This window comes from Brevibacterium epidermidis NBRC 14811, from assembly GCF_001570805.1.
In the GTDB taxonomy this organism is placed as follows: Bacteria; Actinomycetota; Actinomycetes; order Actinomycetales; family Brevibacteriaceae; genus Brevibacterium; species Brevibacterium epidermidis.
On record NZ_BCSJ01000006.1, the window covers coordinates 1 to 115,343 of the forward strand.

Here is a 115,343-nt window from a genome sequence, read left to right on the forward strand (position 1 = left end):
GGCCCAGCAACCTCGCGCAAGGTTGCTGGGCCGCCGTCAGGTAGCAAGGGGAGGGGGTTTCAGGTTTCGGAGAGGCCGGGGAGGCGTGAAGCGGCGAAGCGGATGTGCTCTTCGGTGACGCGCGCAGCCTCGTCCGCGTCGCCGGCGACGATGGCGTCGAGGATCTGATGGTGCTGTGCCTGCAACTGGGACATGAGCGCCTGCGGATCGTCGACGCGGCTGAATGAGGAGAAGATCGACTTCCGCAGAGAAGTGCGGATGGCCCCGGTGAGGTCGGAGAACAGCTGATTTCCAGCCGCCTGGGCGATGGCGACGTGGAAAGCGGTGTCCGCGTCGTTGAAGGTCTCCAGGCTGATCCCGGGAGTGTCCATCATCGCCAGCTGCGCATTGACCTCGGCCAGCGCGTCCTTATCGGCACGGGTCGCCGCGAGGACCGCGCTCGAGCGTTCGAGCTGGATGCGCGTCTCAGTCACGTCGTCGATGCTGAAGTTCGTGAGCGCGACGTGGAGGCGGAGGAACCGGGTGAGTGCAGCCGAGGGCATCGCGGCGATGAACGTGCCGGCGCCGCGGCCGGACCCGCCCGAGGAACGGACGACGCCGAGGCTGTCGAGCACGCGCAGCGCCTCGCGCACACTGGCGCGACTGACGCCGAGCTTCGTCGCCAGGTCCCGTTCGGCAGGCAGAGGGTCTCCGACCCCCAGCGAACCGGCCATGATCTGCTCTTCGACGGCATCGATGACGAGCTCATAGGTGCTCGCCCGGTTCACGGGTTTCCATTCGGGACCGTCGGCCGCCTCGGCGCTGACTGTCTGTTCCGGGCGGACCTCGTTCGTGTCATCGTTCATGGTCGTCTCCACCGCGCCATCATGTCATGCCTCTCGTTGCTCGTCGTCCTGCTCGTGGGGATGCGACCGGAACCGCCGCCGGAAGAAAACAGTTGACGCAGATCACACCCTCGTCCTATGCTCAGATTAATGGTCTGACCTCATAAAGGCCATACTGAAAATTCTGATCGTTCGAGTTCGGAGCGCGTTCACAGGGGAACGGACCCGATGTGGGCAGGCCCGGCCGATTTGGAGAAGCCATGTACACACCTGAAATCGCACCGGTGGCCGACAGCCTGCTGTGGTCGTCCCTGTTGGCGATCCTGCCGCTGCTGACGATCTTCGTCACCCTCGGCGCACTCAAATGGAAGGCCCATTGGGCCGGACTGACCGCCGTCGGCGTCGCTCTCATCGTCGCGATCGCCGCCTACGGAATGCCGGTCGGACTCGCCGCGCTCTCGGCGACACAGGGGGTCGCCTTCGGACTGTTCCCGATCATGTGGATCGTCATCACCGCGATCTGGCTCTACGAACTCACCGTGCGCTCGGGCCACTTCGAGGACTTGCGGCTGGTCATCAACGTCATCTCCGATGACCCGCGCATCCAGGCCATCATCGTCGCCTTCTGCTTCGGCGGCCTCCTCGAAGCGCTCGCCGGATTCGGTGCCCCGGTGGCGATCACCGGTGTCATGCTCGTCGCCGTCGGCTTCACCGCTATGCGAGCGGCCGTCGTCGTCCTCGTTGCCAACACCGCGCCCGTGGCCTTCGGCGCCATCGCCATCCCGATCATCACCGCCGGCACTCTGACGGGAATCGACTACCAGGACATCGGCGCCATGGTCGGTCACCAGACCCCGTTCCTCGCCGCAGTCGTGCCGCTCTTCCTCGTCCTGCTCGTCGACGGGCGTCGCGGGCTGAAGCAGATCTGGCCGCTTGCCCTCGTCGTGGGCATCGCCTTCGGCCTCGCCCAGTACGTCTCCGCCACGTTCCTCTCCGTCGAACTCACCGACATCATCGCCTCCCTCGTCGGCCTCGCAGTCGTCGTCATCATGCTGCGCTTCTGGAAGCCGAAGGGCGGTCAGGACGCACTCGACCGCATGGCCGATGAGCGCGAACACGAAGGCGCCGATGCTCCTGATGCCGGCGGTGCCTCTGCTGCCGTTGCCACCGATGTGAAGAAGGAGACCGCGCCGCTGACCGGGTCCCGAGTCTTCCTCGCGCTCTTTCCCTATCTGCTCGTCATCGTCATCTTCTCCGTGGCCAAACTCGTGCCGGTAATCAACAACTGGCTGGCCTCGACCGATGTGAAGATCCCTTGGCCCGGACTGGATGGGAACATCCGCAACGCCGCCGGCGAAGTCTCGACGAGCACGGTCTACAACTTCCAATGGCTGTCTTCCCCTGGCACCCTGCTGCTCATTTCCGGCGTCATCGTCGCGATCGTGTACAAGATGTCGGCGAAGGACGCCGTCGATGTGTTCATCGTCAACGTCGTGAAGATGAAGTTCTCGATCCTCACCGTCGGCTCCGTTCTCGCGCTGGCCTATGTCATGAACCTCTCGGGCCAGACGATCACCATCGGAACCTGGATCGCCGGCACCGGAGCCTTCTTCGCCTTCCTCTCGCCGATCCTCGGCTGGCTGGGCACTGCTGTGACCGGTTCGGACACCTCGGCGAACGCACTGTTCGCGACCCTGCAGCAGACCGCCGCACACGAGGCCGGGCTCAACCCGCTGCTGCTCGTCGGCGCCAACAGCTCCGGCGGCGTCCTCGGCAAGATGGTCAGCCCGCAGAACCTCACCATCGCGGCCACCGCCGTCGGTCTGCTCGGCAAGGAGGCCTCGATCCTCCGCCGCGTCATCGGCTGGTCCCTGGGCATGCTCATCGCCATGTGTCTGCTCGTCGGACTCCAGTCGACGGTGCTGTCCTGGATGGTCCCCGGCTCCTGAATCCGCGCGGCGCCGTCTTGCCGATCGGACCACCCGCACCAGCCACCACCCACTTCTCAACCACCGCCTAATCAAAGGAGCGAAAAACATGGTCAAGAGGCAGATTCCTCAGCCGGCCGAGATCTTCGAGCTGATGAAGTTCAAGAAGTTCGAACTCGACCCGAAGAAGCGTCGCTTGGAGAATGCGCTGACGATCGAGGACCTGCGCAAGATCGCGAAGCGCCGGACCCCGGCCGCGGCGTTCGACTACACGGATGGGGCCGCCGAGGGTGAGATCTCGATGGAGCGCTCGGTCCAGTCCTTTCGCGATATCGAGTTCCACCCCTCGATCCTCAAGGACGTCACGAACGTCGACACCTCGACCCAGATCATGGGCGGCAGCTCGGCCATGCCCTTCGGCATCGCGCCGACCGGCTTCACCCGACTCATGCAGACCGAGGGTGAGACCGCCGGCGCCGGCGCCGCGGGGGCTGCGGGCATCCCGTTCACGCTCTCGACGCTGGGCACGACGTCGATCGAGGACGTCAAGAAGACCAACCCGCACGGGCGCAATTGGTTCCAGCTCTATGTGATGAAGCAGCGCGACATCTCCTACGGCCTCGTCGAGCGGGCGAAGAACGCCGGGTTCGACACTCTCTTCTTCACCGTCGACGCTCCCGTCGCCGGTGCCCGACTGCGCGATACGCGCAACGGCTTCTCCATTCCGCCGCAGCTGACCCCGCAGACGATCCTCAACGCCATCCCTCGTCCCTGGTGGTGGTGGGACTTCCTGACCACCCCGAAGCTCGAGTTCGCGTCCCTGTCGGAGACCGGCGGCACCGTCGGCGAGCTCCTCGATTCGGCGATGGACCCCTCCATCAACTTCGATGACCTCGCTGAGATCCGCGCCATGTGGCCCGGCAAATTCTCCGTCAAGGGCGTGCAGACGCTCGAGGATGCGAAAAAGCTCGCCGACCTCGGCGTCGATTCGATCGTCCTGTCCAACCACGGCGGGCGCCAGCTCGATCGCGCGCCCGTGCCCTTCGAACTCCTCCCCGAGGTGGCTCGCGAGATCGGCAAGGACGTGGAGATCATCATCGACACCGGAATCCGCAACGGCGCCGACATCGTCGCGTCGTTGGCGCTGGGCGCGGACTTCACGCTCATCGGCCGCGCCTACCTCTTCGGGCTCATGGCCGGCGGTCGAGCAGGAGTGGACCGGACGATCGAGATCCTCGGCGAGCAGGTCGAGCGCACCATGCGCCTGCTCCAGGTCGCCGATGTCTCCGAGCTCAACCCGTCCCATGTGACCCAGCTGCGTCAATTCAACCGCGACGAGCGCGCGGAGATCATCAGCTCCCGCCCGGCCAAGGGCTGATTCGCCGAGGCGGCCCCGCGAAGGTCGATCCGACCACCGAGGCGGCCCCGCCGGGGTCGCCCAGATGGCTCCATAGGCAGAGAACGGACGGCCGGCAGCGAGAAGTATCGTCGTTGCCGGCCGTCCGTTTCGGGTTCAGGTGATCACTTGCCGAATTCGTCCTCGATGCGGTCGAGGACGTTCGTGGCGGAGTAGTAGTCGAGGCGGAATGAGTCGAGGCCCATCGGGTAGACGGCATCGTTCTTCACCGCCGGTGTGCTCTCGACCAGCGAGTTCTTCGCGTACGACGCGGCGGTCTTCTCGTTCGCGTTGAACAGGAACACGGATTCGCCGGTGACGGCCTTCGACAGGTTCTCACCGGTGACTTCGACGATATCGGCACGTTTGCCCATTTCGCCTTGACCGGCCGTGCCTTCGGGGACCTCGGCGAGTTCGAAGCCGACCTCTTGGAGGAGCTTGCCTTGAGCGGATTCCGGGGTCCAGATGTTCGCGCTGGCCCCGGATCCTCCGCCCTTGGCCTTCTCGTTGAAGATCATGCCGGTGACCGGCTGCTTCGGGGCGTCGATGGCGGACTTGACCTCCTCGGCGCGGGAACCGAACTCGTCGTTGACCTTCTTCGCCTCATTCTCGTGGCCGGTGATCTCACCGAGCTTGGTGGTGACCTCCTGCCAGTCCTTGTCGGCGTAGTCGATGACGACGGTCGGAGCGATGTCGCTGAGCTGATCGTAGATGGCGTTCGCTGAGTCCTGGCCGGTCTTCGAGACCACGATGAGGTCAGGTTCCTCGGCGAGTACGGCCTCGACATCGGGGTCGCCCTGGTAGAGGGCCTTGACGTCCTTCTCCTTCGCGACGTCGCTCCACTGCGTGAAGAAGCCTTGATCGTCGGCAACGGGGGAATTGGGCATGGTGGCCCCGGAGGCGGTGACCGGTGCGTCGACGGCGAGGAGGCTGCCGGTGAGAGTCACCGAGGTGGAGACGATCGATTCGGGAGCTTCGTCGATGGTCACTTCGTGGCCGGCGTCGTCCGTGATCGTCAGGGGCCATTGACCGTCGGCGGCGGTGTCGCCATCGCCGGAGTCGGAAGAGCCGGACCCGCCGCAGGCGCTGAGGCTGAGAGCGGTGGCGAGGGTGACTGCGGCAAATACGCGTGTGCTGCCGGGTTTGACGCGGGACATAGGGGACCTTTCGAGAATGTTCGCTTGCGAAGATGAGCCTAACCTAAGTAGGTCCGGGAAACTGCATTCGTGGTGCGATTCAGCGGAAGGTGCGGCGTGTCGAGCGAAGTATCCACTTAGGGTAGGCTCATCTTCGTGAAATCGACTCTGAAGAATCGGGCGGTTGCTGTGGCCGCCTCAGCTCTGACCATTGCCCTGCTCGCTGTCGGCTGTGCCGCCGAGGGTGACAAGGGCGCCGACGGGGACGCCGGAAACAAAGATGTTGCGACAGGAGGCGAGGCCTTCGGCACTGCTGATGAGGAGACTGCGAAGCTCGGCAGCGATGCCGAGGCCGGGGTCTTCCCGCGGACGGTCAAGCATGCGAATGGCACGACGGAGATCGAGAAGAAGCCCGAGCGCGTCGTCGTCCTCGACACGGGAGAGCTCGACGATGTCCTGTCGCTGGGCATCACACCCGTCGGCATGGTGACGACCGAAGGCGCCAGCCCGGTGCCGAGCTATCTCGAAGACCAGGTCAAGGGAGTCGAGACGGTCGGCACGATTCAGGAGCTTGATCTCGAGAAGATCGCCTCACTCGAACCTGACCTCATCCTCGGCAGCCAGCTGCGCGCCGACAAACTCTATGACGAACTCGACTCCATTGCTCCGACGGTGTTCTCGATCCGTCCCGGTTTCCCGTGGAAGGAGAACTTCCGCCTCGTGGGTGAGGCGATGGGCATGGAAGACGAGACGACGAAGGAGCTTGAGGAGTACGCTCGCGAGGCTGGAGAGCTCAAGGACTCCGTCGACGGCGACCCGACGATCTCGCTCGTGCGCTTCATGCCTGATCGCCTCCGCCTGTACGCGAATCAGTCGCTCATCGGAGTCATCCTCCACGATGCCGGGTTCAAGCGCCCGAAGAATCAGGACGTCGACGAGCTCGCCGTCGAGATCTCTCCGGAGAACCTCGACCAGGCGGCCGGCGACTATGTCTTCTACACCAGCTATGGCGATCCGGAGGCGACCGGGGAGAAGAAGGCACTCGAGTCGAGCCAATGGAAGGGTCTCGACGCGGTCAAGGACAGCAAGGCCATCCGCGTCAATGACGATGTCTGGTTCCTTGGACTCGGCCCGACCGGGGCCGGTCAGATCCTCGATGATCTGGAGGGCCACCTCGGCGAGTGAATCTCCGAGAGATTTCGCAGTGACGGCGAAGAAATCGCCTCTAGGCTGACTCTCATCATCTGACTCGGAGAGGTCACCATGGGATCAGCAGCCGCTGCGAGAGGCGACGACGGGTTCGTCGGGGAACTTGACCGGAATTTCAAAGGACGCGAAAGCGGCCCATCGGGCAGTGCTGCGGTCACTCCTCTCGTAGTCATCGCCGGGGTTCCCGGGGCAGGCAAGACCGAAGCGCTCAGAGTATTACGGGGCCGATCGCCTCGGGTGCGGTCGGCGGACCCGGAGAACATGCGACGTCGGCTGCGTCAGCGGATGCCGTGGTTTGCCGTACGCGCTCGTTCGACCGATTCTTCACACGATTGCCCACCTCCGCGTGCTTGCGCTCATGCTCAACAAGGCTGGCGGACCGCTGGTCGTCCATGATCCGGGCACCCGCCGATGGAGTCGCCGACTCATTGTGAGCCTTGCAGGAATTCTCGGATATCGACCGATGATCATCTTCATCGATACGGATCGAGATTCCGCGCTTCGCGGTCAGGCACAGCGGAAGAGGGTCGTGAGACGACGCGCCTTCGACCGACATTGGAGGCGCTGGGTCGAACTGCGCGAACGCATCCTGCGTGGTGACAGCCTCGGTGACGGTGAGCCCTGGGGCCGTGTCGTGCTGTCGCATCGGGACGCTGTTGTCGGTGAAGTTCTCGGCCTGCTCGATACCGCAGCGGCTGTCTGAAAAGAAATCCTCTCCCGCCGGAATAAAACCATCCTCAGCAAAGTTGAGTCTAGTGTACGCAACTTTGATGAGGCCGACTTGACGGTCGAAACCTCGAAGAGAATACTTGAGTCCAGTTGGCTCAATGTGTGCGGTCGAGTGGTTCTGACTCAAGAACCGGAGCCGCCCGATCGCACACATTCGAGTCGCAGGAACTCACGATCTGTAAGGAGAGAAAACTATGGCACGTGCAGTCGGAATCGACCTCGGAACCACGAACTCCGTCGTCACCGTCCTCGAGGGCGGCGACCCGAAGGTCATCGCAAACGCGGAAGGCGGTCGCACCACCCCGTCCGTCGTCGCAGTCAACAAGAACGGCGACTCCCTCGTCGGTGAGATCGCCAAGCGCCAGGCCGTCACGAACATCAAGAACACCGTCGCTTCGGTCAAGCGCCACATGGGCACCGACTGGTCCACCGAGATCGGCGGCAAGAAGATGACGGCTCCCGAGGTTTCGGCCCGCATCCTCCAGAAGCTCAAGCACGACGCCGAGGAATACCTGCAGGAGAAGGTCACCGACGCGGTGATCACCGTTCCCGCATACTTCAACGATGCTGAGCGTCAGGCCACGAAGGACGCCGGTGAGATCGCCGGCCTCAACGTCTCGCGCATCATCAACGAGCCCACCGCTGCCGCTCTGGCCTACGGCCTCGAGCGCGGCAAGGAAGACGAGCTCATCCTCGTCTTCGACCTCGGTGGCGGTACCTTCGACGTCTCCCTGCTGGAAGTCGGCAAGGACGAAGACGACTTCTCCACCATTCAGGTCCGTGCGACCTCCGGTGACAACCGCCTCGGCGGTGACGACTGGGATCAGCGCATCGTCGACTGGCTGGTCGAGCAGGTCAAGAACAACTACGGCGTGGACCTGACCAAGGATGCCACCGCTCTGCAGCGCCTCAAGGAAGCCGCAGAGCAGGCCAAGAAGGAACTGTCCTCGGCCACCAGCACGAACATCTCGCTGCAGTACCTGTCGATGAGCGAGAACGGACCCATCCACCTGGATGAGACCCTCACCCGTGCGAAGTTCGAGGACCTGACCAAGGACCTCCTCGAACGCACCAAGGCTCCCTTCCACGCAGTCATGAAGGACGCCGGTGTCTCCGTCAGCGACATCGACCACGTCGTCCTCGTGGGCGGTTCGACCCGTATGCCCGGCGTCTCCGCCGTCGTCACCGAACTCACCGGAGGCAAGGAGCCCAACAAGGGCGTCAACCCCGATGAGGTCGTCGCCATCGGCGCCGCTGTTCAGGCCGGTGTCCTCGTGGGTGAGCGCAAGGACGTCCTGCTCATCGACGTCACCCCGCTCTCGCTCGGACTCGAGACCAAGGGCGGTGTGATGACCAAGCTCATCGAGCGCAACACCCCGATCCCGACCAAGCGTTCGGAGACCTTCACCACCGCTGAGGACAACCAGCCCTCCGTGTCGATCCAGGTCTTCCAGGGTGAGCGTGAGTTCACTCGCGACAACAAGAACCTCGGCACCTTCGAGCTGACCGGCATCGCTCCGGCTCCGCGCGGTGTGCCGCAGATCGAGGTCGCCTTCGACATCGACGCCAACGGCATCGTCCACGTGTCGGCCACCGACAAGGGCACCGGCACCGAGCAGTCGATGACGATCACCGGCGGTTCCGCACTGCCGAAGGAAGACATCGACCGCATGGTCCGCGAGGCCGAGGAACACGCAGAAGAGGACAAGAAGCGCCGCGAGGCAGCCGACGTCCGCAACAACGCTGAGAACCTCGCCTACCAGACCGAGAAGCTGCTCACCGACAACGCTGACAAGCTGCCCGAAGAGCTCAAGACCGAGATGCAGGGCGATGTCGACGCCGTCAAGGAAGCACTCAAGGGTGAAGACGACGACGCCGTGAAGAGCGCCTACGACAAGCTCGTTGAGAACCAGCAGAAGATCGGCGAAGCCATCTACAGCCAGCAGGGCGGTGCCGAAGGCGCCGAAGCTGCCGGTGAGGGCGCAGCCGATGCAAGCGCAGACGACGATGTCGTCGACGCCGAAGTTGTCGACGAAGAGGATGAGGAGAAGAAGTAATGACTGCCGAGGGCAACGACAAGTCGTCCGAGGAGCCAGGCTTCACCTTCAGTGACAAGCGCCGGGTCGATCCGAACACCGGTGAGGTCCGTCCCGAGGCCGACGCACAGTCAGCCTCGGCCGGGGCCGGCGAGGAGCCGACCGCGGAACCGAACGCCGAGCAGCCGGATGCAGCCGCGGCCGATGCCAGCGACCTCGGTGTGGACATCCCGTCCGATGCCTCGGGTCTCGAGGACATCGAGCCGGAGGCCGAGCCCGAACCGGGTTCGGAGGCAGCGGGATACCTGGCCGACCTCAAGCGCATCAACGCCGAATATGCGGCCTACCGGATGCGGGCCGACCGCGAACGTGAGCGTGCGGCTCTCGGCGGCACGATCAAGGTCGTCGAGGCCCTGATCCCCGTGCTCGACGAGGTCAAGCTCGCTCGCGAAAACGGCGATGTCACCGGGCCTTTCGAGACCCACGTGAACAAGCTCGTCGAATCGCTGAACAAGCTCGGCGTCGAACAGTACGGAGAGGTCGGCGACGAGTTCGATCCGAACATCCACGAAGCGCTCATGCAGCAGCCTTCGGATGAGGTCGAGAACCCGACGCTCTTCCTGGTCATGCAGCCGGGCTACCGGATCGGGGAGCGCATCATCCGCGCCGCCCGCGTCGGTGTCCAGCAGCCGGAGGACTGAGCTACGACCATGATCGCCGAGGCGGCCGCCCGCCCCGCACGCCGGTTCACTGACGTACGGGGCCGGGGAACCGCCTCGGCGGCGGTCCGGATCTTCGGGGCTTATGCCCCGGCGATGCGGATTGTGAGAGGACAAGTGAATACCGTGATGACAGGATTGATTGGAAGGAAAGGAGGTGCCAGGTGAATACCGGACCTCAGAATGATTGGTTCGACAAGGACTTCTACAAAACCCTCGGCGTCTCCAAGGATGCTTCCGACGCCGAGATCAAGAAGGCCTACCGCAAGCTCGCGCGCAAGTACCACCCGGACGCCAACCCCGGTGATGAGAAGGCCGAAGAGAAGTTCAAGGAGATCGGCCAGGCCCACCAGGTGCTCTCCGACAAGGAATCCCGGGCCCAGTACGACCAGGTCCGCGCCATGGGCGGCGGCGCCAGGTTCAGCGCCGGTGCAGGCGGACCCGGCGGGGCTGCCGGCGGCGGATTCGACGACGTGTTCTCCGACCTCTTCGGAGGCGGCGGACGCACCCGGACCCGCACGACCTACGGCGGCGGGGGAGACGTCCCCCCTGACCTGGCGGATCTGCTCGGCGGATTCGGAGGAGGCTTCGGCGGTAGCGGCGGATACGGCGGCTACCAGCCTCCGGTCAAGGGCGGCGACATCAAGTCGAGCACGACGCTGTCGTTCACCGAAGCCATCGACGGCGCCTCGGTGAAGCTGAACATGCCCGGCGGGAAGCCGCTGACCGTGCGCACCCCGATCGGGGTCAAGGACGGACAGAAGATCCGACTGGCCGGCAAGGGCAAGACCAGCCCCAACGGCGGCGAGCCCGGAGACGTCATCCTCACCGTGCACGTGAGCCCGCACCCGGTCTTCACCCGCGACGGTGACAACCTGCGGATGGATCTGCCGATCACCTTCGACGAGGCGGCCCTCGGCGCCGAGGTCAAGGTGCCGACCCTGGGCGGAATGCCCGTCAAGGTCAAGGTCGCACCGGGAACGCCCTCCGGACGGACCCTGCGCGTGCGAGGCAAAGGTGTGAAGACGAAGAAGGGCACCGGCGATCTGCTGGCGACAGTCGAGATCGTGGCGCCGAAGAACCTGTCCAAGGAAGCCAAGCAAGCGGTCGAGTCGTTCAAGGCCGCCACCGAAGGTGAGGATCCACGCGCCGGCTTGCTGGACAAAGCCAAGGCCAGTTGAGGTGGTGAATCACATTGCACATTTCATCGAGTGCGGCGGTGTATGTCATCTCGGTGGCCGCGGATCTGGCGGGCATGCACCCGCAGACGCTGCGGCAGTATGACCGACTGGGTCTCGTCTCTCCGGAACGCACTGCGGGCCGGGGCCGGCGTTATTCCGGGAAGGACATCGCCAAGCTGCGACTGATCCAGCAGCTGTCGCAGGACGAGGGAGTCAACCTCGTCGGGATCAAGAAGATCATCGACCTACAGAATCAGGTCGATGCACTCAAGAGCCGCAATGAAGAACTCGAGGACGAAGTTCGGGCACGCAGGTCGGCACAGGAACGCGATGCACGCGTCTTCGCCGCCGGCACCGTGGGCGGAGACGTCGTCTCGATCTCGCGGGGACGACGCCCACAGGGTCGCCCTGAACCGGGAGCCCTGGTGCTGTACAACCGGTACCGCCGCGGCTGAGTTGAACGGCACGATTGAGCCGAACGGCGAGGTCGGGTCGGAGCGCAATAGCGAACGGCAGCCATGAACGCCGAGGCGGAGCGCGTACCCCATTGTGGGTGCGCGCTCCGCCTTTCGAATGTGCACCTGATTGTGACTTTCAACTTCGCAGATTGGTGCAGATGTCGTGCGACACTGACTTCTGTGAACGAGAAAGAGAAGGTTCGACAGGTCGCCGACAGCGCCGACTCGGCGGCTCAGGAAGCCGCGGACAGCCAGTGGTTCGAAAGAGTCGCCCGTGCGGGTTTCATTGCCAACGGACTGGTCCACGCCATCCTCGGGGCGACCGCTGTGACGATCGGACTGGGCCAGGGCGGAGGCGAGGCCGATCAGGCGGGAGCCATCGGGCAGATCGCTTCGCAGCCCTTCGGCATGGTGCTGATCATCATCTGCTTCCTCGGCTGTGCGCTCATGGCGCTGTGGTGCCTGATCAATGCGTTCTTCGGTTCGGCGTCGCTGCGCGGCGCTGGAACGAAGGATCCGCAGCAGAAGCAGGGCCGGAAGCAGTGGACCGGCTTCCTCACCATGGTCGGCTCCGCCATCGCCTACCTGGTGGTCGCCGCGACATTCGCGCAGTTCGTCTTCGGCGGGGGAGCGGACTCGGGCAAGTCGAGCTCACAGGCTTCGACGACCGTGGCGAAGGCGCCGGGCGGACTGTATATCCTCTTGGCCGCCGGCGCCGTGATTGCGATCATCGGCATCGTGTTCTGTATCAATGGTCAGCGACGGAAATGGAAAGAGGAGCTGCGTCGTCCGCAGAGCGCGATCATTCGCTTCCTCGTCGGATTCACCGGCGTCGTCGGGTACCTGGGCAAGGGCGCAACGCTGCTGTCAGTGGGCATCCTCATCGTGGTGTCCGCGGCGACCGGTGATCCGGAGGAATTCACCGGAATCGACGGCGCGCTCAAGGGCATGCGCGACCAGCCGTTCGGGCCGTATCTGCTGTTGGCGGTGGGTCTCGGCCTGGTCCTCTACGGAGGCTTCCTCGCCCTGCGTTCGAGGTACGACCGCATGGAATGAGCTGTCGTCTGCCGGGCTGCAGATGTTGGCCGCGGATATTTGTCTGTAGAAAGATGAAGAACGGCGCGAACCCACATTGGGTTCGCGCCCTTCTTCATCTCACGCCCGGCTCAGTCGAGCTCGGACGATCAGTCAGGTCAGTCGCTATCAGATCTCAGCGGGATCCTGGGCGACCTTCTTGCGACGCATGGTCATAGCGACTGCGGCTCCACCGATGAGGAGGAGGCCCGCGCCGCCGACGAGGCCGGTCAGCTCGGTACCGGTGCGAGGCAGGTCGCCGCCGTTGCCGGCATCTCCGTTGTCGCCATCGTCGTTTCCGCCGTTGCCGTCCTCATTGCCGTCATCGCCGCCGCCGGCGTTCGGATCTTCCTCGACGGAGAACTCACCGGTCAGTTCGTCATCGCCGCAGGTGACGGTCACATCGTAGTCGCCGATGTAGGCCGAGGCGTTGGAGGCGCTGGTGCCGTAGACGTTGACGTTGGCCTTGCCTTCGTCATCAGCCTGGACGGTCTTGTCGAAGGCGGTGACGCTCGACTCGCCCTTGGGGGTGACGAGGAAGCGAACGTCTTCACCGGGCTCGCAGTTCTCGACGGCGAGGGTGACGCCCTTGTCTTCCTTGACGAAGTCAGCGGGGGTGATCGACTCGGGGGAGACGGTCAGCTTGGCTTCTTCAGCAGGAGCGGTGGGCTCTTCGGTCTCATCCTCGGTGATGGTGAAGTCCTGAGCCGGGGAGTTGGTCTCGGACTCCTGGTCGACGCCCCAGACGGAGTAGTCGCCGGCCGGAAGTGCTTCGTCGCCCTCGAACTTCAGGGTGGCGGAGATCTTTCCTTCGTCGTCGGCTTCGACCTCCTTGGTCGCGAACGGCGACGTCGCGTTGCCGCCGACGACGGTGACCTTGCCGTTCGGGGTGAAGCCCTCGCCGGTGACCTCGATGCCGTTCTTCGCGAACTCGCTCTGCGAGATCTCGTCGGTGTTGAGCGAGACCTTGGGATCGACCTCGGGCGCCTCGGGCTCGTCGGATCCGTCTTCCGTGACGGTGAAGCTCAGAGGGATCTCCTGGGTTTCTTCGCCGCGCTTCACCGTGACGGTGAACTCGATCTTGCCCGGCTCGATTGCTGCAGGGTCGCCGGTCTTGTTGACGATGTTGAAGGAGACGGTATCGCCCTCGGCCGCTGGTGCGGTTTCGTTGGTCAGATCATCGGAAACCACGTCACCGGTTTCGAGACCGGTGACAGTGACCTTCACGCCGGGCTCGACGAGATCAGACTGGGAAACGGTCTCTGGGGAGACTGTTGCGGATGCTTCGAGCGCCTGCGGCTCAGCTTCTTTGTTCGACTGCTTCGTCGACGACTGAACATTCGTCTGGTCGAATGCTGCCTGGGCAGGAGCTTCGGGGGCAGCGATGACTGGGGATGCGGCCAGGCCGGTGATGGCGATGGCCACCGCGGGTGCGAGGGCGAGCTTCTTCATGTATTTCCTTAGAAAATGACAGCTGGGTGTGAAGTATTACGAATGTAACAGTAATGCAACATTCACCACACACATAGTTGTGGTCGTTTTGTTCAGCACTGACTTCGGCCCCGTCGCAGAGTTCATTTTCCATTCACCTGGAAGCACCGATTCGCCATCGGCTTCACGATAGACGAAGGGGCGGCTCAGTGTGTGCTGAGCCGCCCCTTCGTCTGTCGTTCCAGGCTGACCGCCTGGCTCGGATCAGAAGCTCGTCGGAGTCTGTCCGAACTTGTTCTTGCGGCCGGTCAGTGCGATCGCAGCACCACCGACGAGGAGGAGCAGGGCTCCCGTCGTCAGTCCGCCGAGGTCGGCACCGGTACGCGGCAGCTGGCTGCCGTCGTCTCCGCCGTTTCCGGCATTTCCGTTGTCGCCGCCGTCAGATCCGCCGCCATTGGCGCCACCGGTGACTGTGAAGGAGTCTTTCATGGTGTCGTCACCGCAGGTCGCGGTTGCGGTGTAAGCACCGACGTAGGCCGAGACATCCGACGAGGTGCCGAAGACGTTGACCGAGGCATTGCCTTCGTCATCAGCCGTGACGGTGTTCTCGTACGCCGTGACGTTGATGCCCTTCGGGTTGACCTCGAAGTGGACATCCGCACCGGGCTCGCAGTTCTCGACGGCGAGGGTGACGCCCTTGTTCTCATTGGCGAAGTCCGCGGCCTCGATCTTCTTCGGGGAGACCGTGAAGGATGCATCGGCGGGAGCTTCGGTCTCACCGTCGTCCCCGTCGTCGCTGCCATCCTTGCCATCGTCATTGCCGTCTTCGTTACCGTCGTCCCCGTCATCGTCTCCGTCTTCGGCGACAACGTTGATGTTGCCCTCGAGGGTCTCCGACTCGGTGCCTTCACGGTCGATGGTGACGGTGAACGGAACCTTGCCGACCTCGAGGTTGTCGGGGTTGCCCTCGTACCAGAGGTTGAGCTCGTAGTCACCGTCGGCTTCTGCCGTCTCGGTCTCTCCGGTGAGGGAGTCCGTGATCTTGTCACCCTTCTTCACGCCGGAGACAGTGACGGTCACGCCCTTGTCCTTGTTGGCGAGATCCTCGGCGGTGATCTCCTTCGGATCGACCTTGAGCGAGGCATCGATCGGATCGACAGCGTCCTCATCGTCTTCGGTGACAGTGACCTCAACAGAGTTGCTGGCGGCACTGGTCACGTCGTCGATGAACGTCAGCGAGTAGGTGCCGGCCTCGAAGGACGCGGGCGCCTTGACGACGCCTTCGACGTTGCCGTCTTCATCGGCGCGGGCTGGCGCGTCCTGAGGAGCGGCAGCGCTCTGCTGCGAAACAGCATCGGCCTTGACGCTGACAGTTCCGTCCGGGGAGAACCCGGTTCCGCTGAACTTCAGTCCGTCCTTCTTGAAGTCCTCGAGGGAGATCGTCTTCGAAGCGACCTTGACGGTCGGGTCGATGACCGGGTCTTCGGTGACGGTGAAGTCCTGAGCCGGGGAATTGGTGTTGGACCCCTGATCGACGCCCCAGACGGCGTAGTCGCCGGCCGGGAGCTTCTTTTCTGCCTCGTACTTCAGAGTAGCGGTGATCTCACCGTCGGCGTTGGCTGTGACTTCCTGGGTTGCGAAGGGGGACTGTTCGGCGCCACCGACGACGTTGACGGTGCCGTTCGGGGTGAAGCCCTCGCCGGTGACCTTGATGCCGTCATCCTCGATGCCGCTCTGCGAGATTTCGTCGGTGCTGAGCGAGACCGTCGGGTCGACCTCGGGGGCCTCGGACTCGTCAGCCAGGGGGACCACGCTGGTTTCGGTGACTGACTGTGTGCCTGGACGCTCCAGCTGGAGAGCGAAGTTGACCCTCTTCTGCTTGACCTCGTTGGCCGAGTGCAGCTTCATGGTCGCGGTCGAGCCCTGAGCGGTGACGGCCGGGCCGGTCAGGCCGGACTTGGCTGAGACCTTGTCGCCCTTTTCGAGGCCAGTGACCTTGACGGTCACGCCTTCCTCGGCGAGCTCTTCGGCCGTGACCTCACCCGAGGTCACCTGCACCGAGGCGTTGATCGGGTTGGCCTTGTCCTCGGACTTGTCGTCGTCCTTGGCGTCCTTGTCCTCGTCCTTGGGGGCAGGAGCGGGCTTCGGATCGACCTTCTTCGGAGGCTTCTTGGCGTCGTCCTTCTTGTCCTCGGCAGCCTTCTTCTCGTCCGCTTTCTTCTTGTCAGCGGCGGCCTTCTTGGCTGCTTCAGCCTTTTCCTTGGCCTTCTTGTCGGCAGCTGCCTTCTCTGCGGCGGCCTTCTTCTCGGCTTCAGCCTTTTCAGCCGCAGCCTTCTTGGCCTCTTCCTTCTTCTTGTCAGCGGCGGCCTTCTCGGCGTCGACCTTCTTCTGTTTGGCAGTCTGCGTGGATGCCGACTGAGCGGACGTCGATTCCGCGGCGACGACCGGGCTCGCAACGAGACCGGTGAACGCGAGCGCGACTGCCGGCGCGAGGATGATCTTCTTCATTGGAGTGCCTTCAATCTCTGTAACGAGGGGTGTGATACGGCACTCATCCTAGGTTCTAAGGGTTTTCTAAACTATTTCTGTACGTTTTGTTCAGATTTAGATGCGGTAACACTTAGGTGAATTCCTTTAATCGTTTCGTGACCTACTCGTCGGTAAAAACATGACTGTCACGGCCGCCTCGGCGAGGGGAAGCGCCAGCTGCGCGAACTCAGCGGTTCCGCGTTAGACCGGCCACGCCTCGGCGCGGATCTGCTTGCGCTGTTCGACGGTGGGCACTCGGACGGTCAGGGCTGAGGGATCGACTTCCATCTCGAGGTACGACGACTGTCCCAGCGGATCCCCGTCGAGCTGAATATCGACGTCGTCGCCGGCTTCGATGACGACCTTGCGGCACTTCCGGATGTTCGTATGCAGCCCGCGTGAGGCCCTGCGGCCGGCGATCGATGCGAGCACGCCGACCCACTGGCCGAGGTTCTTCGGGCTGACGATGAGCACGTCGAGCATGCCGTCGTCGATGACCGCCTGCGGCAGCAGTTGGATGCCGCCCTGCAGCTTCCCGCAGTTGCCGCCGAGGACCGAGCGCACCCGCGCCGAGATCCGGTATTCGTCGTCGAACGTGACCTTGACATGACTGGGTTTGCCGGTGAGCTTCCGTGACCCCGCTTCGACATAGGCGAGCCATCCGAGACGTGCCTTGAGGTCGTCGCTGGTGTCGGCCATGACCGCGGCGTCGAAGCCAAGCCCGGTCATTACGGTGAAGATATGGGTATCGCCGTCCGGGGCGGTCTTCGCCATCCCCACGTCGATCTCGCGATTTCGTCCCCACAGGGCGATCCGCAGCGCCCACTCCGTCTTGTCGAGGACGAGGTCGATATTGCGGGCAAGGAGGTTCCCCGTTCCCAGCGGAACGATTCCCATCGGGGTCGATGTTCCTGCCAGCGCCGAGGCGACCGCGCGGATGGTCCCGTCCCCGCCGGCGGCGATGACGACGTCGACCCCCTCGTCGAGGGCGCGGACCGTGACCCCCTCGCCGGAGTCCTCAGGGGTGGTCTCAAGCACGAGCGGAGGGTTCCACCCCTCGAAACGGCAGATCGCCTCGGCGGTGGCAGCCAGATTGCGCACATCGGTCTTCGTGGGATTGACGATGAGGGCGGCACGGTACCGGGCCGCGTCATCGACCACCTCGTCGGAGAGGTTCGCCGGGTGGGCGTAGCGTCTCATCGTGTTGAGCGTGCGTCGCACGCCGTAGCGGCGGCCGATGAGGAACGCGGCTACGAGCACGACGAGGGCACCGATGACGATGACCCAGGTCATCAGGGGATCCAACTCGATGATCATGTCCCAAATCTACAGTGCCCGAGTCGTGTGCAGGCTGAGGGTCGAATGTCGAAAACACGCCCGGCCCGTTAAGCTGAGAGGGTGATCGATCTAGCGCTTCTCAGAGACAACCCGGACCTGTTCAAGGCATCGCAGGAGGCTCGCGGGGCATCCGTCGAGCTCATCGACGAAGTCATCGCCGCCGATTCCGCTCGTCGTGCGGCCATCACCGCCTTCGAAGACGCTCGTGCGGATCAGAAGTCGTTCTCCTCCCAGATCGCGAAGGCGTCGAAGGAGGACAAGCCGGCGCTCATCGCCGAGGGCAAGGCGAAGTCCGAGGCAGTGAAGTCACTGTCGGCCGAGTCCGAAGAAGCCACTTTCGCCTTCGACCAGCTCGTGTCGAAGGTCCCGAACCTCATCATCGACGGCATCCCTGCCGGCGGCGAAGAGAACTTCGTGACGCTCAAGACCGTCGGCGAGCCCCGCGACTTCACCCCTGACGGCTTCGAACCGCTCGATCACCTCGAGATCGGCGAGAAGCTCAAGGCCATCGACACCGCCCGCGGCACGAAGGTCTCCGGTTCGCGCTTCCACTACCTCACCGGTTTCGGTGCGAAGCTCGAAATGGCCCTGCTCAACCTCGCCCGCGACGTCGCCGAGGGGGCCGGGTTCAACCCGACCATCACCCCGACCCTCGTTCGTCCCGAGGTTATGCGCGGCACCGGGTTCCTCGGTGAGCACGCCGATGAGGTGTACCGTCTCGAAGCCGACGACCTGTTCCTCGTCGGCACCTCCGAGGTGCCTCTGGCCGGATTCCACATGGACGAGATCATCGACCTGACCGATGGTCCGCTGCGCTACGCCGGAATCTCCTCCTGCTACCGTCGCGAGGCCGGTTCCTACGGCAAGGACACCCGCGGAATCATCCGCGTCCACCAGTTCCAGAAGGTGGAGATGTTCGCCTACGTCCCGGTCGAGGACGCCGAAGCCGAACACGAGCGGATGCTGTCGCTGCAGGAGAAGATGCTCGGACTGTGCGAGCTGCCCTACCGGGTCATCGATACCGCTGCCGGCGACCTCGGCGATTCGGCCGCCCGCAAGTTCGACTGCGAAGCCTGGGTGCCGACTCAGGGCACCTACCGCGAGCTGACCTCGACGTCGAACTGCACGACGTTCCAGGCCCGCCGCCTGCAGATCCGCGAACGCCGCGACGGATCGACCCGCCCCGTCGCCACCCTCAACGGAACCATGGCCAACACCCGCTGGCTGGTGCCGATCCTCGAGAACCATCAGCAGGCGGACGGCTCGGTCACGGTGCCCGAGGCACTGCGGCCCTACCTCGGTGGGATGACCGCACAGGGACCGGAAGGACCGCGCTACTGAGGCTGTGCCGGGTGGCGGGGAACTGACCGTGCTGCGGAACTCGGCGGGACTCGGTTGGGTTCGGTCGCCTCGGCGCCGGTAGGAACGACGACAAGAGAAATCACGCATACGTTGGGAGACACATTGACCCCGCACCTCATCGCACTCGATGTCGACGGCACGATCGTCGGATACGACGGATCCCTGTCGGAGTCGGTGAAGCAGGTGCTCGATCGGCTCGCCGAGGAGGGCCACCACCTTGTGATCTCCACCGGCCGTGCCCTGCCTGGCGCGCTCGAGGTCGTCCACGCGCTCGATCTCAAGCACGGATTCGTCGTGTGCTCGAACGGGTCCGTCGTCGTCCGCCTCGACCCGGAGCTGCCGTTGGGGTGGGAGATGCACCATGTGGTGTCCTTCGACCCGAAGGATGCGCTCGAGCAGATGCACGCGGCGCTGCCGACGGCGCTGTTCCTCGTCGAGGATCCGGACCTGCACCGGTGGGCGTCCGGGGCGTTCCCGGTCGGCGAACTCGCCGAATCAGACACCCTCGACATCGTGGATTTCGAAGAGCTGCTGACGAAGCAGGCCACCCGCATCGTCATGCGTGAGGTCAACGGCACTGCCGAGGAGTTCGCGGCCGCCGTGGACTCGCTCGGACTGCATGAGGTCAGCTATTCGGTGGGCTGGAGCAACTGGCTCGACATCGCTCCGGACGGGGTCTCGAAGGCCAGCGGCCTGGAGCTCGTGGCTGAGGAACTCGGAGTCGAACATGCGCACACCGTGGGCGCCGGCGACGGACTCAACGACATCGAGATGATCGAATGGGTCGAGCACGGAATCGTCATGGGCCAGTCGAAGGACGACCTCAAGGTACTCGCGAGCGTGGTCACCGACTCGATCGACGACGACGGCCTCGCCGTGGCTCTGGTCGACTACTTCGACCTCGACTCAGCGCTGCTCGAAGCGGAGGGCACCACCAACACCCACCCCTGAATTGCTACCCGACGGCGGCCCAGCAACCTCGCGCGAGGTAGCTGGGCCGCCGTCACGTAGTAATTGGGGTTAGTTGGGGCGGGTGTCCAAGACGGCGTCGAGGTAGCGGGCGACGCCATCATCGTCGACCTCGTCGGTGACGGCCGCGGCGATCGCCTTGACCGACCCCAGCGCATTGCCCATCGCGACCCCGTGCCCGGCCCACGACAGCATTTCGATGTCATTGGGCATATCCCCGAATGCCATCACCTGAGCCCGCGCCACCCCGAGGTGGTCGCACAGATCCGACAGCGTCTTCGCCTTCGTGATTCCGAATGGTGCGAGTTCGACGAGCCCGTTGTCCGGTTCGGAGAACGACGCATGACAGGTGCCGTCGACGAGCGGATCGATGAGGTCGTGCATCGCCTGCGAATCGCTCGTCTCCAGACGCACGAGCACCTTGACGACGTCCTCGCCGGCGAGTTCGGAGACATCGGCGATGATTCTGGCCTCACGCGGTCGGCCGGTGACGAACTCCCTGTCGATGAAACCGCCGTTGAGCGTCTCGTAGGCGAACCGGGCCTCGGGATGGTCGACGCGGACCGCCGCGGTGATCTCCGCCAACGTCTGTGAGTCGATGGTGTGGGCGTCGACGACGGACTGAGAGGCGATGTCGTAGACGACCGCGCCGTTGAGGCACACGACGCGACCGAGGTCCGGGATCTGCTCGGCGATCGGTGCCAGCCACCGCATGGGCCGCCCGGTGACGAGGACGAAGGGGATCTCCGCATCCTGGCAACGATGGATCGCATCGATCGTGGCCGTCGAGATCGGCTTCCAGTTCAGCAGCAGAGTGCCGTCGATATCGCTGGCGACGAGGCCGAGGTCGAAATCATCGGGCGGCAGGATGTCGGGGCTGATCGGAGGTCTCATGGTGCCTCTACCTTAGCGAGAATCTCCCGCGCCCGCCCCAGCAGCTCCTCGGCGTCCGAGATGAACCGAACCGTGGCCTCGGCGCTCGAGTCGATCGACCGTCCCGTCGGCACCTCCGACCGTGCCATCGATGCCGCAAGCACCGCCTCACCGACCTTCGACGACGCCTTCGTCAGCAGCTCCGGTGCATCGCCGACGGCCCGCCGCGCGGGCCCGGGCACCACCTGACCGGTGACGGGAAAGCGGGCATGGAGGGTCGCGGTCAGCTCGTCGACGACATCGACGAGTGCGTTGAGCCGGTGGGTGCCGTCGACGATGACGTCGACGGGATCCTTCGCCGAGGCGGCCGTGGCCTTGCCGTCGGATGTGTCGTCCGCGTTCGCCGAGGCGGTTCCCGACGTGGCGCTGCCGTTGGAGTCCCGTGCCTCGTGGAGGGCCACCGCAGTGGTGTAGTACCGGTCGACGGCGCGGATGAAGCGGTCGCGGTTGTGCCGCCACAGGCCGGTGCCGAACCGGTCATCGTCCTTGACCGCAGTCTTCGTCGCCTTCTTGCGCAAGCCGGAGAAGAAGCGCTTCACAGATAGTTGCCGGTGCCGCGATCGTCGCGGTCCGACTCTTTCTCATCGGGTTGTCCCTTCGCCGGTGTCATCCCGGGTGGAACCATACCCGGAGGCAGCTGGCCGCGACCGCCCATCTGCTGGGCCATAGCCTGCTGTGCCATGATCGCCGTCTGGATGCCGTGGAAGAGACCTTCGAGCCAGCCGACGAGCTGAGCCTGTGCGATCCGCAGCTCCGAAGTCGTCGGCGGACCGTCGGTCGAATCGAAGGGCAGGTCGAGGCGTTCGAGCTCTTCGATGAGATCCTTCGACAGTCCTTCTTCGAGTTCGTCGATGGAGCGGCGGTGGATCTCGGCGAGACGTTCGCGTCCCTTCTCATCGAGCTCGGTGCCGCGGACCTCCTCGAGCAGCTGCTTGACCATGGTGCCGATGCGCATCACCTTCGCCGGTGAGGAGACATCCGCCTGATCGTGCTGAGCCCGCGCCAAGCCGTCGGCCCGCGCAGATTCACTGGCCGGCGACTCTGCGCCGGTGGGCGCTGAGCTGTCGGCCGGCGACTCTGCGCCGGTGGGCGGAGTCGCGTCGTTCTCGACACCGTCTCCTGTGCCGGGGTTCTCGGTCATGGCTGTGCACCTTCCTCATCGACGATGAGCAGAACCTTGCCGATGTTCGCCCCGTCCTCGAGCGTCTGATGGGCACGGACGGCCTCAGCCAACGGCATGCTTTCGTGGATGATGGGGCGGATGTCGCCCGAGATCACGGCCGGCCACAGTTGTTCGGCCACCTCGGCGACGATGGCGATCTTCTGTTCCTTCGGCCGCGCCCGCAGGGTCGTGGCGGATACGGACTTGCGCGGCTGCATGAGCCAACCGAGGTTGATCTCGGTCTTCGTCCCGCCCTGCATGCCGATGATGACCAGTCGGCCGTCGGTGCCCAGCGCCTTGATATTGCGTTCGAGGTATTTCGCGCCGATGATGTCGAGGATGACGTCGGCGCCTGTCGACCCGTCATCGTGAGTGCAGATCTCGCGGACGCGTTCGACGAAGTCCTCTTCGCGGTAGTTGATGACGGCATCGGCACCGAGGCTGCGGCAGAATTCGGCCTTCCGATCCGAGCCGACCGTCACGACGATCTTCACGCCGAGGTGGCGCGCGATCTGGATGGCGGCCGTGCCGATGCCGGACCCGCCGCCGTGGACGAGCAGCCATTCGCCTGCCTTCACCTGTCCGCGGCCGACGATGTTCGACCAGACGGTCGACAGCACCTCGGGCAGCGCGGCCGCCTCGGTGAGGTCGAAGTCATCGGGGACGGGAAGCAGCTGACCTGCGGGAACGGGTACGGACTCGGCGTACCCGCCGCCGGAGAGCAGAGCCGCCACGCGGTCGCTGACGGACCAGCCGGTGACGTCGGCGCCGAGCTTCTCGATCGTGCCGGAGACCTCGAGACCGGGAATCAGGGTGGCTCCAGGTGGAGGATCGTAGAATCCGCGACGCTGCAGCAGGTCGGCCCGGTTGACTCCGGCGGCATGGACGCGGACGAGTACCTCATCCGCGGCGAGCTCGGGTGTCGGTTCGTCGGTGACCTGCAGAACCTCGGGGTCACCGGGGGAGGAGATCGTGATAGCGCGCATGCAACCACTCTAGTAGCTGGGTGCGCGAGAGGGCAGGGGCTTCCGCTCCTCAGGCGATCATCCGCCACTCAGCAGCGGCGAGCCGCCAAGTTGCGCAACCCAACCTCAGGCGAAGAGGCGGAACATCGGCGAGTTCTGGTGAACGCGCTCGACCTCGATCGATGAGGCTTCCATCCGCTCGAGCAGGTTCGGCAGGTCCTCGGCATAGCCGAGCTGGATGCCGACGAACGCCGGTCCGGTCTCACGGTCGGAGCGTTTGACGTACTCGAACATCGCGATATCGTCCTCGGGTCCGAGCACCTCGTTGAGGAACCGGCGCAGTGCACCGGGCTCCTGCGGGAAGTCGACGATGAAGTAGTGCTTGAGGCCTTCGTGGACAAGGGAGCGTTCGAGGATCTCCGGGTAGCGGGAGATGTCGTTGTTGCCGCCGGAGACCAGGCACACCACGGTCGATCCGGGTTCGATCGTGATCGGCTTGTCGGAGTCCGGTCCCCCGATCCCGGCAGAGGCCAGGGCTCCGGAGGGTTCGGCGATGATTCCGTCGACCTGGTACATGTCGAGCATCTCGGTGGCCACCGCGCCTTCGGCGACGGGGCGGATGTCGAGTCCGTGTTCGGCGATGACGTCGTAGGTGATGTTGCCGGCCCGGCGCACGGCAGTGCCGTCGGCGAAGCGGTCGATGTTCTCCAAGGTCACGGGGTGGCCGGCCTTGAGAGCAGCAATCATCGAGGCGGCTCCGGCGGGTTCGGCGCCGATGACCTTCGTGTTCGGCATCCGTTCGGCAGCATAGGCGGCGACTCCCGCGAGCACTCCGCCGCCGCCGACGGGCACGATGATGTAGTCGGGATCGGTCTCGAGCTGTGCGTGGATCTCAGCGGCCACGGTGCCCTGACCTGCGATCGTGCGCATATCGTCGAACGCCGAAACCAGGAGTGCCTCATTGCGTTCGGCGAATCGGTGCGCCAGCGCGGAGGCGTCATCGTAGGTGGAGCCGGCGATTTCGATCGTCACCTGCTCCCCGCCGAAGTGGCGGACGCGTTCGATCTTCTGCTTCGGCGTCGTCTTCGGGACGAAGATCGTGCCCTGGATGCCCAGTTCCTTGCACGCGCGGGCGAAGCCCTGCGCATGGTTGCCCGCCGAAGCACACACGACTCCACGGGCGCGTTCGTCGGCGTCGAGCTGGAGCATGAAGTTGAAGGCGCCGCGGATCTTGTAGGACCGCACCATCTGCAGGTCCTCGCGCTTGAGGTAGACCGTGGAACCGGTTGCGGTCGTCAACCGCTCGCAGATCTGAAGTGGCGACAGGATGACGGAATCGGAAATTCGCAGCGCAGCCGCCTCGACCTCGCCGGCGAGTGTGAGCTTCTGGGGTGTCATGTCTGTTTCAACCACCAGACTATTGTGCGCCCTTTGTCTTGCCATTTGGCAACTCGTATCGACATGAGGACACCTCGCACCCGCCAGAACCCCGTGATTCGGCTCCCGACTTCGGGGTTTCGGGTGCGCCCTGAACCGCGAACACCCCATATCATGATTGGATGGAGGATGCCCGTAATCCCTTCTAGGAGACGTCATGGCCATCAGCAGTGAGCTCGAACAACTGTTAGCCAGCTGGATACCCCGACAGCCGTGGTTCCCCAAGCACGCAGCAGATTTCGGGACCGACCCCGACATCACCCCCATGTCGGTGGCCCGCGCGTTCACTTACACCGCCGAGGAGCTCGGCGGCTTCGCCGGTCTGGTGACCGTCATCTCCGTCGGCGATGGCCCGACCCTGCGTCGTCTCAACATCCCCCTGACCCTGCGCGGTGCCGAGGACATGCACCTGCGCCACGCCCTCATCGGCCGGATCGATGACCTCGCACTCGGAACCGTATACGTCTACGACGGCGCCGCCGATCCCGTCTTCGTCAACCTCATGGCCGACGCGATCACGAAGCGCAAGGTCTTCGACGGCGGGCAGCTGTCCACCGAGTCCCTGCGGCACAGCCAGGAGAAGACCGAGGCCCGGGACCGTGCGCCGATGCCGTTCCCGGTGACCGCGAACGGAGATGCCGCCTCGGCGCATGGATCGACGAACACCGCCGCCGAGGCGGTCCCACCGAAGCCATCGATCGGTGACCTCACGGTGGGGGCGGAGGACGTCATGCCCGTTGAGATCCGCCCGATCGAGGTCTCGGACTCCGGACAGCACAAGTCGACCGTCGTCATCCACGACGAATACGAGCCGATGGAGCTCTCCTTCTTCCGCGTCCTCGAGAACGGAATGCCGTCATCGCTGACGATTCCCGTCCTCCTCACCGAGGCGGGGTCGCGCAGCGTGCCCGAGGTCATCGGCTGGGGCTCGGGCCGCTGGTACGACATGTTCGAGGTCCAGGAGATGGAGGCGCCGATGGCGCTGCTCTCCCACGTCGATGTGGACGCCGAGCCCGCTTGGCGGGAGGCCGTCAATACGGTGTGCGCCGTCGACTCCGGTTCGATCGGGGCTTACAACGCCCACGCTGCGGAGATGGGCCGGCGCATCGGAGAGCTGCACACGGACATGGCCGCCGAGTTCGGTGTCGTCGAAGGCGCCGGTGAACCGACGAGGCAGCTCGTGCAGAAGTGGGTCGAACGCATCGACTGGGCGCTCGGCCGGGCACCTCTGGCCCTGGATTCGCTGGTCCCGGAGCTGCGCGGGCACCGTGCCCGCTTGCAGGCACTCGAGACCATCGGCACCCTGCAGAAGATCCACGGCGAGCTGACGCTCGACCACGTGGTCAGCTCTTCGACCGACGGCTATTCGGTCGTGAAGTTCACGGACTCGACGAACTCGGATCCGAAGCCCGCCGCCTTCGACCTCGTGGCACTGCTGCGCAGCATCGACTACGCCGCCGGCTTCGCTCGTTTGCAGCGCACTGATGCGCTGGACTCCGAGGACGGCTCGCTGGTCGTCAGCGGCTTCGGCAATGATCCGGGGGCGCTTCGCAAGATCTTCGACTCGCCCGAATACCTGTGGGCTTCGCAGGTGCAGAACTCGCTGCTGTCCGGATATTCGCGTGCTCGCGGTGACAGCATCGGGCTGAACGATCCCGTGCTGCGCGCGGCGCTGGTCGACCGACTTCTCGTCGAGGTCGTCACCGAACTGCGCAACCGCCCGAACTGGCTGTCCGTGCCGCTGGCCACGCTCACCCTCGTCCTCAAGGGCAAGCCGTCCCGCACCGAAGAGGCCGCCGAGACCCGTCCCAGCTGGGCCGAATCCAGCGAGGCTGGTTCTGACGCAGCCGAGGGATCGCACGCGTCCGACGCCGCCGCCGGTGGCGAGGGTTCGGGCGCGGATGCTGGGTCGAGCGACTCATTCGCCGTGGCTCCACCTGCAGACGAGGCGACAGCAGCCGATTCGGAATCTGTCGCTGCCGCACCCCGCGGAACCTCCGGTGCCGTTGCGGCTGCGATCGCGAACTCGGATTCCGATGACGCGGGTGCCGAAGATTCTGCCTTCGACGAATTGGGCTCCGAGGGCGCATCGTCCGAAGACTCCGCTGCAACAAGCGGAGCGGACGAATCTGCCACGGCCGAACCCGAAGCTGCCGAGGCACCCGAGGCCGAGACCGCAGCAGACGCAACTCCCTCTGCATCGCAGGTAGCCGGTGACTCCGAGAAGAGCGAGTCCGAAGTTGATGAACCCGAAGCCGAAGAGGTCGAGGTCGCTGATACCGCGGAGAACACCGTTGACGCTGTCGCAGACCCCGACATCGACGACGTCGAGGACTCAACTGTGATTCCGCCCCAAGACGATGAGCCCGAAGCGACTCCGGCTGCAGACGAAGAGTTCGTCGAGGAGGAAGAAGCGGAAGCTCCGGTTCGACGAGTACCGGCCTCTTTCGCGGCTCGCGGTGCCACCTCGGAGGATGCGGACAGCGCTGGTCACGAGCCGCAGCCGGCCAAGCCGAAGGACGCACCGAAGCTCGGCAATACGTGGAATGAGCGTTCGCAGAATTCCGGCACCGACCGTGGAACGTTCGGTGAACAGGTCTCCGACCGGTCGGACAAGAGCCGAGATGAAGCCGTGGCACGCTCTGACAAGTCCTCGGAGAAGTCCGGCGATGATTCGAAGTCTGGGAACGGCTCCGTGTTCGACGACCTTCTGGGCACCGAACGCAAGCGGAACCGGATGAAGAAGCGCAAGAAGGACTGACCTCTACTCCTCAACCGCCAATTGGCAGATGCTGTTGCGGTTGTGAGAAACTATGGTGGCTCGACCTCGTGTCGAGCAGGCCGGGTTCATTCCATCGCTGACACAGGCGTGGACGAACCAATGGAAGCGTGTCCGAGCGGCCGAAGGAGACGGTCTTGAAAACCGTTGTGCGGCAACCCCGCACCGTGGGTTCGAATCCCACCGCTTCCGCTCAGCGAGAAGCCCCCGAACTCATCGCCAGCAGCGAAGAGTCCGGGGGCTTCGTCCATCCCGGTGCCGAAGCCTCAGTCGCGGACCGGCGCTTCTGGGCCCGGAGCACCAGGAGCACCAGGAGCCTCGGGTGCCCCAGCACCCTCGGCCGACTCGGGCATCTCGGGTTCGGACATCTCGGCGTCGGCCTCAGGGTCGTCGAAGCTGCGCACGGAGCGCCGGAACCCGCGGGTCATAACGGCCAGGTAGATGACGCCGATGGTCAACCACACGAGTCCGCCGATGAGCGCCGTCTCATGCAGGCTCACCCACAGCACACCGGTGAGGATCGCTCCGATCGCCGGCATGACGACGAAGTTGAACGCCGACTTGAAGTCCACAACCTGCCGGGTCCGGAACGCGTAGTGAGCGATGACCGTGAGGTTGACGAAGGTGAAGGCGATGAGCGCACCGAAGTTGATGAGCGCAGAGATGAACTCGAGGCTGAACGACATCGCCAGCAGGCACACCGCACCGACGAGCACGATATTGAACACCGGAGTGTGCGTCTTCGGGTTGATGTAGCCGAAGGCCTTGCGTGGCAGCACGCCGTTGCGCCCCATGACGAGCAGCATGCGCGAAACGGATGCGTGTGAGGCCAACCCCGAGGCGATCGTGGCGGCGAATGCCGCGGCCAGGAAGAAGCCTTGGAAGACGTGACCGCCGGTGAGGAATCCGATCTCCGGCAGCGGATCGTCGACGATGTTGAACTGCGAGTTGTCGGGGAACAGCAGCTGCGCGAAGTAGCTGGCGACGAGGAAGATGGCGCCACCGGAGACGACCGTGAGCATGATCGCCTTCGGCATGAGGTTCACGTGCTTGGCCTCGTTCGTGTACATCGTCACGGCGTCGAAGCCGATGAACGAGAAGCACACGACGGTCGCGCCGGTGAGCAGCGTCGAGAGCTTCACGCCTTCGTGGACGAACGGCTCGGGGCTGAACACGACTCCGGCGCCCTCGCCGTTGGTGAGGTTGACGATCGCGAAGATGCAGAAGAGAGTGACCATCGTGACCGCGAAGATGAGCAGCACGGCGTTGAAGTTCGCCGTTCCCCGCATCGACGAGGTGACGATGCCGGTCATGACGACCGTATAGACGACGACCCACACCCACGGCGGCGCATCGGGAACGAGTGACTCCATATAGAGGCGCGCGATGAGGCAGTTGACCATCGGCAGCAGCAGATAGTCCATCAGCGACGTCCACCCGACGAGGAAGCCGAGTCCCGGCGACATCGTCTCCCGCGTATACGTATAGGCTGAGCCCGCGGTGGGGAAGACCTTGACCATCTTGCCGTAGCTGAACGCCGTGAAGATCATGACGATGAGAGCGATGAGATAAGCCGAAGGCACGGCTCCCGAGGTCTCGCCGGACACGATTCCGAAGGTGTCGAACACGACCGTCGGCGTCATATAGCCGAGCCCGAGTCCGACGATGGACCACAGTCCGAGGTTGCGCTTCAGTGAGCCAGAGGCAGCCATATCAATCCTCCCCAATGAGTCTTGCCGCCCACCGGGCCGAGAATGTCGACATCGACGACCGACCCGGAAGTGATGTGCGTCATGATCTTAACGTTGAAAGTACTGAAAACGAAACCCTCGCCGAGGATTTCCTTGGGTATCAGTGCCAAATCGCAACGTTTCCGATGGGGAACGGCAAGTTGAACGACGATATCGGTAGTCCCGACAGTGAATTCCGGGCCCGGTTATCGAACGAACTGTCAGTTCTCAACGGAAACGGAGTAGATTGCAGTCAACGGACAATGTTGCCCCCATGAGAGGTGTGAGAGAAGTATGGCGATCGAAACGCTCAGTTCCCAGCAGTCGGCGGCATGGAAGGATCGCGTCCTGCCTCCGGTGGAAAAAGTCGCCGAGGGAGTCTGGGCCCTTCCGGTCCCGATCCCGAACAACCCCCTCGTCTACACCTATTGCTATGCCATCGCCGACGGCACTGGTGTCGTCCTCATCGACCCGGGCTGGGACGGCAAGGACCAGTACCTGGCGCTCACCTCGGCGCTGGCCGATCTCGGCTTCAAGGTTGCCGATATCCACGGTCTCGCGATCACCCATTACCACCGCGACCACATCGGGCTCGCTCCCGCGCTGCTCGCGAAGAATCCGGATGCGTGGATCGCGATGCACGGCGAGGACCTGCGCGCGATCAAACGCTTCTACACCAATGCCGTCGACCTCGGCACCGGCGTCGATCCGAACCTCAATATCGCCCGCGTCTACGGAGTCCCCGAAGACCGCTGGGCCGAAGTCGAGAGCCTCCAGGTCGGATCGAGCAAGGGCGGGTCGAAGAACGACTCGATGGACCTGTACAAACAGGCGATGAGCCAGCTGCCCGAGAACATCCATGTCCTCGACGACGGCTCCGAACTCCCGCTCGAGGACGGTCGAGTGACGGCCATGTGGACGCCGGGGCACACCTACGGACACTCGGTGTTCGTCCGCGACGAGGACAAACTGTTCTTCTCCGGAGACCACGTGCTGCCGACGATCACCCCGAACATCGGTCTCGATTCCGGCGCGATCACGCACAGCCTCGGCGACTACCTGCGCTCGCTGGAGAAGATCGGCCAGCTCGACGAGGACGTGGCCGTTCTGCCGGCGCACGGCTTCCGCTTCACCGGACTCCACGACCGCAAGGTCGAACTCGTCGAACACCACCACGAGCGCCTCGGCGAGATCCGCGCGCGGATGGAGGCCACCGACGACCACAGCGTCTACTCGATCGCGGCGGGCCTGCATTGGTCGCGCGGCTTCGAGAGCCTGCACAACTTCAACCTCTTCGCCGCCCTTGCCGAAACCGCCGCGCACATGCATTATCTCGGTATCGACATCGGCGTCGGCTCACTCGTCGGCAAGGACTGAGCCACCGGCCGAAGGAGGAGGCACCATGAGCACCGAATTCGTCCCCGCCGCCGAGGTGCGGCCCACGACCTTCGCCGTCCGCGCGAGTGACCACGTTGCCCGCGGACAGCAGCGCGGCGAGGAGCTCCGCACGGGAATCGTCTCCACCCTGGACGCGTATCGGCGCTATTTCTCGCACCTGTCCATCACCGAGGCGGCCGTGCAGTCAGCCGCAGCGTCGAGTTGGCAGCAACTCCGGGAATGGTGGCCGACCGGCGCCGAGGAGGTCGAAGCCGTGGCCGCAGGTGCCGGCATCGATGTCACCGGGCTCATGGAGATCATCGCCCGCACCGAGATCATGACTCAGGCAGCGGCCGCGCCGACCGAATGCTCGACTGTGAGCCACACCAGCCCGGGCGCGTCCGTGGCCGCGCAGAATTGGGATTGGGCGGCGGACTTCTCCACACTGTGGCACTTCAACGACGTCGGTTCCGTGCCCGGGCAGTACCGGCACGTCGGCATCGCCGAGTTCGGAATGCTCGGAAAGATCGGACTCAATGAGGCAGGCGTCGGGGTGCTGCTCAACATCCTCAAACACGCCGGTGACGAGGCCGGGGGAGTGCCCATCCACATGATCCTCGCCCGGGTCCTGGCCGAAGCGGGCACCCTCGCCGAGGCGCTCGAGATCATCGACTCGGCCCCGACCTCATCGTCGTCGATCATCACCGTCATCACAGCCGAGGAGGCTGTCCAGGTGGAGATCGCCGGTGCACTCAAGCGTGAACGGCGGGCACGGGCGGCGAGCCCGAGCGACGGAGAGACGGGGAAGTCCGGGTTCCTCATCCACACGAACCATTTTCTGCACCCGGATCTGCTCGACGGCGCGATGGAGCTGCGCCCCGATTCGACCTCGCAGGAGCGTTACCGTCACCTCGCCGAGGCAGTCGTGCGCTTCGAAGCCGAACGTGCCGTCGCGGGTAACGGCGAGGGCTCATCCGAGAGTGCCGCCTCATCGGATGGTGAAGCGCACCTACCCGTCACGGTCGGCGATCTCACGAAGCTGCTGACCACAGGGCCGGGCGAAGCACCGGTGTGCTGCACGCCGGCACCCGACGCCGCTTACGGGAATCGTTCGGCGACCCTGGTGAGCGTGCGCATCGATCCGGCGCGCAAGCAGATCGACCTCGCACCCGGCTCACCGGCCGAGGGTTTGAACGGAAACCGTCGCTTCCAGCTCTGAACCCGCGGTTCCGCGCAGGGTCAGTCGGAACTCTCGGCCGCCTCGGCGGCTTCCTGTTCGCGCATCTCGATGACCGCGTCGAGGGCGGAGGCGATTGCATCGTCGTTCTCCAGAGCGGCCTGGATGAGTCGCCACGGCACGAGGTCGAGGTTCTGCTCGCCGATGACGAAGCGGATGAACGGCTGCTTGCTGCGCGGATCATCGGCTTCGAGCCCGGCGCCGTAGCGCCACTGGCCGAAGGCGATGCGGCGCACCGTCTCGCCGATGAAACGCATGGCGCCGGCGGTGAAGGGAGTCTCGTCCTCGGCGATCATGTCGTCGGGTCCGTCGTAGCGGACCGCGACCTGCTTGCCCAGGCGGGCCAGGCTCTCCCGGTCGAAGCCCCACGAGCTCGGATCGGCCTGCTCCTGAGTCCAGGCGGCGATGCCCGGCTCGACGGTGCCGATGAAGCGGGAGAGGAACTCGACCTCTTCCTCACTCGAGTTCTCGGCGTTGAGCACGCCGAGTGAGAGCCCCGTGCACTTGCGTCGCGGCTGGCCGTCCCCGCCGAGGAGCTCCCTGGCCTTCTCGAGCACCGCGGTGAAGACCTCGGCGCTGCGCTGATCGACAGCGGCCAGCACGATGCCCACCAGCGGGATCGGCTCACCGGCGGCCGGGCCGTCGGCGTTGTCGGGGCGGATGAACGGCATCCCATTGCCTGTCGACTCGTCGTGGTCCCAGACCCCGCCGATCGCACGCAGATAGGTTTCGCCGAGGTAGCGGATGAGTCCTTCGAAGAAGCGGCGGTGCTCCGGTTTGAGGATCTCCTCGGTGTTCGGGAACTTCGAGAGTACGAAGAGTTCGAGCATCGGCAGTGACTGCGGCCCGAAGTCCTTCGGGAACTTCACGGTCTCCCCATCCTCCTTCTCGAAGGTCTCGGGGAGGTCGGCGAGGACGAACGCGCCGAGGCGGACGTCCATATTGTTGATGAAAGCAGAGAATTCGCGCTGGAGTTCGTTCACGGGCACCACCTTAGTGCCTTGGGCCGCTTCGTCGAGCGTGTTCAGTCCTCGTCGTCGGGGCAGAAGTCGATGAGGTGCATGAGGACTTCGACGATGAGGCTCGGGTCGATGTCGACGTGCTCATCCATCGCCTTGTCTGCCGCTGCACTCAGCGCGATCCGGTTGAATACGGAGATGATGACCGTGAGGAAGTCGCCGATCGGCTGCTTCGTCGTCGCTCCGGCCACGTCGAGAGCCGTGGTCACCAGTGCGGCCAGACGCTCGAACTGTGAGTTGTTGAGCTCGACGTAGCGCGCGTGGAGGTGGGGCACCCGCAGGCAGTAGAGCTCGATCTCCTGCTCGGTGATGGTCTCGGCGACGGTCTGCTTCTTCTCGTTGAAGACGTCGTCGATGAACGTCGTCATCAGTGCCTTGATCTCCGGCACCTCGACCGTTGCGGTCAGCTGCTCGGTCCATCGTTGGATCGTGGCATCGAGTCGATCGAGATTCTCCTCGGTGCGCATCTCGATGATCGCGAGCACCAGGTCGTCACGGCTGGAGAAGTTCGAATAGAACGCCCCGCGGGTCAGCCCTCCGGCCTCGCAGATCTCCTCGATCGAGGCGCCGTCGATGCCGCGTACGGCGAAGACCGAGGTGCCGGCCTGAACGAGGGTGGCTCGGGTCTGGCGCCTGCGCGGGCTGAGTTCGTCTGTGTTCATCGTCATTTCGTGGCGGTGGTCCTGTCGGCGGCTGAGCATCCTATGAGAATCCGCGCGAATTCTGGGATCCATTTGCATGGATGGTGGGTGTTGCACAACAATACAATACTGTATCCAATACACTTTTGTATCGAGGTTTTCGTGTCAACTTTCCTCTACGCCCTGGGCCGTCGTGCGTATCGGACCCCGTGGCGATTCATCGCCGCGTGGCTTCTGATCTTCGTACTCATCGGTGCCGGAGTCGCAGCCTTCTCCAAGGACTTCGACAACGACTTCACGCTCCCGGGCTCGGAGGCGCAGACCGCTCTCGACTCGATGAAGTCGACGTTCCCCGAAGCCGCCGGTGTCTCCGCCTCGGTGATCGTCGTCGCCGATGACGGCGATTCGGTCGAGGACGAGAAGTACAAGGACGCGATCGAAGACGAGATCGATCGCATCGAGGACCTCCCTCACGTCGACACGGTGACCTCTCCATACTCCGACCTCGTCGAGGGCGCCATCAGCAAGGACGAGACGGCGGCCATGATCTCCGTCCAGTACGACGGGACTCAGCAGGACGTCGGCGAGGACGCCGGCGACAACCTCATCGACGCCCTCGACCCGCTGCGCGACGCCCTGCCCGGAGCGGAGGTCGAAGGCGGCGGTGAGCTCTTCCAGATCACCGGTGTCGAGATCTCCTGGGTCGAAGGCATCGGCGTCGTCATCGCCTTCATCGTCCTCCTGCTCACCCTCGGCTCCTTCCGCGCCGCAGGCATGCCGCTGATCACCGCACTCATCGGCGTCGGCATCTCCGTGCTGCTCATCGTCGGCGGCACCGCATTCGCGACGATCAACTCCTCGTCGATTATGCTCGCGCTCATGCTCGGCCTGGCCGTGGGCATCGACTACGCGCTCTTCATCGTCTCTCGCTCCCGTGACCTCCTCGCCGAGGGCCACGACCCCATCGAGGCGGCCGGACGTGCCGTCGCGACCGCCGGATCCGCCGTCGTGTTCGCGGGCATGACCGTGATGATCGCCCTGTTCGGGCTCTCCCTGGCCGGAATCCCCTTCCTCACGATCATGGGCATCGGCGCTTCGGGCTCCGTCGCCGTGGCCGTGATGATCTCCCTGACGATGGTCCCGGCCCTGCTGGGACTCGTGAAGGCCAAGATCACGCCGAAGCCGACGAAGCGCTACCGGAAGGCCTTCGCCGCGGCCGCTCAGCGGGCGACGGACGGTACGGCCGCCTCGGCGGATGGAACATCGACCAGCGCCGAGGCGGGCGTTGGTTCCGCGACCACCGCCTCCGAGGTGACCGACCCAGAAATGCGGGAGAAGATCGCCGACGAGGCGCGCGCCGAAGGCGGCGACCCGTACCCGCCGACGATCATGAACAAGTTCTTCGCCGGGTGGCTGAAGGCCGTCACGAAGATCCCGCTGCTGACGATCGTCGTCATCGTCGGCGGACTCGCGCTCTTCGCGATCCCCGCAACCCAGCTCCAGCTGTCCCTGCCCACCGCAGGTGACCAGGAGCAGGGCACCCCGGCGCGGGCGACCTACGACCTCATCGACGAACACTTCGGGCCCGGCTACAACGGACCCCTGGTCATGACCAGCCAGATCGTGACCAGTGACGACCCGCTCGGAGACGTCGAGGAGATCGAGAAGCGCATCGAGAAGGTCGACGGCGTCGAACAGGTCATCATGGCCACCCCGAACCGGGACGCGACCGTCGGTCTGTTCCAGATCATTCCGACCACTGCCTCCGACGATCCTGCGACTCTCGACACGGTCGATCGGCTGCGGGACCTGAGTAAGGAGATCGAAGACGACTTCGACTTCGACACCGCCGTCACCGGTGCCACTGCGATTCAGATCGACGTCTCCGACCAGCTCGGCAAGGCTCTGCTGCCCTTCGGCATCTTCGTCGTCGGACTCTCTATCATCCTGCTCATGATGGTCTTCCGGTCCGTCGCTGTGCCGATCAAGGCCACAGGCGGCTTCCTACTGTCCGTGTTCGCTTCCTTCGGTACGGTCGTCCTCGTCTTCCACGACGGACTCTTCGCCGCCCCCTTGGGGATCGATTCGACTGGGCCGGTCATCAGCTTCCTGCCGATCATCGTCATGGGCATCCTCTTCGGCCTGGCCATGGACTACGAGGTGTTCCTCGTGTCCGGCATGCGCGAAGCCTATGTCCACGGGGCCTCGGCCAAGGAGGCCATCCGGGCCGGCTTCGCCTCGTCGGCCCGCGTGGTCTCGGCCGCGGCGATCATCATGTTCTCCGTCTTCGCAGCTTTCGTGCCCGCCGGTGAACCGATCATCAAATCGATCGCGCTCGCCCTGGCCTCGGGCATCTTCGTCGACGCCTTCCTCGTGCGCATGTCGCTCGTGCCGGCGATCATGCAGCTGCTCGGCGACAAGGCCTGGTGGCTGCCGAAGTGGCTCGATAGGATCTTGCCGCGCCTCGACGTCGAAGGCGAAGGCCTCGCCCACGAGGTGGCCCTGCGCGACTGGCCGGAACCGAACTCGGACTACCGCGTCTACGGTCGCGGAATCGGCGTGTACTCCGGCGATCGCGGCTTCGCCCGTGTCGACATCTCCCTGCTGCCCGGCCAGATCCTCGTTGCCACCGGCGCCGCCCGCCAGGCCCTCCTGCTGGCTGTCTCCGGCCGCGTCGGACTCACTGCCGGAGAGATGAAGATCGGACAGCACGTCCTGCCCGAGCACGCCGGACGGGTCCGTCGCCAGGTTCCCTACCTCGACCTCAGTCGGGGTGAAGCCGACCAGACGATCAGCCCGCGCGACATCTCGCGGATGGCCGCCTCGGCGCCGGATCTGCTCATCATCGACGGAGCGGAGAAGCTCGCGGACGGCGCACGGGACTCGGCCGGACCGGCACGAGACCTGCGCGACCTCCTGCCGCAGCTGGTCGCCGAAGGCACCACCGTCATCCTCGGCCTGCCCGACGGAGACGTGACCGGGATCTTCAGCCCCGAAACGAACTACTTCCACCTCGACCTCGACGAGGCTCGACCCGATGAGCGAGGCGGAACCGACAGCGAATCCGACGGCGAACACACCCACGCCGTCGACAGCACCAACATGGAAGGTGTGCAGTCGTGAGACTCGAACGTGCGAACTCGAAGAAGCCGGTGAACTGGCTCTCCCTCCTCGGCCTGGTCCTCATCCCGATCATCGTGGCGGCCGGATTCATCCTCGCCACGTGGAAGAGCGGCGATCGCCTCGAGACCATCGAAGCGGCCATCGTCAACAACGATGACGGGGCGAAGGTCGACGGCAAGACCGTGCCGATCGGCCGTCAGCTGACCAGCGGCCTGGTGGGCGAGGACGAGAACAATATCCACTGGGTCATCACCGACGAAGAGGATGCGAAGAACGGGCTGTCCGACGGCACCTACGCCGCGAAGCTGACGATCCCCGAAGGCTTCTCCCGCGCTGTGACCTCGGTCGATGATGCGAAGTCGGCGACGCAGACGCAGCTCGACGTCGACGTGTCCGGGACCGCGCCTGCGCTGGATACGCAGATCTCCCGATCCGTCGCCGAGGTGGCGCGGACGACCTTCAACACGAAGATGACGGAGACCTACCTCGACAACATCTACCTCGGCTTCAACAAGATGGGCGAGCAGATGAAGGACCTCGGTGACGCCGCCGGGGAGCTCGACAAGGGTGCCGAAGGCCTTAAGGAAGGCACCGGACAGTCGGCTGAGGGTGCTGGCGAACTGTCCAAGGGCATGAAGCAGCTCGGCGACAACGGCGGCGAGCTCAAGTCCGGAGCCACGGAGCTGTCGAAGGGTGCCGGTGAACTGTCCAAGGGCGCCTCGCAGATGTCCGGTGGCCTGAACGAACTCGACAAGCAGACAGCGAAGCTGCCGGACAGCACGCAGAAGCTGGCGGACGGTTCCGGCAAGCTCTCCGACGGTGTCGACGAGTACACGAAGTCCATCGACGAGATCATCAAGGGCTTCGCCGGATCCGGTGACTCGGGTGAAGGCGGCCTCGGCGAGATCACGAAGGGCGGCGAGGAGCTCGAGAAGGGCGCCGACGGCGTTTCCAAGGGTGCGACCGGACTGTCCGACGGACTGCACCAGTACCAGGATGGGCTGAAGTCGGGCGCGGACAAGGCCGATCAGCTGGCCGGGACTCAGCCGGATCTTGACGGACTTGTCGCAGCGGGCATCATGACCGACGCAGAGGCGAAGCAGGCACGGGGCCAGATGTGTCCGACCGGTACCCCTGACGAGGTCTGCAAGGGCATCGAGCAGGCTTACGCTCAAGGGCTGCTCAACGGCACGTCGGGCGGTCTCAACCAGGCTGCCGACGGGCTCGATGAGAAGGATGCGGCGACCGGGAAGTCGCTCCTCGGCGGTTCCGATGAACTCGCCAAGGGTGCTTCGCAGCTCTCCGACGGTGTGTCCAAGTTCGTCAAGGGACTCGAAGACGGCCTCGGTGAGCTGATGAAGGGCATGGAGGACATCTCGAAGAACGCTCCGAAGCTGCTCGAGGCTTCGAAGGGACTGCGCGATGGAGCCGCCGGTGTCGCCGACGGCAACCAGCAGCTCGCTGACGGCATGCCGGCCCTGTCCAAGGGCATCGGGAAGGTCGCCGATGGTTCCTCCGAACTCTCCGACGGTGCCGGTCAGCTCAGTGATGGGCTGAACGAATACAGCACCGGTGTCGGCAAGTACACCGACGGTGTCTCTGAGGCCGCGACCGGCACCTCCGAACTGGCGGCCGGCCTGGACAAGCTCGATGAGGGCACCGGCAAGTACGCGAAGGGCGTGGGCAAGTTCGCCGACGGCGTCAAGGACGGCGCGGACGAAGTGCCGTCCTACACGGCTCCGGAACGTGACCGCCTAGCGAAGGTCGCCTCGGCGAATATCGAATCCCCCGACACGGACAGTGTCACGGACGTGCTGGCGGGATCGACGATCGCGCTGCTGATCATGCTCGCCCTGTGGATCGGCGGGCTCGTCACCTACACGGTGCTCAAGCCGATCCCGGCGTGGGCCCTGCTCTCGACGAAGTCCTCGCTCGCCGTCTGGGCGCGCGGACTGCTGCCCGGCCTGGTCGTCGGCGTGCTGCAGGCGCTCGTGCTCTCGATCCTCGCGGTCACCGTGATGGACATCGACGCGATCCAAGGCTTCGACATCGCGGTGCTCACGTTCGTCTCAGCGATCGTGTTCATGATTCTGAACTTCGCTCTCGTGGCGTGGTTCGGGGGAGTGGGCCGGTTCCTCTCGGTCATCGCCGTCGTGTTGGCCGTGGCCGGTCGGACGATCGGGGCGGTGCCGCAGTTCTTCGACTTCGTGGCGCCGATCCTGCCGCTGACCCCGTCGATGAACGGCTTCGCTGCGATCGCCGCGGGCACCACCGGGCAGGCCGCTGCCTACGGCGGACTGCTGGCCTGGGCGGTCATCGGCATCGTGATGTCGCTGCTGGCCATCGTCCGAGCAAGAACCACGAAGCCCGAAGCTGCCCTCGAAATGGCCTAAGCGCCAGGCCGCGCCGCGCCCCGGGGCCTAGGGCGCCTAGGACCCGCACCGCGACCTGGCGGTTACGCCCTAGCGCGGTGTGCCCCTTGGGGTGTCGCGCCCCGGCGTCCGCGCTCTAGGGGGCCGCGCCAGAGGCGTTTGCGAACAGCCCGGTTTGAGGTGAATAGCCCCAGTTTGAAACAGGGCTGCTCACCTCAAACCGGGCTGTTCGCGTTCAGCGCGCGGCATCTGGAGCCGGGCGCGAGTCCGCGGGGCTTCAGAGGAGGTCGAGGATCGCCTCGGCGGCGGCGTGTGAGTCGTTGAGTGTGGCCGCATCGGTGTTCGGGTTCGCGGCGATCGCAAGGCCCCACTGCTTCGACGACAGCTGGATTGACAGTGCGAATCGGCGCGGGTGGACGTTGCCCTCAACGTCGATGGTGCGATAGGGCCGAGGCGTGAGAGCGAGTCCGTTGAGGAACTTCTCCCGACCGTCGTCCAAGGTCAGACGTGCCGCGGTGAGCTGACCGCGTTCGAGCATTCCGTACAGCAACACGTCCGCAGCACGCGAGACGGAGTTCGTAGGGGACGCGGCATCGATGACGACGCTGCCGGTGATCTCGCCGGCGGCCTGCGCGGAGGTCACCGTGAAGATCTCCGGTCGCGGTCCTTGTGCTTGCGCGTCGGCGCCGACCGCATCCGTTTGTGCCCGGGACACCGGCTCGGCACCGAGCGCATCCGCTCGCGCCCCGGCCACTGCTTCGTCGTCGTTCGCATTCGCTTCGAGGGCGGCCCGGTTCTCTTCGATGCGCATGTCGGGGCCGATGAAGGACACGATTCCCGCCTCGGCGAGGGCGAGGAGTTCGGCGATCCGCTGCGGGGGAGGCCCGTCGCAGATGCCGGAGACGAAGCCCTCGAACCAGCCGAGGATCTCCATGTCGATGCTCACGCGGTCGATGTGACCGGCGACGATGAGCTCCTTGAGCAGCAGCCGGGACTGCCACAGTACGGTGAAGAGCGCCTTCTCCGGGCTGCCGGTCGGGCCCGCCAGGGAGCTGCGCAGATCGGTGCGCAGGAAGTCGAGCATCCACTCGTGCAGTGATCCGGGCTCGCCGGGTTCACGGCTGGTGAAGAGCTCCCCTTCGAGTGGGTTGAGCAGGGTGTGCAGGGACATGCGGTCGGCGGGATCGGGCACGAGCGCCTCTTCGATCTCCGACCAAGCGAAGGCCTCACGGGTGACGCGGCCTTGTCGGGCCGCCTCCTCGGTGGTCGTGGCACTTGCCCCCACACGAGCAGTCGCGTCGGCACTGGCCCCGGCACGCGCGGTTACCCCCGCACGAGCCTCGGCCGCACCGGCTTCGCCCGTCGACTGTGGGTGGGTCTCCTGCCAGGTGCGTCGAGTCAGGTGGCGCGAGACCGCCTCGCCGATGGCTTCGCGCAGCTGGCCAGGGTCATCGGCGAACGCTTCGGGACGGACCTGGGACAGCGTGTGATAGTACGCCAGGCGCAGGTCAGCGAGGATGAGCGGCCACAGCTGATCATTGAACCGGGCACCGGCCTTGCGTTCCCCATCGAGGTCATCGAGGCCGGCGAGCAACGCGATGTTGTCCTTCGTGAAGAACCGCAGCGGCCAGTCCCGACGCGGATGCTCGTGACAGATCGGTTTGCTGCGATACGGGATTCCGCGCCGCGAACCCAGCGCCAGTCGCGGTTCGTCACCACTGGGCACATAGCGCAGCTGGCCGCCGGGTTCGGGGACAAAGCGGCCTCCGCGCTCATGAGTGAACAGGGTCTGCAGGTCGAAGTAGTTGAGCCCCATGCCACGGACGATGACTCGCTCACCGGGGGCCACCTCGGTGACGGGGGTCTCCGCGGGCAGGCCCTGCGGAAGGTAGAGCCCGCCATTGCGCTCGGCGAACGCGGCCAAGCGGGCGCGTTCCTCCGGCTGGGCGCTCGGGATGTGGCCGACGGCGAGCACGACAGCGCTGGCGACGATCGTCGTGCCATTCTGGCAGCGCACGAGCTGTTCGGGGACCGTGGCCCGTGAACCCTCGGCCTCAGGGGTGGGGAGGTCCAAGGTGGGCAGATCGATGACGGATTCGGCCTTCGTCGGGTGCTCGACGATCTCGATGAAGTCCGGTGCGCTCGCGCGGATCCGTCGGTAGGCGTCGCGGAGGTAGCGGCCGTAGAGGCTGCGGCTGGGGAAGGTCGAGTGGAGCGGTTCGGTGCCGCCGTTGGCGACGTACCACTCGGCCATGGACGGGCCGGTCGGTGCTTCGTCGGGGCCGAGGAAGGTGCAGCTGGAGTCGGGGAAGACGGTCTGCTCAGCGATGGTGGTGTTCATCAGCAGAGTCTCGGGCTGGTCGGTGCGCCACACGATGCCCGCGCCGGGCGGGTACGGGTCGATGAGGTGGATGGTCAGCGCTGTCTCGGCGGCGCCTGCGAAGCGCTTCGCTGCCAGCGCCACGAGCCTTTCCAGAACGGTGAGACCCCGCGGTCCGACACCGATGATCGCGACCGCGGGGACAGGAGTCTGTGGAGCCTGGCTCACCCCTGCTCGCCGGTTCCGCCGTTGGGTCCCGGGTAGCCGGGGAAGTCGTCACCGGGCTTGAAGCCCTTCGGGTAGCACTTGCCTTCGGCGTCGGGCTCACCCGGCGTTGATGCCTCGGTGGCGTCCGCCTCGGCGCCGGCCTCATCCGTGGATCCGTCCGCGGAATCGGACGGTTCCTCGGTTGCGGTGTCCCCGGTGTCGTCGGTGGCACTGTCCTCGGTAGAATCCGCGCTGTCGCCGGACTCCTGGGACTTGCTGCCGTCGTTCGTCGGCTTCGGGGTCTCTTCGCCGTCGGATGCGCCCTTGACCTCGTCGAGGATCCAGTCGTGGAGGACGTCATAGTCGGGATCGTAGGTCGGGGTCACGTCGTTGTTGATCTGGACCGTGGTGACGTCGCCCTTCTGCATCATCAGAGCGAGCTCGATGAAGGCCGGGATCTCATTCTGCGGGATCGAGGTGGCGATGTTCCGCGTCGCGGAGTTCGCGAGCTTCGGGTAGGCCGTGGCGATTTCCTGCGGGTCGACCTGTTCGAGCGTGGTCTTGAGCATCCGCTGCTGACGGCACATGCGGTCGTAGTTGTCGCTGCCTTCGCGGGAGCGGACGTACCACAGTGCGTCCTTGCCCTTGAGCGTCTGTGGGCCGGGATCGACCCAACCGTAGACCTCGTTCTTCACACCCGACAGCGACTTTCCGCCGCCCATCGGGATCGGGCGTTCGACGTCGATCTTGACTCCGCCGATGGCGTCGACGACGTCTTCGAATCCGGCCATGTCGACGGAGGCCCAATAGTCGAGATTGAGTCCCAGGGACCCTTCGACAGCCTGCATCGTCGTCCACATTCCCGGCTCGAGACCGTGCGGGTTGCCGATCTGGTCGGGGTTCTGTTCGCCCCACTGCCACACGGCGTTGATGAGGTCCTCGGACGGGTCACCGGAGGGGCGGAAACCGTCTGGCCAGGCCTTCTCGAGTTCGCTGCCTTCGGGGAAGATCGGGAACGCGAGGTTACGGGGCACGGAGATGAGTGCGGCGTTGCCGGTCTTCGTGTCGATGGAGGCCACGAGCATCGTATCCGGGCGGGTGCCTTCGCGGTCGTCGCCGTTGTCGCGGCCCATGAGGAAGACGTTGATATAGGGCTTGTCCGCCCAGAGATCCTCGGCGCTGTGGGCCTTGCCGGTGCTGTCGCCGAAGAGGCTCGCCACCGTATCGGACTGGACGCGGGCGAAGACCGAGCCGACGCCCAGTGGAATGCCGATGATGAGTGCGAGCGAGACGACGAGGACGCCGGCCATCTTGTTCTGCCAGGGCCGGTATCGGTGCCCGCGGCGCAGCCCGAGGTGGGATACGACCATCACGAGGATCCAGATCACGGCCACGAGCACGGCGGCGATGGCGAGGAAGTTCAGCAGCGAGGGGCTGGAGACGACCGTGGCGGCCGCGCGCACGGGTCCCTTGACCAGCAGGTAGACGAGCCCGACGAGCAGAGTGAGGACGAAGAGTCCGAACACGACGAGTCCGGCGGGCCGGAAGCGTGTGCGCAGCAGTCCGACGCCGGGCAGAAGGGTGCTCAGCGAAGTCCAGCCGACGAGGCTGGGGAATGATTCGCCGAGGCGGGAGGAATGTCGGCGGGCCCGTTCCGGTCTGTGACCGGTCGACTTCTCGTCATGGGCGGAGTCCGCGCTGTCCGATGCACTTCCGGCCGATGATCTGCCGGCTGTAGCTGCGGCCGCGGCACCACCTGCGCCGACAGCTGCTGCGGCCGAGGCGTTACGCGCAGCTCGCCAGCCGGATAACTTCTTCCTGCCCCTGCCGCGGGATTCGGCCGAGTATCGTTCGCGGGCATCGCGTCGCGTCGTCGGAGTGGAGTCCGTGTCCACGTCGTCGTCCGTGCGGTCGAAACCACGGGGATCCCTCGCCGAGGCGGTCGACTCGTCCCGTGCGAATGTGCGCGGGGCGTCGTGAGCAGAACCGTGCTGGGGGCCGACGACCGGATTGTCCTGTGTGTTCGAGCTTGCTGCCGCGGCCACTCCGGCTGCTGAGGCTCCGCTGGCGGCGGCCGCACGCAACATGCGGGCTTCGCGGCGAGTGCGCGGGGCCACCGGGCGTGGGGGCGGAGCGTGTGGCGACCGAGCCGAAGATCCATCTCCGCGGCTGCTGTTGCCGAATCGGTTGTCCGACTGATCGCCGGATGCGCGCGAGCTTGAGCGGAACGAGTAGTCGGAACGTGGGCCGGAGGACCGCTCGAAGTTCTGGCTCGAGCTGTTCTGGCTCGAGCCCTGGTCGGAGTTCGTGCGGGACCGGCGAGGGTTCACCGCCGAGGTCGGCAGTTGGTGCGAGTCGCGACGCTGGGAGTCAGAGCGCGAAGGCTGCGAGGGCCGAGAATTCTGCTGCGGCGCGTTCGACTGCGGTGTCGAGTCGCTTTCACTGGCGGCGGTGTCGCCACGGAACCGGGGGCGAGAGGAGGCGCGGAGCCGACGACCTGTTGTCTGGGAATCGGGGTCGCTCCCATGCGGTCCGCGCTTGTCAGGGGGAAACTCTGGCAAGTTGTCTACTCCTCAAAAACTGTCATCTCGTGCAGTACGGCCCGCTCGCCGTTCCCAGTTCGGGCGCAGGACGCACCTCGGCAATCGGTTTTCCGATCGGTGTTCCCGCGAAGATCTGAGACCAGACCGCAAAGCACATCACGCCGATTTTACGCCCGGACATTGATGAATGCTGGAATTCCGGTGTGGGGGAGCGGAACAAAGGGGACGTTCGGCCCGGATTCTCGCCCATCAGTGGTCGACTCGACTATGACGAAGCCCACTCTGAGCAGCTGCGCTTTGCCCTGGATGGCTCCTTTCGCTTAGGCTGTAGCCCGTAGTGCTGGAAGGTCTGTGGCCGTGCATTTCGCCGGAGCGGATCGAAGCATTGCAGATGGAGTCGTGGCTGAGCGGCCGAAAGCGTCACCCTGCTAAGGTGAAGTCCTCCAATAGGGGGACCGTGGGTTCAAATCCCACCGGCTCCGCGTTCGGCAGAACCCCTGCGATCCGATGTGAATTCGGGCGCAGGGGTTCTTGCGTTCCCACAGAATCGCGTTTGCCCGCGAGTACCGACGCCTTTGTTCGTCTCGACTTACGTTCGATGTAGTGAAAGTTCACCTGTCCCGGGTATGGTGATCCGCGTCCGTCCCCACCACCGGAGCTCACCAGCAGAGATGCTGCTCCGGCGACTTCTGAGGAGAACTCCCATCGCCATGCCCCTGATCCGCAGGACAGCTTTGTCCGCTGCCGCCGCTTCTCTTGCCCTGACCTTGGCCGCTTGCTCGTCCGGAGACGACGCGGAGCAGCCCAACCCTGACGATGCTCAGTCTCAAGGGGCTTCGCAGGAGACCGATGAGGCCGCAGGTTCGAAGGGCGAATCCGGATCCGCCGAGGCGGCCGGCCTCGACCCGAATGATCTTCCCGATCCTGTCGCCTCCCAGGAGATTCCCGCCGCCGTTGACGGCGACGAGAAAGCGACGATGACTGTCGAGCTGTTTCCTCTGAAACGTCAGGGCGAAACTGTCGTGGCACAGTTCGCGTTCACAGTGAACTCTGATCAGAGCGACGAGGATGACGACGGCGACGATCTCTACGGCTATCTTGGTGGGAGCTGGGCGCCGTTCCTTGTCGACTCGCAGAACCTGCGCAAGCACAATGTGTTGGATAAGTTCCCGCAGCGAGCGCAGACGAATGTCCAACAGACGAAGTTCAAACCCGGTCAGACTCACTACGCGTTCGCAGTCTTCGCGGCTCCACCTCAGGATGTCGATGAAGTCGAGGTCTCTGTCGTCGACGGCATGAACCTCGCCACCGGAGTGAAGATCTCGTGAAGCCGGCAGCTTCCGGTCCTGCAGCGGTGATCCTTGCGGCGGGCCTCGTCGTCGCCGGCCCACCCGCATTCGCGTTCGCAGAGTCTGTGACTTCGCAGGACATCGCCAATCGAGATGCCCCGACGCCTGAGGACTTCACCGATCCCGACCAGTCGCAGATCGACGAGAGCATCGTCGAGCTCGAGCCGGAAATCTATGATCTGGATAAAGGCATCGAGGATGTCGAAACGACGAAGGCCAGCGGCGGCGACACCGTGGTCACACTCGACACCGACATCCTCTTCGACTTCGATTCGTCCGAACTGAGCGACACGGCGACGAAGAAGATCAAGGAGCTCGTAACGGATCTGCCGACCGACTCCGAGATCACCGTTGGCGGGCATACGGATTCCAAGGGCGAGGACGACTACAACAAGAAGCTCTCCGAAGACCGCGCGAAGGCCGTCGCCGAGGTGCTCACCGCAGAGAATTCGGACCTCGACGTGAAAGCAAAGGGCTTCGGGGAGTCCGAACCCGTTGCGTCGAATGAGAAAAACGGCAAAGACGACGCCGAGGGTCGGGCGAAGAACCGTCGCGTCGAAATCCGCTACGAAGACTGAGCCTGATCTTGGGCTGTTCGGGAGGAGCGGCTGAGACTATTGACGAACCTGCCAGCACTGCATAGCGTCTCGTTCAATAGATGGTCATACATGAGGCAACTTCGGTGACGTCGGCCCTGATCCGGCGGCGAAGCAGCCGGTTCGGGGACCAACGGAGGGCGACCGAATGAAGACAGTCATCGTCGGAGGCGGTGTGGTCGGGCTGACCAGCGCATTGGAACTGGCGCAGCGTGGACACGAGGTCACCGTCATCGAAGCGGCGCGCTGCGGTGCGGGCGCCTCCCACGGGAATGCTGCGAAGATCGCCATCGCCGAAAGCACTCCGGTTCCTGCCCCTGGGGTTCTGCTTCAGGGGATCCGATGGATGCTCAAACCCGACAGTCCGCTGTCGATCCGGCCGTCGCTGGCGCCCGGCTATCTCAGATTCCTGCTGCGGATGGCCACACACTGCAATGCGCGTGACTTCGAAGCCGGTCTCGACCTGCACCTGCGCCTCGGCGAGGATGCGAACGACCTCTTCGATGAATACCAGGCCCAGGGCATCGACTTCGAGATGCACGACCGCGGTGTGCTGCTGGCTTTCGAGACTCGGGAACGCTTCGACGAACACTGCGTGAGCCTGCCCGCTTTCGAGGCCGCCGGCCACCACCCGCAAATCCTCCACGACGATGACGTTCGCGAAGCCGAACCGGCACTGAGCGATCGCATCCGTCACGGACTCTTCTTCTCCGCCGACCGACAGATCGAACCCGATTCCCTGACACAGGGCCTTCTGAATAAACTCTCCGATCTCGGCGTAGTCGTGCGAGAGAACACAAGCATCGGACGCTTCGTCCGCTCCGGAGACAGCGTCACCGCAGTCGTCACCTCCGACGCCGAGGTCATCACAACTGATGCTCTTGTCATCTCCGCCGGCGTCCCGTCAGGCACTTTGGCCAGACACCTCGGTCAGAGCATTCCGATCTACTCTGGCAAGGGCTACAGCATCGACTACTCACCGGCGCCGATTCAGCTGCGCACATCGTTGACTCTCGAAGACGCCAGGGTCGCAGTCACTCCGCTGAACGGCATGCTCAGACTGGCCGGCACCATGGAGTTCGGCAGCACGGATGACAATGTCAACGAGGTTCGCATCGACGCGATCCGCCGAGCGGCTCAGGAGGCATTCGCTGGTTGGGGCGACGGCCGGGGAGAAATGGCTCCATGGGCCGGGTCGCGTCCCATGACTCCTGATGGCCTACCCGTCATCGGACGCCTCGACTCCGTGAAGAACGCCTTTATCAACTCCGGACATTCGATGCTCGGTCTGACGCTGGCACCAGGATCTGCTCGGCTGCTTGCCGGACTCATGACTGACGGGAGCTCGACGCTGCCGGACGAACTGCTCGCCCGTGTGTCTCCGAATCGGTTCTGAATGCCCGCTGTCGAGTGGCTTCGGCGCACTCGCAGCACCCACACCTCACAGTCCCGGACAGACAACAGGAGAAGCCACATGAAGGCACAGCAGTTCAACGGCGTCGGAGTCGTGGGCTGAAGACCCGAGCAGAGACGAGGGAACGTGAAGAACAGACAGCTCATCCAGGCCGTGGATGTCCACGCAGCCGGTGAACCCGGTCGAGTGCTCATCGGCTCGGGACTGCGGGTCAAAGGTGCGACGATGGCTGAGAAGCTGCGCTACTGCGAAGAGCATCTTGACGACTTCCGGAACATCATCCTCCACGAACCCCGCGGCTATCCCGGCCTGTGCTCGCCGATCGTTGTGCCTGCGGCGGATCCGAGCTGCGACTTCGGGATGATCGTCATGGAACAGGGCGGGTTCAAACCTATGTCCGGGTCGAACCTCATCTGCACCGTCACAGCGCTCATCGAAACCGGGTCCGTGGACGTCAGCGAACCGGTCACCGAGCTGCGGGTCGATACCGCCGCCGGTGTCGTCACTGTTCGCGCCGAGGTGGAGGCGGGCCGGGCGAAGTCGGTGACCTTCGACAACGTGCCGGCCTTCGTCCACGGACTCGACCTGCCTCTCGAGGTGCCCGGGTACGGGACGATCCCCGTCGACATCGTCTTCGGCGGTCAGTTCTACGTACAGACTTCGGCGGACAGCCTCGGCGTGGATCTTGATCCGGGCAATGCCAAGGAGATCATCCGGGCCGCCAGCGTGATGCGACAGGCTGCGAACGAGACCTTCACGGTACGACATCCGCTCCTGCCCGAGATCGATTCGATCGGTCTGCCGATGATCCACTGCCCGGCTCGGACAGCGGGCACCGACGGGCGCAACGCGGTCGTCCTGCCCAACGGCCCCGTCGACCTCGACGATCCGAACACGTGGACCGGAACTTTCGACCGTTCCCCCTGCGGCACTGGGACGAGCGGTCGAGTGGCGGCCATGCACGCCCGCGGCGAACTGCCTGTCGGCCAACGATTCGTTCATGAATCGATGATGGGTACGACCTTCACTGCCGTGGTGAAAGAGGAGACCGAAGTCGGCGGAATACCGGCCGTGACCCCTTCGATCACCGGGCGAGGCTGGATCACAGGGTTCCAGCAGCTCGTGCTCGAAGCCGATGATCCGTTTCCGATCGGCTACACAGTCGGCGACATCTGGAACAGCGGAACGACGGCGGCGAAACCAGCAGCCGACAGCGGAGGAGCGAACACGGAACCGCAGGGCCGATGACGGGACGAACGGTAGTCTGCTGGTTAAGGGAAGTGGTCGAAGCCGACACGATTCGCCGTACATGAGGAGCGCACAATGACGAACGAACCCGACAGAATCTCTTTCGACGATCTTGTCTCGGCCATCGAAGCCAAGCTCACCGCCGCAGGAGCCTCTTCTGCTGTTGCGAAGGTGCTGGCGACCAACTGCGCGACCTGTGAACGCGACGGCACTCTCAGCCACGGAGTCTTCCGGGTGGCCGGCTACCTCGATTCTCTGACCCGCGGTTGGGCGGACGGGGCCGCCGAGGCGAACATCGACATTGTCGGTCCCTCTTATATCCGCATCGACGGACGCAACGGCTTCGCCCAGCCCGCGCTCGCCGAGGCGCAGCCGCAGATCGATCAGGCGCTCAGCGATACCGGCGTCGCCGTCATCGCGCTGCGCAACACCCATCACTTCAGTGCCCTGTGGCCCGACCTCGAATCCTTTGCCCGCGACGGTCGAGTGGCAATGGGGATGATCGCCAGCGGCAAACTCGCAGTCGTCCCAGAGGGGGCAACCCGCCCGGTCTTCAGCACGAATCCATTCGGCTTCGCCACCCCCGTGGCTGACGCGGACCCCATCGTCTTCGACTTCTCCACGTCGTCGATGTCCCACGGGGACCTGCAGCTGCTGCGGGCCGAGGGCCAGGAGGTTCCGGTCGGGACCGGAGTCGACTCGACCGGTGCGGACACCACGGATCCGAACGCCATCCTCGACGGGGGCGGAATTCGTCCCATCGGCGGGCACAAGGGCGCGCTGCTGTCGTTCATGATCGAAACGCTGGCGGCAGGGCTGACCGGCGGTGCCTTCACTTTTGAGATCGACGCGGAGGCCCCCGAAGGTGCCCACACTTTCCGTACGGGGCAGCTCTTCATCGTCATCGACCCCGAGCGCGGCGGCAACGATGCCTATCTCGCTCGGGTGCGCGGTTTCGTCGATATGCTTCGCGATGCGGGCATGGATCGTCAGCCCGGTGATCGTCGCTATGCCAACCGCGCCGAGGCGGCCGAACGGGGAATTCCCATCACCGACACGATCCGCTCCCTCTTCGACTGAACTGCTGTGGACGGGCCCCGTTCGGAATGTGAGAGGAATTGCACTCTCAGCCGGGTGGGGCCCGTTTGCGCACGTCAAAAGTGAACAAAAGGTGAATCAGGTGGAGTAGGGTCGAATTGCGGGTGAAGAGCAGTTGAATCTGTGGGTAGACTTCTGCGGGATAGTGATGGCTGGCCGTCAGCTGCATCATCCACGGTCCGAATAGTGTCTACACCCAAGGTCGATTAGTGGAAATCATCTTCGTCGTCGTGCTCGTCATCGCACTGGCACTGTTCTTCGACTTCACCAATGGCTTTCACGATACGGCCAATGCCATGGCCACCCCGATCGCGACCGGGGCCATCAAACCGAAGACGGCGGTCACGCTCGCCGCGATCCTCAACCTCGTCGGCGCCTTCCTCTCCACCGAGGTGGCCAAGACCATCTCCGGCGGCATTATCAAAGAAGGCGACGGGGGAGTCCAGATCAGCCCCGACTTCATCCTCGCCGGACTCATCGGTGCCATCATCTGGAACATGGCGACGTGGCGCTTCGGTCTTCCGTCATCTTCGTCCCACGCACTCTTTGGCGGCCTCATCGGTGCGGCCATCGTCGGTGCCGGACTCAGCTCCGTCGACTACGGCGTGTTCCTGTCCAAGGTGGTCATCCCGGCTCTGGCGGCTCCGCTCATCGCCGGCTTCAGCGCCTACCTGTGCACCCGCATCGCCTATGCGATCACCCGCCGCAACGAAGAGGGCAAGACCGCTCGCCGCGGACCGTTCAAATACGGGCAGATCTTCTCGTCCTCGCTGGTCGCGCTCGCCCACGGAACGAACGACGCACAGAAGACGATGGGCGTCATCACCCTCGTGCTCGTCTCAGCGAACCTGCAGGAGCACGGCACCGGCCCGCACCTCTGGGTCATCACCTCGTGTGCCCTGGCGATCGCGCTGGGCACCTACGTCGGCGGCTGGCGCATCATCGACACTCTCGGAACGAAGCTGACGACGGTCAAGGCCGCACAGGGGCTGTCGGCTGAGACGTCGACGGCAGCAGCCATCCTCGCTTCTTCGCACCTCGGCTTCGCACTGTCGACGACGCAGGTGGCCTCCGGTTCGGTGCTCGGTTCGGGACTCGGCCGCAAGGGCGCCGACGTTCAGTGGTCGACTGCCGGACGCATCGCCTCCGGTTGGCTGCTGACGATTCCCGCTGCCGCGATCGTCGGCGGAATCGCTGCCGGCATCGCTCACCTGGGGACGGTCGGAGTTGTCATCGATACGGTCATTGCCGTCATCGTGGTGCTGTGGATCTACATCAGCTCCCGTCGGGTCCAGGAGACCGACATCTCGAACTTCGACACCGTCGGCGAAGCCGTCAACATCCGCGGCCGCAAGCGCAAGCTGCGCAAGGACCGTAACCGCAAGCGTGCCCAGGCGAAGCGCGAAGCTCGCTACGAGGCCTGGGAAGAGAAGCAGGCGGCCAAAAAGAAGCGCCGTGCCCGCCGTGGCGCCAAGAAGAACGGGGCCGTCGAGGTCGACATTCCTTCGGGCACCGCGTCTTCGGAAAAGACTTCAGCGAACGGTTCTGATGCTGATCGTGCCTCGAACGCCGGAGCTGATGCGGGCCGGTCAGATGCGAGCGATAAGGGAGACGCGAAATGATCGAGTGGAGTTCGTTCGCCATCGTTGCGGCCGCGACATGGGTCTCGGCCATCATCGTCATCACACTGTTCTCTCTCGCAGTGCGGATGCGCGCCACGCACCTTGACCGGGTCGAGGAGGGTCGCGGCGGGGCAGGACTGCCGGTCGCCTACTGGTCGGTCTTCGGAATCTGCGGCGCAGTCGTGCTGCTCGGCGTCTACCTCATCGTTCCCGCCCTCCACGGCGCCTGACGCTCACCTGGTCCGGTGAGCATCTCTCACCGTTCGCGTCATAACGCACCGCTGGATTGCCATCGGTCACCTCTAGCCGCAACTCCTACAGTTGCACCGAGGCGTTTTGACGCTGCGACGGTGTTCTGCGACTACCTCTTGGGTGTAAGACGCGTGAGGGAACAGCGTTGCCGCGGGGGTGTGCCCGCGGCGTACTTCCACGTGGTCAGTGGAGACGAGCAAATAGACTTCCGTCCATGGGGCATTCGGATACGGGCGATGAGCTGCCCGCCTATGTGCGCAATGCGATAGGCGAGGCAGATTCAGAACGTGTCGGTCGCTGGGTCGAGGAGCTCAATCGGACCGGGCAGACGGTGCTGCGGACCGGATTCTTCAAGACCCTGGGATTTGCTCTGATCTCGTGGGCGCTTTCCGTCTTCTTTGCGCTGCCATTTGTGGGAACACCGGCGCCGATCTGGATTCCCGTGTGGGAGCCACTCGAGACTCCGAGCAGTTGGGCGGTCTCGATACTCTCCGGTGCCCTCTTCGCAGTTGGGCTAGCGGTGTCGGTAACTGGTGCTCTGATGTTCACTGTCGCTATTCCGCTGCTCCGACCTCGGACCATAGTCTCGCGGTGGGGAATCCGCACCATCTGGTGGGTTCCAGGAGGCAGCTTTACCCAATTCTCTGCGGCTTGGGCTGACATAGACCTCATCGACGGGTTCTCCCCTCACACGATGGAGCCACGAATGTGGCCGTTGCGTCCGATACTTCACGTTCGGATCACCGCGTCCGGGCCGACGGTGAAGAACACTCTGCTGCTGCCTCGCAAGAAAAGCCTCAGAGCAGCTTCTGATGGGCAGAGAACCTATCTCCTCAGTCTTCTTCTGCGAGGGGGGGGCTCAAGCGAAAGACTGGCGTTCCTGCTCCAAGCACAGGAACAATTTGCGAAATGACAACGTGCGCGCGGCACTCGCAACGGTGATTTCTCTCGTTAGCTCCACTTCCTGCCGTTGCACCGAGGCGTTTTGACGCTGCGACGGTGTAGAACGCCCAAGAGTTTGCACCGGAGTGCTTCGGGTAGGGCAGCTGCGCGATACCCTCGGGAGTTGCGTGGCGCGTTTGCTGGGCGGCCGGCGGCTTCCGCCTAGACTCGTCTTGTGAGAATTCCGCCGCACAATTCGCAACATGCCGCCGATCTGCAGAAAGAGATCAACAAAGCCAATCGGCGGCGCATCGACCAATGGCATGCAGCGATGCGGCGCGATGGACGCATCGTACTGCGAACGAACCTTGTTAAGACATTCGCTCTCGCGCTCGTCTGCTGGCTGTTCGTCGGAGCGATCATCCTCATGTTCACCGTCACCCCAGGGTCGACCTTGAACCCAATGTCCCCTGATTTCGGCGGATGGATCCTGTTGCTCTTCATGCTGGTTTTCGCCATCGGTTTGGTGATGTTCGGCTTCGGAGCGGTGTTGTGGACTTTCGTCTTTCCCTTTGTGCGACCACAGTTGGTCGTCTCGCGGTGGGGAGTGGAGTCCTCACGGTGGAAACCGGGCGGACAGGTCAGGCAGTTCGCAACGCCGTGGTCAGGCGTCGTGGACATCGGGGGAGAGTTCCAGTGGAGGAGAGGGGCGATTCCCGACGCACTGATCGTGACGATCACTGCTCGTGGGGCGGCTGTTCATCAGAACGCGCTGATCGGCAAGGCCAAGAAGCCGGAGATGGTCACCTACCGTGTATTGAGGGAACTCAAGGCGCGGCCGCGTGATGTGTTGGTGTTTCTCCGTGAGGTTCACGTGGCGCACACCGGCGCACCGCTGAGCCCGCACATCCTCCACGGAACACGACAATCCCCCAACCACCTCGGCGGCGGTTGGGGGATTGTCGATGAGCGGACGGCTCAGGCCGTCGGCAACTCAGCCAAGAGACTCACTCAAGCGGCTCAGGCGAGGCCGAGGCGCTGGCGGAGGTTTTCGACCTCGGCGCGGAGTTCGGCCGGAACCGAATCGCCGAGCTCGGCGTACCATTCCTCGATGAGGCCGAGTTCGGTCTCCCACTCTTCGGGCTTGATGGCGAGAGCCTTGCGCAGCTGCTCGTCGGTGAAGTCGAGGCCTTCGGTGTCCAGGCCGCCTTCGACCGGGGTGAGGCCGAGCGGGGATTCCTGAGCATCGGCGGTGCCGGTGACGCGCTCGAAGACCCACTTGAGAACACGTGAGTTCTCGGAGAATCCGGGCCACAGGAACGAGTTGTCATCGTCGCGGCGGAACCAGTTGACGTAGAAGATCTTCGGCAGCTGGGCACCCTCGGTGTTGCCGATGTTGATCCAGTGCTGCAGGTAGTCACCGACGTTGTAGCCGATGAACGGGCGCATCGCCATGGGATCGCGGCGAACGACACCGACGGCACCGGTGGCGGCAGCGGTGGTCTCCGAGGAGAGCACCGAACCCATGAACACGCCGTGCGTCCAGTCCTTGGTCTCGGTCACGAGCGGCATCGTGGTCTTGCGGCGTCCGCCGAAGAGGATGGCCGAGATCGGCACACCGTTCGGGTTGGTCCACTCGGGCGCCAGAGTCGGCACGTTCGCGATCGGGGTGCAGAAGCGCGAGTTCGGGTGAGCGGCGGGGGTGTCGGACTCGGGAGTCCAGTCGTTGCCCCTCCAGTCGGTGAGGTGAGCAGGTGCCTCGTCGGTCTTGCCTTCCCACCACACGTCACCGTCGTCGGTCAGGGCGACGTTGGTGAAGATGTTGCCGCCTGCCTCGATGGCGCGCATCGCGGTCGGGTTCGTCGTGTAACCGGTGCCCGGGGCAACGCCGAAGAGTCCGAACTCGGGGTTGACGGCGTAGAGCTGGCCGTCCTCGCCGAAGCGCATCCACGCGATGTCGTCACCGAGGGTCTCGGCCTTCCAGCCGGGGATGGTCGGTTCGATCATGGCGAGGTTGGTCTTGCCGCAGGCCGACGGGAACGCGGCAGCGACGTACTTGACGACGCCTTCGGGGTTCGTCAGCTTGAGAATGAGCATGTGCTCGGCCAGCCAGCCCTCGTCGCGAGCGATCGCGGAGGCGATGCGCAGCGCGTAGCACTTCTTGCCCAGCAGAGCGTTGCCGCCGTAGCCGGATCCGTAGGACCAGATGGCGCGATCTTCGGGGAAGTGGGTGATGTACTTCGTGGTGTTGCAAGGCCAGGCGACGTCTTCCTGTCCCTCTTCCAGCGGGGCGCCGACGGAGTGGACGCACTCGACGAACTTCCCGTCCTGGGCGTCGATCGCATCGAGGGCGTACTTGCCAGAGCGAGCCATGACGAGCATGGAGAGCACGACGTAGGCCGAATCGGTGACCTCGATGCCGAACATCGGCTGGTCCGCCTCGGCGTGGCCCATGACGAAGGGGATGACGTACATGGTGCGACCGCGCATCGCGCCCTCGAACAGCGGGTTGAGGGTTTCCTTCATCTCCGCAGGAGCGACCCAGTTGTTGAGCGGACCGGCATCCTTCTCGTCTTCGGAGCAGATGAAGGTCCGGCCCTCTACGCGGGCGACGTCCTCGGGGTCGGAGGCCGCATAGTAGGAGTCCTTGGTGCCGTTCACGCGCTGGATGGTGCCGGCCTCGACGAGCTTCTCAGCGATCTCGTTCTTCTGTGCTTCGGAACCATCGACCCAGACGATGTCGTCCGGGGTGGTCAGGGCGGCGATCCGGCTGACGAACGAGAGCACCGACTTGTTTGCGGTCGGTGCGTTCTTCAGCTGGTCAGCGACGACATCATGGTCGAGGACAGTCATGAGTGGTCTCCTGGTCAATCGAGAATGGGGTTACTTGTCCGGCGGCTGGCATCCGTCGAGCGGTTGGTACACACCCACCGTAGGATGGGGGAGGAAGCGAAAAACCCGCGTTTCGGTCACTCGAAGATGTGCATTGGATCACAGCAAGTCACTGTTTGACGTAAATGAAACAATTGGATGACGTATCGTTTCAATGAATTGACTGATTGTTTCATTGATGATCGTTGGCTGAAATCTGCGATTTCATCCCCTCTCGCCGAGGCGGTTCTGACCGTGAGCGCGAATGTGGCGAAGCGCACGTGGATGCGATTTGAGCTTCGGTGAAACGGGTGTGTATAGTTGTTCGAGTTGCAGGGCGTGAGTCCGAGCGACATGCGCCACTAGCTCAACGGATAGAGCATCTGACTACGGATCAGAAGGTTGGGGGTTCGAATCCCTCGTGGCGCACCGAAGGAAAGTCCCTCACCTGGCAGGATTGCCGGTGAGGGACTTTTTCGTGTGCCTGGAGTCAGGGAGTCTGGCCGGCCTGACCGTTGATCCGAAGGATGGGTTCTCTTGAGTACTGCGATGAGAAAGGCCCGTCGTCACCGTGAGGAGCTCGGCGAGGTCATCGAGGTCTTCGCCGACCGCCCAGGGCCGAAGGCCGTGACGGGAATCGTCCTCGGATGGGTGCTCTTCACCGGTCTGACATTCATCAACCCGGGAGAGACGCCGCTGCTGGCGGTTGCTCCCGGCATCATCTTCGCGGTGATGTTCGGTCTGATCCTTCTCTATCTCTCGGGCGAGCGGCTCATCGTCTGTGAGCGCGGGATGCTTGTCGGCTCCATTGCTCCGGGGATTCGTCCCTACGCCATTCCCTATCAGCAGATAACGCCCGGCAGCATTGCCGGAGTCGCCGGCGCAAACAGGTATCTCAAAGAGGTCGGACTGCAGGGACAGCTGGCGCAGTCGACTCTGCGAGCGTCGTGGTGGACGAAGAACGGCGTCCACTTCGTTGCCTGTTCGGCGGAAGATGCCAGGCGCGGGCGCAGGCGCTTCACGCTGGCGCTCGACCCGATTCCGCGGTCGATCGACGGCCGATGGATCTGGTTCGCAGGGACCGGTCGGCAGTCCGCGAAATCAGCGATCGAGACCATCGCTCGGACCGCCTCGGCGGCGGGGTATCCGCAGCTGGCTCAGGCCGCGCTCGACCGCGGAGTCGTCGAGCTGACGGGCAACCCCGAGGATGCACACCGCCAGATGCCCGGCCACCCGCCGGTCCGTCGAGACGGGGTCAGGTAGTAGAACCTCGGGTCACTTGGCGGCGAGTACGGCCTCACGCTGCTCGGTCGACAGGCGTTTGACGGCTTCGCGAATCGTCACCCCAGAGGTCCGGTGAGCGCGTGGGAGGATCCAGTCGTAGACGAGGTCGGGGCGTTTGCGCGAAGTATCGCGCAGCACCCAGCCGATGGCCTTGCGGATGAAGAACTCCTTCTCCTCGAGCATCGCATCGGCGAACCGGGAGAACCGGTCGAAGTCCCCGCGTCCCTGTCGCGGGGGAACGAGGTGCGCCAGCAGCGCTGAACGGCGAATCCAGAAGTCCTCGTCGATCGCCCAGCGCTCGAGCACAGGGTCGAAGCCGGGATCCTGTTCGCTCAATGGTCCGACGAGGTCACCGGCCAGAGGATCGACGAGGGCCCAGGTCTTCGCCTCACGAAGCAGGCTCTCGATGAAGTCCGCATCCTCGGCGCCGAGGCGGTCCTTCGATTGGATGAGCACCATCGTGGCCGCGGCGCGACGTTCATGGACCGGTCCTGCTTCTCCGGGCGGTGCAGTCCAGAGCAAGCGCGCCAGGTCGATGACTTCGTCGTGGCTCAGCGTCGTACCGCGCAGCGCCGTACGGACGACGGCACGGGTGTCCGGGACGCTCACTCCGAAATGGATGAGCTCGCTCTTGAGATAGGCCTTCTCCTTCTCGGCGCGCTCGTTGCGCCCACGCGCACGCAGATCTCGGTCGACCGCCTCGGCGAGGGACTGGACGTTGCTCCGGGAATCGGAAGTCATGGAACGAATCATTCCACGCCCGGCCCCGCGGTGAATGCGAAACGGCCGGCAGGCGGACTCCGACGATCATGCTGATCGTGGAGTCGCCTGCCGGCCGATCTCTGTTCTCAACCGGAGGCCGCGAGTCTCATGCTGAGCGGTACCTCCGGAAGCTTTTGGGGACCTCCGGCGCGGAACCTCAGTCCGTGCCGGCGTCGAAGGCTGCGGACAGGCCGGCGAGGTCGCTGGCCTCGTCCACCTCGGCGTTCGAGTTTGCGATCTCCTCGGCGCCTCCGGCCTCAAGTGAGCCCACGAGCTCCGAGGTCGGGCCGGACACGATGCCCATGGCTGCGTACTGCTCGAGGCGGGCACGCGAGTCGGCGATGTCGAGGTTGCGCATGGTCATCTGACCGATGCGGTCCTCGGGGCCGAAGGCGGAGTCGCCCACGCGCTCCATCGACAGCTTCTCCGGGTGGTAGGACAGGTTCGGGCCCTCGGTGTTGACGATCGTGTAGTCGTCGCCGCGGCGCAGGCGAAGGGTGACCTCGCCGGTGATCGCCGAGGCGACCCACCGCTGCATGGATTCGCGGAGCATGAGCGACTGCGGGTCGAGCCAGCGTCCCTCATACATCCGGCGGCCGAGGCGGCGGCCCTCTTCGTGGTAGAGGGCGATGGTGTCCTCGTTGTGGATGGCGTTGAGGAGGCGTTCGTAGGTCACGTGCAGCAGCGCCATGCCCGGAGCCTCGTAGATTCCGCGGGACTTCGCCTCGATGATGCGGTTCTCGATCTGGTCGGACACGCCAAGACCATGGCGGCCGCCGATCTCGTTGGCCTTGAAGACCAGGGCAACGGGATCATCGAAGACTTCGCCGTTGATGGCGACGGGCCGGCCGGCTTCGAAGCGGACTGAGACCTCTTCGGACTTGACCTCGACGTCATCGCGCCAGGCGGCGACGCCCATGATCGGTTCGACGATGTCGAGTCCGGCGTCGAGGAACTCCAGCGTCTTCGCCTCGTGGGTGGCGCCCCAGATGTTCGCATCCGTGGAGTACGCCTTCTCGGCCGAATCGCGGTAAGGGTAGCCGTGTTCGACGAGCCATTCACTCATCTCCTGCCGGCCGCCGAGCTCATCGACGAACGCGGAGTCGAGCCAGGGCTTGTAGATGCGCAGCTTCGGGTTGGCCATGAGGCCGTAGCGGTAGAACCGCTCGATGTCGTTGCCCTTGTAGGTCGAGCCGTCGCCCCAGATGTCGACGCCGTCTTCCTTCATGGCGCGCACCAGCATCGTGCCGGTGACGGCGCGGCCGAGGGGAGTGGTGTTGAAGTAGGTCTTGCCGCCGGAGCGGACGTTGAACGCACCGCACTGCAGGGCGACGAAGCCCTCCTCCACGAGCAGGCGCTTGGCGTCGACGAAGCGGGCGATCTCGGCACCGTATTCCTTGGCGCGCTCGGTCACCGATTCGAGGTCGGGTTCGTCGTACTGGCCGATGTCGGCCGTGTACGTGCACGGGATGGCACCCTTGTGGCGCATCCACGCGACCGCGCAGGAGGTGTCCAGTCCGCCGGAGAAGGCGATTCCAACGTGCTCACCGACTGGGAGCGAAGACAGTACTTTCGACATGACACCAGCGTAACGGCTCTTTGGTGCGATTGTCGAATTGTTATGCATGGGAATGTATTTTTATGTGAGTAGGGTGGGTCGGTGGCATTCCCGCAATCTCGCCGAGGTGGCCCCGCCCATTGCTATCGTGAGCGGGTGACGAATCCTCCCGCACCTCAGTTCACCATCCGCCCCGAGGCGTCCGGCGACATCGACGCGATCCACGCGTTGACCGCGGCCGCCTTCGGTCAGGTCGACGAGGCCGAGCTTGTCGATGCCCTGCGCGCGTCCGGCAATGGGAACGAGGGACTGTCGTTCGTCGGCGTTCTCGACAGTGAGGTCATCGCCCACGCCATGCTGTCCCGGTGCTTCGTCGGCGAAGTTCCCGGAGTCTGCCTTGCGCCTTGTTCAGTGTGGCCCGAGCAGCAGCGCACCGGCGCCGGCACCGCTGTCATCGAGGCGCTCCTGACCGAGGCGGCCCGCCGCGGTGAAGGATTCGCCGTCGTCCTCGGCCACGCCGAGTACTACCCGCGCTTCGGGTTCACACCGGCCTCCGGGCTCGGCATCACCCTCCACGTCGACGTCCCGGACGAGGCACTCATGGCAATGCCGCTGGCTGGCGAGGTGCCCGCAGGCGCCCTGGTCTTCGCTCCCGAGTTCGGAGTCTGAGCCCGAGCGGCAGCCCGGCGGTCACCCGCCAGGCTGCCGCTCGCCCCGTTCACCAGAAGGCACTGAGCCGACCCCGTGTCACCTACTGTTTCGCACGGTGGGCTCGGATCGCCTCGGCGACGGCGATGGCGTCACCCTCGGGAGCGTCGGACTTCCGATCGGGGCGGGCCGTGAACAGGTAGATGAATCCGGCCACCAGCACGACGACCAGACCGATGAGCACGATCCAGTCGGCGAAGAATGATCCGGAGTCTCCCGGCAGCGACAGCAGGATCATCGCGAAGATGCCATAGGCCAGGGCCGCGATATTGACGACGATGCCCCAGCCGCCCAGTGACCACGGTCCCGCGGGCTTCCAACCCTTGACCCTCTGCCTCAGCGCCCCGAGCACGACCATCTGGAAGGCGAGGTAGATGCCGAGGATCGCGAACGAGGTCACGGCGACGAGGATTCCGTCATTGAACCAGATGAGCACGCAGATCAGCGCGGGTGCGGTGCAGGCGACGATGAGGGCGTTGTGCGGGATCTTCGTCCCGTCGGTGACCTTCGACAGCCATTTGTGGCCGGGCATCATCCCGTCGCGGGCGAAGCTGAAGATCAGCCTCGATGCGGCGGCCTGCAGGCTGAGCACGCAGGAGATGAACGCGAGAACCGCGACGACGAGGAAGATCTTCGCGCCGACATCGCCGAGGCTGCCGACGAGAATCGCGGGAATCGGATCGGCGACTTCACCGGCGACGATCTCCTCGAGATTCGGGGCGGCGAGCACGTAACCGCCGAAGGAGAACAGGGCCGAGACCGCTCCGACGAAGATCGTCATGAGCATCGCCTTGGGGATGCCGCGGGCTGGATTCGACACTTCCTCGGCGACATCGCCGCAGGCTTCGAAGCCGTAGAAGAGGAAGAGTCCGGCGACCGCGGCGCCCAGGAACACGGGTAGGTAGCTGCCTTCGCCGGCGGTGCCCATGGTGTCGAAGAAGATGGAGAAGCTGTGCTTGCGTTCGAAGATGAGCAGGAACAGCCCGAGCCCGATGACGCCGATGAGTTCGGCGAAGAGCCCGATGCGTGCGATGCGGGCCAGCCACTTCGTGCCCGAGAAGTTGATGGCCAGCGCCAGCACGAGCAACGTCAGAGCAAGGACGAGGGTGGTGTTGCGGCTGAGTTCGAGCCCAAAGAGACTTGCGAGGAATCCCGCCCCGAACTCCGCCACCGAGGTGATCGTGACGATGAGCGCGCAGATGTAGACCCACGCGGCCATCCATGCGTACCGCTTGCTCCACAGACGCCTGGCCCACGGGTAGATCCCGCCGGCGATGGGGAATTGGGAGACGACCTCGCCGAAGACGAGAGCCACAAGCAGCTGCCCGCAGGCGACGATGACGATCCACCAGATCGACGGCGGCCCGCCGGTCGACAGGGCCACTGCCAGCAGCGAGTAGACGCCGACGAGCGGTGAGAGGTACGTGAAACCGAGGGCGAAGTTCGCCCAGGGGCTCATCGACCGCTCGAATGAGTCGCCGTAGCCGAGGACGGCCAGATGGTCGGAATCGGAGAGGTGGCCGCCGGCTTGTCTGCCGCCGGAGTTGTGAACGCCCGAGGGATTTTGGGCGTCCGAGAGATGATCGGACATGGTGATGTTCCTTCATTCGAATCGTCGTTGATTCTGTGCTGATGGCATCGTATCTCCGATTCTCGTCCGCGCGGCTGACCACGATTTCATCCTCGTGGCGGAGGTGCCGAACGATCGTGAGTCATAGCGTGGAGTCACAGGCACCGACCATCGATGAATCGCTGGTCACGGTGCAGGAACGAGGAGGAATCGTGAACACGCAGACGCCCAATCAGGCAGTCCTTGAGATCCCAACTGCCCCAGTTTCCGCCGAGGGTGTCGACGCGAAAGGCCGTCCGCTCGCCGTCGTGCCCACCCGAGTCCCGTGGCTCGGGCTCGGCATCTTCGCCGTCACCGCTTTCGGCCTCGCGTGGCTGGCCTGCCTGCCGCTGTGGTTCTCTGACGAAGGGATCGGCGACCCGGTCCTGCTTCTCGCCTGCGGCAGCGCCATGATGTTCACCCCACTCATCGCGAGCATCATCGCCTCCATCGTCCAGCGGCGACGGGCTCGCGCCAGGGGAGAAGCCCTGGCCAGCGCTCCACGCTACTTCGGCTTCTGGCCCCTGCGCAGTTTCGGCCGAGTCATCGGGATGGCCATCGCCTCCTTCTTCGGGATCATGGTGCTCGTCGTCCTCGGGTACCTGGTCAGCGCGGCCTTCGGTTGGCTGACACTCGACCTCGACGGGCTGTCCGGGTTCAAAGCGCAGCTGGAGACCATTCCCGGGGCGAACACAATGCCGACTGCCGCCGCCATTGCCGTCTACCTGCTGATGATGCTCGTCAGCTCGGCCGGCAACGTGGTCGTCACCATCGGTGAGGAATTCGGCTGGCGCGGATGGTTGCTCACCAGCCTGCGCCCCCTGGGCACTTGGCCCGCACTGCTCATCATCGGCGTCGTCTGGGGCCTGTGGCATGCACCGCTCATCCTGCTCGGCTACAATTTCGGCCGCCCCGACATCTCGGGACTCGCCCTCATGGTCGGCGGCTGCGTCATGGTCGGCATCCTCTTCGGCTGGCTGCGCCTGCGCACCGGATCTGTCTGGCCTGCCGTGTTCGCCCACGCCGCGCTCAACGGCTGCGGGGCCATGCTGCTGGGACTGGTCATCGACGCAGGGGCGCAGACTCCGGACACTGCCCTCGTTGCGTTCCTCGGTGTGGCCGGATGGATCGTCTCCGCGATCGTCATCGTCGTTCTCGTCGCCACCGGCCAGTTCCGCAAGCAGCCGGAGTTAGGAATCAAGAAGGCCAAGCCCCTCGCCGAGGATGCTCCGCAGTCGAGTGCGCACGCACAGGCCGTCTGATCGACGCCGACGTACACAGTCACCTGCGAACCGCGCCTGGGCCGGCCTCGAATTTTGAGGCTCGGCCCCGGCGTCGGCTAGGCTCAAAATCCGATCAACCGGAACCCCAATCCTTATAGGAGTCTCATATGACCTTCGGACCTTCGCTGCTGCAGACCGCCGGACGCGTGTTCACCGCCCCCATCTTCATCAGCGGCGGATACTCAGCCGTCAAGGATCCGGCAGGCAAGGCAGCGATGGCCGAATCGACCCTGGATACCATCCGCGAATACGTGCCGGGACTCCCTGAAGACAACGAGCTGCTCGTGCGCATCAACGGCGGCGTCCAGATCCTGGCCGGCACCACCCTGCTGCTCGGAATCAAGCCGCGCCTTTCGGCGCTCGCGCTCGCCGGTTCCCTCATTCCGACCACTCTGGCCGGACACTCCTTCTGGGAGATGGAAGGCGGAGAGGCGAAGGCCCACCAGACACAGTTCTCGAAGAACCTCGCCGCGTTCGGCGGACTGCTGCTCCTCCTCGGCGCCGGTGAGAACCAGAAGGCCATCGACAAAGCGGCTGCCAAGGCCGCCGCGAAGGCTGCGAAGAAGGCGGAGAAGCGCGCCCTCAAACAGGCCTGACCATTTTGTCGAGGACGGCTTCGTCCTCGCGCTCGCCGACGCAGGCCGTCATCCGCGAGATCTATCACCGCATCTTCGAAGCCGCTCTCACCCCAGCCCGTCTCGACCTGCCCGACGACACCTCCCATCTCCTCCTCGTGGGGGACCTCACCGCGCTCCCGGCCATCAATTCCTGGTGCGAGGCCGTACCCGCCGAGGTTACGATCACCGTGGCGATCTCCGCCGACCCTGCCGAGGTGCCGGGACTCCCACAGTCCGAGCACCCGAACGCGACTTGGCATTGGGTGGATGAGGGCTTGAGCGCCGAGGCGGCCCCGGAACACCGCACAGATGGTTCCGTGGCCGATCACCTTCGCAGACTCGACCTCGACACTGCAGGACTGTATGTCTGGGCGGCAGGGGAGCGGAACATGGTCAAGGACGTCCGCCGCTTTGCCAAGGGTGATCTGGGTCTGGGGCGCTCGCAGCAGTTCTCCCAGTTCTACTGGTTCGCGGACAAGCCCACGGGCTGACACCCCTGCGGATCCACAGGCGAACGCCCCTGGAAATCCGCGTAGAAACGCCTATGCTTCAACTATGGCCAAGGCACTTCTCATCGTCGATGTCCAGAATGATTTCACCGAAGGCGGCGCGCTCGGCGTAACCGGCGGCGACGCTGTCGCCGAAGGCATCAGCGCCCATCTCGCCGCGCATTCCAGTGGCTACGACGCCGTCATCGCCTCCCGCGACTGGCACGACGCCGACAATGACAACGGCGGCCACTTCAGCGAGTCTCCGGACTTCGTCGACAAATGGCCCGTCCACTGCGTCGCAGACACCGAGGGCGCAGCCTTCGACCCGCTTCTCAACACCACTCCCATCACGCACGAGGTCCGCAAAGGACAAGGCAAACCCGACTATTCGGCCTTCCAGGGGATCACGGAAACGGGGAGCCGCCTCGGCGGGCTTCTCCACGATCTCACCATCACCGAGGTGGACGTCGTCGGGATCGCCACCGACCATTGCGTACGCGCCTCCGCCCTCGACGCCCTGAACGCGGGGCTGAGCGTGCGCGTGCTCACCGACCTCGTCGCAGGCGTTGGGGAAGAAACAAGCAAGGCGGCCCTCGCGGAGGTCGAAAAAGCGGGAGCCAACCTGGTGTGAGTCGCTGACTCCCAATCCACCACTTCTGACATCGCCCCAGGCCACAGCGTTTTCTCCATCGAAAGTTGCAGATGGAGTCTGAACTCTTTTGCGATGTTCTCCAGCCCATAGATTGATGGACTGGAGTCATGCACACACCACTGGCGAAAACCGCACATACGCTGACATCGAAGCGCGGTTCGTGGCTGTTCCTCGGCGGGGTCGTCGTCCTCGTCGTCCTGTTCTTCGGACTCCTGTCCGGGGCAGGGGAGGACCGGCCCAACGAAACCGCACCAGCCGACTCCGAATCCACTCAGGCCCAGCAGACCCTCGACAAGTTCCCCGAGGCGGACAAACAGTCCGTCATGGTCGTGGCCTCGAACAAGGACGGCTCCGAACTGTCCGCCGACGATCAGGCCGAACTGAAGAAGCTCGGCACCTCGCTCGGCGACTCCGTCGGAGACGAATCCACGGACCCCGTCACCGGGCCGATCCTCAGTGACGACAAGCAGGCAGCCCTGCTCATGGTCCCCATCACGGTGGGCATGACGAACTCGGACACCGCCGAGACCGTCGATGACCTGCGCACCGCCATCACCGACGACCCGACCGCTTCAGGACTCACCGACGCGGGCATGTCCCTGCTGGTCACCGGCGGGCCCGCGATCGGCGCCGATATCGCGTCGGCGTTCAACGGCGCAGACTTCACGCTGCTCATCGTCACCATCGTCATCGTGGCTCTCCTGCTCATCATCACCTACCGCTCACCGATCCTGTGGCTGCTGCCGCTCATCGTCATCGGCACCGCCGACGGGCTGGCCTCGACCGTGACCGCGGCCGTCGGCGACTGGCTCGACCTGCAGTTCGACGCTGGCATCATCAGCGTCCTCGTCTTCGGCGCTGGCGCGAACTACGCGCTGCTCTTCATCTCCCGCTACCGCGAGGAGCTGCGCCGGATCGCCGATCACCGCACCGCGCTCGCCGAAGCCTGGACGCATACCGCGACGACGATCCTCGCCTCGAACCTCACCGTCGTCCTGTCCCTGCTCAGCCTCGTCTTCGCCATCATCCCCGGCACCCGCGGCCTGGGCATCACCGCCGCCGTCGGCCTCCTCATCGCTGCCGCCGCCGTCCTGTTCGCCCTGCCCCCGGTGCTCGCGATCTGCGGGAAGAAGATGTTCTGGCCCTTCATCCCGAAGGCCGAGGACACCGTCACCGAGCCGGGCTCGGAAAACTCCACCACCCTCGCCGAGGCGGCCAAGCCTTCCATCTGGCGCACCATCGCAACTCGCGTGGTCCGTAAACCGGGGCTCCACCTCGGTGCTGGAATCGTCATCCTCGGTGTCATGGCCACCGGCTTCATCGGATCCTCGATCGGTCTCGATCAGACCGAGAAGTTCCGGGTCCAGTCCGAATCGGCGCAGGGACTCGACGTCCTGGCCGACCACTTCCCGCCCGGCGAATCCCAGCCGATCTGGATCGTCGCCGATACCGACCATGCCGATGACGTCGTCGATTCGGTCAGCGATATGGATGGCGTCGTCCGCGCCTCGGCGATCGAGGACACGAACGTCGACGGTACTTCCGTCACGAAGATCATGGTCACCGGCGAGTTTGAACCCGACAGCGCGAAGGGACTCGACCTCGTCGAGGACATCCGCGCCGACGTCCACGCCATCGACGGGGCGAACGCCCAGGTGGGCGGTGCCGCGGCCACGGAGCTCGACGCCCGCGACGGTAACCAGACGGACTTCTTCACGATCGTCCCGATGGTTCTGGCGATCAGCTTCATCATTCTGCTCGGCATCCTCCGCGCACCCATCGCGGCGTTCACCCTGCTGCTCGTCAACGTGGTGTCCTCGGCCGCGGCGATCGGACTCGGCGCCTTCCTGTCGCGGACGATCTTCGGTCAGTCCGCACTCGATGCGCAGGTGCCGATCCTCGCGTTCCTCTTCCTCGTGGCGCTCGGCATCGACTACTCGATCTTCCTCGCCCACCGTGCAAAGAAGGAATCCGTGCTCCACGGCGGACGCCAGGGCATGATCGAAGCCGTGGCCCACACCGGAGGCGTCATCACCAGCGCCGGCATCGTCCTGGCCGGAGTGTTCGCGGCACTGGGCATGCTGCCGCTGATGGTGCTCGGCCAGCTCGGTCTCATCGTCGGAGTCGGCGTGCTCGTCGACACGATCATCGTGCGCACCGTCATCGTGCCCTCGATCTTCGGTCTTGTGGGCGACAGGATGTGGTGGCCGAATAAGTCGATCACTCACTTCCACGAGACCGTGGAAACCGGTGCGGCCGGCGGTTCGATCGCGGGATCGGCCGAGTCCGAGCACGATGCGCACTCCACTCATCTGCTCGCCGAAAAGGAATTTGCGGACTCCGGTTCCAGCTCCCACCACGGCAGGCACTGAGCCTGCCGAAGTCGGGCAGGCCTCGAACAGAGTGAGTTGAGCAGTCCCGGGCGACGACGCGGATCGTCGCCCGGGCATCCTCGGCGTTCGCACCGGGTCGCGCACGTGTCGTACCGCCGGGGTTCCGGATGTGGTTGAGTTGGCAGGGAGATCATGACAGCACAGGATCACCGCCTCGGCATCTATGCCGTCGAGGCCGATCTGCAGGAAGGTGGCAGCGTGGGAGCACGCAAGTGGACGGAACGCACGATGGAGTTCGGCCAGCACGCCATCGCGCTCGTCCTCACGCTCATCTCCTGCATCCGAGCGGTCTCTGTCGGAGCTCCGCTGGTCGCCGCGATCGCCGTGAGCGTGGTGTTCCTCGCCTGGTACGCCCTCGGCGCCGTCCGCGCGGCTCGTTCCGGCGCTCTGGTGCTGGCGAAATGGTGGCTCATCGTCCTCGCCGCCGCCTGGCTGTGCACTCTGTTCGTCTCTGCCGAGTTCATCTGGGTCGCCTTCCTCCTCTGGCTGCTCGCTGGTCACCTCTTCTCCCTGCGCATCGCCATCGTCTTCACCGCGCTCACCTATATCGCGACCATCGTCGCCCCACTCGCGCACTACGGGCAGGTCCTCCCGCCGAGCATCATCGGCTCTCTCATCGGCGCGGTCTTCGCGCTCGGGTTGTCCCGTGGCTACATCGAACTGCTGCGCGAAGGCCGCCGTCGTGAGGAGCTGCTGCGCTCCCTCGAGCTCGCGCACCAGAACCTGCTCGACCTGCAGGACGAGCTCGCTCTGACCCAGCGGCATGCCGGCGAGATCCAAGAACGCACTCGTGTCTCCCGCGACATCCACGACACGATCGCTCAGTCGATCTCTTCGATCCGTCTCATCGCCCACGCCGAGGCGGAGCGCACCACCGATGAACATGCCGGGCAGGTGCTCGCCCAGGTCGAGGACCTCGCCGCGCAGAGTTCCCGGGACGTGCGTCGCATCATCGCTGCCCTCGCCCCGGCCGAACTCGAGGACGGGGCGCTGACCGCTGCGATCCGCCGTCTGCTCACCCGCCTCGAGGAAGACAGCTCGATTGCGGGCCGCCTCGATGTCGACGAGACCTTGCCGACTCTGTCTGCCGAGGTGGAAGTGGCGCTGCTGCGGGCCGCGCAGTCGGCGCTCGCAAACGTCCGCCAGCACTCCCAGGCCACACGTGTGATGGTCAGCCTGATGGACCACGACGGGGCGATCAGAATGGACATCGTCGACGACGGGGTGGGCATGGCCGATCCGCACAATCGACAGCGGAACCCGGATTCGGGCTTCGGGCTCGACTTCATCGGCTCCAGGATGCGCGAACTCGGCGGCGAGCTCGTCATCGAATCGAGCCAGGGATCCGGCTTCGCGATCTCCGCAACTCTGCCCAGCCAATCCCAGCTGCACACTCGGGGCGAGGGGCTCAGCACCGCCGTTGAGGACACGGACACGGACACTGCGGGCCGCCTCGGCGAAGGTGACGGCACACGTGAGAACACCGACACAGGAGAGAACGCATGAGCATTCGAGTCATCCTCGTCGACGATCACCCGGTCGTGCGCGCAGGTCTGAAGTCCGTTATCGACGCGCCGGACCACATCTCTGTGGTCGGTGAAGCCGGAAGCGGGGAGGAAGCGCTCATCCTCGTCGACGAACTCGGCCCCGACGTCGTCTTGTGCGACCTGCGGCTGGGAGAGGGGATCGACGGCATCGAAGTGACGAAGCGGCTGCGGGCACAGCCGAACCCGCCAGCGGTGCTCATCCTCACCACCTTCGACCTCGACTCGGAGATCGTCTCCGCGCTCAACGCCGGTGCCTCGGGGTACCTGCTCAAGGACATCGACCCGGACGACATCTCGACGGCGATCGAGAAGGCCGCCGTGGGGGACACCTACCTGCCGCCGGAGATCTCGTCGAAGGTCATCGCGGCGATGCGCAACCCCAGTCCGAAGCTCACACGTAGAGAGCGCGACGTCGTCAAGCTTCTGGCCACCGGGGCCTCGAATGCACAGATCGCCCAGGAGCTCTTCGTCACCGAGGCGACCGTGAAGAGTCACCTCGTCAACGTGTTCACGAAGCTCGGGGTGGATTCACGGGCCCGTGCCATCCGCGTCGCCGAGGACCAAGGGCTGGTTTAGGGGGCGGGCCTATTGGCCTGCTTTCACCGAAAAACGCATTGAGCGCCGACATACGGGTGCGCACATGCGTGTCTCGACGCTCAACCAGTTTTTCGATGAGTGATCAGCCCGCCACGCCCCACTCATCACACCCGAAGTGTGGGTGGGGCTGTTGCCGCATATGATCAAGCTAAGAATTGGGGCTTGAGCAGGAGAAATGCATCATGAAGCGGATGTGGGCGGCCGTTGCCGCTGTTGGGTTGGTGGCGCTGAGTGGCTGCAGCAATGACGGAGGCGCGAAGCCCGAGGGGACACCGTCGCCGATGACGACTCCGACCTTGGCCGAACCAGTCGAACTCGACTTCTACGCTGCGGTGATCACCGACAACGGAGCTGATCTGTCGCTCGTCGGTGACGTGATGAGCCAGAAACTGCGAGTCGTTGACGCCAACGGCAACGAGAAGTGGAGCATCGACTCCAACGTCAATGAAGACGACGGCGGCACTGAAGCCTACTCGGCAGGCGAGAACGTCATCGTCCACGACTACTCGGGTTCGACGACGGCATATTCGTGGGCCGATGGGCAGAAGGTCTGGTCCTTCGACCTCCCCGACGATGCCAGTTCCTGCCGCCCGGCCCAATCTTTCGGGTCGCAGTCGACAAGCGGCAGTGACCGCCTCGGCGAGGGTGACCTCATCCTTCTTGAAAACAGCTGGATGAACCCCGAAGAGGACTGCGAACCGTCAGCGGAAGGCGATGCTGTCGTCTATGCCATCGACCCGGAAACAGGGAAGGAAGCCTGGCCGGCGCTGTCGGTCGATGCCGATGGGGAGACCTTCGGCGGTCGTCTCATCGCACTTGCGCCCGATCGGAAATCCGGGGTCATGTCGTGGATGGACGGGGACGAGTCGATGGTCACGAGGGTGACATTCGAGGATGGTTCGCACGTGTCCATTCCCATCACGGAGGCGCGCGAAGTCGACGACACCGGTGCCGACTATTTCTCGGTGTATCCCACGACGGATCCGACCAGCCTGACGTATGTGTATGGGTCGATGGACGGCGATGACCCGATGAGCTCAGCCGTGATGCGGGCGGCGCAGCTGAACCTCCCCGCGGATGTGAAGCCTTCTGATTCGGCCACACTGGCAGCCACCGACCAGTCCGTCGACGTGAGCATGGAAGACACCTTCGATGCTGTGTGCGGCACCGAACTGAGCTTCACAGCAGATGGGAAGCCTGCATGCCTGCAGACCGAGCTGTTCGCCTCGGCGGTGAAGTACCAAGGATCAGACGGTGCCGCCGAGGGTTGGTACGCCGACGCTCCGGAAGCCTCGGTCGCCAGGATCGGTGGCCTCGGTGGTCCGCAGTGGGAGCCTGTCGACCACGGCGATCAGACGATCATCGTAGTTCCTGCAGCCGATGGTGGGATCGCCGCATTGGACGCGGCTACCGGCAAGGCAGTGTGGACGACCGACGGACCCCGGATGCGTGAAGAAGGTGAGACTGGAAGCTGGGGCGGTCAGGGCGTGCTGCCGGACGTCGGGCTGATCGTGGTCACCGATAACAAGAAGACGACGTTCTTCAATGCGAAGACCGGCAAACCTGTCAGCGACCATCCTGCCGGCGACTATGCCGACCTGAGCTCGAGCCAGCGATTCGTCATCGCGACGAATGAGGACACGAGCACGATGTGGGCCGTCGTCGACAAATGAGAAGCTGAGCTTCGGATGCTCGGTGGATTGGAGCCGGCCTTGCCGCGCGATCCGAGCTCAGCCGAGTCTGCTGCGCAGTGCGTCTTCGATCTGAGCTCCGGTGGGAACACCTGCCGGCCCGTCAGGGGTGGCATAGAGGCGGCAGGACAGCTGGTCGGTGCGCTCGTCCGTTGGGAAGAGGTCCCGGTCGTCGACGAGGATGGTCGGCGAACCCGAGTAGCCCGCTGCCGGAATCTGGTCGGGGGTCTCGACCAGAATGTCATCGACGGGCACCTCTTCGTGCCCCAGTGTGGACAGAGCGGAAGTGAGTCGGTCAAAAGCGACCGACGAATTCGGGCAATCGGCGATACGGACCAGTTGGACCTTCATATCGCCATTGTCGCTGATGTTCCCGGCGGACGTTTGCTGCTCGCTGGAGGGTTGGCGCTTGCTGCGAATATTCGTTACTTCCCGGAACGCCCATGGCTCACAGCTCCGCCTGTCATATGAATAACTGATTAGTAATGGACGTCGCCGTCGCCCCAGGTGAGAAGCGCGGACAATCAGGTCGCAGCAGGCCGCAACGCTAGAATCAGCCCGCTTCGACTACGGAGTTTCACCTCCTACCGGTAGTCTGTTCCGTGCGTATCGGGACGACCGCGCGCAGGTATAGGCCCGATCGGATCGAGACAGCGGAGGTGACATGGCAGGCGACGACGAGACGTTTCCGCCCCGCCCGGTGACCCCACCGAACCGCCGCATCGGTGCACTGTCCGGCAATACGAAGGGCATCACCACGTCCACTGACACTGCCGCCGAGGCGGCCCCGACCCAATCATCGGATGTGAACTCCCAGCAGCCCCCGGTAACCCCGGACCCCGCAACCGCACAGTTCGGAGAGAACGACGCAGACGCCTCGGCGCTGGACATCACCCTGCCGCACGTCGGCGAGCTGACCTCGGCAAGCGAAGACGCCATCGTCGACCCGTCCGAAGCGGTGCTCGAGAGCATCGACCTCGACACCTGGAAGTGGCCCGAGTTCTTCGCCTTCGCACTCACCCGGATGCAGGAGATCTTCCCGACTGGCGGCATCCCGCGTGGCATCGGTCCCGTACGGGAATACGTCACCGAAGACAACGATTTTCGGCCCCTGACCATTGACCGCGAGAAGTGGCCCGCCGCCGACGAGGCCTGGACCACCGTCGGCGACGTCCTCGCCAACACCCACACCGACGCATGGCTCGTCACCCGCAACGGAGTGGCGCTGGCCGAGGAATACGCCTGGCCGATGAAGCCCGCCCGCCAGCACATGCTTTTCTCCGTGAGCAAGTCCATCGTCGCCACCGTCATCGGTGCGCTCGCCGACGCCGGACTGCTGAGCCCCGCAGACCTCGTCACCACGCACGTGCCTGCACTGGCGAAGAGCGGCTACGCGGGAGCCACCATCCGCGACCTGCTCGATATGCGCTCGGGTATCAAGTTCTCCGAGGAATACCTCGAGGAGGGCTCCGAGATCCGAGCCCTGTTCGAAGCGGTCGATTTCGCGCCCCGATCAGCCACCTCGGCGAAGGGGATCAAGAACTTCCTCACCGGGCTGACCAGCGACCGCGAACACGGCTCGGCCTTCGTCTACCGCAGCTGCGAGACCGACGTGCTCGCCTGGATCGCCGAGGCGGTCACCGGCCAGCCGTTCTCCATCGTCGCCAGCGAGTACGTGTGGTCGAAGATCGGCGCTGCCCACGCCGCCCAGGTCTGCCAGGACCGGTGGGGCGGATCAATCGCAGACGGAGCCATCAGCACTACCCTGCGCGACCTCGCCCGCTTCGGCGAGATGATCGCTCGCGGCGGGACGACCGACAACGGCGAACGCGTGCTCTCGGCGGAATGGGTCGAAGACATCTTCACCGGCGCCGAGGACTCCGCAAAGGTCTTCGCCGCGTCCCCGTCGGGACGCTCCTATCCGGGTGGGATGTACCGCAGCCAGTTCTGGATGCCCTCGGCCAACCGCGACGTCGTCATCGGCATCGGCATCCACGGTCAGATACTCTACATCGACCGCGCCACCCAGACCGTCGGCGTCAAGCTCGCCAGCGACCCCGAGCCGGTGAGCCTCGCCGCTCAGCACGGCACCCTGGCAATGTTCGAGGCCATCGCCGAGGCGGTCCCGACCTCCGGCCAGACCCCCGCAACTCCTGCCCCCACCGGTGCGGCTCCGCCGGAAGGTGCACCGGGCACCTCGTCCGCCGCTCCGGTTGCGGCCGCCCCCGCCGCCCCGACTGCAGCCGCTCCCGCTGGCCCGACTGCGGCCGCTCCCGCTACCGCCGGCCCGAGCATCGGCACCCCCGAGGCTGAGGGTGCAGAAACCCTGGCCACCGAGGCCGGCCCGGGCGCTGCAGCACCAGCCGAAGCGGTGCAGGCAGCCGCGACATCCGTCGAATCGCCCCCTGCAGACACCGTCCCCATGCCGGCGGAGACCGCACCTGTGGCACCAGCTCCCGCGGACCCGACACCCGCAGATCCGACACCAGCGGCGCCCGCTGCCCCTGCGAGCGAAGCCGTGCCGCCCGCCGCTGCACCTCAGACACTGCCGCTTCCGGGAGCGCAGCCTGCACCTCTCATCAGCCAGAACACGCTCTACTGACACCAGGCGGCTCGAGGCTTCCTGAAGGAAGATCCGCCTCGAACCAGCGCGGATCATCAAAGCGAATCCACCCCTCCAGCAGGCAGGCCGTGTCTCCATATGACGAAACCGGTGCGCCCGAGGAGCGAGATCGGTAGCGTGAAGATCGGAATGACACCGATCACAGGAGGCACCACGATGTCCGACTTCTTCGACCGCGAGAACGATGCGAAGTACGACAAGGCCTACAAAGAGACCACCCCCGACATCCTCAAGGCATTCGGCGGATTCAACGACGCTGTCTTCGCTGAAGAAGGCCGTGAGATCCCGCTGAAGTACCGCGAGCTCATCGCCTACGCCGTCGGCCTGACCACCCAGTGCGCCTACTGCATCGACGCGCACTCGAACGCCGCCGTCAAGGCCGGCGCCACGGAGACCGAGCTGGCCGAGACCGCCTGGACCGCCTCGGCGATCCGTGCCGGTGGAGCCTTCGTCCACGGTCGTCTGGGCTTCAAGTTCACCGGGGTCCACGAGCACTGAGTTCGCCCCGGGGCGAGTCCCGATTGCCTAGACTGAGAGGCGATCATGAGTGACGACCCCCGCCCCCTTCCGCGCAGAACACCCCGTTCCCGCCCGCACCGCATCCTCGTGCTGGCGCTGGACGAGGTTTCTGCCATGGATCTCGGCGTCCCCGTCCAGGTCTTCGGACGTGAGTCGAACGCCGCCACAGACCGCACCCGCGCCGAGGCGGCCCCACGCTCCCAGCCGAACCTTGGCGCCGAGGAGGCCCCCGCCGTCCCCGGACGACGACCGACGGCCGTGCCCGCAGGGGCCTGGCCCTATGAGGTCGAGGTCTGCGGGATCACCGCAGGCAAAGTCACCGGATCCGACGGACTCGACTACTCGGTGAACCGAGGGCTCGAAGCATTGGAGACCGCGGATACGATCATCCTGCCGGGTGCCACCTCGGCGGTGGCTGACGAACCACCCGCCGCAGTTATCGGGGCACTGCTCTCGGCATTCGAGCGCGGCGCGCGAATCGCCGCGATCTCCACCGGCACCTTTGTCCTCGCACGCACAGGTCTGCTCGATAGGCGACGAGCCACAACGCACTGGTCGACAGCGAAGGAGCTGGCCCGACGGTTCCCCTCGATCAAAGTCGACGAGAACGTCCTCTTCATCGACGAAGGACAGCTGCTGACCTCCGCCGGAGCCGCCTCGGCGATCGATCTGTGCCTTCACCTCATTCGCAGCGATCACGGAGTCGGCCTGTCCAACCAGGTCGCCCGGCGCCTCGTCGCCGCCGCCTATCGCAGCGCCGGCCAGGCGCAGTACGTGCCGCGCAGTGTGCCCGACCCTCTCGGCGATGACTTCGCCGATACCCGCGAATGGGCGCTGCAGCACATCGGCGAGAAGATCACCCTGCGCGACCTCGCCGCGAACGCCGGAGTCTCCGTGCGCACCTTCTCCCGCCGCTTCGTCGAAGACACCGGCTACACCCCCATGCAGTGGGTTCTCAGAGCTCGAGTCGATGTCGCCCGGGAGCTCTTGGAGAACTCCGACCTGGGCATCGAGCAGATTGCTGACCAGGTGGGACTCGGGACCGGGGCGAATCTGAGAATGCACTTCCAGCGCATTCTCTCGACCTCCCCGAACGACTACCGCCACTCCTTCCAAGGCTGAACAGGCACCCCTTCCAGGGGTGAAGAGCAACTCCTTCCAGGGGTGAACACAGTCCGATTCCCAGGCCGAAGGAGGGACACTTTTCGGCGCATTTCTGTGCCTTGGAACACACGAAAATGCCCTTGGCGAGAAACTTTCGGCATCTGGCAATACTACTGGCGAGAACCTTGCGCAGATTGTCTGTCTGGCCACTGTCGGCACTCGCGAAAATTGCCCATGATGGAGATATCAAGACGAATCCCGTGTTCAACATGTACAAGGAGTGACATTGACTCGCATCGCCATCAATGGTTTCGGTCGCATCGGACGCAGCACACTGCGGGCCCTGATCGAGCGCGGCAGCGAGCTCGAGGTCGTGGCCATCAACGACCTCGGCGCCGTCGACGATCTTGCTCGGCTGCTGAAGTTCGACACCACCCTCGGACGCTTCAACCACGACGTCGAGACCACCGAGGATTCCCTCGTCATCGACGGCAAGGCCATCAAAGTCTTCGCCGAGAAGGATCCGGCCAAGCTGCCCTGGGGCGAGCTTGACGTCGACATCGCACTCGAATCGACCGGCCGCTTCACCAAGGCCGAAAAAGCCAGCGCCCACATCACCGCCGGCGCGAAGAAGGTCCTCGTCTCCGCTCCCTCGAAGGGTGCCGACGTCACCCTCGCCTATGGTGTGAACAACGAGGCGTACAAGCCCGAGTACACCGTCATCTCCAACGCCTCCTGCACGACGAACGCCCTGGCCCCGCTGGCCAAGGTCCTCGACGACCTCGCTGGAATCGAGCAGGGCTTCATGACCACTGTTCACGCCTACACCGGTGACCAGATGGTCCAGGACGGCCCGCACAAGGATCCCCGTCGTGCCCGCGCCGCAGCCGAGAACATCATCCCCACCTCGACGGGTGCGGCCAAGGCCATCGGCCTCGTACTCCCGCAGCTCGACGGCAAGCTCAGCGGTGACGCCATCCGCGTGCCCGTTCCGGTCGGCTCGATCGTTGAGATCAACACGACAGTGTCCCGTGAGGTCACCCGCGACGAGGTGCTCGACGCCTACAAGAAGGCTGCTGAAGGCGAGCTCAAGGGCATCCTCGACTATGAGACCGAGCCCGTCGTCTCCTCCGATATCGTCGGCCAGCCCGCTTCGTCCATCTTCGACTCGGCGCTCACTCGTGTTGACGGCAAGCGCGTCAAGGTCGTGGCCTGGTATGACAACGAGTGGGGCTTCTCCAATCGTGTCGTCGACAACCTCGAGTTCATCGGCAAGAATTGACGTTCACTGCTGATGTTTCCCGGCGCTTGTCGCCGGCGACATTTCGGCGCCGAGGTGGTCCCTCGATGCCAACGGATGCAACTGTGGCCTCGAATCTGCTCAATGCGGATTCGAGGCCACAGCCTTTTGAGGACTCAGGCGACCGATTATCGCTGAAGATCCCTGATCTTCGCTGAAGGTGCCTGAGCGCTCAGAAGTCTTCGTCGGAGAACTCAGACATCATCGGCGCCGGGGGTGCCGCCTTCGTCTTCCCAGCGTTCAATGGCGCGGACCTTCGCACGGCTGAACTTCAGACGGACGCCGTAGCCGCCCTCCGAGCCGTCGGGAATGAACCGTGCGCCGTACTGTTCGAGGGTGAGGACGAGGCGACGCTCCTGCTCGGCAGTGATGTTCGCTCTTCCCTTTTCGAAATCCTTGAGTTCGGACTTGTCGATCTCTGCTTTGCCGGCCACGTCCTTGACCGAAACCTGGCAGAGGATCCGCGTTGCGCGCGCAAGGGGGCCGTCGATGATGATCTCTTCTGTGCTCATGGCTCCACCATGCCAGAGCGCACCTGGCGTGCCAAGACGGTGGGCCCGTTGATGGGATCAGCGAATCCCCTGGTGAGGCGGTGTGCATCCGCCTATTGCCCGGAAAATGCCACCATTATTGGCTTCATGTGGTTCGCATGTTCGATTCAACTTCGAGCACGTTGTGTCAGTGCCTGCGGATAGTGTTTCGTTCACGCCTCCGACGGCGGAGTCCGGGGCGACGCATCGCAGGGTGCGATGCATGACGGAAGGTCAGAACAATGGAGATCACGACCAGCAGCATCAGCGAATTGGCGTGGCGCTGTGAAGAGTTCCTCGACGAACGATCAGAACCGCTGACGGTCAGCTATCCGGGCAGTCTCGCGCTGTGCATCCTCGACGCGATCTTTGCGACAGGGTCTCATCCGAAAGCGGTCGACAATGTCGTCGACAGATACATCGCCCGCCACGGTCGCGACGACGGGGCGAAGTCCCTGCGCTACTCGATCGCAGCTGCCGGCGGGGCGGATAACTGGGCGCGGACAGAGATATTTAACCTCAAACCTGCGAGTACGCACTCCGGGGCGGTGCTCAAGGCCGAAGTCGTCGACCGCGCCACTCGATTGATGGCCGATCATGGCATCGACACAGTCGACGACCTCCTCACTGCAGTCGGCGACGCCCCCTCGATCGGACGCGGAGCAAGCGAGGTGGCGCGCACTTGGCGGGACCTGCCCAGCCAGAAATCGGGGACCTCGTGGCGAAACCTGCTCATGCTCGCCGAGTCGACGCACTTCGAGATCGACAGTGGAGTGACGAACTATCTAGCCGAGGTGGCCCTGCCCGTCAGTGAGGTCGACTGTGAGTACGTGCTCGAGACCATCACGGCTGCCGCGGACCTTCTCGGGATCGACGATCGAGTGGTCAAGCGGATCGTCTGGCAGGTCGCGCATCGGCGGATCCTGACGAAACGCACCCGAGGGGATCTGATGCTGCACCAATACGGAGCTGACGCCGGTGCCGCAGTCGGTGCACGATGAGCAGGGGCCGGCTCCGTTCTAACGGAACCTTCGGCGCACTGTAGGTGAGGCCCCGCCCCGTTCCGAACGGGGCCGTCGGTGCTGGTTCGGCGGCTCAGCTCTCCTTATTGCGCCGGTGCTGGGCTGCCAGTCGCACCGGTGCGTTCGGAGCACCGAAGCCGTGATAGCCGGTGCGGCGTTCGACCATCTCGAAGAACACGGAGCCGATCGTCGATGTGTAGAAATGGAGGAATTCTCCGCTGTCGTCACGGTCATAGAGGATGTTGTGCTCGCGCAGTCGATCCAGCGGCTCCGGTGCGAGGTCGAAGCGTGCCGCAAGGTCCTCATAGTAGTTCTGAGGCACTGCGAGGAATTTCAATCCTCGCGCGACCGCAGTCGTTGCCGCAGTGAAGATGTCATCGCAGGCGATGGCCACATGCTCCGGATAGGTCTCGCCGGATGAACCGGCACCTCGGCTCAGCGCGTTGGTGCTGTGATCGGGGGAGACGTTGAGCGGCATCCTCACTGCCCCATCCACACTCGACATCACCTGAGAGCGCACAAGACCGGTAGGGCTTGGTACATCTTGAGACGGCAGTGCGGTCAGGGCAAGCAGGGAGGTGTAGAAGAGCACCGCTTCGTCGTAGTGATGCGCGGGCTGTGCGAGGTTGATGTGATCGATCGCCGACTGCCGGTCGTCCGGAACGTTTCCGAACTCGTCCGTCCACTGCGGATCCTCACCCGTTCCGTTGGCGAAGAAGACCTCCGACCCATCGGGTGCGAAGACCCCGCGCAGTACCTCTTCGTCATGAGCCTGGTCGCGCGGAACCTCGGTGGCCGACAGCAGGAGTGCCCGTTCCATTGCGGCGTCGGCCTCGTCGACCGCGAAGCCGATGCCCCGCAGGTGAGTCCCGGACTCTGCGAGATCGGCTGCTGGGCTGGCGGGCTCGACAGACGGGTCGCCGGATTCTGCGGAATCGACTGCCGGGCCGGCAGATTCCACACCCGGTTCGGTGGTTTCGGTGACGACGATGCGAGCCTGACCGCGTCGCCACAGCTGTACGTGCGGTTTCGTGCGATGGAAGCCGACGAAGCGGAAGCCGAGCTGATGGATCTGCCGGGTGAGCGTACCCAGAGCATCGGTGCTCAGTTCGACGTAGTCGATGCCTCGAGGCTCCGACACGTGGGGCAGAGGCTGCAGATCCAGCCGCACGGGATCGCTGCCCGTCCGAGCTGCAGTCACATTGGCCTCGAGCCACCGCAGAGAACGCAGGCCGTCGACAGCAGTGCGACGAGTGTCGGCCTGACGGAAGGAGTCGTTGAAGACCTCAAGCGACACCGGTCCGGCATAACCGGTTTCCGCGACGCGAGTGAGGAAGTCAGTGAGATCCCAAGCGCCCTCACCGGGGAACACTCGGTGGTGACGGGACCAGCTGAGCACGTCCATCGACAGGGCCGGGGCGTCAGCGAGCTGGAGGAAGAAGATCTTCTCACCCGGGATCTCGGCAATACGAGACAGATCGGTGCCGCGGGAGAGGATATGGAAGCTGTCGAGGCAGGTACCGATGCGCGGATGGTCGGCTGCTTTGACGAGGTCCCAGGCGCGAGCATATTCGGAGACGAACCGGCCCCAGGCCAAAGCTTCGTAGGCGACGTCGACGTCGTACTTCTCGGCCAGATCGCCGAGGCGGCGCAGCTGATCGACGACGACCTCATCGTCGTCGATGGTCGCGGTGGCCACGTTCGAGCACAGCAGGATCGTGGTCATGCCCATTCGCTTCATCAGCTGGAACTTCGCCTCGGCCCGGGCCAAATTGGCGGCGAACTGCTCGTCATCGACGCCTTCGAAATCGCGGAAGGGCTGATAGAGGTCCAGACTCAGTCCGAGCTCTGCGGCCAGCGCAGCGATCGACTCGGGGGAGTTGGGAGAGACGATGAGGTCCTGTTCGAAGATCTCGACTCCATCGAATCCTGCCGTCGCGGCAGCCTGCAGCTTCTCCTCAAGTGTGCCGGACAGGCACACCGTGGCAATCGAGGTTCTCATCGTGACCTTTCCTCATGGACGATATCGATCTCTTCCAAGCTCAGACCCTTCGTCTCCTTTGCCGTCATGGCGACCAGACCGACGAGGACGCAGACACCCGCAGTGAAGGCAGCGACCGAGACCCAGTTCTCTCCTCCGGCGCCGGCGACAGCGGAGGCGAGCACCGGAGCCAGACCGCCGGAGACCGCGAATCCGACCTGAGTGCCCAGGGCCAATCCTGTCACTCGTGCCGTGGTCGGGAACATCTCGGCGTAGAACGAGGGCCAGATGGCATTGGCCAGCGAGTACGCACAGCCGGACATGATGGCACCGAAGATGAAGATGAGCGGCCAGTTCCCGGCCGAGACCGCGCCCAAGTACGGGAACATCATCAGTCCCGCTCCGACGGCGCCGGTGATGAAGACCGGTTTCCGGCCGAATCGGTCGGAGAGCACTGCGGCCGCTGGAATCGCGAACAGGGCGACACCATTGGCGATGACCGAGACGAGCAGCATGGTCGAACGCTCGAGGCCGACGATGGAGGTGGCGAACGACAGCGACCAGACGGTGAAGACCATGTTCACGGTGTTGACCATGGCGCACACGGCCACGCGGATGACCGCGGCCTTGTGCCACCGGAAGACCTGCATGAGCGGAGGATTGTCAGCACGCGCCTCCTTGAATGCCGGTGGCTCCTCGAGCCCGCGACGGATGAGCCAGGCGGTGAGCACGACGGCCGCCGAGAGCCAGAACGGCACACGCCAGCCCCAGCTGAACAGTGCCTCGTCGGGCAGGAAGGCGGTGAAGGGAATGAACACGGCAGTGGCCAGCAGAGTGCCGAACTGGGTGCCGTGCAGTGTCTAGCTCGTCGTCCACGACCTCTTCTCCTCGGCTGAATGCTCGAGGGAGACGGAGATCGCGCTCGCCTGTTCGCCCGAGGCCGACAGGCCCTGGATGATGCGGCAGAGGACGAGCAGGATCGGTGCCAGCATCCCCACCTGGTCATAGGTCGGCAGGCAGCCGACGGCGAAGGTCGAGATGCCCATCAGGAACAGAGTGAGCATGAGGACGAACTTGCGACCGAGCCGGTCACCGAGCGGTCCCATGATGAGTGCACCCAGCGGACGCACGACGTAGGCGACCCCGACCGTGCCCATGGCCAGCAGAATGGCGATTCCTGGCGCGGTGGTCTCGGGGAAGAACAATGTGTTGAGCACCAGTGCCGCAGCGGTTCCATAGACCGCGAAGTCGTAGTACTCCAGAGCGGAACCCGTCCAACTCGACAGGGCCGCGCGCAGCGGTGTCTTCTTCGTGGGGCGAGCTTCCTCGATCGCGTTGCTCATGCTTCCTCGCATCTCTCACTTTCAGGGACAAGGCGGCGGCCTCAGTGCTGTCGAGCGCTGATCAGACCGACGTGATATTGCCATAGTGTGGCAATAGTTGTTACATTGTGGTTTACAGTGTGATTGAGATGACATAGCCTGTCAACGTGGAACGCAGAAATTCTGCTTTCCGGACACATGATGCGTTCCGCACACACCGCCCAGCACCACCGAACTGACACAGCAACGCAAGGAGGCGAAGCATGCCGCCCAAGGGCTCGAACTCGGTGACGAAGACCTTCGAGATGCTCGAACTCCTCGGTGAATCACCCGAGGGCATCAGTGCCGCCCAGGCCGCCGAGACCACCGGCTACCCGTTCTCGACGGCCTACCGCCTCCTCGGCGGCCTCGTCGAATCCGGCTATGCGAGCTTCGACGCCCGCACGAAGATCTACACCCTCGGCATGGAGGTCTTCCGTCTGGCGCAGAAGGTGGCGCACCGGCAGGGTCTGTCCGGAGCGACGAAAGGTCTGCTGCAGGAGCTGACGGCGTCCACCGGAGAATCGAGCATCCTCGCCGTCCGTCGCGGCAACTCCGCACTGACCGTGCTCACCGTCGACGGCCCACAGTTCCGCACCACCACGGATCCGGGTGATGAATCACCGCTGCACACCTCTTCGATCGGACAGGCCCTGCTCGCCCACGACCCGGATGCCGACGCCACGATCGACGCCATCGATCTCGTTGCCCGTACCCCGAACTCGATCACAGACCCCGCGCAGATGCGCGAACGCCTCGAACAGATCCGTGAGAACGGTTGGGCAGGCCAATCCGAGGAGAACGACATCGGCATGAATGCCCTGGCCGTGCCCGTCTTCGACCTCGACGGCACACTGTTGGCCTCACTCGCGCTCGCCGCACCGGTGTTCCGCCGCAGCCTCGACGAGCTCATCGAATTCGTCCCCCAACTGACCGAGACCGCGGCGGCCATCGCCGCCCGATTCCCGAGGTGACCATGCCCGAAATCCTTGTCCTCAACGGCCCCAACCTCAACCTCCTCGGGGAACGCGAACCGGAGATCTACGGCCGCACCACCTTGGCCGATATCGAGACCATGTGTGCCGACACCGCCGCCGAGGCGGGGCTGACCGTCCGCTGCATCCAGAGTAGCCATGAGGGCGGGCTCATCGACGCCGTCCACGACGCCCGGCACTCCACAGTCGGCGCGATCATCAACGCCGGAGCGTATACGCACACCTCCCTGGCACTGCATGATGCGCTGAAATCCTACGACCATCCGATCATCGAGGTGCACCTGAGCAACCCGCATGCCCGGGAGGCCGTGCGCCACCACTCCTACCTCTCACCCGTGGCCGCAGCCGTCATCGCCGGAGCCGGCGCCAAAGGCTATGTCCACGCGGTCGAGATCCTCATCGACTACCTCACGAACGCGAAAGCGAGACTATGACCTCATCCCTCCTCCTCGGCCTCATCGGCGACGGCATCTCCGCCTCCCGCACCCCGCGGATGCACGAGAACGAAGGCGCCGCGCACTCCATCCCCACGATCTACCGCACCATCGACATCAGCAATCCCCGCCTCGCCGAGGTGGGACTCGAGGAGCTCCTCACCGGCGCGGTCCGGCTCGGCTTCGACGGACTCAACATCACCCACCCGTTCAAACAACAGGTCATCGGCCTCCTCGACGAGGTCGATCCGGTGGCCGCGCGCATCAATTCGGTCAACACCGTCGTCATCGACAGCACCGGCCGGACGACCGGATTCAACACCGACGTCACCGGTTTCGCCGCCGGGTTCCGCGCCGGATTGGACGGAGCCGCCACCGAGGCGGTCGTGCAGATCGGAGCGGGCGGAGCCGGCCGTGCGGTCGGGTTCGCGCTCGCCGAACTCGGGATCGGCGAACTCATCATCGCCGACACCGATGTGCGGCGTGCCGAAGGACTGGCCGCGGACATCGTCGAAGCGACGTCGGTCGGAACCCGGGCGAAAGCGATCGGGCTCGATGAGCTGGAGGGGGCGGCCGCCTCGGCGCAGGGGATCGTCAACGCCACCCCGGTGGGGATGAAGGCGTACCCGGGAACCCCGGTCGACACCTCGGCATTCGGATCGGAGACCTGGGTGGCCGATGTCGTGTACTTCCCGCTCGAGACGCAGCTGCTCGCCGAAGCCAGGGCGAAGGGCTGCCGCACGCTCGACGGATCGGGGATGGCGGTCAATCAGGCCATCGACGCGTTCGAACTCTTCAGCGGCCAGAAAGCGGACCCACAGCGCATGCGCGAGACGTTCCTGTCCTTCGGCGCCTGACCGGAATCAGAACCGGCTTTCGCCTCGGCGCAGATGATCAGTCTTCGGAGGCGTCGCCTGCGGCTTTCTTCTGCTTGCGGTATTCCTTGAAGAAGCTGATCGCGAAGATGCCGACGATGAGGGCCAAGGTCAGCCATAGCGCGTACTTGTCGATGACCTTGAGGATGTCGACGGCGGCCTCGCCGAGCTGATAGCCCAGGAACGTCCAGATGAAAGTGAAGATGAGGCAGCCGAGGAGATCGGCGACGAGGAACAGCGACAGGCGCATCCGCGTCCACCCGGCGACGAGGTAGACGAGCGTGCCGGGGATGCCCGGGCAGCGCGAGATCAGTGTCATGAGGAACAGCGCCCAGTTCGGAATCTTCTTCAGCTGGTTGATGCGTTTGAGCTGGCGCTCGTTCTGCGCGAAGAGCCGCAGCACACCTTCGCCCCACCGGCGCCCGGCCAGCCAGAACGCCCAATCGAGTTTGGCCATACCGACGAAGCCCGCGACGATGACCAGCCACAGCGGGATCTCACCGACTCGGGCATAGGCTGCGGCAGCGACGACCGAGGTCTTCGCGCCGTTGATGAATTCCTGGACGACCGGGGCATTGACGAGCATCCACGGTCGCAGCGGCATGAGGCCGAGGTAGATGAGAGGGACGCCGATGATGATGAACAGGAGCAGCTTGTCCAGGCCCTGAGCCTTGCCCTGCCAGGGTTTGATCGCCGCCCACGGATTCTCCTTGGACTCGGCATCGGAACCAGCGTCCGGCCCTGCTGCGTCGGACGCCATCGCTGAGGAATCTGCGGATACGGGCTCTGCCTCGTCGCGGTCCGCGCGATCGTCGCTCATCGATGGGCTCCTGCCGGTCGTCTTGGAGGTCGGCGCTTACGGTATCACAGGCACCCGAACACCCCACCTAAGAAGACTCTCATCCCATCCGGCTCGACTTTGCCGAATGCCTTGGGCAATGTGGTCGGTATGGGTGGACGATCGAAGATCCTCGGCTGGGTTGTGGCCGGTCTCGTCATCATGCTCGCAATTTTGACCGTGCTCATCGTCCGCAACACCACCCAATCAGAACCGCCGGATCTCAGCCCGGTGGAAGTCACCCCCGAACCGACGGAGACCTCCGAGCCGAAGAATTCCGAAGCCGATGCCGACAGCTCTGTCGAGGCAGACTCCAACGGCAGCGCATCTGATAGCAGCGCCGCCGACGGCCGCGCATCGGAGGGCAGCGAGTCCGGAGATGCGGACTCGAAGGACCCGCAGGAGATCGAGCACTCCTACGAACCGGTGCCGATCCCGCCTCGCGAAGTCCCCGGCGGCGGGGACGACGGCGACGGCGACGACGACGGCGACGACGGCGACGACGACGGCGATGACGGGGACGACGATGACGACTGAACGGCGCGTCGGGCTGACCGTTCAGAACCGCCTGACCATCACCGTCGCCGTGCTGTCCGTCCTCACTCTCTCCATCGTCGGCCTCATCCTCTACACCGTGGAGTCGAACAACGTCTCCGGCCGAATCACCGCCTCGATGTCCCAAGAGATCGACGAGATGCGAACGTTCTCCGAGAACGGGATCGATCCGCAGACAGGCAAACCGTTCACCTCCGTCGATGAGATCCTCAGCAACTTCCTCGCCCAGAACAGGCCGGACGAAGACGAGGTGCTCTTCTCCTTCCTCACCGACGGCAGGGTGCTCTACCAGGGTGAACCGAAGGACCTTCTCGGCAGTTCGAGCGCCTTCGAGGAAGCCGTGGCCGGGGCGGCGGAGAAAGGCGGGGAGATCCGCCTGACCGTCGGCGACGTCGAATACGAAGGCTTCGTCCTGCCCATCACCGGCACCGAGGCGGCAACGGGCACGAACACGGATACCCAGGCCGCGCCCACCGACCCGACAGATCGGACGGAGGGCGTCAGCGAAGTGGCGGGCGGAGCGGCCGCGACGAATGGGGTCGGAGCCTTCGTCGTCGTCCACAACGTCACGGCCAGCCATGCCGACCTCGGACAGATCATGCAGATCTACGTCGTCGTCGCGCTCGCCGCCACCCTGCTCATCGCGGGTCTCTCCTCACTCCTGGCGCGGAGGCTGCTGTCTCCGGTGACCGAGCTGAGGCGGACCGCGCAGTCGATCTCCGGCGGTGATCTCAGCAGCCGCCTGGAGACGAAGGGCCACGACGACATCGCCGAACTCGGGCACACGTTCAACGACATGCTCGACCGTCTCGAAGCCGCCTTCGAAGCGCAGCGGCGGTTCCTTGACGATGTCGGGCACGAGCTGCGCACTCCGCTGACCATCCTCGGCGGTCACCTCGAGACGATGAATGCAGAGGACGTCGGTGACGTCGAGGAGACCCGGGCGATGCTGCTCGATGAGACGGATCGGATGGGCCGCCTCGTCGAAGAGCTGCTCCTGCTGGCCCGCGCCCGACGCCCTGACTTCGTGCGCTTCGCCGAGGTGGACCTCAGCGGGGTCGTGTCCGACTCCCTGGCGAAGGCCAAGGGGCTCGGGGACCGGGAATGGGGCCTCGAGGTGCCCGAATCGCTGAGCTTCCACGGGGACCGACAGCGCCTGACCCAGGCGCTCCTGCAGCTGGCGGCCAATGCCGTCGAACACACCGAGGACGGTCAGGTGGTCGTGTTCGGTGCCCGCGACGACGCCGAATCCGTGCACATCTGGGTCCGTGACGAAGGCGAAGGGGTGCCCGACGAGATCGCCGAGGACATCTTCGACCGCTTCTGCCGCGGCTCGACCGACGGGGCCGGCTTCGGGCTGGGGCTGTCGATCATCTCCGCCATCGCCGAGGCGCATGGAGGCAGAGTCGTTCTCGACCAGACCTCCATCGGTGCACAGTTCCGCATGATCCTGCCGAAAGGACAGAAGTGAAGAGCATTCTCGTGATCGAGGACGAAGAGCGGATCTCCGCCTTCATCTCGAAGGGCCTGACCGCCGCCGGATTCAGTCCGCAGATCGCCGCCGACGGCTTCACCGGACGAGACCTGGCATTGACGGGCGACTTCACGCTCGTGATCCTCGACATCGGTCTGCCCGGTCTCGACGGCTTCAGCGTGCTGGGCCAGCTGCGCGAGCGGCGGCCCGAACTTCCCGTGCTCGTGCTCACCGCCCGCGACAACCCGGACGACACGATCTATGCCCTCGAGTCCGGGGCGGTCGACTATATGATCAAACCCTTCCGATTCGCGGAGCTGCTGGCTCGGGTCCGTCTGCGGCTCAAGGAGAGCCCGCAGAACCAGGAGGTCACGGAGCTCATCCGCGACGAGGTGCGCATCGACCTGCTCAAACGGCAGGTGTGGGTCAAGGACCAACTGGTCGAACTCTCGGCGCGGGAACTGTCCCTGGCCGAGATCCTGCTGCGCAACCGCGGCAACGTCCTCTCACGCGAACAGCTGCTCTCCCATGTGTGGGGATTCGACTTCGACCCCGGCTCGAACGTCGTCGACGTCTACATCGGGTACCTGCGCAAGAAGCTCGGCTCCGATTTCGTCACCACTGTGCGCGGCTTCGGATACCGAGTGGACTGAGCTGCCGAGTGGACTGAACCTAAGATCTTTCTCATCCGCGTCTTAATTTCATCTTAATCACAGCCGACAAGCTGAGATGTATGAGAAGACGATTGAGAGTCGCACTGTTCTCCCACGACTCGCTGGGACTGGGCCACATCCGCCGCAACCGGGCTCTGGCCTTTGCCCTGGCCCGGGACCTGCCGGCACTGACCGGCCGAGAGGTCTCCGGTCTGCTCATCGCCAGCAGTCCCGAGGCCGCGCGATTCGACCTGCCCGATGGTTGGGACTGGGTGATCCTGCCCGGAGTCACTCCCGCACCCGGCGGCTATGTCCCACGGGCGCTGGCCTCCTCGTTGCAAGGTCTGCGGGCACTGCGGGCGGCGGCGATCTCGGCGATCCTCGACCAGCAGCGACCCGAGCTCTTCATCGTCGACCGGCACCCCTTCGGCATCGGCGGCGAACTTTCCGAGGCAATCGACCAGGTCCGCGACCACGGCTGCCGGACGGTCCTCGGCCTGCGCGAAGTCCTCGACACCCCGTCCGTCATCGCTGCCGAATGGGAGAAGGTCGGAGGGCCCAAACGTGTGGCCGATTCGTTCGATGAAGTCTGGATCTACGGTGACCCGGACGTCTACGATCCCCGCTCCACCGGCGAAGTGCCCGCGACGCTGGCGGCCAGGGCCGTCACCACCGGCTACCTGTCCCAGGACCGTCCCGACGACGGCGGTGCCCTTCCTGAGGGAGTCGAGGCGGCGCGCGTCGGGTCGGCCGGGACCGAGTCTCCAGGGGTCGGATCCCAGCGTTTCGTCCTCACCTGCCTCGGCGGTGGATCCGACGGCGGCAGCCTCGCCGCCATCGCCGTCGAAGCCGAACCGCCCGACGGCCACCGTCACCTCATCGTCACCGGTCCGCAGATGGACGCCGAGGAGTTCGATGAGCTGCGTGAACGTGCTGGAGCGGCCACCACCGTCATCCGCCATAATGACGACATCCCCGGACTCGTCGCCTCCGCTGAGGGGGTCGTATGCATGGGCGGGTACAACACTCTGGCCGAATTGATGGCCACTGACACCCCTGCGCTCGTCGTCCCGCGCAAAGGGCACCGGGCCGAACAGCCCAGGCGGGCATTCGCCCTCGCCGCAGCCGGAGCGGTCGATGCCCACACGATCGACAGCCTCGACGCCGATGCGCTCAGCGAATGGTTCGCCGGTCGTGCCGGATGTCCCAACGACCGCTCCCATATCGACCTCACGGGACTGGCCACCGTGCCTCGCCTGGCGGCCGAACTCGTTGCTGATGCCCGCGCCGAGGCGCCGGCCTTTGTCCCCGAAGCCGCACCGACGGCGGCGAACCGACCGACCGCGCCTCGCGGCACTGCAACGTCCGCCCGTCTGCCCATCACCTTGGAGGAGACCAGCCATGCTGTCTGAACAGACACAGACCATTTCGACACCGGAGACAAAACAGTCCGGCCGCCGCGCCTATGTGCTCAAGATGTACCCGCGGTTCTCCGAGACCTTCATCGTCTCCGAGATCCTCGCCCGTGAAGCCGCCGGTGAAGACCTCGTGATCTTCTCCCTGCGCCCGAGCACGGACACCCGCTTCCACCCCGAACTCGCCCGCGTCCGCGCCGAGGTCATCCACATCCACCGACCCTCGAGCGCCCGCAGCTTCTGGCAGACCTTCGCCGAGGCCGCAGCGGAACCGCGCGTGGCCGCGGCAGTGCCGGGCCACCTCGGCGAGCTCATGGAAATGGACCACGATGATGCGATCCAAACCCTCACCCTCGCCCGACTGGCCCTCGATCACGGGGTGACGCACCTGCACGCGCACTTCGCGTCGGTGGCGACGACCGTGGCCCGGGCCGCCTCGGCGCTGACGGGAATCCCGTACTCCTTCACCACGCATGCGAAGGACATCTTCCACGAGGATGTCGTGCTCACCGATCTGGCCCGCAAGACCGCGGACGCCGACCATGTGATCGCGATCAGCGAGTTCAATCGCCGCTATCTGACCACGGTGCTCGGACCCGAGCTTGCCGACCGGATCGTCGTCGTGCGCAACGGCCTCGAACTCGACCGCTTCCCTTTTCGACCCAGGCAGGGATTAACGGGTGAGGTTCCCTCTCTGCTGGCCGTCGGCCGCCTCGTCGAGAAGAAGGGGTTCGCCCATCTTCTCAATGCGCTCGCCCGTCTCCGCGACGAGGGAACGAGGTGCCACCTCGATCTCGTGGGCACCGGCCCCCTGGAGGACGAGCTGCGGGAACAGTCTGGCAGGCTCGGGCTCGACGGCCTCGTCACCTTCCACGGAGCGCTGACTCAGGCCGAGGTCCGTGACATGCTCACCGACCACGACCTCCTCGTCTCCCCGTTCGTCATCGGCTCCGACGGCAACGCCGATGGCCTGCCCACCGTGCTGTTGGAGGGCATGGCCACCGGCATCCCCTGCATCGCCGGCGCCGTCACCGCGGTGCCCGAAGTCATCGATCACGGCCGCACCGGGTGGCTCGTCGACGGCACCGATGAGCAGAGCATTGCGACCGCCATCGCCGAGGTGGTCGCCGCCCTGCGCACGAATCCCGCCGGAATCCGCGCCGTCACGCATGCCGCCCGTGACCGTGTGTGCCGCCTGCACGATTCGGCCGTCCAGGCCGAGCAGCTCGCACGGCTCGCGGACGCGGCGGCAGACCGCGCCGCGGCCTCGACCGCCGATCGTAACGCCGTTCCGAGCGAAGCAGCGGTCCCTTCAACCGGGGCCGCGGACACCGCGGTTGTAGCCGTTCGTGAAATGGAGTCAGTGTCATGAGAATCGCCTATGTTCTGCTCGACCCCGGCATCGGGATCTTCGGCACGAAGGGTGCCAGCGTCCATGTTCAGGAGGTCGTGCGCACGTTCCGGTCTCTCGGCCACGAGGTCAGTGTCTTCTGCACCCGCACCGATGATGACGTGCCCGCCGACCTCGCCGACCTCAATGTCACCCGCCTCGAGGTGCCGCGCGGCCTCGACCGCACCCAGCGTGAGATCGCCCTGCTGCGCCTGTCCGACATGCTCGCCGACATGGTCACGGACACGGTGGCCGCCTCGGGGCAGGGATTCGACCTCGTCTATGAGAGGTATTCCCTGTTCTCCACCGCAGGGGCACGGATCAGTCAGCGCCTCGACGTGCCGCTGATCATGGAGGTCAATGCGCCTCTGCTCGACGAGCAGCGCACCCACCGCGGCCTCGTCCACACCGAACATGCCGCCCGCGCCACCGCTGCAAGCTTCGCCGGAGCCGAACGCATCGTGTGCGTGAGCGAGCTCGTCGCGGACTGGGCCCGCACCGACTATCCCGGCCTCGACGATGTCAGCGTCGTTCCGAACGGAGTGAACACGGAACGCATCACACCGCGAGAGGGCCACGACCGCCTCGGCGAGGGGATCCATCAGGACCACGGTCCGGTGCGGATCGGGTTCGTCGGCACGCTCAAACCCTGGCACGGCACGGATCGTCTTATCGCCGCCTGTGCTGGACTGGTCGGGGACTTCCGCGTCGACATCGTCGGCCACGGACCCGAATCCGAGGCCCTCGAGGACCAAGTGCGCAGGCTCGGGCTGGGTGGGCGTGTGCGTTTCCACGGTGCTCTGGCGCCGGAAGCGGTGCCGGAGGTGCTGCGCGCATTCGACATTGCGGTCGCGCCGTACCCGGCGGGGGAGAACTACTTCTCACCGCTCAAGGTCTTTGAGTACCTTGCGGCGGGGCTGCCCGTTGTCGCATCGAGGGTCGGAGCGATCCCGGGCGTTCTCGCAGGCACCGGGGCCGCGATCCTCACCGACCCGGCCGACACCGCGGATCTCACTCGTGCCTTGCAGAGGCTCATCGACGACGCCGAACTGCGGACGACGATGGGTGGGCGCGCTCGGGAAGAAGCCCTGACCAGCCATTCCTGGACCAGCCGGTGCCAACAGATCCTCGCACCCATTGACAGGGGAGCGGCCATGTCGGGACGGCGCCGCGCCTCGGCGGTGAGAGCATGACGGGCAAGAAGCTCACGGCGTCGGCACTGCGACGGACCCTGCGGATCATCCGCCCGCACCTGCGCCGGCATACGTGGCTGATCATCGGCGGGATGGCCGCACTGCTGGCCGACGTCGTCTTCCGCATCCTCGAACCGTGGCCGATCAAGATCGCCGTCGACGCCGTCACCGCGGCTCTGGGCGCCCAGATCGCACCGACGTTCGGACTCGACGCCGGAGTCGGCACCACGCTCGCGGTCGTGGCCATCGGACTGGCCGTCATCGTCGGCGGACGGGCCGCGGCGAACTACGCATCGACGATCTGCTTCGCCCTCGTCGGCGCCCGCGTGGCCACCCAGCTGCGCTCACGCGTGTTTGACCACGTCCAGTCCCTGTCACTGCGTTACCACTCGAAGGCGTCGATCGGCGACACCTCGCAGCGACTCGTCGGTGACATCGGGCGGCTGCAGGAGGTCGCCGTCACCGCGGGCCTGCCCCTGGTCGGCAACGTCATCACCCTCGCCGTCCTCCTCGTCGTCATGGTCGTCCTCGACCCGGTGCTCAGCGCGATCGTGCTCGTCACCGCCGCGGTGTACGGACTGTTGTCGAAGGTGGCGACCCCGAAGATCACGAAGGCCTCCCGCTCCACCCGCAAGGGCGAGGGCCGTCTGGTCGGATCCGCCGCCGAGGCGCTCGGCGCCATCCGCGTCGTCCAGGCCTACGGACTCGAGAAGACCGTGGCCCGCGACTTCGCCGACGGCAACGAACGTGCCCTCAAAGCGGGGGTGCGGGCACGCCGCCTGGCCGCCGGACTCGAACGTTCCACGGACGTCCTCGTCGGCATTTCGCAGGCACTCGTGCTCGCCTTCGGCGGGTGGCAGGTGCTGCGCGGGGCGATGTCCCCGGGCGACCTCGTCCTCTTCCTCCTCTACCTCAAGATCGCGATGAAACCGCTGCGGGACATGGCCAAGTACACCGGCCGCATCGCCCGCGCGGCCGCCTCGGGGGAGCGGATCGCCGACCTCCTCGACGAACCCGTCGAGATCGCCGACGCACCCGATGCCGTGACCATGGGTCCAGTCTGCGGCGACGTCGTCTTCAATCAGGTCACCTCGACCGATGGGCATGGTCGGCCGCTGTTCGACGAACTCGATCTGCTCATTCCGGCCGGTCAGAAGGTCGGCATCCTCGGTGCTTCCGGGGCCGGAAAATCGACCCTGATGAGCTACCTGCTGCGACTGTCGCAGCCGGACTCCGGGTCGATCTACCTCGACGGCTACGACACCCACAACGTCACTCGCGCCTCCCTGCGGCAGAACGTGTCCGTCCTCCTCCAGGAGTCCGTGCTCTTCGCCGCGAGCGTGCGTGAGAACATCCGCTATGGCCGGCTCGACGCCACCGACGCCGAGGTGGTCGCTGCCGCCCGCGCGGCCCGCGCCGATGAGTTCATCCGCTCCCTCCCCGACGGCTACGACACCGAGCTCGGCAACCGCGGGGACACGCTCTCGGGAGGGCAGCGGCAGCGCCTGGCCATCGCCCGGGCACTGGTACGCGACGCCCCGGTCGTCGTCTTCGACGAAGCGACGACGGGGCTCGACCCGCAGACCCGCGCCGAGGTGGCCGACTCCGTGTCCGCGTTGACACAGGGACGCACGAGCATCGTCATCAGCCACGACGTGGCGATGATCCGCGGACTCGACCGCGTCGTGTGGCTCGAGGACGGGCAGATCGTCGAGGACGGGGCACCGAGCGAGCTGGCCGCGGCCGCGGACTCGCGATTCGCCCGATGGATCCGCTCGCAGGCCGACGAAGCCGGCAGCGTGCCGAGCCGACCGGTGGAGGTGACGCCGGCTCCGACCGCGCTGCCGGCGGAAGCTGGACCTCGTCCGCCCGTGCTGCCAGCGGACGCGGGGCCACGCCCAACCGAGCCGCCCACCGTCGGCAGCTCACCACGCTATGCAGGAGCCTCATCATGACCGCATCGATCACCGATCCAGTGAACGACCTCGCGGACTCGAGATTCGCGATGCTGCCCTATATCGATGAGCTGCGATCGGCGGACGGCCTCTCCCACCGCCTCGGCTTTGCGGTCCGGCCCCGCCGGATCCGCGTCAAACCGGGACAGAGCGCCATCGTCGCGTGGCAGCGGGACGAGCCCGGCCACCTCGGCGAGTTCGCGGACTGGGGATTCACTGCGGTGATGACGAGCCCGGACAAACTCGCCAATGCGCGGCGACGAGCTGCCCGGCACGGGCAGGACCTGACCGTCCATGAGGCGGCTGATCCACGGTCGGCCGGTGCAACCGGTGCCGTCCTGGTCAGCGGTGGAGTCCTGGCCGACCCGAGGATCGGGAAGCATGTGGCGCGGACGCTCGACCACCTCGGCGGGGATCTGGAGATCATCGGATACAACCCCGCCCGGCGGCTGCTGCTCAAGCACACCCCGATCGATGGGGTGCCGGAGATCGTGCGGATCGCCGCCGAATCACAGATCCACCTCGCCGAGGCGGGGCAGCGGTGGCAGCGGGCGGACCTTCCGAGTCTGCCGGTCGAGTTCGTCGGCGGACGTGACACGTCCACGCGCTCGCCGTGGTGGGGGACCGGTGACCTGCGCGATCGTCCGGATCCGAACATCGCCGAGGAGGTCGGCGTGATCATCGCCGAACTGCACAGAAGCGCTGCGGCAGGCGAGGACGGACGTGCGATCGACTCTCCGCTTGCCCAGCTCGAGACCGTCAACCGGTCACTGGTCCGGCTGCTCCCGGAGCGAGAGACGGTCGTCGCTGAGATGCTGGCCGAACTGAGCCGCCGCCTCGGGTCGAGTCGGGAACTGCGGGAGATCCACGGAGATCTCAGCCCTGACCAGGTGCTTCTGGCGAATTCCGAGTGCCGGATCATCGACCTCGACCGAACCGGGTATGGTCCGGCCGGGGTGGACCTGGGCCGGTGGATCGCCGCCTGCCGTGTCGACCAAGTGCTGAACGGACTCGAACGGCCGTTCCTCGACGGCTACCGATCCGCGGGAGGCGAAGTGGTCGACCCAGGTGCCTGGACAACGTGGGCGATGCTCGTGGCCGCACTCGAACCCTGGCGCAGCTGCTCCGCGACCTGGAGAGACGAGACCAAGAGGATCGTCGACCTCGCACGTACCGCCCTGGACGAGAACGTCCCGACAACGCAGGTCGCATCATGACCGCGACGAATCTGGGGGCGGCGAAGCAGGGCGAGACGAAGCGGTGTGAGACGATGTTGGGCCAGGCGCGGCGGGTCGCGACGGGGGCGCCGGCTCTGCACATTCCCGATGCTGTGACGATCGACGGACAGGACTGGACCGTGCGCCGAGCCTGGCCCGCCGGAGACGGTCGAATCGCGTGGGAGGCGATGCTTCCCGACCACGGGATCCGAGTCGGCTACCTTGATGCACGTGGCGTGAAGGTCCTCGCCGCGGATCGAGATCCGAAGCTGCCGGGACTCGCCAGGCTGCTCGACGACGGCGGCCGCCTGGTCTCTCACCGGCCGGGCAAACGCGCCGTCGTCCGCCTGCCCGACGGCAGCTTCGCCAAATGTGTCCGCGACGGAAAGGCGTCCGACGTCCTCGCAGGACAGCGCCGGGCAGCTGGATTCCTTCCCGGTTTTACCCTCCCGCAGGTCCTCCGGTCCGATTCTTCGACCGTTGTGCTCGGTGTGGTGCCCGGAGTCGAACTCCACGAACCTGCCGAGCTCGGCGCGGATTGGTCACGCGCCTGGGCCGAATCCCTCGACGCCTGGGCTCAGGCAGGGTCGCACCTGTCGCCGGCGTCATCATCGTCCATGCCGATCCATGATGCTGCTGCCGAGATCGAGGTTCTCCGCACCTGGCGTGAGAGCGCTCGCCCCATGCTCGAATCTGCGGAGAGTGCGCGGGCGCAGACGCCGCACCAGGCGCAGACACGGCTCCAGACACAAACGCAGACTCTGAACCAGACGGAAACGCTGCTCTCCGGGGTGGACGAACTCATCGCAGAGGTCACGGCTGAACTCGACGACGGGGCCGCCTCGGCGATGGAACGACCGATCGGCCTCGTCCACCGCGATCTGCACGACAAGCAGATCATGTGGGACCCGATCGCCGGACCGGGACTGCTCGACGTCGATACGGCGTGCCTGTGCGAACGCGCACTCGATCTCGGCAACCTCCGCGCACATGCCCGATGGCGCACCATGCAGGGACTGTGGACCCCCGCCGAGGCGGCCGTGGTCATCGACGAGATCGCAAGAGCCGCCTCGGCGGCGGAGATCGACCCGGCCAGGGTGAGCGTCTACGAACGGGCCACCCTCATCCGGCTCGCCTGCGTCTACGCATTCCGGCCAGCCTGGCGCGATCGCACGGGGGCACTGCTCGACGCCGTCGCAGCGAGCCGGTCCGAGCCTGTGGGCAGCCAGACGTCGACACGCTAATCTGGGCGCATGTTGGTGCGTGACCGGGACAGGTGGGTGCTGCCGGCGAATCCCCGTGCCGTGGGCAGAATGTCACGATATTCGCAGATCGCCGGGATCGTCTGCGTGATCATCGGCGGATGGGCACTGCTCTGCGGCCTCGGCTTCCTCCTGTTCGGAGGCTTCATCTTCGACGCGATCTCCACGGCTGATTCTGGCAACAAAGCCATTGCAAGGTGGGCGATCGGCGGCGGAATCACTGTGTGCGGAGTCGTTTTCACGATTGTCGCCGTCGTCATTCTCCGGCGGGTTCGATCCCTGCGGAAGGCACCGCAGCAGCCGGTGCTCACCGTCGATGCGCACGGAGTCTCGGTGGTCGGAATGGGCTCGGTGCCCTACGCGGATCTCGTCTCGATCGACGCTCGCATCGGGCCCCGGCCGATCCAATGGTCGACGACCATGGCCAAGACCGCAGGCAATGAGCTGGCGGCCACGCTGGTCGGCCGATCGCGGATCATCCACGAACTCGTCATCCATCGGCGCAGCGGACCGGACATCCGCGGCGACCTTTCGATGCACACAAGCCCCGCGAGCTTCACGCAGTTCGTCGATCAGCTGCGGGGACTGCTCGCACCGTATTCGATCCCCGTCGAACTTCACCGCTGAGCGCGGCCCACCTCATTCGGCGGTGCTGCGGCGGGCATCTCCCCAGATGTCGACGCCGGAATCGACGGCGAACTCGTCGATCGCCTTCAGCTCATCGTCACTCAAGGGTGCCGCGTCGAGGGCTGCCACATTGTGCTCGAGCTGTTCGACGCGGCTGGCCCCGATGACCAGCGAGGACACACGTTCGTCGCGCAGCGCCCAGGCCAGGGCCATCTGCGCCAGGGACTGTCCACGGGCGGCGGCGATGTCGCCCAGAGACTTGATCCTAGAGAGGTTGTCTGCGCTGAGGAACCCATCCTTGAACGACGGCTTCGCTTTGCCGGCGCGCGAATCGTCAGGAACCCCGCCGAGGTACTTATCTGTGAGGAGGCCCTGGGCGAGCGGGGAGAAGCAGATGACGCCGAGTCCCTCACCGTCCGTGGTTGCGAGCAGCCCGTCGTCTTCGATCCAGCGGTTGATCATCGAGTACGACGGTTGGTGGATGAGCAGGGGAGTGCCCAGGTCGCGAGCGATCTGCGAGGCACGGGCAGTATCGGCGGCCGAGTAGGAGGAGATGCCGGCGTAGAGGGCACGACCTGACCGCACGGCAGTATCGAGTGCGCCGATGGTCTCTTCGAGAGGCGTCGAGGCATCCGGGCGGTGGGAGTAGAAGATGTCGACATAGTCGAGGCCCAACCGGCGCAGAGATGCATCGAGGCTGGCCAGCAGGTATTTGCGGCTGCCTCCGGGACCACCATAGGGGCCGGGGTGCATGTTCCAGCCGGCCTTCGTCGAGATGATGAGCTCATCGCGGTAAGGGTGGAGATCCTCGCGCAGCAGTCGGCCGAAGTTCGTCTCCGCCGAACCCGGAGGAGGTCCGTAGTTGTTCGCCAGGTCGAAATGCGTGATGCCCATGTCGAAGGCACGTCGGACGATGTCGCGTTGATTCTGGAAGGCGACGTCATCGCCGAAGTTGTGCCATAGTCCCAGCGACAGGGCGGGAAGGACGAGCCCGGACCGGCCGACCGGGCGGAAGGTCATCGAGTCGTAGCGGTTCTCGGCGGCTTGAAACACACGTTCTCCTGGTCACGAGGCGGCTGAGCCTCCAGCCTAGTACGAACCCGAAGAATCGGGTGGTCAATCCGCGTTCGGGTCCGCCTTCACTCCCGCCGAGGCGGCCAGCTTGCTGATCGTGCCCGCGAGGTCGAGGTCGCGTTCGGTCACGGCGCCCGTATCGTGGCTGGTCAACTGGATATCTACGTGAGGGAAAGTCAAGGTGATATCAGGGTGGTGGCCGGCCTCCTCGGCGGCGGCACCGATCTTGTTGACGAGGCCGAGTCCTGTCGCGAAGTCGCCGGTGAGTAGCCGAGTGCCGATCGCGTCCCCTTGGGGCTTCCAGTCGGTCAGGCCCTTGTCGTTGAGAGTATCTGTCAGTTCCTGTCCGGTAAATGCAGTCATGGCCTCATGGTAGGCACCGCAGGGGCATCCGTGAACCCCCGGTTTCCGGATTCTACTTCGCAACAAAATAGACCAGTGGTCTTGATCTAGAGGTGTGTCCTGTGCCTCAATAGTGTCGTGACGAAATTCCATGCCATCCGCGACCAGCTCCTCGACCGCCTCGAGGGCATGGCCGCCGGTGAACAGTTCCCGCCGGAACGACAGCTCGCCGAGACCCTCGGCATCTCGCGGATGACCCTGCGCCGCGCCATCGACGAACTCGTCGCCAAAGGCATGGTCCGCAGGCGTCACGGCACGGGCGTCTTCGCCCTCGGCCCGAAGCTCGACCAGCCGCTGGCCGCGAGCTCCTTCACCGAAGACATGCTCGCCCGCGGCATGCGCCCCGGTTCCCATATCCTCAGCTTCGACACCGCCGAGGCGGGAGCGCACATCGCTCGCCAACTCCACATCGCTGAAGACGACGAGGCCATCGCGATCCTGCGCCTGCGCCTGGCCGATGACGAACCGATCGCCCTCGAAGAACTCCACGTCCCCTCCGCCCTCGTCCCGGGACTGAGCGCCGACGATCTCGAGAACCAGTCCTTCTACGAACTCCTGCGCCGCAACTTCGGCATCAGCCTCAACCACAGCATGCAGACGATCGAACCAACCCTCCTCGACGCCGGCGAAGCTCAACACCTCGGCGTCGAAGAGCTCTCACCCGCGCTGCTGTTCGAACGCATCTCCCGCGGCGCCGATGACCGGCCCTTCGAGTTCGTCCGCTCCGTCTACCGCGGCGACCGCTACAAGGTCCGCACCGAACTCACCATCCCCGCCCCGTCGGATGCCGGCGCAGTCCCCGCCGCAGACACCGCCCACACAGGAGGAGAGCAGCCATGATCATCGCCGGACTCATGACCGGAACCTCCGCCGATGGCCTCGACCTCGTCATCGCCGAGTTCCTGCCCGACCCCACCGTCGGCTCCGACCTCGTGGGCGCGGATCCCACCACTCTCACGGTGCGGATCCTCGCCGAACGCGAAACTCCGTTCGATGACCAGCTCGCCGCCGACATCCTCCGCCTCCTCGAACCGACAGATCTTCCGCTGTCCCTGGTCAGCAGCGTCGACGCCCGGCTCGGCCGCTTCTGCGCCGAGGCTCTGTCGGAACTCTGCACCGACCATGACCTCTCACCCGACCTCGTCGTCAGCCACGGACAGACCGTCCGCCACGACATCACCGACGGCCAGGTCACCTCGACTCTCCAGCTCGGGCAGCCGGCCTTCATCGCCGAACGACTCGGTGCTCCCGTGCTCTCCGATGTCCGCTCTCGCGACGTCGCGGCCGGGGGACAAGGTGCCCCACTCGTCGGGCTGCTCGATTCCCTGCTGCTCTCCGAGGTCGAAGCTCCGACCGCGGTGCTCAACCTCGGCGGAATCGCGAACATCACCGTCATCACTCCCGGTCAGGACCCCATCGCCTTCGACACGGGCCCGGCCAACGCCCTCATCGACATCCTCGCCCGCCGCATCACCGACGCGCGGCAGAGCTATGACCGCGACGGCGCGCTCGCCGCAGCCGGCACCACCGACGAGGATCTGCTCACCGCGCTCCTCAGCGAACCCTTCTACGGCCGCCCCGCCCCGAAATCAACGGGCAAGGAACTCTTCCACGCCGCCTACCTCGACTCATTCCTCGAAGCCCACCCCCACCTCGGCGAGCATGATCAGATCGCCACGGTCACGGCGCTGACCGCGCGCACCATCGCCGAGGCTGTCCGAGACCACGATGTCACCACCGTCATCGCCTCGGGAGGTGGGACGAGGAATCCTGAACTCATGCGCCGCCTCGGCGAGGAATTGGGTGAGGGCATCGCCGTCACGAGCACGGATGAGGCATTCGGGCTGCCCGAAGGCAGCAAGGAAGCACTGCTCATGGCACTCCTCGGATGGCTGAGCTGGCACGGACTCGACGGCACCGCACCGAGCCTGACCGGGGCAATCGGGCCGCGGATCGCGGGCCGGTTCACTCCGGGGGAGGGACCGCTGCGTCTGCCCGAGCCCCTCCGCCGGCGACCCACCCGGCTGAGACTGGCGGACTGAACCACGGCAGGCGCCGTCGCTGCGGCCCTGCCGTCACACCAACCCCGACACATTCCACAACTGAACCCGACACACTCCACACCCCAACAAGGAGACACCAATGCAGATCATCGACCTCCTGGTGATCATCGCCTATCTCGTCGCAACGGCGTGGCTGGGACTGGCGCTGAGCGGCAAGCAGAGCAGCCTCAAGGGCTACTTCCTCGGCGGGCGCGACCTGCCGTGGTGGGCCGTCTGCCTGTCCGTCGTCGCCACCGAGACGAGCGCGCTCACCGTCATCGGCATCCCCGTCATGAGCTACCTCGGCGACCTCAACTACCTGCAGCTGGGACTCGGCTACATCGTCGGCCGCGTCATCGTCGCCTACTTCATGCTGCCGCGCTACTACGACGGTGAGATGATCACCGCCTACGCCTACCTGGGCAAACGCTTCGGCCAGTCGACGCAGACCACCGCCGGCGTGACCTTCCTGTTCACCCGTTTGCTCGCCGACGGCATCCGCGTGCTCGCCGCGGCCATTCCGCTCAAGGTCATCCTCGACGGGCTCGGCATCCACACGAACTACTTTGTCATCATCGTCGTCCTCTCCCTGGTCACGATCGTGTACACGTTCATCGGCGGCATCAAGGCCGTGGTCTGGGTCGATGTGGCGCAGATGATCCTCTACGTCCTCGGCGGGATCCTGGCGATCATCATCATCTCCGCATCGATCGGCGGCGGATGGTTCGCCGAGGCGGTCGAAGCCGGAAAGGCGAACATCTTCGTCTTCGAAGGCAACCCGATCTCCGCAGACACTTCGTTCATTCCATCGGTGCTCGGCGGTGCCGTGTTCGCCATGGCCTCGCACGGCTCCGATCAGCTCATCGTCCAGCGTCTGCTGTCGTGCCGGTCGAAGATCGAGGCGCAGAAGGCCCTCATCACCTCGGGCTTCGTCGTGGTCGTCCAGTTCGCGATCTTCCTCCTCGTCGGCCTGGCACTGTGGGCGTACTACGATCACGCGCTGCCGGCGGACCTCGGTCTGACCCGCGACGACGAGATCTTCCCGCTGTTCATCATCGAAGGCCTGCCCACGGGAATCTCCGGACTGCTGCTGGCCGGCATCCTCGCCGCCGCGATGTCGACGCTGTCCTCGTCGCTGTCGGCCCTGTCGTCGTCGACGGTCAACGACGTGTACGCGAAGCTCAAGCGCACCCCGATGACCGACGAACAGGGATTCAAGGTCGGCCGCTGGGCGACGATCGGCTGGGGCATCGCGTTCATCCTGCCTGCCACGGTCTTCGAATCCGACTCCGGCAACATCGTCATCCTTGCCCTCGGCATCGCCGGCATCACGTACGGCGGTCTGCTCGGTGCCTTCGTCTTCGGCATCGTCAACAAACGGGCCCGAGCCGTCGATGCGAACATCGCGTTCGCCCTGGCCGTGGCCGTCAACGCGTTCTTCTTCGTCATGGAGAAGTACGTCACCGGTGAGGTGTGGGTCGCGTGGCAGTGGTACCCGCTGCTCGGTGTCATCGTCACCTTCATCGTCGGCGGCCTGCTCGGTCTGCGCCACAAGACCAAGGTCGAAGAACCCACCATCGCCGAGGCGGAAGGAAGCACCCGTCCATGACCTCCTCCCAGCCGGGCTCAGCCCGCCCGTCCCCGCCGTCGGAATCGACGCCGGCGAAGTCGACCGGACGTCCCCTGTCACCGACGGAGCAGCGCAATCCGGCGAGCTCCGGCCTCGACGGCCTCGACACCCTCGGGGTGCTGCGAGTCCTCAACGCCGAAGACCACGCGGTCATCGATGCGGTCGCCGCTGCCCTGCCGCAGCTGGCCGAACTCGTCGACATTGCCGCTGACCGCATGCGCCGAGGCGGTCGTGTCCACTACTTCGGCGCGGGCACCTCGGGACGGTTGGGAGTCCTCGACGCGAGCGAACTCCTGCCGACGTTCAACCTCGAGCCGGGCCGGGTCATCGGACACATCGCTGGTGGTCAGGCGGCCCTGGTCAACGCCGTCGAGAACGCCGAGGATTCCGGTGCCGACGGATCCGCGGCCGGTGCGGAGCTCGGGCCAGACGATGTGGCCATCGGCATTGCCGCGAGCGGGTCGACCCCCTACGTCGGCGGGGCGCTCGACGCGGCACGGGCGAACGGTGCCCACACGGTGCTCATCTCGAACAACCCGCACGCCTCCCTGGCCGCGAAAGCCGATGTTCATATCGTGCTCGACACCGGTCCCGAGGTGATCACCGGCTCCACGCGCCTCAAGGCAGGCACCGCGCAGAAGCTCACCCTCAACGGGTTCTCGACCGCGCTCATGGTCGCCCTCGGCCGCACCTGGGACAACCTCATGGTCTCGGTCGTCGCGACGAACGCGAAGCTGCGCGAACGCACCGTGCGCATCCTCCGCGAAGCCGCCGACCTGGGCGATGCCGACGCGCGGACCTTGCTCGAGCGCTGCGACGGCGATCTCAAGACCGCCATCGTCGTCTCCTTCACCGAGGCGGCCCCCTCCCTGGCAGCGTCGACCCTGGAGACCCATGACGGTTCGGTCAGGGCAGCGATCGCCGAACTCGTCGGTGCAGATGCGCCAACCGAGTCGGACAAGGCCTCCGGACCGGACGACACCGGCCCGGGTACCGTGGGCGCATGACCCTCGTTCTCGGCATCGACATCGGCGGCACCGGCAGCCGGGCCGCGCTCGGCGAGGTCGATGACGCGGGGTCCGCCCCACGCATCATCGACCAACTCACCGGCACTCGCATCGAGATCGGATCGAGCGGCAGCACGGTCCTCGACGTTGTCCGGGAACTCGTGAGGTCGGCCGCCGAGACCTGGCCCGACCGTTTCTCAGAGGTCAGCGGCATCGGCATCGGCGCGACCGGCATCGCATCGCTCGCCGAAGATCCTTCCGCCGTCCTGGCGGAGATCTCTGCCGAGCATGGAGTGCCGGCGGTCGCCGCCATCGATGCTGTGACCGCCCACCTCGGCGCACTCGGCGGGACCGGTGGGGCGATCACAGTGCTCGGAACCGGGGCCATTGCCATCGCTCATCCGGGGCCGGACGAATCAGGCAACTGGACATCAGCTTGGTCACGCGCCGACGGCTGGGGGCATCTCTTCGGTGATCGTGGGGGAGGAGCCTGGCTAGGCCGCCAAGGTCTCGAACTCGCTCTGCGCACGCATGACGGAACCGACGAACGAGGCCGTGCCCTGCTCGAAGCCGCCTCCCGACGGTTCGGAACACCTGCCTCGTGGCCGGGTCAGTTCTATACGCGTAATGACCGGGCCGGACTGCTCGCTGAGTTCGCCATCGACATTGCCGAGACTGCTCGCTCCGGTGACGTAGCGTCAGCTGACCTACTCCGGGAAGCGGGACGAGAGGCCGCCCGCAGCGCCGTCGCCGCGGCGCGCAGGTCAAGTCGCGCGGACTCCGCCGCAGGTCGCTTGGACCGTACTGCTGGCCAACAGATCCGCGTCGCGCTCACCGGGGGAGTCGCAGCCGCGGGCAGCCACCTCGTCGAGGGATTCCGCATCGAAACCGGACACCTGGACCCGAACGTCACCATCGTCGAATCTGCTGGCGGACCGCTCGCTGGGGCACTCACGCTCGGTCACCTCGGTGCCGGTGGGAAGCTGGGCGCGCAGGACAGGGCCATCTGGACCTGACCAGGTGTCGATCAACGTGAACCTCGAAATAGTCGTCTCCAGCGACGACTATTTCGCACTGCGCGTTGACTGAGGCGAATTCAAGCCCCCGCCTGACGCACCATACGCACTTCGCGCACCCCGTCGTACTCGTCGGTCTTGATGGTGCCGTCGGAGACGAAGCCGTTCTTCGAGTAGAACGCCTGTGCGCGCGGATTCGGATCGGCCACCCACAGCGCAGTCGTCACGGACGGATCGATGACGGCATCGAGGAGATCCTGACCGACGCCCGTACCGTGCATGGAGCGATAGGCGTAGAGGACATAGAGGTGCCGATCCTCGGGGCGCGCTGCTCGGTTCTGCTCGTGCTCGGTGCCGTCGTTCGCGCTTCCAACGTTTTCCGGCGGGCCGGACATCGCGATGCCGACTAACCTGGCCTCGGATTCGGCGACGGCGCATGTGAATTTCGTTGGGGCCGCCTCGGCGAGGATCTGTGCCCACATCCGCTGTCTTCGATCGATGAGATCGGGAGCGTCGAGGAGTTCGTCGGGCATGATCCCGCGGTAGGTCTCACTCCAGGTATCGACGTGGACGCGCGCCATGGCTGCGGCGTCGGCGGGCACGGGCGAGCGGACTGTGTGGGCCATGACTGGATGCTACCGGCCGAGGCGGGTGGGAGGAGCGGTCTGCGGCACGAAATGTTCACCTGACCTGCATCTGCAGACAAACAGCTGTCCAGTCGGGGCACCCAGGATCGAGAGAGTGAGAGCGAACCGCGAACCAGTCACCGCCGTCGAAACACACTCTGCACGTCCATGGATCTCGGCTCGATTCCGAGCTGGCTCCGAACCCGTTCTTCCACCCACAGACCTCGAGCTTCCCACCGGGCAGCGGACTCCCGCCTACCGGTTCTTCGAAGCTCTGCCGGCGACGATCAGCTTCACGGCGGTCGGCCTCGTGTTCATCCTCCCGTTCGTCGATGCGATGCTCGGAGCGGTCTATGTGCTCGCCATCGTCGGGTTGATGTTCGTCCGCGCAATGCTCGGCGCCGTCGACGTCGCCCGTGGGTTCCTCCGGTATCGCCGCAGCGCCCGCGTCGACTGGGCCGCCAGACTCACCGACCTGGAACGCGCCATGGACGGACGTCCCTCCTTGGCACACCCTCGCGGCGGATTCCGTGCTGCCGACCATGCAGCCCTGGTCGCGCAGGTCAGCGCCGATCCGCGCTCGATCATGCGTCCTTCGACTCTGCTCCACGCGGTAGTCGTGGCTGCATATAACGAGCCCTACCCAGTCATCGCGGACACCATCCGCACCCTGCTGCACACCTCGACGAAGCCCGAGCAGCTCCTCGTCTTCTTCGCCCACGAAGAACGCGGGGGACCGGCGATGGCCGAGACCGCGCGTCGGCTCGAAGCCGAATACGGCCACCGTTTCGGAGCCTTCGTCCTCGTCGAGCACCCGGCAGGACTGCCCGACGAGATCGCCGGTAAGGGCGCGAACATCACCTTTGCTGGTCACCGCCTGGCCGAATGGGTCCGCGACCAGGCCATCGACCCACGCCGGGTGATCGTCACGAGTCTCGACTGCGACAACATTCCGCACGAGTCCTACTTCGACTGCGTTGCCTACGAATATGCGATCGCCCCGGACCGGGAGCGTCTGTCGTTCCAGCCGATCAGTCTCTACATCACGAACATCTGGGATGTGCCGGCTCCGTCGCGAGTGGTCGCGAGCGCGAACTGCTTCTGGAATCTCACGACCACTGTTCGGCGGCTCGCGCTGCGCAACTTCGCCTCCCACGCACAGCCGCTGACTGCTCTGGTCGAGATGGGCTTCTGGTCGAAGCGGACCATCGTCGAGGACGGTCACCAATACTGGCGCAGCTGGTTCCACTTCGACGGTGACTACCGGGTCGTGCCCATCCACGTCCCGATCTTCCAGGACGCCGTGCAGGCGGGAACGTTCAAGGCCACGATGGTCGCTCAGTTCAAGCAGCTCAGCCGCTGGTCCTATGGGGCCTCCGACGTTCCCTACGTCGGGGTGCGGGTCTTCGCGCCCACAGCTCGGTCGCCGTTCTGGCCCGGCGTGCTTCGGTTCTTCTCCCTGCTCGAAGGCCACGTCAGCCTCGCCTCGATCTCGATCATCATCGCCATCGGCGGCTGGATCCCCTTCGTCGTGGCCACGCAGACGGGGCAGGCCACCTCGTTGGTGGAACGCATGCCGATGACTGTGGGCATCATTCAGCAGATCGGCATGATCGGTCTCATCGTCTCCATCGTCGTGTTCAGCTCGCTGCTGCCTCCCCGACCGATCCATGTCCCGCGCGAACGCCGATTGACGATGTGGCTGCAGTGGCTGCTCTATCCGCTCACGCTGCTCGTGTTCAATTCGTCGACGGCGCTATATTCGCAGTGGTGCCTGCTCACCGGCCGCTACCGGGAACGCTTCGACGTCACGGAGAAGATGGCCGGCGGACGGTCCCGTTGATCCGGAGAAACCCCATCCCGATCCCAGCCTCCTCGGACTACGCTGGGACGTGAACGCTGCTTATCGAATCCATCGAGCCGAGAGCCGAGGAGGGTGTCATGATCGACACCGCAACCGACACCGACAGCACGAACACCGCCCGACATAACATCGAACACGTCGACTGCATCATCAGCGGCGGCGGTCCCGCAGGCATAGTCGCCGGGCTGCTGCTCGCCCGCGGCGGGGTGAAGGTCGTGGTGCTCGAGAAGCACGAGGACTTCTTCCGCGACTTCCGCGGCGACACCATCCACCCGTCGACCCTGCGACTGCTCGACGAACTCGGGCTCTATCATCGCTTCGCCCGCATCACGCACCGCCGCGTCGAGGACGTCACCTTCACCGGGCGCAGCGGCGAAGACATCCTGCTCGCCGACTTCACCCGCCTCGACCTGCCGCATCCGTTCATGACGATCGCACCCCAGTGGGACTTCCTCAACCTGCTCGCGAAAGCGGGGGAGGACGAACCGAACTTCGACCTCCGGATGGGCGTCGAGGCCACTTCGCTGATTTGGGACGACGATCGTGTGGTCGGTCTGCGCGCACAGAACTCCACCGTCGCCGAGGCGGCACCCCCGACGGAAGTCGAATTCCGTGCACCGCTCGTCATCGCTGCCGACGGCAGATGGTCGAAGGCCCGCGCAGAGGCGGGGCTGTCCATGAGAGAGCTGCCGTCGACGATCGATGTGTGGTGGTTCCGCATCGACACCGAGGCGGTCCTGCCCGATTCCGTGGCCCCTCGAGGCGGCAACGGAAAGGTCTTCGTCGCGATTCCCCGCGCCGGACACGTGCAGATCGCCCGTCTCATTCCGAAGGGTGTGGACGAGCGCCTGCGTGCCGAGGGCATCGAAGCGCTGCGTGACGCTGTCGCTGAGACGTACCCACAGCTCGCTGCGGACGTCGGCAAGGTCGAATTCGACGATGTGAAGCTGCTCGACGTTCGTCGCAATGAAGCCAGACGATGGTTCGCCGACGGTCTGCTGTGCATCGGCGATTCCGCACATGCGATGAGCCCGCTCGGCGGGGTCGGGGTCAACCTTGCAGTGCAGGACGGCATCGCCGTCTCCCGGATGCTTGCCGAACCGCTGCGTTCAGGATCGGTGCGGCCATCAGAGCTTCGGCGTCTGCAACTGAGACGACTGCCGACCACTCGCGCTGTCGAACTCCTGCAATCGGGAATCCACCGGATGGTCGAACCCGCCGTCCACGGACACCGGCCCATCCGCCCACCTGCACCGGTGGAGTGGCTGCTGACGACATTTCCCGCGCTCACCCGCATACCGGCGCGCATCCTCGGTATCGGCATCACTGCCGAACACGCCCCGGACTTCGCCCGAGATTCCGGTTTTCCTCAAGCAGCCTCGACGGTCAGCACTAGTGCCTCAGCGAAGACGGATCCGTAGAGTCAAAGACATGAACTCACTATTCGACTCCATCCGCAAAATCGGTTTCCGTCGCGGCCCTGACCGCATCCTCGGCGGCATCGCCGGAGGCCTTGCTCAGATGACCGGAATCAACGTCTGGGTCATGCGACTCATCGTCCTCGCCTCGTTCCTGCTCCCCGTGCTCGGAATCGGCGCCTACCTCGTCGCATGGATCCTCACCCCGTGGCAGGACAATTCGATCCCGCTGCAGCAGGTATTCGGCGGTCGCTCACTCGAGTGAGCTCAGCCTTTTAGCTGAAGTCCGCAGTGATCCTCTGCGCTGCACCGTCGAGCCGGATGGTTCCTCCGTGCGGAAGGATCCACTGCGGCCTGGTGTGGCCGAACGGCACTCCGACACAGACCACGGCTTCGGGGTTGTACTTCTGCACCTCGGCGATCACAACGTCGCGTTGAGCTCCGCGCAGCCGCTCTCGCTCATCCGACGAGGGAACCGGTTTCCGCAGCTCACTGACGGGAGGCCGCGCCATGATGACGCCTGCGGCAGCGGCCAGGATTCCACGTTCGCCGAGGCTGCGCAGCGAACGCTTCACCATGATGGCCGGCGGCACTTCTTCGCTGGTTTCGAACAACAGGATCTTGCCGCTGAGGTCCTCGGTCTCCGGCATCCGCCCGGCGATCGCGATCTGATCGATGACCTCGATGCACCCTCCCCACGTACGCCCCTCGACCGACTTCATCGGTCCGGCCCACGTCCACGGATCCGTCGGCTCACGCACACCGAACTCGGTCAGCGACCGCGGATCTTCCCATTCCACGCCATAATCTTCCGAGACGCCGGGATCTGTCAGCTCGATTTCGCCGCCGTCGAGGAGTGCGGCACGAAGTGATTGCAGGTGGATGTCATCGACCTGCGGACCTGCGCCGAGGTGGACCTGCGTTGACCCGCCGTAGTAACTGGGTACGCCCAGACCCCAGAGCAGATGATGCAGGTTGGTGTTGTCGCTGTAGCCGAAGAAGGGCTTCGGATCGTTCCTCACAATCGCGGTATCCACATGAGGAACGACGGTGACCTCATCGTCGCCTCCGGTGGTGGCGATCACTGCGCGAATCCGCGGATCGGCGAATGCAGCATTGATGTCCGCCGCACGAGCTTCGGCGGTGGCACCCAGCTGCCTAGTCGTGGGGAACTCGATGGGCACGAGGCCGGTGCCTTCGGCGAGCCTGCGCATGGCCTGGTCGTGGACCGCCGCCGAGATCGAGGGCGCCGCGAACGAAGGCGAGAGAACCGCTATGCGGTCTCCTGGGCGAGCTTTCGGCACAGACATGAACGACTTCATTCGCCAATTACATCAGCAGGCTTGTGAAACCGCGACCCGAAATCCTCTCAACCGATGGGAAACTCATCGGGCCAGCAAGTCTTCGGCGGCCGCTCGATCGATTGACGACACCTGATCAGCTCAGCGTTCGCTGTCCAATTGGGCCATCAGGGCGCTCGGGTAGCGGTCACCGCGCACTTCGGAGTCGGCGAGCACGTCATTGATCGCGGCGAGATCGTCCGAACTCAAAGCCACCTCGGTGCTGCTCATCGTTGCACGCACCTGATCGACGGTGCGCGAACCGACGACGGGGACGATGTCCTCGCCCTGCGCCGCGACCCAAGCGATCGCGAGCTGGGGAAGGGTGATCCCCTTCGCCGAGGCGACCCTGCCCAATGCCGAAACGATCGATTCGTTGTGGGCCAGGTTCTCCCCCTGAAAGCGAGGGAACATCGCCCGGTTCCCTCCGGTCTTGCCCGCGAACAGCCCCTTCGCCAGTGCTCCGTATGCGGTGATGCTGATGCCGAGGTCGCGGCAGGCGGCAAGTATCCCGTTGGACTCGATGGAGCGGGTGAGCAGGGAGTATTCGATCTGCAGATCGCTGATCGGGGCGACGGCTGCTGCCCGGCGGATCGTCTCCGCTCCGACTTCGCTCAGGCCGATCGACCGGACATATCCGGCCTCGACGAGCTCCGCGATCGTTCCCACGGTTTCTTCGATCGGAACGTTCGGGTCGAGCCGTGCCGGCCGATAGATGTCGACATGGTCGGTGCCCAGGCGGCGCAGCGAATAGGACAGAGAGTTGCGGACCGCATCGGGGCTGCCGTCGAAGCCGATGAAAGAGCCATCCGGAGCGAGTACGGCACCGAACTTCACCGAGAGGACGACCTCGTCGCGACTGCGCTCGGCCAACGCACGGCCGATGAGCATCTCGTTGTGGCCGGCACCGTAGAAATCACCGGTATCGATGAGGTTGCCGCCGTCGTCGAGGTAGGAATGGATCGCAGAGATGCCCTCAGCGTCGGAGGTCGGACCGTAGGCACCGGACATGCTCATGGCGCCGAGGCCGGGTGATGTGACGATGGGTCCTGCGGTACCAAGTTGGCGGTGGTCGATGGTCTGTGTGTTGTTTTCAATAGTCATGTCAACGAGTCTGCTCGCGTTGCGCATTGGTGAGAATGCTCTGGCGATCCAGGGATAAGTTGTCCCTGGATACTGTCGAACAGCAGGCAGATAATAGGTCAATGACTGATCGCTAGGGCCTCGCTGATTTCCTCCGTCGTCGCCGCGAGAGCTTGCGACCCGAAGATGTCGGGGTCGCCGGCTCGGATCGCAGACGAACCCCGGGGCTGCGGCGCGAGGAAGTGGCGATGATGGCGGGTGTCTCCGTCGACTACTACTCCCGCCTCGAACAGAGCCGCGGTGCGACGCCGTCGGCTTCGGTAGTCAATGCGGTCGCCCGCGCCCTGCAATGCGATCGAGACCAACGCGATCACCTGCTGCATCTCGCAGGACACCCGGTTCCACCGCGCAGTTCCGACGGATATGTCCGTCCCGGACTCATCGCCCTGGCCAGTCGGCTCGACGATATGCCCGCCGTGATCGTCACCGACCTCGGCGAAGTGATCTGGACGAACCCGATGAGGCATGCGCTGTTTTCGGGTCTGTCCGATCGGCCCGGCAGGGAGAAGAACCTCATCTGGAAGTGGTTCCAAGACCCGCACTCGCGAATGATGCCGGAGGAGGACTGGGACCGAATTTCAGAAGCCCACGTGAGTGACCTGCGAGCGACTTATGCGCGCCGGTCAGGCGATCGGCAGGTGAGAGAATTCGTGGCAGACCTCATCGAGGTCAGCGCTGACTTCGCTCGGCTGTGGGAGCGACACGATGTCGCGGTGCGACATTCCGACCGCAAGACCATCATCCACGAGCAGGTCGGTCGTCTCGAATTCAGGTGCGAAGTTCTGCTCACTCCGGATGATGACATCTCGCTGCTCGTGTTCTTCCCACTCGACGGCACCGAGACCGCGAGCCGTCTGGAGTTGCTCGGCGTCGTTGGGACGCAGAGGCTGACAGCGGGAGAGACACCGGGGTAGATAGGCGTCGCCGGGCCAGCACTCACCGGGCAGGCGATCGAGTTCTGGGCGGCGAGATCGGGTCGAGTAGAATAAACACGGAACACTTCCGTGAAAAATACACGGTCGAACCCCAGACCCGATGAAGGAGACTGTCATGAGCAAGGAAATCGAACTGGATGTACGTGCTGAGATTCCTGCGCGCCGCCACGAACTGATCTTCGAGACTTATCACGGTCTTGAAGTCGGAGACGCCTTCATCCTCGTCAACGATCACGATCCTAAGCCGCTGTACTACCAGTTCGCAGCGGAGCAGGCCGGAAAGTTCACATGGGACCCGATCGAAGAGGGCCCGGAGCGCTGGCAGGTGCGCATCGGCCGGACCGAACCGACCGAGTGACCGGACAGAGATGACGGCACCAGACCAGGACGAGCTGATCACTGAACTGACAGCAGTCCTCGCGAAGAGTCTGCGGGCACTGGGAAAAGCCGGTCAACCCGACGAAGCCAGTCGTCTCGGAGCCACCGGGTGGTCGCTGCTGCGGCACGACCACCCGCGTGAGGCCGAGAAGATCAACGGTACGATGCACTATCTCGCGCGGCTTCCCGGGTCCCCGTCATCGGGTAAGCTGGCGCAGGCGGACTCGCATTCGACCTCTGAGAGCTGATGCGGCAGATCTGCGGTGGTCGATCCTCCGAGTGACCACCAGCTTGTCACTGGTCAATGCGCAAGAATGAGGGCATGAGCGAACGCGAACCCTCCGCACCGGCCAACCGCTATCCGGCAGCCGATGAATGGCAAGCAGTCGACAACTACTTCACTGAGACACTCGTCGGCGAAGATGCCGCCTTGGCCGCAGCCCGCAGGTCAGGCACAGCCACGACGATGCCGAATGCCGAAGTCGCAGCCAACCAGGGAGCGTTCCTCGGACTCCTGGCCAATATCGCCGGTGCAAAACGCGTCCTCGAATTCGGCACTCTCGCGGGCTATTCGACCATCTGGCTTGCTAGAGCCGTGGGAGAGAGCGGACACGTCGTCACGCTCGAACTCGAAGAGCAGAACGCGGCAGTCGCCGAAGAGAACTTCCTCGCCGCCGGCGTTGCAGATCGAATCGAGACGATCATCGGTCCGGCGTTGGACACTGCCGCCCAACTCATCAATGACGGCGTAGAGTCGTTCGACTTCGTGTTCATCGACGCCGACAAACCGAACAACCCCGCCCACCTCGCGGCGGCTCTTGAGCTAACCCGGTCCGGGGCGGTGATCGTCATCGACAATGTCGTCCGAAACGGGGAAGTCGTCGACGGTGACAGCGCCGATCCGCGGGTCCACGGCGTACGAAGCGTCGCCGACGCGATGGCTGCGAACCCAGACCTGGATGCCACAGCACTCCAAACCGTCGGCGAGAAAGGCTGGGACGGACTCATCATCGCGCGTCGGCGGTGATGCGAACCTGAGCGCAGGATCTACCAGACCTGTGGGGGCCTCCGGTAATAGACATCGATCGGGTCCAGGTCTATCGTCGGCGCATCCAGGAGCGACCCGATGAGCAGCAAAATGGTGATCGGGAAGAACGCGACCGCCACATAACGAGTCATTCCCCGCCAGAATCCGACGCGTCTGCCGCTGTGCTTGAGCGTGACGACTCCACACAGAGCCTGGCCAGGGGAGACCGTGCAGCCGTAGAGAACGCCGAACACCAGTGCCATCAGCGGATAGCTGATGAGAGCGACTTTGGCAGCATCGTCGACCGAGATGATGTTCACTGCGGAGAGGGTCAGCGCAATGCCGATGAACATGCCAGTGAAGAAGAGAACGAAGACCGCGTCGAGGATCCTCGCCCACCAGCGTCGAACCGATGGAGCCGGAATCAGCGGTCCACGATTGCGCCAAGGGCCAGGGCCGTGAACGGCGAGCCCAGCTTGGGCGCGGTAGTTCGAACTCATAGGGTTTGTCTTCCCTATCAGTTGGCTCTGCGCATCTCCGAAGCCAGATGGTGGGTCATCGGGACGCCGACGGCGGCCATCGCGAAGCTCGTTGTGAGGACGTCGCCGGCCAGTTCGATCGTGCGGCGGGTCTTGTCGACTTGTTTGGCCGACGCCGAATTCATCACGCGAGAGTGCAGCTCGCAGCTGAAGCCATCGGCCGCGGGAATCAATGTGCCCTCGGCCAATTCGGTCTGCCCGGTCGGCTGAGAGAGGACGAACTCCAGTGCCGAACCGTCACAGACTCGCAGATACCCGGTCTCCGTGTGCATCGGGGCTCCCTCAGGAGACCATGTTTTCTGCACATAGGTGAGGAACGGTTTCCCCGCCTCGGCGAAGGTGACTTCCTCCGTGTATTCGAACGAGTCAATAGTCGGATACTCCCCACGGCCGGCACCGCGCCAGGTGCCGATCAGTCCGGACACGGGCTTCAGCGCGGGATGCATGGGCATGGGACATTCCTTCCGAGTCCACCGGGTGTGCAGGTATCCACCACGATAGACGAAACCCCTCCGGAACACGGGAAACGTGGTGCGGAGGGGTTCATTCTGCGGTGGGCCCCGTGGGGATCGAACCCACGACCCGCGGATTAAAAGTCCGCTGCTCTACCAACTGAGCTAGAGGCCCCGCCCCATCACAAACGCAGGACACAGTCCTGCTGACGCATGATGGAGACGAACTAATAGTAGAGGTTCGCGCCCGAATTACTCAAACCAGGTCGGCCCCGCGGATCACTTCTCCAGTCCGCGCCGATCCTCACCCGTGTAGGTGCGCGGCAGACCGTCCGGCGCCTCTAGCTCCTCGGGATCAAGCGGTTCGATGACCTCGGACTCGATGGCCTTGTCCTTCTTCATCTTCCCTAGCAGGGCACGGACATTGCTCAGGCTCGCGAGCAGCTTCCGGTCCTTCTTCGGAGCGACGTATTCGGGGTCGGTTTCGATGGGGAAGACCGCTGGTGCGGCACCGAAGGCCTCCTTCGATTCGGCCGCGACCTTCCGCGCCATCTGGCCGTTGACCACAGCACCGATAACCGCACCGATGCCGAAGGGCAGCAGACGGCCGACGAACGACCCGCCGGCGCGGGCGGCGAACTTACGGATGAAGGTCTTGCGCAGCTTGCGCACGAGCAGATCGACCAGGGGAGCGGGCAGCTGCTTGGTCACAGTGGCGCCCCAGCTGCCGAACATCGACTCGACTCCGCCGTTCTGCTTGCCGAACTTCTGGATGAGGTTCTTCCCATCCTTGCCCAACATGAGGCCGAGCACCAGGGCATTCGCCCGCTTGGCGTCGGCCACCGGCAGTCCGTGGATCTCCGCGATCGCCTGGGCGAAGAGTGCCGTGCCTTCGAGGAAACCGGCGGTCTCTGCTCCAGCCACGCCGAGCGCGGCCGTCGTCCCCAGCCCCGGAACTGCCGCAGTCGCACCGACTGCCGCACCTCCCGAGGTCGTCAGAGTCAGGTAGTGGCGGCGAATGATCTTGATGAGCTCTTCGGGCGTCGCATCCGGATGCCGACGGCGCAGACTGCGCACATAGGCCAGGGCGACGGGTCGATGCACAGACAGCAGACGCGACAACATCGACTGGGCGCGGGGATTGAGGGTGCCGTCGTCATTGACTGCCAACTTCGCAGCCTTGTCGAGGCCCTTCTTCGCCACTGATGATTTTGCCACGAGAGTTCCTCCTCGTATCGGTCACTCGCGGCTGCGGGTCGCAGTCACGAATCAGACCTCAGTTTAATAGCGTCCGTTGTGAGTCCCGGGAGCGAAACCTGACCGTGCGGCGAAAGCCCGAATGTGCTCCACGTCCTAGTCCGCGCACCTCCGCAGGGACTAAACTGCCCTGACCATGTCACAGCGCGCATTCCACCGTCCCGTTCCCTTGTCCGACCTCGACTCCGTCGGCGCCGTCGACGATCCCGTCGCCCGTTCGGAGACTTCGCACGCGACCGCGGCACTGCTGCTCGGCGATTCCGAGGGCAACCGCGACGAGGCTGCCACCAGGCGCTTCGTCGAACTCGCTGATGACATCGGCTTCGAAATCATCGCCGAGATGTGGTCCGCCGCCCCCGCCGTCTCCGCACCCGGCGCACTATGGCGCCTCTACGCCCTGCGCCAATGGATCAAGTCCGCGCCCCGCGAACTCTCCGAGATGTTCGCCGACGGCCAACGCCGAGTCACCGAAGGCATCGGCTACGACGAGATCCTCGCCGGCGTCGAACTGCCCGCCGGACCCGACGAGGTGGCCCACGCCATCGACGAGATCCTCGTCGGCGCCTTCCGTGGCGACGTCGTCATCGCACTGCTGCGCGCCGCCGCCTTCGTCGGCATCTGCGCGGCTGGCACCGACAACCACGACACCGGCACCCGCCTGCGCCAACTCTCCCAAGACCTGTCCGACGCCGCAGTCGTCCATCGCCGATGCGGCCTCGACTGATCATCGGATCGTAAGTCCTCCCCTCGCCGAGGCGGCCCTGACCGACCGCATGAGCGCAGTTCCAGCCCGCTGATATTCCCACCCGGCCCCGTTCTCGACTGTGAGATTTTCAACGGACGGAAAGGCCGCCTCGGCGGTGGATTCATGAGTATGAGCGAGTATCGTAGGGGGTGGCCTTCGGGCCACCGGACGCTGGATCGCTGAAGCCCCGGGCTCCAAATTCAGCCGCTTCGAGCGGCCTTCCGCCGAGAGGCGCTCTCGGTCCAGTGTCCGGCACATATCATTGAGGCATCATGCACATTCGTCCGGCTTGTCCGGGCCCCGGGCAGGAGGAGCGCATGCGGCTCAAGCGGGTACCGCAGGACAAGGTGTTCTACGAGCGGTTGTCCGATCTCGTCTCTCAGATGCGGCAGTGCAACCTGGTGCTCGCCGAACTCTCCGGAATCGAAATCAGCGAA

General features: G+C 64.9%; 99 protein-coding genes, 4 tRNA genes and 1 pseudogene (1 of these 104 running past the window's edge). 70 read left to right on the forward strand and 34 right to left on the reverse strand.

Going from position 1 to position 115,343, the window contains the following annotated elements:
• Positions 1 to 59 precede the first annotated feature (59 nt).
• The gene (locus tag BEP01S_RS04695; RefSeq protein ID WP_062241202.1) at positions 60 to 845 is read right to left on the reverse strand and encodes a FadR/GntR family transcriptional regulator; all 786 of its coding nucleotides are present in this window, start codon (positions 843 to 845) and stop codon (positions 60 to 62) included.
• A gap of 239 nt (positions 846 to 1,084) precedes the next feature.
• Here BEP01S_RS04695 and BEP01S_RS04700 point away from each other — a divergent pair, with 239 nt between their 5' ends.
• Both BEP01S_RS04700 and BEP01S_RS04705 read left to right on the forward strand, forming a co-directional pair.
• Positions 1,085 to 2,773, forward strand: coding sequence for an L-lactate permease (locus BEP01S_RS04700; protein WP_062241046.1), 1,689 nt, complete (start codon positions 1,085 to 1,087; stop codon positions 2,771 to 2,773).
• Positions 2,774 to 2,861: 88 nt separating this feature from the next.
• Positions 2,862 to 4,130: an alpha-hydroxy acid oxidase gene (locus BEP01S_RS04705; RefSeq protein WP_062241048.1), complete on the forward strand. Its 1,269-nt coding sequence runs from the start codon at positions 2,862 to 2,864 to the stop codon at positions 4,128 to 4,130.
• Positions 4,131 to 4,273: 143 nt separating this feature from the next.
• Here BEP01S_RS04705 and fepB read toward each other — a convergent pair whose 3' ends face one another.
• Complete coding sequence (gene fepB / locus BEP01S_RS04710; protein WP_083532540.1) at positions 4,274 to 5,305, reverse strand: Fe2+-enterobactin ABC transporter substrate-binding protein; 1,032 nt, start codon at positions 5,303 to 5,305, stop codon at positions 4,274 to 4,276.
• Positions 5,306 to 5,440: 135 nt separating this feature from the next.
• Between fepB and BEP01S_RS04715 the strand changes: the two genes are divergently transcribed.
• From BEP01S_RS04715 to BEP01S_RS04745, 7 genes are all read left to right on the forward strand, one after another.
• Complete coding sequence (locus tag BEP01S_RS04715) at positions 5,441 to 6,469, forward strand: ABC transporter substrate-binding protein (protein WP_244882066.1); 1,029 nt, start codon at positions 5,441 to 5,443, stop codon at positions 6,467 to 6,469.
• A 382-nt stretch (positions 6,470 to 6,851) separates the two neighbouring features.
• Positions 6,852 to 7,196 carry an ATP-binding protein gene (locus BEP01S_RS17325; protein ID WP_373277895.1) on the forward strand — a complete coding sequence of 115 codons (345 nt, stop codon included), beginning with the start codon at positions 6,852 to 6,854 and terminating at the stop codon, positions 7,194 to 7,196.
• 220 nt (positions 7,197 to 7,416) lie between these two features.
• Complete coding sequence (gene dnaK, locus BEP01S_RS04725) at positions 7,417 to 9,279, forward strand: molecular chaperone DnaK (RefSeq protein ID WP_062241054.1); 1,863 nt, start codon at positions 7,417 to 7,419, stop codon at positions 9,277 to 9,279.
• Complete coding sequence (locus BEP01S_RS04730) at positions 9,279 to 9,959, forward strand: nucleotide exchange factor GrpE (RefSeq protein ID WP_062241055.1); 681 nt, start codon at positions 9,279 to 9,281, stop codon at positions 9,957 to 9,959. The genes dnaK and BEP01S_RS04730 overlap by 1 nt, the downstream gene beginning before the upstream one ends.
• 182 nt (positions 9,960 to 10,141) lie before the next feature.
• Entirely contained in the window at positions 10,142 to 11,158 is a 1,017-nt protein-coding gene (locus tag BEP01S_RS04735) for a DnaJ C-terminal domain-containing protein (protein WP_062241057.1), read from the forward strand.
• Positions 11,159 to 11,196: 38 nt separating this feature from the next.
• A complete protein-coding gene (locus BEP01S_RS04740) occupies positions 11,197 to 11,613 on the forward strand; it encodes a heat shock protein transcriptional repressor HspR (protein ID WP_280512731.1) in 417 nt (138 codons plus the stop codon).
• A 183-nt stretch (positions 11,614 to 11,796) separates the two neighbouring features.
• Positions 11,797 to 12,672, forward strand: a complete 876-nt coding sequence (locus BEP01S_RS04745) for a DUF1206 domain-containing protein (RefSeq protein ID WP_062241060.1) — start codon at positions 11,797 to 11,799, stop codon at positions 12,670 to 12,672.
• A gap of 147 nt (positions 12,673 to 12,819) precedes the next feature.
• Here BEP01S_RS04745 and BEP01S_RS04750 read toward each other — a convergent pair whose 3' ends face one another.
• The 3 genes from BEP01S_RS04750 to BEP01S_RS04760 all read right to left on the reverse strand — a co-directional run bounded on the left by BEP01S_RS04750 (position 12,820) and on the right by BEP01S_RS04760 (position 17,967).
• Entirely contained in the window at positions 12,820 to 14,142 is a 1,323-nt protein-coding gene (locus BEP01S_RS04750) for an LPXTG cell wall anchor domain-containing protein (RefSeq protein ID WP_062241061.1), read from the reverse strand.
• 243 nt (positions 14,143 to 14,385) lie between these two features.
• The gene (locus tag BEP01S_RS16975) at positions 14,386 to 16,629 is read right to left on the reverse strand and encodes a hypothetical protein (protein ID WP_062241063.1); all 2,244 of its coding nucleotides are present in this window, start codon (positions 16,627 to 16,629) and stop codon (positions 14,386 to 14,388) included.
• A gap of 222 nt (positions 16,630 to 16,851) precedes the next feature.
• Entirely contained in the window at positions 16,852 to 17,967 is a 1,116-nt protein-coding gene (locus BEP01S_RS04760) for a diacylglycerol/lipid kinase family protein (RefSeq protein WP_039212633.1), read from the reverse strand.
• A gap of 81 nt (positions 17,968 to 18,048) precedes the next feature.
• Between BEP01S_RS04760 and serS the strand changes: the two genes are divergently transcribed.
• Positions 18,049 to 19,329 carry a serine--tRNA ligase gene (gene serS / locus BEP01S_RS04765; RefSeq protein ID WP_062241065.1) on the forward strand — a complete coding sequence of 427 codons (1,281 nt, stop codon included), beginning with the start codon at positions 18,049 to 18,051 and terminating at the stop codon, positions 19,327 to 19,329.
• A gap of 111 nt (positions 19,330 to 19,440) precedes the next feature.
• On the forward strand, positions 19,441 to 20,301 hold the full coding sequence (locus BEP01S_RS04770) for an HAD family hydrolase (protein WP_244882067.1): 861 nt from the start codon (positions 19,441 to 19,443) through the stop codon (positions 20,299 to 20,301).
• Positions 20,302 to 20,370: 69 nt separating this feature from the next.
• On the opposite strand, the gene BEP01S_RS04775 is transcribed toward BEP01S_RS04770, so the two are convergent.
• From BEP01S_RS04775 to ilvA, 5 genes are all read right to left on the reverse strand, one after another.
• A complete protein-coding gene (locus tag BEP01S_RS04775; protein WP_083532543.1) occupies positions 20,371 to 21,213 on the reverse strand; it encodes a Cof-type HAD-IIB family hydrolase in 843 nt (280 codons plus the stop codon).
• Entirely contained in the window at positions 21,210 to 21,791 is a 582-nt protein-coding gene (locus tag BEP01S_RS04780; RefSeq protein WP_062241069.1) for a hypothetical protein, read from the reverse strand. The genes BEP01S_RS04775 and BEP01S_RS04780 overlap by 4 nt, the downstream gene beginning before the upstream one ends.
• Positions 21,788 to 22,393, reverse strand: a complete 606-nt coding sequence (locus BEP01S_RS04785; RefSeq protein WP_083532544.1) for a proteasome activator — start codon at positions 22,391 to 22,393, stop codon at positions 21,788 to 21,790. Before BEP01S_RS04785 ends, BEP01S_RS04780 begins: the two co-directional genes overlap by 4 nt.
• Entirely contained in the window at positions 22,390 to 23,400 is a 1,011-nt protein-coding gene (locus BEP01S_RS04790) for an NAD(P)H-quinone oxidoreductase (RefSeq protein WP_062241071.1), read from the reverse strand. The genes BEP01S_RS04785 and BEP01S_RS04790 overlap by 4 nt, the downstream gene beginning before the upstream one ends.
• Before the next feature lie 105 nt (positions 23,401 to 23,505).
• On the reverse strand, positions 23,506 to 24,777 hold the full coding sequence (gene ilvA, locus BEP01S_RS04795) for a threonine ammonia-lyase IlvA (protein ID WP_039209495.1): 1,272 nt from the start codon (positions 24,775 to 24,777) through the stop codon (positions 23,506 to 23,508).
• A 196-nt stretch (positions 24,778 to 24,973) separates the two neighbouring features.
• Between ilvA and BEP01S_RS04800 the strand changes: the two genes are divergently transcribed.
• Positions 24,974 to 27,577: a maltokinase N-terminal cap-like domain-containing protein gene (locus BEP01S_RS04800; RefSeq protein WP_062241072.1), complete on the forward strand. Its 2,604-nt coding sequence runs from the start codon at positions 24,974 to 24,976 to the stop codon at positions 27,575 to 27,577.
• Positions 27,578 to 27,699: 122 nt separating this feature from the next.
• Positions 27,700 to 27,787: transfer RNA gene (locus BEP01S_RS04805), tRNA-Ser, on the forward strand.
• A 74-nt stretch (positions 27,788 to 27,861) separates the two neighbouring features.
• Here the strand turns inward: BEP01S_RS04805 and BEP01S_RS04810 are convergent.
• Entirely contained in the window at positions 27,862 to 29,307 is a 1,446-nt protein-coding gene (locus BEP01S_RS04810; protein WP_244882068.1) for an APC family permease, read from the reverse strand.
• A 312-nt stretch (positions 29,308 to 29,619) separates the two neighbouring features.
• On the opposite strand from BEP01S_RS04810, the gene BEP01S_RS04815 reads away from it, so the two are divergent.
• Positions 29,620 to 30,702 carry an MBL fold metallo-hydrolase gene (locus BEP01S_RS04815; RefSeq protein WP_062241074.1) on the forward strand — a complete coding sequence of 361 codons (1,083 nt, stop codon included), beginning with the start codon at positions 29,620 to 29,622 and terminating at the stop codon, positions 30,700 to 30,702.
• Between the two features lie 25 nt (positions 30,703 to 30,727).
• Positions 30,728 to 31,921, forward strand: coding sequence for a C45 family autoproteolytic acyltransferase/hydrolase (locus tag BEP01S_RS04820; RefSeq protein ID WP_062241076.1), 1,194 nt, complete (start codon positions 30,728 to 30,730; stop codon positions 31,919 to 31,921).
• A 20-nt stretch (positions 31,922 to 31,941) separates the two neighbouring features.
• Here the strand turns inward: BEP01S_RS04820 and BEP01S_RS04825 are convergent, their stop codons facing one another.
• Entirely contained in the window at positions 31,942 to 32,922 is a 981-nt protein-coding gene (locus BEP01S_RS04825; RefSeq protein ID WP_062241210.1) for a hypothetical protein, read from the reverse strand.
• 41 nt (positions 32,923 to 32,963) lie between these two features.
• Positions 32,964 to 33,626: a TetR/AcrR family transcriptional regulator gene (locus BEP01S_RS04830; protein WP_244882070.1), complete on the reverse strand. Its 663-nt coding sequence runs from the start codon at positions 33,624 to 33,626 to the stop codon at positions 32,964 to 32,966.
• 135 nt (positions 33,627 to 33,761) lie between these two features.
• Between BEP01S_RS04830 and BEP01S_RS04835 the strand changes: the two genes are divergently transcribed.
• Together BEP01S_RS04835 and BEP01S_RS04840 are read left to right on the forward strand one after the other, a co-directional pair.
• Positions 33,762 to 36,722 carry an MMPL family transporter gene (locus BEP01S_RS04835; RefSeq protein WP_062241078.1) on the forward strand — a complete coding sequence of 987 codons (2,961 nt, stop codon included), beginning with the start codon at positions 33,762 to 33,764 and terminating at the stop codon, positions 36,720 to 36,722.
• On the forward strand, positions 36,719 to 39,115 hold the full coding sequence (locus BEP01S_RS04840) for a YhgE/Pip family protein (RefSeq protein WP_062241080.1): 2,397 nt from the start codon (positions 36,719 to 36,721) through the stop codon (positions 39,113 to 39,115). Before BEP01S_RS04835 ends, BEP01S_RS04840 begins: the two co-directional genes overlap by 4 nt.
• A 256-nt stretch (positions 39,116 to 39,371) precedes the next feature.
• Here the strand turns inward: BEP01S_RS04840 and BEP01S_RS04845 are convergent, their stop codons facing one another.
• Both BEP01S_RS04845 and BEP01S_RS04850 read right to left on the reverse strand, forming a co-directional pair.
• Positions 39,372 to 41,642, reverse strand: a complete 2,271-nt coding sequence (locus BEP01S_RS04845; RefSeq protein ID WP_062241082.1) for an FAD/NAD(P)-binding protein — start codon at positions 41,640 to 41,642, stop codon at positions 39,372 to 39,374.
• Entirely contained in the window at positions 41,639 to 43,708 is a 2,070-nt protein-coding gene (locus BEP01S_RS04850; protein ID WP_062241214.1) for an LCP family protein, read from the reverse strand. The genes BEP01S_RS04845 and BEP01S_RS04850 overlap by 4 nt, the downstream gene beginning before the upstream one ends.
• An 849-nt stretch (positions 43,709 to 44,557) precedes the next feature.
• Here BEP01S_RS04850 and BEP01S_RS04855 point away from each other — a divergent pair.
• From BEP01S_RS04855 to BEP01S_RS04895, 9 genes are all read left to right on the forward strand, one after another.
• Positions 44,558 to 44,646 (forward strand) — tRNA-Ser (locus BEP01S_RS04855).
• 228 nt (positions 44,647 to 44,874) lie between these two features.
• Positions 44,875 to 45,492 carry a hypothetical protein gene (locus BEP01S_RS04860; RefSeq protein WP_083532545.1) on the forward strand — a complete coding sequence of 206 codons (618 nt, stop codon included), beginning with the start codon at positions 44,875 to 44,877 and terminating at the stop codon, positions 45,490 to 45,492.
• On the forward strand, positions 45,489 to 46,091 hold the full coding sequence (locus BEP01S_RS04865) for an OmpA family protein (protein WP_062241087.1): 603 nt from the start codon (positions 45,489 to 45,491) through the stop codon (positions 46,089 to 46,091). The genes BEP01S_RS04860 and BEP01S_RS04865 overlap by 4 nt, the downstream gene beginning before the upstream one ends.
• A gap of 166 nt (positions 46,092 to 46,257) precedes the next feature.
• Positions 46,258 to 47,505: an FAD-dependent oxidoreductase gene (locus BEP01S_RS04870; protein WP_062241090.1), complete on the forward strand. Its 1,248-nt coding sequence runs from the start codon at positions 46,258 to 46,260 to the stop codon at positions 47,503 to 47,505.
• Positions 47,506 to 47,649: 144 nt separating this feature from the next.
• A complete protein-coding gene (locus BEP01S_RS04875; RefSeq protein ID WP_062241091.1) occupies positions 47,650 to 48,771 on the forward strand; it encodes a proline racemase family protein in 1,122 nt (373 codons plus the stop codon).
• Positions 48,772 to 48,846: 75 nt separating this feature from the next.
• Positions 48,847 to 49,851, forward strand: coding sequence for an Ldh family oxidoreductase (locus BEP01S_RS04880; protein WP_062241093.1), 1,005 nt, complete (start codon positions 48,847 to 48,849; stop codon positions 49,849 to 49,851).
• A gap of 227 nt (positions 49,852 to 50,078) precedes the next feature.
• Positions 50,079 to 51,491, forward strand: coding sequence for an inorganic phosphate transporter (locus tag BEP01S_RS04885; RefSeq protein ID WP_062241095.1), 1,413 nt, complete (start codon positions 50,079 to 50,081; stop codon positions 51,489 to 51,491).
• Positions 51,488 to 51,721 (forward strand): hypothetical protein, encoded by a 234-nt coding sequence (locus BEP01S_RS04890; protein ID WP_039209521.1) that lies wholly within the window; start codon positions 51,488 to 51,490, stop codon positions 51,719 to 51,721. The genes BEP01S_RS04885 and BEP01S_RS04890 overlap by 4 nt, the downstream gene beginning before the upstream one ends.
• A gap of 236 nt (positions 51,722 to 51,957) precedes the next feature.
• Positions 51,958 to 52,656 carry a hypothetical protein gene (locus BEP01S_RS04895; protein WP_062241097.1) on the forward strand — a complete coding sequence of 233 codons (699 nt, stop codon included), beginning with the start codon at positions 51,958 to 51,960 and terminating at the stop codon, positions 52,654 to 52,656.
• A gap of 989 nt (positions 52,657 to 53,645) precedes the next feature.
• Here BEP01S_RS04895 and BEP01S_RS04900 read toward each other — a convergent pair.
• The gene (locus BEP01S_RS04900) at positions 53,646 to 55,478 is read right to left on the reverse strand and encodes a phosphoenolpyruvate carboxykinase (GTP) (RefSeq protein WP_062241099.1); all 1,833 of its coding nucleotides are present in this window, start codon (positions 55,476 to 55,478) and stop codon (positions 53,646 to 53,648) included.
• A 374-nt stretch (positions 55,479 to 55,852) separates the two neighbouring features.
• On the opposite strand from BEP01S_RS04900, the gene BEP01S_RS04905 reads away from it, so the two are divergent.
• Positions 55,853 to 55,925, forward strand: a tRNA-Arg gene (locus tag BEP01S_RS04905).
• Positions 55,926 to 56,045: 120 nt separating this feature from the next.
• Positions 56,046 to 56,759: a hypothetical protein gene (locus BEP01S_RS04910; RefSeq protein WP_062241101.1), complete on the forward strand. Its 714-nt coding sequence runs from the start codon at positions 56,046 to 56,048 to the stop codon at positions 56,757 to 56,759.
• Positions 56,760 to 56,771: 12 nt separating this feature from the next.
• Here BEP01S_RS04910 and BEP01S_RS04915 read toward each other — a convergent pair whose 3' ends face one another.
• Both BEP01S_RS04915 and argG read right to left on the reverse strand, forming a co-directional pair.
• The gene (locus BEP01S_RS04915) at positions 56,772 to 57,521 is read right to left on the reverse strand and encodes a DNA alkylation repair protein (protein ID WP_244882072.1); all 750 of its coding nucleotides are present in this window, start codon (positions 57,519 to 57,521) and stop codon (positions 56,772 to 56,774) included.
• 178 nt (positions 57,522 to 57,699) lie between these two features.
• On the reverse strand, positions 57,700 to 59,121 hold the full coding sequence (argG, locus tag BEP01S_RS04920; protein WP_039209531.1) for an argininosuccinate synthase: 1,422 nt from the start codon (positions 59,119 to 59,121) through the stop codon (positions 57,700 to 57,702).
• Positions 59,122 to 59,256: 135 nt separating this feature from the next.
• On the opposite strand from argG, the gene BEP01S_RS04925 reads away from it, so the two are divergent.
• Positions 59,257 to 59,769 (forward strand): GNAT family N-acetyltransferase, encoded by a 513-nt coding sequence (locus BEP01S_RS04925; protein ID WP_062241105.1) that lies wholly within the window; start codon positions 59,257 to 59,259, stop codon positions 59,767 to 59,769.
• Positions 59,770 to 59,851: 82 nt separating this feature from the next.
• On the opposite strand, the gene BEP01S_RS04930 is transcribed toward BEP01S_RS04925, so the two are convergent.
• Positions 59,852 to 61,399, reverse strand: a complete 1,548-nt coding sequence (locus BEP01S_RS04930) for an APC family permease (RefSeq protein WP_083532546.1) — start codon at positions 61,397 to 61,399, stop codon at positions 59,852 to 59,854.
• A 191-nt stretch (positions 61,400 to 61,590) separates the two neighbouring features.
• On the opposite strand from BEP01S_RS04930, the gene BEP01S_RS04935 reads away from it, so the two are divergent.
• The 8 genes from BEP01S_RS04935 (at position 61,591) to BEP01S_RS04970 (ending at position 70,670) form a co-directional block, all read left to right on the forward strand.
• Positions 61,591 to 62,679, forward strand: a complete 1,089-nt coding sequence (locus BEP01S_RS04935) for a CPBP family intramembrane glutamic endopeptidase (RefSeq protein ID WP_062241218.1) — start codon at positions 61,591 to 61,593, stop codon at positions 62,677 to 62,679.
• Between the two features lie 128 nt (positions 62,680 to 62,807).
• Positions 62,808 to 63,296, forward strand: a complete 489-nt coding sequence (locus BEP01S_RS04940) for a DoxX family protein (protein ID WP_039209537.1) — start codon at positions 62,808 to 62,810, stop codon at positions 63,294 to 63,296.
• Positions 63,297 to 63,301: 5 nt separating this feature from the next.
• Positions 63,302 to 63,808 carry a siderophore-interacting protein gene (locus BEP01S_RS04945; RefSeq protein WP_062241108.1) on the forward strand — a complete coding sequence of 169 codons (507 nt, stop codon included), beginning with the start codon at positions 63,302 to 63,304 and terminating at the stop codon, positions 63,806 to 63,808.
• 64 nt (positions 63,809 to 63,872) lie between these two features.
• Complete coding sequence (locus BEP01S_RS04950; RefSeq protein WP_062241109.1) at positions 63,873 to 64,439, forward strand: isochorismatase family protein; 567 nt, start codon at positions 63,873 to 63,875, stop codon at positions 64,437 to 64,439.
• A gap of 128 nt (positions 64,440 to 64,567) precedes the next feature.
• A complete protein-coding gene (locus BEP01S_RS04955; RefSeq protein ID WP_062241111.1) occupies positions 64,568 to 66,832 on the forward strand; it encodes an MMPL family transporter in 2,265 nt (754 codons plus the stop codon).
• 153 nt (positions 66,833 to 66,985) lie between these two features.
• Positions 66,986 to 68,359, forward strand: a complete 1,374-nt coding sequence (locus tag BEP01S_RS04960) for a sensor histidine kinase (protein WP_244882074.1) — start codon at positions 66,986 to 66,988, stop codon at positions 68,357 to 68,359.
• Positions 68,356 to 68,976: a response regulator gene (locus BEP01S_RS04965; RefSeq protein WP_062241113.1), complete on the forward strand. Its 621-nt coding sequence runs from the start codon at positions 68,356 to 68,358 to the stop codon at positions 68,974 to 68,976. Before BEP01S_RS04960 ends, BEP01S_RS04965 begins: the two co-directional genes overlap by 4 nt.
• 203 nt (positions 68,977 to 69,179) lie before the next feature.
• Positions 69,180 to 70,670, forward strand: a complete 1,491-nt coding sequence (locus BEP01S_RS04970; protein ID WP_062241116.1) for an outer membrane protein assembly factor BamB family protein — start codon at positions 69,180 to 69,182, stop codon at positions 70,668 to 70,670.
• Positions 70,671 to 70,727: 57 nt separating this feature from the next.
• Here BEP01S_RS04970 and BEP01S_RS04975 read toward each other — a convergent pair whose 3' ends face one another.
• A complete protein-coding gene (locus BEP01S_RS04975) occupies positions 70,728 to 71,039 on the reverse strand; it encodes a hypothetical protein (protein WP_039209552.1) in 312 nt (103 codons plus the stop codon).
• Positions 71,040 to 71,352: 313 nt separating this feature from the next.
• Here BEP01S_RS04975 and BEP01S_RS04980 point away from each other — a divergent pair, with 313 nt between their 5' ends.
• The 4 genes from BEP01S_RS04980 (at position 71,353) to gap (ending at position 76,216) form a co-directional block, all read left to right on the forward strand.
• Positions 71,353 to 73,290 carry a serine hydrolase domain-containing protein gene (locus BEP01S_RS04980; protein WP_062241118.1) on the forward strand — a complete coding sequence of 646 codons (1,938 nt, stop codon included), beginning with the start codon at positions 71,353 to 71,355 and terminating at the stop codon, positions 73,288 to 73,290.
• A 150-nt stretch (positions 73,291 to 73,440) separates the two neighbouring features.
• On the forward strand, positions 73,441 to 73,809 hold the full coding sequence (locus tag BEP01S_RS04985) for a carboxymuconolactone decarboxylase family protein (RefSeq protein WP_244882076.1): 369 nt from the start codon (positions 73,441 to 73,443) through the stop codon (positions 73,807 to 73,809).
• Positions 73,810 to 73,854: 45 nt separating this feature from the next.
• Positions 73,855 to 74,952, forward strand: coding sequence for a GlxA family transcriptional regulator (locus BEP01S_RS04990; protein ID WP_062241119.1), 1,098 nt, complete (start codon positions 73,855 to 73,857; stop codon positions 74,950 to 74,952).
• Positions 74,953 to 75,220: 268 nt separating this feature from the next.
• Complete coding sequence (gene gap / locus BEP01S_RS04995) at positions 75,221 to 76,216, forward strand: type I glyceraldehyde-3-phosphate dehydrogenase (RefSeq protein ID WP_062241121.1); 996 nt, start codon at positions 75,221 to 75,223, stop codon at positions 76,214 to 76,216.
• A gap of 212 nt (positions 76,217 to 76,428) precedes the next feature.
• On the opposite strand, the gene BEP01S_RS05000 is transcribed toward gap, so the two are convergent.
• Positions 76,429 to 76,746 carry a helix-turn-helix domain-containing protein gene (locus BEP01S_RS05000; protein WP_174521216.1) on the reverse strand — a complete coding sequence of 106 codons (318 nt, stop codon included), beginning with the start codon at positions 76,744 to 76,746 and terminating at the stop codon, positions 76,429 to 76,431.
• Between the two features lie 260 nt (positions 76,747 to 77,006).
• On the opposite strand from BEP01S_RS05000, the gene BEP01S_RS05005 reads away from it, so the two are divergent.
• Positions 77,007 to 77,765, forward strand: a complete 759-nt coding sequence (locus BEP01S_RS05005) for a DUF8548 family protein (RefSeq protein ID WP_062241123.1) — start codon at positions 77,007 to 77,009, stop codon at positions 77,763 to 77,765.
• Between the two features lie 94 nt (positions 77,766 to 77,859).
• Here BEP01S_RS05005 and BEP01S_RS05010 read toward each other — a convergent pair whose 3' ends face one another.
• Genes BEP01S_RS05010 through BEP01S_RS17080 form a run of 3 tightly spaced genes read right to left on the reverse strand, consistent with a single transcriptional unit; the run spans position 77,860 to position 81,110 of the window.
• Positions 77,860 to 79,788: a bifunctional sugar phosphate isomerase/epimerase/4-hydroxyphenylpyruvate dioxygenase family protein gene (locus BEP01S_RS05010; RefSeq protein WP_062241124.1), complete on the reverse strand. Its 1,929-nt coding sequence runs from the start codon at positions 79,786 to 79,788 to the stop codon at positions 77,860 to 77,862.
• Positions 79,785 to 80,585 carry an MFS transporter gene (locus BEP01S_RS17075; protein WP_244882078.1) on the reverse strand — a complete coding sequence of 267 codons (801 nt, stop codon included), beginning with the start codon at positions 80,583 to 80,585 and terminating at the stop codon, positions 79,785 to 79,787. Before BEP01S_RS17075 ends, BEP01S_RS05010 begins: the two co-directional genes overlap by 4 nt.
• A gap of 42 nt (positions 80,586 to 80,627) precedes the next feature.
• Positions 80,628 to 81,110, reverse strand: a complete 483-nt coding sequence (locus BEP01S_RS17080) for an MFS transporter (protein ID WP_244882080.1) — start codon at positions 81,108 to 81,110, stop codon at positions 80,628 to 80,630.
• A gap of 242 nt (positions 81,111 to 81,352) precedes the next feature.
• Here BEP01S_RS17080 and BEP01S_RS05020 point away from each other — a divergent pair, with 242 nt between their 5' ends.
• From BEP01S_RS05020 to BEP01S_RS05030, 3 genes are read left to right on the forward strand one after another with little or no spacing between them, the layout of a single operon-like run.
• Positions 81,353 to 82,102, forward strand: coding sequence for an IclR family transcriptional regulator (locus tag BEP01S_RS05020; protein WP_039209558.1), 750 nt, complete (start codon positions 81,353 to 81,355; stop codon positions 82,100 to 82,102).
• Between the two features lie 2 nt (positions 82,103 to 82,104).
• Positions 82,105 to 82,557: a type II 3-dehydroquinate dehydratase gene (gene aroQ, locus BEP01S_RS05025; protein ID WP_062241126.1), complete on the forward strand. Its 453-nt coding sequence runs from the start codon at positions 82,105 to 82,107 to the stop codon at positions 82,555 to 82,557.
• Positions 82,554 to 83,414, forward strand: coding sequence for a shikimate dehydrogenase (locus tag BEP01S_RS05030; RefSeq protein WP_062241128.1), 861 nt, complete (start codon positions 82,554 to 82,556; stop codon positions 83,412 to 83,414). The genes aroQ and BEP01S_RS05030 overlap by 4 nt, the downstream gene beginning before the upstream one ends.
• Before the next feature lie 37 nt (positions 83,415 to 83,451).
• Here the strand turns inward: BEP01S_RS05030 and BEP01S_RS05035 are convergent, their stop codons facing one another.
• Positions 83,452 to 84,252, reverse strand: coding sequence for a DedA family protein (locus tag BEP01S_RS05035; RefSeq protein WP_062241131.1), 801 nt, complete (start codon positions 84,250 to 84,252; stop codon positions 83,452 to 83,454).
• A gap of 129 nt (positions 84,253 to 84,381) precedes the next feature.
• Here BEP01S_RS05035 and BEP01S_RS05040 point away from each other — a divergent pair, with 129 nt between their 5' ends.
• From BEP01S_RS05040 to BEP01S_RS05085, 10 genes are all read left to right on the forward strand, one after another.
• Complete coding sequence (locus tag BEP01S_RS05040) at positions 84,382 to 84,807, forward strand: hypothetical protein (RefSeq protein ID WP_062241133.1); 426 nt, start codon at positions 84,382 to 84,384, stop codon at positions 84,805 to 84,807.
• Positions 84,797 to 86,296, forward strand: a complete 1,500-nt coding sequence (locus BEP01S_RS05045) for a sensor histidine kinase (protein ID WP_244882082.1) — start codon at positions 84,797 to 84,799, stop codon at positions 86,294 to 86,296. Before BEP01S_RS05040 ends, BEP01S_RS05045 begins: the two co-directional genes overlap by 11 nt.
• Entirely contained in the window at positions 86,293 to 86,952 is a 660-nt protein-coding gene (locus BEP01S_RS05050) for a response regulator transcription factor (RefSeq protein WP_062241137.1), read from the forward strand. Before BEP01S_RS05045 ends, BEP01S_RS05050 begins: the two co-directional genes overlap by 4 nt.
• A gap of 80 nt (positions 86,953 to 87,032) precedes the next feature.
• Positions 87,033 to 88,364, forward strand: a complete 1,332-nt coding sequence (locus BEP01S_RS05055; RefSeq protein ID WP_083532550.1) for a glycosyltransferase family protein — start codon at positions 87,033 to 87,035, stop codon at positions 88,362 to 88,364.
• Positions 88,354 to 89,739 (forward strand): glycosyltransferase, encoded by a 1,386-nt coding sequence (locus tag BEP01S_RS05060; RefSeq protein WP_062241139.1) that lies wholly within the window; start codon positions 88,354 to 88,356, stop codon positions 89,737 to 89,739. Before BEP01S_RS05055 ends, BEP01S_RS05060 begins: the two co-directional genes overlap by 11 nt.
• On the forward strand, positions 89,736 to 90,950 hold the full coding sequence (locus tag BEP01S_RS05065; protein WP_062241141.1) for a glycosyltransferase family 4 protein: 1,215 nt from the start codon (positions 89,736 to 89,738) through the stop codon (positions 90,948 to 90,950). Before BEP01S_RS05060 ends, BEP01S_RS05065 begins: the two co-directional genes overlap by 4 nt.
• A complete protein-coding gene (locus BEP01S_RS05070; RefSeq protein ID WP_083532551.1) occupies positions 90,947 to 92,905 on the forward strand; it encodes an ABC transporter ATP-binding protein in 1,959 nt (652 codons plus the stop codon). Before BEP01S_RS05065 ends, BEP01S_RS05070 begins: the two co-directional genes overlap by 4 nt.
• Positions 92,902 to 94,122: a phosphotransferase gene (locus tag BEP01S_RS05075; protein ID WP_062241143.1), complete on the forward strand. Its 1,221-nt coding sequence runs from the start codon at positions 92,902 to 92,904 to the stop codon at positions 94,120 to 94,122. Before BEP01S_RS05070 ends, BEP01S_RS05075 begins: the two co-directional genes overlap by 4 nt.
• Positions 94,119 to 95,366, forward strand: a complete 1,248-nt coding sequence (locus BEP01S_RS05080) for a phosphotransferase (protein WP_062241146.1) — start codon at positions 94,119 to 94,121, stop codon at positions 95,364 to 95,366. Before BEP01S_RS05075 ends, BEP01S_RS05080 begins: the two co-directional genes overlap by 4 nt.
• A 9-nt stretch (positions 95,367 to 95,375) precedes the next feature.
• Positions 95,376 to 96,011, forward strand: coding sequence for a hypothetical protein (locus BEP01S_RS05085; RefSeq protein ID WP_062241147.1), 636 nt, complete (start codon positions 95,376 to 95,378; stop codon positions 96,009 to 96,011).
• Between the two features lie 12 nt (positions 96,012 to 96,023).
• On the opposite strand, the gene mgrA is transcribed toward BEP01S_RS05085, so the two are convergent.
• Positions 96,024 to 97,064 carry an L-glyceraldehyde 3-phosphate reductase gene (mgrA, locus tag BEP01S_RS05090; protein ID WP_083532553.1) on the reverse strand — a complete coding sequence of 347 codons (1,041 nt, stop codon included), beginning with the start codon at positions 97,062 to 97,064 and terminating at the stop codon, positions 96,024 to 96,026.
• Positions 97,065 to 97,127: 63 nt separating this feature from the next.
• Positions 97,128 to 97,448, reverse strand: coding sequence for a 4a-hydroxytetrahydrobiopterin dehydratase (locus tag BEP01S_RS05095; RefSeq protein ID WP_062241149.1), 321 nt, complete (start codon positions 97,446 to 97,448; stop codon positions 97,128 to 97,130).
• Between the two features lie 117 nt (positions 97,449 to 97,565).
• On the opposite strand from BEP01S_RS05095, the gene BEP01S_RS05100 reads away from it, so the two are divergent.
• From BEP01S_RS05100 to BEP01S_RS05120, 5 genes are all read left to right on the forward strand, one after another.
• Positions 97,566 to 98,327 (forward strand): GntR family transcriptional regulator, encoded by a 762-nt coding sequence (locus BEP01S_RS05100; protein WP_062241151.1) that lies wholly within the window; start codon positions 97,566 to 97,568, stop codon positions 98,325 to 98,327.
• Entirely contained in the window at positions 98,324 to 99,529 is a 1,206-nt protein-coding gene (locus BEP01S_RS05105; RefSeq protein ID WP_039209572.1) for an anhydro-N-acetylmuramic acid kinase, read from the forward strand. The genes BEP01S_RS05100 and BEP01S_RS05105 overlap by 4 nt, the downstream gene beginning before the upstream one ends.
• A 100-nt stretch (positions 99,530 to 99,629) precedes the next feature.
• Positions 99,630 to 101,138 carry a sodium:solute symporter gene (locus tag BEP01S_RS05110; protein ID WP_062241152.1) on the forward strand — a complete coding sequence of 503 codons (1,509 nt, stop codon included), beginning with the start codon at positions 99,630 to 99,632 and terminating at the stop codon, positions 101,136 to 101,138.
• Positions 101,135 to 102,166 (forward strand): N-acetylmuramic acid 6-phosphate etherase, encoded by a 1,032-nt coding sequence (gene murQ / locus BEP01S_RS05115; protein WP_083532554.1) that lies wholly within the window; start codon positions 101,135 to 101,137, stop codon positions 102,164 to 102,166. Before BEP01S_RS05110 ends, murQ begins: the two co-directional genes overlap by 4 nt.
• On the forward strand, positions 102,163 to 103,182 hold the full coding sequence (locus tag BEP01S_RS05120) for a BadF/BadG/BcrA/BcrD ATPase family protein (RefSeq protein ID WP_062241154.1): 1,020 nt from the start codon (positions 102,163 to 102,165) through the stop codon (positions 103,180 to 103,182). The genes murQ and BEP01S_RS05120 overlap by 4 nt, the downstream gene beginning before the upstream one ends.
• 80 nt (positions 103,183 to 103,262) lie before the next feature.
• Here the strand turns inward: BEP01S_RS05120 and BEP01S_RS05125 are convergent, their stop codons facing one another.
• Positions 103,263 to 103,808 (reverse strand): GNAT family N-acetyltransferase, encoded by a 546-nt coding sequence (locus BEP01S_RS05125; protein WP_062241156.1) that lies wholly within the window; start codon positions 103,806 to 103,808, stop codon positions 103,263 to 103,265.
• Between the two features lie 115 nt (positions 103,809 to 103,923).
• Between BEP01S_RS05125 and BEP01S_RS05130 the strand changes: the two genes are divergently transcribed.
• From BEP01S_RS05130 to BEP01S_RS05140, 3 genes are all read left to right on the forward strand, one after another.
• The gene (locus tag BEP01S_RS05130) at positions 103,924 to 105,651 is read left to right on the forward strand and encodes a glycosyltransferase family protein (RefSeq protein WP_174521217.1); all 1,728 of its coding nucleotides are present in this window, start codon (positions 103,924 to 103,926) and stop codon (positions 105,649 to 105,651) included.
• 98 nt (positions 105,652 to 105,749) lie between these two features.
• Positions 105,750 to 107,093, forward strand: coding sequence for an FAD-dependent oxidoreductase (locus tag BEP01S_RS05135; protein WP_083532555.1), 1,344 nt, complete (start codon positions 105,750 to 105,752; stop codon positions 107,091 to 107,093).
• Positions 107,094 to 107,103: 10 nt separating this feature from the next.
• Positions 107,104 to 107,355, forward strand: coding sequence for a PspC domain-containing protein (locus tag BEP01S_RS05140; protein WP_062241158.1), 252 nt, complete (start codon positions 107,104 to 107,106; stop codon positions 107,353 to 107,355).
• A gap of 10 nt (positions 107,356 to 107,365) precedes the next feature.
• Here the strand turns inward: BEP01S_RS05140 and BEP01S_RS05145 are convergent, their stop codons facing one another.
• Entirely contained in the window at positions 107,366 to 108,400 is a 1,035-nt protein-coding gene (locus BEP01S_RS05145) for a S66 family peptidase (protein WP_244882084.1), read from the reverse strand.
• 132 nt (positions 108,401 to 108,532) lie between these two features.
• Positions 108,533 to 109,534 (reverse strand): aldo/keto reductase, encoded by a 1,002-nt coding sequence (locus BEP01S_RS05150; RefSeq protein WP_062241228.1) that lies wholly within the window; start codon positions 109,532 to 109,534, stop codon positions 108,533 to 108,535.
• A 131-nt stretch (positions 109,535 to 109,665) separates the two neighbouring features.
• Here BEP01S_RS05150 and BEP01S_RS17215 point away from each other — a divergent pair.
• The 5 genes and pseudogenes from BEP01S_RS17215 to BEP01S_RS05170 all read left to right on the forward strand — a co-directional run.
• Positions 109,666 to 109,878, forward strand: a pseudogene (locus tag BEP01S_RS17215) (helix-turn-helix domain-containing protein); the annotation flags it as partial.
• Between the two features lie 12 nt (positions 109,879 to 109,890).
• Entirely contained in the window at positions 109,891 to 110,487 is a 597-nt protein-coding gene (locus tag BEP01S_RS05155) for an MmyB family transcriptional regulator (RefSeq protein WP_280512732.1), read from the forward strand.
• Between the two features lie 136 nt (positions 110,488 to 110,623).
• Positions 110,624 to 110,866, forward strand: coding sequence for a DUF2249 domain-containing protein (locus BEP01S_RS05160; protein WP_062241162.1), 243 nt, complete (start codon positions 110,624 to 110,626; stop codon positions 110,864 to 110,866).
• A gap of 10 nt (positions 110,867 to 110,876) precedes the next feature.
• A complete protein-coding gene (locus BEP01S_RS05165; RefSeq protein WP_062241164.1) occupies positions 110,877 to 111,134 on the forward strand; it encodes a hypothetical protein in 258 nt (85 codons plus the stop codon).
• A gap of 74 nt (positions 111,135 to 111,208) precedes the next feature.
• Positions 111,209 to 111,913: an O-methyltransferase gene (locus BEP01S_RS05170; RefSeq protein WP_062241166.1), complete on the forward strand. Its 705-nt coding sequence runs from the start codon at positions 111,209 to 111,211 to the stop codon at positions 111,911 to 111,913.
• A gap of 20 nt (positions 111,914 to 111,933) precedes the next feature.
• Here BEP01S_RS05170 and BEP01S_RS05175 read toward each other — a convergent pair whose 3' ends face one another.
• The 4 genes from BEP01S_RS05175 to BEP01S_RS05190 all read right to left on the reverse strand — a co-directional run bounded on the left by BEP01S_RS05175 (position 111,934) and on the right by BEP01S_RS05190 (position 114,122).
• A complete protein-coding gene (locus BEP01S_RS05175) occupies positions 111,934 to 112,413 on the reverse strand; it encodes an RDD family protein (protein WP_083532556.1) in 480 nt (159 codons plus the stop codon).
• Between the two features lie 17 nt (positions 112,414 to 112,430).
• On the reverse strand, positions 112,431 to 112,904 hold the full coding sequence (locus BEP01S_RS05180; protein WP_062241170.1) for a heme-binding beta-barrel domain-containing protein: 474 nt from the start codon (positions 112,902 to 112,904) through the stop codon (positions 112,431 to 112,433).
• A 102-nt stretch (positions 112,905 to 113,006) separates the two neighbouring features.
• Positions 113,007 to 113,079: transfer RNA gene (locus tag BEP01S_RS05185), tRNA-Lys, on the reverse strand.
• A gap of 104 nt (positions 113,080 to 113,183) precedes the next feature.
• Positions 113,184 to 114,122, reverse strand: a complete 939-nt coding sequence (locus BEP01S_RS05190; RefSeq protein WP_244882086.1) for a hypothetical protein — start codon at positions 114,120 to 114,122, stop codon at positions 113,184 to 113,186.
• A 175-nt stretch (positions 114,123 to 114,297) separates the two neighbouring features.
• Between BEP01S_RS05190 and BEP01S_RS05195 the strand changes: the two genes are divergently transcribed.
• Positions 114,298 to 114,885, forward strand: a complete 588-nt coding sequence (locus tag BEP01S_RS05195) for a hypothetical protein (protein ID WP_244882088.1) — start codon at positions 114,298 to 114,300, stop codon at positions 114,883 to 114,885.
• 338 nt (positions 114,886 to 115,223) lie between these two features.
• A protein-coding gene (locus tag BEP01S_RS05200; RefSeq protein WP_062241172.1) for a hypothetical protein crosses the window boundary here: on the forward strand, positions 115,224 to 115,343 show its beginning. Its footprint extends 501 nt past the window's final position; the window shows 120 of its 621 coding nt (coding positions 1-120); its start codon is at positions 115,224 to 115,226; its stop codon lies beyond the right edge, outside the window.

Excerpts from the sequence above, each read along its gene's own strand:
- BEP01S_RS04695 (WP_062241202.1), bottom strand. The coding sequence starts at position 845 with ATGAACGATGACACGAACGAGGTCCGCCCGGAACAGACAGTCAGCGCC.
- BEP01S_RS04700 (WP_062241046.1), top strand. The coding sequence starts at position 1,085 with ATGTACACACCTGAAATCGCACCGGTGGCCGACAGCCTGCTGTGGTCG.
- BEP01S_RS04705 (WP_062241048.1), top strand. The coding sequence starts at position 2,862 with ATGGTCAAGAGGCAGATTCCTCAGCCGGCCGAGATCTTCGAGCTGATG.
- fepB (WP_083532540.1), bottom strand. The coding sequence starts at position 5,305 with ATGTCCCGCGTCAAACCCGGCAGCACACGCGTATTTGCCGCAGTCACC.
- BEP01S_RS17325 (WP_373277895.1), top strand. The coding sequence starts at position 6,852 with ATGCTCAACAAGGCTGGCGGACCGCTGGTCGTCCATGATCCGGGCACC.
- dnaK (WP_062241054.1), top strand. The coding sequence starts at position 7,417 with ATGGCACGTGCAGTCGGAATCGACCTCGGAACCACGAACTCCGTCGTC.
- BEP01S_RS04730 (WP_062241055.1), top strand. The coding sequence starts at position 9,279 with ATGACTGCCGAGGGCAACGACAAGTCGTCCGAGGAGCCAGGCTTCACC.
- BEP01S_RS04750 (WP_062241061.1), bottom strand. The coding sequence starts at position 14,142 with ATGAAGAAGCTCGCCCTCGCACCCGCGGTGGCCATCGCCATCACCGGC.
- BEP01S_RS16975 (WP_062241063.1), bottom strand. The coding sequence starts at position 16,629 with ATGAAGAAGATCATCCTCGCGCCGGCAGTCGCGCTCGCGTTCACCGGT.
- BEP01S_RS04760 (WP_039212633.1), bottom strand. The coding sequence starts at position 17,967 with ATGATCATCGAGTTGGATCCCCTGATGACCTGGGTCATCGTCATCGGT.
- BEP01S_RS04775 (WP_083532543.1), bottom strand. The coding sequence starts at position 21,213 with ATGAGACCTCCGATCAGCCCCGACATCCTGCCGCCCGATGATTTCGAC.
- BEP01S_RS04785 (WP_083532544.1), bottom strand. The coding sequence starts at position 22,393 with ATGACCGAGAACCCCGGCACAGGAGACGGTGTCGAGAACGACGCGACT.
- BEP01S_RS04790 (WP_062241071.1), bottom strand. The coding sequence starts at position 23,400 with ATGCGCGCTATCACGATCTCCTCCCCCGGTGACCCCGAGGTTCTGCAG.
- ilvA (WP_039209495.1), bottom strand. The coding sequence starts at position 24,777 with ATGACACCCCAGAAGCTCACACTCGCCGGCGAGGTCGAGGCGGCTGCG.
- BEP01S_RS04800 (WP_062241072.1), top strand. The coding sequence starts at position 24,974 with ATGGCCATCAGCAGTGAGCTCGAACAACTGTTAGCCAGCTGGATACCC.
- BEP01S_RS04810 (WP_244882068.1), bottom strand. The coding sequence starts at position 29,307 with ATGGCTGCCTCTGGCTCACTGAAGCGCAACCTCGGACTGTGGTCCATC.
- BEP01S_RS04815 (WP_062241074.1), top strand. The coding sequence starts at position 29,620 with ATGGCGATCGAAACGCTCAGTTCCCAGCAGTCGGCGGCATGGAAGGAT.
- BEP01S_RS04820 (WP_062241076.1), top strand. The coding sequence starts at position 30,728 with ATGAGCACCGAATTCGTCCCCGCCGCCGAGGTGCGGCCCACGACCTTC.
- BEP01S_RS04830 (WP_244882070.1), bottom strand. The coding sequence starts at position 33,626 with ATGACGATGAACACAGACGAACTCAGCCCGCGCAGGCGCCAGACCCGA.
- BEP01S_RS04850 (WP_062241214.1), bottom strand. The coding sequence starts at position 43,708 with ATGTTGCGTGCGGCCGCCGCCAGCGGAGCCTCAGCAGCCGGAGTGGCC.
- BEP01S_RS04860 (WP_083532545.1), top strand. The coding sequence starts at position 44,875 with ATGCCCCTGATCCGCAGGACAGCTTTGTCCGCTGCCGCCGCTTCTCTT.
- BEP01S_RS04870 (WP_062241090.1), top strand. The coding sequence starts at position 46,258 with ATGAAGACAGTCATCGTCGGAGGCGGTGTGGTCGGGCTGACCAGCGCA.
- BEP01S_RS04880 (WP_062241093.1), top strand. The coding sequence starts at position 48,847 with ATGACGAACGAACCCGACAGAATCTCTTTCGACGATCTTGTCTCGGCC.
- BEP01S_RS04890 (WP_039209521.1), top strand. The coding sequence starts at position 51,488 with ATGATCGAGTGGAGTTCGTTCGCCATCGTTGCGGCCGCGACATGGGTC.
- BEP01S_RS04895 (WP_062241097.1), top strand. The coding sequence starts at position 51,958 with ATGGGGCATTCGGATACGGGCGATGAGCTGCCCGCCTATGTGCGCAAT.
- BEP01S_RS04900 (WP_062241099.1), bottom strand. The coding sequence starts at position 55,478 with ATGACTGTCCTCGACCATGATGTCGTCGCTGACCAGCTGAAGAACGCA.
- BEP01S_RS04910 (WP_062241101.1), top strand. The coding sequence starts at position 56,046 with ATGAGAAAGGCCCGTCGTCACCGTGAGGAGCTCGGCGAGGTCATCGAG.
- BEP01S_RS04915 (WP_244882072.1), bottom strand. The coding sequence starts at position 57,521 with ATGACTTCCGATTCCCGGAGCAACGTCCAGTCCCTCGCCGAGGCGGTC.
- argG (WP_039209531.1), bottom strand. The coding sequence starts at position 59,121 with ATGTCGAAAGTACTGTCTTCGCTCCCAGTCGGTGAGCACGTTGGAATC.
- BEP01S_RS04930 (WP_083532546.1), bottom strand. The coding sequence starts at position 61,399 with ATGTCCGATCATCTCTCGGACGCCCAAAATCCCTCGGGCGTTCACAAC.
- BEP01S_RS04940 (WP_039209537.1), top strand. The coding sequence starts at position 62,808 with ATGACCTTCGGACCTTCGCTGCTGCAGACCGCCGGACGCGTGTTCACC.
- BEP01S_RS04950 (WP_062241109.1), top strand. The coding sequence starts at position 63,873 with ATGGCCAAGGCACTTCTCATCGTCGATGTCCAGAATGATTTCACCGAA.
- BEP01S_RS04955 (WP_062241111.1), top strand. The coding sequence starts at position 64,568 with ATGCACACACCACTGGCGAAAACCGCACATACGCTGACATCGAAGCGC.
- BEP01S_RS04960 (WP_244882074.1), top strand. The coding sequence starts at position 66,986 with ATGACAGCACAGGATCACCGCCTCGGCATCTATGCCGTCGAGGCCGAT.
- BEP01S_RS04965 (WP_062241113.1), top strand. The coding sequence starts at position 68,356 with ATGAGCATTCGAGTCATCCTCGTCGACGATCACCCGGTCGTGCGCGCA.
- BEP01S_RS04970 (WP_062241116.1), top strand. The coding sequence starts at position 69,180 with ATGAAGCGGATGTGGGCGGCCGTTGCCGCTGTTGGGTTGGTGGCGCTG.
- BEP01S_RS04975 (WP_039209552.1), bottom strand. The coding sequence starts at position 71,039 with ATGAAGGTCCAACTGGTCCGTATCGCCGATTGCCCGAATTCGTCGGTC.
- BEP01S_RS04980 (WP_062241118.1), top strand. The coding sequence starts at position 71,353 with ATGGCAGGCGACGACGAGACGTTTCCGCCCCGCCCGGTGACCCCACCG.
- BEP01S_RS04985 (WP_244882076.1), top strand. The coding sequence starts at position 73,441 with ATGACACCGATCACAGGAGGCACCACGATGTCCGACTTCTTCGACCGC.
- BEP01S_RS04990 (WP_062241119.1), top strand. The coding sequence starts at position 73,855 with ATGAGTGACGACCCCCGCCCCCTTCCGCGCAGAACACCCCGTTCCCGC.
- BEP01S_RS05000 (WP_174521216.1), bottom strand. The coding sequence starts at position 76,746 with ATGAGCACAGAAGAGATCATCATCGACGGCCCCCTTGCGCGCGCAACG.
- BEP01S_RS05005 (WP_062241123.1), top strand. The coding sequence starts at position 77,007 with ATGGAGATCACGACCAGCAGCATCAGCGAATTGGCGTGGCGCTGTGAA.
- BEP01S_RS05010 (WP_062241124.1), bottom strand. The coding sequence starts at position 79,788 with ATGAGAACCTCGATTGCCACGGTGTGCCTGTCCGGCACACTTGAGGAG.
- BEP01S_RS17080 (WP_244882080.1), bottom strand. The coding sequence starts at position 81,110 with ATGAGCAACGCGATCGAGGAAGCTCGCCCCACGAAGAAGACACCGCTG.
- BEP01S_RS05020 (WP_039209558.1), top strand. The coding sequence starts at position 81,353 with ATGCCGCCCAAGGGCTCGAACTCGGTGACGAAGACCTTCGAGATGCTC.
- aroQ (WP_062241126.1), top strand. The coding sequence starts at position 82,105 with ATGCCCGAAATCCTTGTCCTCAACGGCCCCAACCTCAACCTCCTCGGG.
- BEP01S_RS05030 (WP_062241128.1), top strand. The coding sequence starts at position 82,554 with ATGACCTCATCCCTCCTCCTCGGCCTCATCGGCGACGGCATCTCCGCC.
- BEP01S_RS05035 (WP_062241131.1), bottom strand. The coding sequence starts at position 84,252 with ATGAGCGACGATCGCGCGGACCGCGACGAGGCAGAGCCCGTATCCGCA.
- BEP01S_RS05040 (WP_062241133.1), top strand. The coding sequence starts at position 84,382 with ATGGGTGGACGATCGAAGATCCTCGGCTGGGTTGTGGCCGGTCTCGTC.
- BEP01S_RS05045 (WP_244882082.1), top strand. The coding sequence starts at position 84,797 with ATGACGACTGAACGGCGCGTCGGGCTGACCGTTCAGAACCGCCTGACC.
- BEP01S_RS05055 (WP_083532550.1), top strand. The coding sequence starts at position 87,033 with ATGAGAAGACGATTGAGAGTCGCACTGTTCTCCCACGACTCGCTGGGA.
- BEP01S_RS05060 (WP_062241139.1), top strand. The coding sequence starts at position 88,354 with ATGCTGTCTGAACAGACACAGACCATTTCGACACCGGAGACAAAACAG.
- BEP01S_RS05065 (WP_062241141.1), top strand. The coding sequence starts at position 89,736 with ATGAGAATCGCCTATGTTCTGCTCGACCCCGGCATCGGGATCTTCGGC.
- BEP01S_RS05070 (WP_083532551.1), top strand. The coding sequence starts at position 90,947 with ATGACGGGCAAGAAGCTCACGGCGTCGGCACTGCGACGGACCCTGCGG.
- BEP01S_RS05075 (WP_062241143.1), top strand. The coding sequence starts at position 92,902 with ATGACCGCATCGATCACCGATCCAGTGAACGACCTCGCGGACTCGAGA.
- BEP01S_RS05080 (WP_062241146.1), top strand. The coding sequence starts at position 94,119 with ATGACCGCGACGAATCTGGGGGCGGCGAAGCAGGGCGAGACGAAGCGG.
- BEP01S_RS05085 (WP_062241147.1), top strand. The coding sequence starts at position 95,376 with ATGTTGGTGCGTGACCGGGACAGGTGGGTGCTGCCGGCGAATCCCCGT.
- BEP01S_RS05095 (WP_062241149.1), bottom strand. The coding sequence starts at position 97,448 with ATGACTGCATTTACCGGACAGGAACTGACAGATACTCTCAACGACAAG.
- BEP01S_RS05105 (WP_039209572.1), top strand. The coding sequence starts at position 98,324 with ATGATCATCGCCGGACTCATGACCGGAACCTCCGCCGATGGCCTCGAC.
- BEP01S_RS05110 (WP_062241152.1), top strand. The coding sequence starts at position 99,630 with ATGCAGATCATCGACCTCCTGGTGATCATCGCCTATCTCGTCGCAACG.
- murQ (WP_083532554.1), top strand. The coding sequence starts at position 101,135 with ATGACCTCCTCCCAGCCGGGCTCAGCCCGCCCGTCCCCGCCGTCGGAA.
- BEP01S_RS05120 (WP_062241154.1), top strand. The coding sequence starts at position 102,163 with ATGACCCTCGTTCTCGGCATCGACATCGGCGGCACCGGCAGCCGGGCC.
- BEP01S_RS05125 (WP_062241156.1), bottom strand. The coding sequence starts at position 103,808 with ATGGCCCACACAGTCCGCTCGCCCGTGCCCGCCGACGCCGCAGCCATG.
- BEP01S_RS05135 (WP_083532555.1), top strand. The coding sequence starts at position 105,750 with ATGATCGACACCGCAACCGACACCGACAGCACGAACACCGCCCGACAT.
- BEP01S_RS05140 (WP_062241158.1), top strand. The coding sequence starts at position 107,104 with ATGAACTCACTATTCGACTCCATCCGCAAAATCGGTTTCCGTCGCGGC.
- BEP01S_RS05145 (WP_244882084.1), bottom strand. The coding sequence starts at position 108,400 with ATGTCTGTGCCGAAAGCTCGCCCAGGAGACCGCATAGCGGTTCTCTCG.
- BEP01S_RS05150 (WP_062241228.1), bottom strand. The coding sequence starts at position 109,534 with ATGACTATTGAAAACAACACACAGACCATCGACCACCGCCAACTTGGT.
- BEP01S_RS05160 (WP_062241162.1), top strand. The coding sequence starts at position 110,624 with ATGAGCAAGGAAATCGAACTGGATGTACGTGCTGAGATTCCTGCGCGC.
- BEP01S_RS05165 (WP_062241164.1), top strand. The coding sequence starts at position 110,877 with ATGACGGCACCAGACCAGGACGAGCTGATCACTGAACTGACAGCAGTC.
- BEP01S_RS05170 (WP_062241166.1), top strand. The coding sequence starts at position 111,209 with ATGAGCGAACGCGAACCCTCCGCACCGGCCAACCGCTATCCGGCAGCC.
- BEP01S_RS05175 (WP_083532556.1), bottom strand. The coding sequence starts at position 112,413 with ATGAGTTCGAACTACCGCGCCCAAGCTGGGCTCGCCGTTCACGGCCCT.
- BEP01S_RS05180 (WP_062241170.1), bottom strand. The coding sequence starts at position 112,904 with ATGCCCATGCATCCCGCGCTGAAGCCCGTGTCCGGACTGATCGGCACC.
- BEP01S_RS05195 (WP_244882088.1), top strand. The coding sequence starts at position 114,298 with ATGTCACAGCGCGCATTCCACCGTCCCGTTCCCTTGTCCGACCTCGAC.